Annotated in this window: 106 protein-coding genes, 8 tRNA genes, 1 other RNA gene and 1 pseudogene (1 of these 116 running past the window's edge); 65 read left to right on the plus strand and 51 right to left on the minus strand. The window is 40.6% G+C overall.

Going from position 1 to position 115,343, the window contains the following annotated elements:
• The first annotated feature begins 76 nt into the window (after nt 1-76).
• The 4 genes from FTU22_RS12295 to FTU22_RS12310 all read left to right on the plus strand — a co-directional run bounded on the left by FTU22_RS12295 (nt 77) and on the right by FTU22_RS12310 (nt 1,888).
• Entirely contained in the window at nt 77-709 is a 633-nt protein-coding gene (locus tag FTU22_RS12295) for an AAA family ATPase (protein ID WP_180094692.1), read from the plus strand.
• Between the two features lie 66 nt (nt 710-775).
• Nucleotides 776-1,297: a PadR family transcriptional regulator gene (locus FTU22_RS12300; RefSeq protein ID WP_180094694.1), complete on the plus strand. Its 522-nt coding sequence runs from the start codon at nt 776-778 to the stop codon at nt 1,295-1,297.
• Nucleotides 1,294-1,635, plus strand: a complete 342-nt coding sequence (locus FTU22_RS12305; protein WP_180094696.1) for a DUF3861 domain-containing protein — start codon at nt 1,294-1,296, stop codon at nt 1,633-1,635. The genes FTU22_RS12300 and FTU22_RS12305 overlap by 4 nt, the downstream gene beginning before the upstream one ends.
• Entirely contained in the window at nt 1,628-1,888 is a 261-nt protein-coding gene (locus FTU22_RS12310; protein WP_180094698.1) for a DUF2798 domain-containing protein, read from the plus strand. Before FTU22_RS12305 ends, FTU22_RS12310 begins: the two co-directional genes overlap by 8 nt.
• A 13-nt stretch (nt 1,889-1,901) precedes the next feature.
• Here the strand turns inward: FTU22_RS12310 and FTU22_RS12315 are convergent, their stop codons facing one another.
• A complete protein-coding gene (locus FTU22_RS12315; RefSeq protein WP_180094700.1) occupies nt 1,902-2,252 on the minus strand; it encodes a co-chaperone YbbN in 351 nt (116 codons plus the stop codon).
• A gap of 131 nt (nt 2,253-2,383) precedes the next feature.
• Between FTU22_RS12315 and FTU22_RS12320 the strand changes: the two genes are divergently transcribed.
• Nucleotides 2,384-3,376, plus strand: coding sequence for an NAD(P)H-quinone oxidoreductase (locus FTU22_RS12320; RefSeq protein ID WP_180094702.1), 993 nt, complete (start codon nt 2,384-2,386; stop codon nt 3,374-3,376).
• Between the two features lie 154 nt (nt 3,377-3,530).
• On the opposite strand, the gene FTU22_RS12325 is transcribed toward FTU22_RS12320, so the two are convergent.
• Nucleotides 3,531-3,616: transfer RNA gene (locus FTU22_RS12325), tRNA-Leu, on the minus strand.
• Nucleotides 3,617-3,626: 10 nt separating this feature from the next.
• Nucleotides 3,627-3,700: transfer RNA gene (locus FTU22_RS12330), tRNA-Cys, on the minus strand.
• Between the two features lie 152 nt (nt 3,701-3,852).
• Between FTU22_RS12330 and folD the strand changes: the two genes are divergently transcribed.
• Together folD and FTU22_RS12340 are read left to right on the plus strand one after the other, a co-directional pair.
• Entirely contained in the window at nt 3,853-4,701 is an 849-nt protein-coding gene (gene folD, locus FTU22_RS12335) for a bifunctional methylenetetrahydrofolate dehydrogenase/methenyltetrahydrofolate cyclohydrolase FolD (RefSeq protein WP_078189885.1), read from the plus strand.
• A gap of 269 nt (nt 4,702-4,970) precedes the next feature.
• Nucleotides 4,971-5,639, plus strand: coding sequence for a methyltransferase (locus FTU22_RS12340; RefSeq protein ID WP_180094704.1), 669 nt, complete (start codon nt 4,971-4,973; stop codon nt 5,637-5,639).
• 68 nt (nt 5,640-5,707) lie between these two features.
• Here FTU22_RS12340 and FTU22_RS12345 read toward each other — a convergent pair whose 3' ends face one another.
• The 3 genes from FTU22_RS12345 to FTU22_RS12355 all read right to left on the minus strand — a co-directional run bounded on the left by FTU22_RS12345 (nt 5,708) and on the right by FTU22_RS12355 (nt 9,261).
• Entirely contained in the window at nt 5,708-6,136 is a 429-nt protein-coding gene (locus tag FTU22_RS12345; RefSeq protein WP_078193296.1) for a hypothetical protein, read from the minus strand.
• Nucleotides 6,137-6,334: 198 nt separating this feature from the next.
• On the minus strand, nt 6,335-7,654 hold the full coding sequence (locus FTU22_RS12350; RefSeq protein WP_078190125.1) for an MFS transporter: 1,320 nt from the start codon (nt 7,652-7,654) through the stop codon (nt 6,335-6,337).
• Nucleotides 7,655-7,941: 287 nt separating this feature from the next.
• A complete protein-coding gene (locus tag FTU22_RS12355; RefSeq protein ID WP_180094706.1) occupies nt 7,942-9,261 on the minus strand; it encodes an MFS transporter in 1,320 nt (439 codons plus the stop codon).
• 343 nt (nt 9,262-9,604) lie between these two features.
• On the opposite strand from FTU22_RS12355, the gene glpD reads away from it, so the two are divergent.
• A complete protein-coding gene (glpD, locus tag FTU22_RS12360) occupies nt 9,605-11,122 on the plus strand; it encodes a glycerol-3-phosphate dehydrogenase (RefSeq protein ID WP_180094708.1) in 1,518 nt (505 codons plus the stop codon).
• Nucleotides 11,123-11,202: 80 nt separating this feature from the next.
• Here the strand turns inward: glpD and FTU22_RS12365 are convergent, their stop codons facing one another.
• Nucleotides 11,203-13,035: a phosphoenolpyruvate carboxykinase (GTP) gene (locus FTU22_RS12365; protein ID WP_180094711.1), complete on the minus strand. Its 1,833-nt coding sequence runs from the start codon at nt 13,033-13,035 to the stop codon at nt 11,203-11,205.
• A gap of 413 nt (nt 13,036-13,448) precedes the next feature.
• On the opposite strand from FTU22_RS12365, the gene FTU22_RS12370 reads away from it, so the two are divergent.
• The 4 genes from FTU22_RS12370 (at nt 13,449) to groL (ending at nt 17,335) form a co-directional block, all read left to right on the plus strand.
• Nucleotides 13,449-14,387, plus strand: a complete 939-nt coding sequence (locus FTU22_RS12370) for a diacylglycerol kinase family protein (RefSeq protein ID WP_078192968.1) — start codon at nt 13,449-13,451, stop codon at nt 14,385-14,387.
• Entirely contained in the window at nt 14,368-15,153 is a 786-nt protein-coding gene (locus tag FTU22_RS12375; protein ID WP_180094713.1) for a metallophosphoesterase, read from the plus strand. Before FTU22_RS12370 ends, FTU22_RS12375 begins: the two co-directional genes overlap by 20 nt.
• A 183-nt stretch (nt 15,154-15,336) precedes the next feature.
• Nucleotides 15,337-15,627: a co-chaperone GroES gene (groES, locus tag FTU22_RS12380; protein WP_078192966.1), complete on the plus strand. Its 291-nt coding sequence runs from the start codon at nt 15,337-15,339 to the stop codon at nt 15,625-15,627.
• A 73-nt stretch (nt 15,628-15,700) separates the two neighbouring features.
• On the plus strand, nt 15,701-17,335 hold the full coding sequence (gene groL / locus FTU22_RS12385; protein WP_078192965.1) for a chaperonin GroEL: 1,635 nt from the start codon (nt 15,701-15,703) through the stop codon (nt 17,333-17,335).
• 79 nt (nt 17,336-17,414) lie between these two features.
• Here the strand turns inward: groL and FTU22_RS12390 are convergent, their stop codons facing one another.
• The gene (locus FTU22_RS12390; RefSeq protein WP_078192964.1) at nt 17,415-17,897 is read right to left on the minus strand and encodes a copper resistance protein NlpE; all 483 of its coding nucleotides are present in this window, start codon (nt 17,895-17,897) and stop codon (nt 17,415-17,417) included.
• A gap of 280 nt (nt 17,898-18,177) precedes the next feature.
• On the opposite strand from FTU22_RS12390, the gene FTU22_RS12395 reads away from it, so the two are divergent.
• The gene (locus tag FTU22_RS12395; RefSeq protein ID WP_171263760.1) at nt 18,178-18,756 is read left to right on the plus strand and encodes a 1-acyl-sn-glycerol-3-phosphate acyltransferase; all 579 of its coding nucleotides are present in this window, start codon (nt 18,178-18,180) and stop codon (nt 18,754-18,756) included.
• 79 nt (nt 18,757-18,835) lie between these two features.
• Here FTU22_RS12395 and FTU22_RS12400 read toward each other — a convergent pair whose 3' ends face one another.
• Both FTU22_RS12400 and FTU22_RS12405 read right to left on the minus strand, forming a co-directional pair.
• Nucleotides 18,836-19,165, minus strand: a complete 330-nt coding sequence (locus tag FTU22_RS12400) for a hypothetical protein (protein ID WP_078192963.1) — start codon at nt 19,163-19,165, stop codon at nt 18,836-18,838.
• 190 nt (nt 19,166-19,355) lie between these two features.
• A complete protein-coding gene (locus FTU22_RS12405) occupies nt 19,356-20,093 on the minus strand; it encodes a sulfite exporter TauE/SafE family protein (RefSeq protein ID WP_180094715.1) in 738 nt (245 codons plus the stop codon).
• A gap of 199 nt (nt 20,094-20,292) precedes the next feature.
• On the opposite strand from FTU22_RS12405, the gene FTU22_RS12410 reads away from it, so the two are divergent.
• Nucleotides 20,293-20,775, plus strand: a complete 483-nt coding sequence (locus tag FTU22_RS12410) for a hypothetical protein (protein WP_180094717.1) — start codon at nt 20,293-20,295, stop codon at nt 20,773-20,775.
• A 56-nt stretch (nt 20,776-20,831) separates the two neighbouring features.
• Here FTU22_RS12410 and rsmD read toward each other — a convergent pair whose 3' ends face one another.
• Together rsmD and mrdA are read right to left on the minus strand one after the other, a co-directional pair.
• The gene (gene rsmD / locus FTU22_RS12415; RefSeq protein ID WP_168378319.1) at nt 20,832-21,383 is read right to left on the minus strand and encodes a 16S rRNA (guanine(966)-N(2))-methyltransferase RsmD; all 552 of its coding nucleotides are present in this window, start codon (nt 21,381-21,383) and stop codon (nt 20,832-20,834) included.
• Between the two features lie 3 nt (nt 21,384-21,386).
• Nucleotides 21,387-23,429 carry a penicillin-binding protein 2 gene (gene mrdA, locus FTU22_RS12420; RefSeq protein ID WP_180094719.1) on the minus strand — a complete coding sequence of 681 codons (2,043 nt, stop codon included), beginning with the start codon at nt 23,427-23,429 and terminating at the stop codon, nt 21,387-21,389.
• A gap of 234 nt (nt 23,430-23,663) precedes the next feature.
• Between mrdA and FTU22_RS12425 the strand changes: the two genes are divergently transcribed.
• From FTU22_RS12425 to FTU22_RS12440, 4 genes are all read left to right on the plus strand, one after another.
• Complete coding sequence (locus tag FTU22_RS12425) at nt 23,664-24,182, plus strand: hypothetical protein (RefSeq protein WP_078192958.1); 519 nt, start codon at nt 23,664-23,666, stop codon at nt 24,180-24,182.
• 64 nt (nt 24,183-24,246) lie between these two features.
• Entirely contained in the window at nt 24,247-25,563 is a 1,317-nt protein-coding gene (locus FTU22_RS12430) for a hypothetical protein (RefSeq protein WP_218948322.1), read from the plus strand.
• Nucleotides 25,564-25,647: 84 nt separating this feature from the next.
• The gene (gene adk, locus FTU22_RS12435) at nt 25,648-26,307 is read left to right on the plus strand and encodes an adenylate kinase (protein WP_078189866.1); all 660 of its coding nucleotides are present in this window, start codon (nt 25,648-25,650) and stop codon (nt 26,305-26,307) included.
• Between the two features lie 87 nt (nt 26,308-26,394).
• Nucleotides 26,395-26,589: a hypothetical protein gene (locus FTU22_RS12440; protein ID WP_180085106.1), complete on the plus strand. Its 195-nt coding sequence runs from the start codon at nt 26,395-26,397 to the stop codon at nt 26,587-26,589.
• A 56-nt stretch (nt 26,590-26,645) separates the two neighbouring features.
• Here FTU22_RS12440 and nth read toward each other — a convergent pair whose 3' ends face one another.
• Nucleotides 26,646-27,335 (minus strand): endonuclease III, encoded by a 690-nt coding sequence (gene nth / locus FTU22_RS12445; RefSeq protein WP_180094721.1) that lies wholly within the window; start codon nt 27,333-27,335, stop codon nt 26,646-26,648.
• Between the two features lie 2 nt (nt 27,336-27,337).
• Complete coding sequence (locus FTU22_RS12450) at nt 27,338-28,132, minus strand: RnfABCDGE type electron transport complex subunit B (protein ID WP_180094723.1); 795 nt, start codon at nt 28,130-28,132, stop codon at nt 27,338-27,340.
• 330 nt (nt 28,133-28,462) lie between these two features.
• On the opposite strand from FTU22_RS12450, the gene gdhA reads away from it, so the two are divergent.
• Nucleotides 28,463-29,809: an NADP-specific glutamate dehydrogenase gene (gene gdhA / locus FTU22_RS12455; protein WP_227591817.1), complete on the plus strand. Its 1,347-nt coding sequence runs from the start codon at nt 28,463-28,465 to the stop codon at nt 29,807-29,809.
• A gap of 46 nt (nt 29,810-29,855) precedes the next feature.
• On the opposite strand, the gene FTU22_RS12460 is transcribed toward gdhA, so the two are convergent.
• The 4 genes from FTU22_RS12460 to rlmH form a co-directional block, all read right to left on the minus strand.
• Nucleotides 29,856-30,662 carry an META domain-containing protein gene (locus tag FTU22_RS12460; protein ID WP_180094725.1) on the minus strand — a complete coding sequence of 269 codons (807 nt, stop codon included), beginning with the start codon at nt 30,660-30,662 and terminating at the stop codon, nt 29,856-29,858.
• A gap of 74 nt (nt 30,663-30,736) precedes the next feature.
• Nucleotides 30,737-31,513 (minus strand): META and DUF4377 domain-containing protein, encoded by a 777-nt coding sequence (locus FTU22_RS12465; RefSeq protein WP_180094727.1) that lies wholly within the window; start codon nt 31,511-31,513, stop codon nt 30,737-30,739.
• 168 nt (nt 31,514-31,681) lie between these two features.
• Entirely contained in the window at nt 31,682-32,458 is a 777-nt protein-coding gene (locus tag FTU22_RS12470; protein WP_180094729.1) for a dioxygenase, read from the minus strand.
• A 136-nt stretch (nt 32,459-32,594) separates the two neighbouring features.
• Nucleotides 32,595-33,077 carry a 23S rRNA (pseudouridine(1915)-N(3))-methyltransferase RlmH gene (gene rlmH / locus FTU22_RS12475; protein WP_078189858.1) on the minus strand — a complete coding sequence of 161 codons (483 nt, stop codon included), beginning with the start codon at nt 33,075-33,077 and terminating at the stop codon, nt 32,595-32,597.
• A 203-nt stretch (nt 33,078-33,280) separates the two neighbouring features.
• On the opposite strand from rlmH, the gene FTU22_RS12480 reads away from it, so the two are divergent.
• Nucleotides 33,281-34,192, plus strand: a complete 912-nt coding sequence (locus tag FTU22_RS12480) for a M20/M25/M40 family metallo-hydrolase (RefSeq protein ID WP_257225937.1) — start codon at nt 33,281-33,283, stop codon at nt 34,190-34,192.
• Between the two features lie 417 nt (nt 34,193-34,609).
• Here the strand turns inward: FTU22_RS12480 and lon are convergent, their stop codons facing one another.
• From lon to FTU22_RS16365, 3 genes are all read right to left on the minus strand, one after another.
• The gene (gene lon / locus FTU22_RS12485; RefSeq protein ID WP_180094732.1) at nt 34,610-37,036 is read right to left on the minus strand and encodes an endopeptidase La; all 2,427 of its coding nucleotides are present in this window, start codon (nt 37,034-37,036) and stop codon (nt 34,610-34,612) included.
• A gap of 146 nt (nt 37,037-37,182) precedes the next feature.
• Nucleotides 37,183-37,770 (minus strand): 5-formyltetrahydrofolate cyclo-ligase, encoded by a 588-nt coding sequence (locus tag FTU22_RS12490; protein ID WP_180079045.1) that lies wholly within the window; start codon nt 37,768-37,770, stop codon nt 37,183-37,185.
• 136 nt (nt 37,771-37,906) lie between these two features.
• Nucleotides 37,907-38,791, minus strand: a complete 885-nt coding sequence (locus tag FTU22_RS16365) for an OmpA family protein (protein ID WP_257225935.1) — start codon at nt 38,789-38,791, stop codon at nt 37,907-37,909.
• Between FTU22_RS16365 and FTU22_RS12500 the strand changes: the two genes are divergently transcribed.
• The 6 genes and pseudogenes from FTU22_RS12500 (at nt 38,772) to FTU22_RS12525 (ending at nt 43,485) form a co-directional block, all read left to right on the plus strand.
• Nucleotides 38,772-39,224 carry a hypothetical protein gene (locus FTU22_RS12500; RefSeq protein ID WP_180094734.1) on the plus strand — a complete coding sequence of 151 codons (453 nt, stop codon included), beginning with the start codon at nt 38,772-38,774 and terminating at the stop codon, nt 39,222-39,224. The two genes, FTU22_RS16365 and FTU22_RS12500, sit on opposite strands and share 20 nt — an antisense overlap.
• Entirely contained in the window at nt 39,221-39,571 is a 351-nt protein-coding gene (locus FTU22_RS16490; RefSeq protein WP_180094736.1) for a cadherin-like domain-containing protein, read from the plus strand. Before FTU22_RS12500 ends, FTU22_RS16490 begins: the two co-directional genes overlap by 4 nt.
• A complete protein-coding gene (locus FTU22_RS12510; protein WP_180094737.1) occupies nt 39,568-40,974 on the plus strand; it encodes a hypothetical protein in 1,407 nt (468 codons plus the stop codon). The genes FTU22_RS16490 and FTU22_RS12510 overlap by 4 nt, the downstream gene beginning before the upstream one ends.
• Before the next feature lie 24 nt (nt 40,975-40,998).
• Nucleotides 40,999-41,475 carry a type I secretion C-terminal target domain-containing protein gene (locus FTU22_RS12515; protein ID WP_180094739.1) on the plus strand — a complete coding sequence of 159 codons (477 nt, stop codon included), beginning with the start codon at nt 40,999-41,001 and terminating at the stop codon, nt 41,473-41,475.
• A gap of 259 nt (nt 41,476-41,734) precedes the next feature.
• A pseudogene (locus FTU22_RS12520) lies at nt 41,735-42,935 on the plus strand (YncE family protein).
• Between the two features lie 85 nt (nt 42,936-43,020).
• Nucleotides 43,021-43,485, plus strand: coding sequence for a hypothetical protein (locus FTU22_RS12525; protein ID WP_180094741.1), 465 nt, complete (start codon nt 43,021-43,023; stop codon nt 43,483-43,485).
• 153 nt (nt 43,486-43,638) lie between these two features.
• Here the strand turns inward: FTU22_RS12525 and ssrS are convergent.
• From ssrS to FTU22_RS12540, 3 genes are all read right to left on the minus strand, one after another.
• A non-coding RNA gene (gene ssrS / locus FTU22_RS12530) (6S RNA) lies at nt 43,639-43,821 on the minus strand.
• A 99-nt stretch (nt 43,822-43,920) separates the two neighbouring features.
• Nucleotides 43,921-44,208, minus strand: a complete 288-nt coding sequence (locus FTU22_RS12535) for a cell division protein ZapA (protein WP_168378082.1) — start codon at nt 44,206-44,208, stop codon at nt 43,921-43,923.
• A 2-nt stretch (nt 44,209-44,210) separates the two neighbouring features.
• Nucleotides 44,211-44,762 (minus strand): hypothetical protein, encoded by a 552-nt coding sequence (locus FTU22_RS12540; protein ID WP_078192940.1) that lies wholly within the window; start codon nt 44,760-44,762, stop codon nt 44,211-44,213.
• A 64-nt stretch (nt 44,763-44,826) separates the two neighbouring features.
• On the opposite strand from FTU22_RS12540, the gene FTU22_RS12545 reads away from it, so the two are divergent.
• Nucleotides 44,827-45,444 (plus strand): UPF0149 family protein, encoded by a 618-nt coding sequence (locus FTU22_RS12545; RefSeq protein WP_180094743.1) that lies wholly within the window; start codon nt 44,827-44,829, stop codon nt 45,442-45,444.
• Between the two features lie 131 nt (nt 45,445-45,575).
• Complete coding sequence (gene pepP, locus FTU22_RS12550; protein WP_180094745.1) at nt 45,576-46,898, plus strand: Xaa-Pro aminopeptidase; 1,323 nt, start codon at nt 45,576-45,578, stop codon at nt 46,896-46,898.
• 100 nt (nt 46,899-46,998) lie between these two features.
• Here the strand turns inward: pepP and FTU22_RS12555 are convergent, their stop codons facing one another.
• Both FTU22_RS12555 and FTU22_RS12560 read right to left on the minus strand, forming a co-directional pair.
• Entirely contained in the window at nt 46,999-47,673 is a 675-nt protein-coding gene (locus FTU22_RS12555) for a HEPN domain-containing protein (protein WP_180040710.1), read from the minus strand.
• A gap of 524 nt (nt 47,674-48,197) precedes the next feature.
• Nucleotides 48,198-48,365, minus strand: coding sequence for a hypothetical protein (locus FTU22_RS12560; RefSeq protein WP_180040712.1), 168 nt, complete (start codon nt 48,363-48,365; stop codon nt 48,198-48,200).
• A 188-nt stretch (nt 48,366-48,553) separates the two neighbouring features.
• Between FTU22_RS12560 and ubiH the strand changes: the two genes are divergently transcribed.
• From ubiH to FTU22_RS12575, 3 genes are all read left to right on the plus strand, one after another.
• On the plus strand, nt 48,554-49,762 hold the full coding sequence (gene ubiH / locus FTU22_RS12565; RefSeq protein WP_180094747.1) for a 2-octaprenyl-6-methoxyphenyl hydroxylase: 1,209 nt from the start codon (nt 48,554-48,556) through the stop codon (nt 49,760-49,762).
• A complete protein-coding gene (locus FTU22_RS12570) occupies nt 49,759-51,003 on the plus strand; it encodes an FAD-dependent monooxygenase (protein ID WP_180094748.1) in 1,245 nt (414 codons plus the stop codon). The genes ubiH and FTU22_RS12570 overlap by 4 nt, the downstream gene beginning before the upstream one ends.
• A gap of 175 nt (nt 51,004-51,178) precedes the next feature.
• Nucleotides 51,179-51,427 carry a hypothetical protein gene (locus tag FTU22_RS12575; RefSeq protein WP_078192934.1) on the plus strand — a complete coding sequence of 83 codons (249 nt, stop codon included), beginning with the start codon at nt 51,179-51,181 and terminating at the stop codon, nt 51,425-51,427.
• Between the two features lie 113 nt (nt 51,428-51,540).
• Here the strand turns inward: FTU22_RS12575 and FTU22_RS12580 are convergent, their stop codons facing one another.
• Together FTU22_RS12580 and rsmI are read right to left on the minus strand one after the other, a co-directional pair.
• A complete protein-coding gene (locus tag FTU22_RS12580; protein WP_180094750.1) occupies nt 51,541-51,963 on the minus strand; it encodes a hypothetical protein in 423 nt (140 codons plus the stop codon).
• Between the two features lie 104 nt (nt 51,964-52,067).
• Nucleotides 52,068-52,910: a 16S rRNA (cytidine(1402)-2'-O)-methyltransferase gene (gene rsmI, locus FTU22_RS12585; protein WP_078189168.1), complete on the minus strand. Its 843-nt coding sequence runs from the start codon at nt 52,908-52,910 to the stop codon at nt 52,068-52,070.
• Nucleotides 52,911-52,920: 10 nt separating this feature from the next.
• Here rsmI and FTU22_RS12590 point away from each other — a divergent pair, with 10 nt between their 5' ends.
• Genes FTU22_RS12590 through FTU22_RS12605 form a run of 4 tightly spaced genes read left to right on the plus strand, consistent with a single transcriptional unit; the run spans nt 52,921 to nt 55,976 of the window.
• Complete coding sequence (locus FTU22_RS12590) at nt 52,921-53,865, plus strand: penicillin-binding protein activator (RefSeq protein ID WP_180094752.1); 945 nt, start codon at nt 52,921-52,923, stop codon at nt 53,863-53,865.
• Nucleotides 53,866-53,911: 46 nt separating this feature from the next.
• Nucleotides 53,912-54,319, plus strand: a complete 408-nt coding sequence (locus FTU22_RS12595) for a YraN family protein (RefSeq protein WP_180094821.1) — start codon at nt 53,912-53,914, stop codon at nt 54,317-54,319.
• Nucleotides 54,320-54,379: 60 nt separating this feature from the next.
• Nucleotides 54,380-55,078, plus strand: a complete 699-nt coding sequence (locus tag FTU22_RS12600; RefSeq protein ID WP_180094754.1) for a BON domain-containing protein — start codon at nt 54,380-54,382, stop codon at nt 55,076-55,078.
• A 25-nt stretch (nt 55,079-55,103) separates the two neighbouring features.
• Complete coding sequence (locus FTU22_RS12605) at nt 55,104-55,976, plus strand: alpha/beta hydrolase (RefSeq protein WP_180094757.1); 873 nt, start codon at nt 55,104-55,106, stop codon at nt 55,974-55,976.
• An 85-nt stretch (nt 55,977-56,061) separates the two neighbouring features.
• Here the strand turns inward: FTU22_RS12605 and nudC are convergent, their stop codons facing one another.
• From nudC to dnaQ, 3 genes are all read right to left on the minus strand, one after another.
• Entirely contained in the window at nt 56,062-56,835 is a 774-nt protein-coding gene (gene nudC, locus FTU22_RS12610; RefSeq protein WP_180094759.1) for an NAD(+) diphosphatase, read from the minus strand.
• Nucleotides 56,835-58,481 carry a chemotaxis protein gene (locus FTU22_RS12615; RefSeq protein WP_078192930.1) on the minus strand — a complete coding sequence of 549 codons (1,647 nt, stop codon included), beginning with the start codon at nt 58,479-58,481 and terminating at the stop codon, nt 56,835-56,837. Before FTU22_RS12615 ends, nudC begins: the two co-directional genes overlap by 1 nt.
• Before the next feature lie 128 nt (nt 58,482-58,609).
• Nucleotides 58,610-60,013 carry a DNA polymerase III subunit epsilon gene (gene dnaQ / locus FTU22_RS12620; protein WP_111885856.1) on the minus strand — a complete coding sequence of 468 codons (1,404 nt, stop codon included), beginning with the start codon at nt 60,011-60,013 and terminating at the stop codon, nt 58,610-58,612.
• Nucleotides 60,014-60,219: 206 nt separating this feature from the next.
• Between dnaQ and FTU22_RS12625 the strand changes: the two genes are divergently transcribed.
• The 7 genes from FTU22_RS12625 (at nt 60,220) to FTU22_RS12655 (ending at nt 71,158) form a co-directional block, all read left to right on the plus strand.
• A complete protein-coding gene (locus tag FTU22_RS12625; RefSeq protein WP_180094761.1) occupies nt 60,220-63,558 on the plus strand; it encodes a LysM peptidoglycan-binding domain-containing protein in 3,339 nt (1,112 codons plus the stop codon).
• A gap of 26 nt (nt 63,559-63,584) precedes the next feature.
• On the plus strand, nt 63,585-65,423 hold the full coding sequence (locus FTU22_RS12630) for an extracellular solute-binding protein (protein WP_180094763.1): 1,839 nt from the start codon (nt 63,585-63,587) through the stop codon (nt 65,421-65,423).
• Nucleotides 65,424-65,456: 33 nt separating this feature from the next.
• Entirely contained in the window at nt 65,457-66,524 is a 1,068-nt protein-coding gene (locus FTU22_RS12635) for a microcin C ABC transporter permease YejB (RefSeq protein WP_180094765.1), read from the plus strand.
• Entirely contained in the window at nt 66,524-67,537 is a 1,014-nt protein-coding gene (locus FTU22_RS12640; RefSeq protein WP_180094767.1) for an ABC transporter permease, read from the plus strand. The genes FTU22_RS12635 and FTU22_RS12640 overlap by 1 nt, the downstream gene beginning before the upstream one ends.
• The gene (locus tag FTU22_RS12645; protein ID WP_180094823.1) at nt 67,512-69,113 is read left to right on the plus strand and encodes an ABC transporter ATP-binding protein; all 1,602 of its coding nucleotides are present in this window, start codon (nt 67,512-67,514) and stop codon (nt 69,111-69,113) included. The genes FTU22_RS12640 and FTU22_RS12645 overlap by 26 nt, the downstream gene beginning before the upstream one ends.
• Before the next feature lie 112 nt (nt 69,114-69,225).
• Nucleotides 69,226-70,470, plus strand: coding sequence for an NADH:flavin oxidoreductase/NADH oxidase family protein (locus FTU22_RS12650; protein ID WP_078189156.1), 1,245 nt, complete (start codon nt 69,226-69,228; stop codon nt 70,468-70,470).
• An 88-nt stretch (nt 70,471-70,558) separates the two neighbouring features.
• Complete coding sequence (locus FTU22_RS12655) at nt 70,559-71,158, plus strand: YiiX family permuted papain-like enzyme (protein ID WP_180094769.1); 600 nt, start codon at nt 70,559-70,561, stop codon at nt 71,156-71,158.
• Nucleotides 71,159-71,224: 66 nt separating this feature from the next.
• Here the strand turns inward: FTU22_RS12655 and FTU22_RS12660 are convergent.
• The 6 genes from FTU22_RS12660 to FTU22_RS12685 form a co-directional block, all read right to left on the minus strand.
• Nucleotides 71,225-71,300, minus strand: a tRNA-Glu gene (locus FTU22_RS12660).
• Nucleotides 71,301-71,358: 58 nt separating this feature from the next.
• Nucleotides 71,359-71,434: transfer RNA gene (locus FTU22_RS12665), tRNA-Glu, on the minus strand.
• A gap of 23 nt (nt 71,435-71,457) precedes the next feature.
• A tRNA-Glu gene (locus FTU22_RS12670) sits at nt 71,458-71,533 on the minus strand.
• Nucleotides 71,534-71,665: 132 nt separating this feature from the next.
• The gene (locus FTU22_RS12675) at nt 71,666-72,571 is read right to left on the minus strand and encodes an alpha/beta fold hydrolase (protein ID WP_180094771.1); all 906 of its coding nucleotides are present in this window, start codon (nt 72,569-72,571) and stop codon (nt 71,666-71,668) included.
• Nucleotides 72,572-72,680: 109 nt separating this feature from the next.
• Nucleotides 72,681-74,099, minus strand: a complete 1,419-nt coding sequence (locus tag FTU22_RS12680) for an amino acid permease (RefSeq protein ID WP_180094773.1) — start codon at nt 74,097-74,099, stop codon at nt 72,681-72,683.
• Nucleotides 74,100-74,222: 123 nt separating this feature from the next.
• Nucleotides 74,223-74,298: transfer RNA gene (locus FTU22_RS12685), tRNA-Glu, on the minus strand.
• Nucleotides 74,299-74,404: 106 nt separating this feature from the next.
• Between FTU22_RS12685 and FTU22_RS12690 the strand changes: the two genes are divergently transcribed.
• Nucleotides 74,405-75,097: a hypothetical protein gene (locus FTU22_RS12690; protein WP_111885774.1), complete on the plus strand. Its 693-nt coding sequence runs from the start codon at nt 74,405-74,407 to the stop codon at nt 75,095-75,097.
• Nucleotides 75,098-75,253: 156 nt separating this feature from the next.
• On the opposite strand, the gene FTU22_RS12695 is transcribed toward FTU22_RS12690, so the two are convergent.
• From FTU22_RS12695 to pyrC, 8 genes are all read right to left on the minus strand, one after another.
• Nucleotides 75,254-76,681: an amino acid permease gene (locus tag FTU22_RS12695; RefSeq protein ID WP_078192919.1), complete on the minus strand. Its 1,428-nt coding sequence runs from the start codon at nt 76,679-76,681 to the stop codon at nt 75,254-75,256.
• Between the two features lie 128 nt (nt 76,682-76,809).
• A complete protein-coding gene (locus FTU22_RS12700; RefSeq protein ID WP_180094775.1) occupies nt 76,810-76,962 on the minus strand; it encodes a hypothetical protein in 153 nt (50 codons plus the stop codon).
• 65 nt (nt 76,963-77,027) lie between these two features.
• Nucleotides 77,028-77,795, minus strand: a complete 768-nt coding sequence (locus tag FTU22_RS12705; protein WP_180094777.1) for a hypothetical protein — start codon at nt 77,793-77,795, stop codon at nt 77,028-77,030.
• On the minus strand, nt 77,792-78,628 hold the full coding sequence (locus FTU22_RS12710) for a hypothetical protein (protein WP_180094779.1): 837 nt from the start codon (nt 78,626-78,628) through the stop codon (nt 77,792-77,794). Before FTU22_RS12710 ends, FTU22_RS12705 begins: the two co-directional genes overlap by 4 nt.
• Nucleotides 78,629-78,687: 59 nt before the next feature.
• Nucleotides 78,688-81,225, minus strand: a complete 2,538-nt coding sequence (locus FTU22_RS12715) for a TonB-dependent receptor plug domain-containing protein (RefSeq protein WP_180094781.1) — start codon at nt 81,223-81,225, stop codon at nt 78,688-78,690.
• 206 nt (nt 81,226-81,431) lie between these two features.
• Nucleotides 81,432-81,507, minus strand: a tRNA-Glu gene (locus FTU22_RS12720).
• A 20-nt stretch (nt 81,508-81,527) separates the two neighbouring features.
• Nucleotides 81,528-82,187, minus strand: coding sequence for a ribonuclease T (rnt, locus tag FTU22_RS12725; RefSeq protein ID WP_078189149.1), 660 nt, complete (start codon nt 82,185-82,187; stop codon nt 81,528-81,530).
• Nucleotides 82,172-83,206 carry a dihydroorotase gene (gene pyrC / locus FTU22_RS12730; protein ID WP_180094783.1) on the minus strand — a complete coding sequence of 345 codons (1,035 nt, stop codon included), beginning with the start codon at nt 83,204-83,206 and terminating at the stop codon, nt 82,172-82,174. Before pyrC ends, rnt begins: the two co-directional genes overlap by 16 nt.
• A gap of 151 nt (nt 83,207-83,357) precedes the next feature.
• Here pyrC and FTU22_RS12735 point away from each other — a divergent pair, with 151 nt between their 5' ends.
• The gene (locus tag FTU22_RS12735) at nt 83,358-84,614 is read left to right on the plus strand and encodes a diguanylate cyclase (protein ID WP_180094785.1); all 1,257 of its coding nucleotides are present in this window, start codon (nt 83,358-83,360) and stop codon (nt 84,612-84,614) included.
• An 82-nt stretch (nt 84,615-84,696) separates the two neighbouring features.
• Here FTU22_RS12735 and argG read toward each other — a convergent pair whose 3' ends face one another.
• The gene (gene argG, locus FTU22_RS12740; protein WP_078192912.1) at nt 84,697-86,040 is read right to left on the minus strand and encodes an argininosuccinate synthase; all 1,344 of its coding nucleotides are present in this window, start codon (nt 86,038-86,040) and stop codon (nt 84,697-84,699) included.
• Between the two features lie 618 nt (nt 86,041-86,658).
• Here argG and lldP point away from each other — a divergent pair.
• The 15 genes from lldP to FTU22_RS12815 all read left to right on the plus strand — a co-directional run bounded on the left by lldP (nt 86,659) and on the right by FTU22_RS12815 (nt 105,978).
• A complete protein-coding gene (gene lldP / locus FTU22_RS12745; protein ID WP_180085832.1) occupies nt 86,659-88,326 on the plus strand; it encodes an L-lactate permease in 1,668 nt (555 codons plus the stop codon).
• Nucleotides 88,327-88,358: 32 nt separating this feature from the next.
• Nucleotides 88,359-89,102: a transcriptional regulator LldR gene (lldR, locus tag FTU22_RS12750; RefSeq protein ID WP_078189144.1), complete on the plus strand. Its 744-nt coding sequence runs from the start codon at nt 88,359-88,361 to the stop codon at nt 89,100-89,102.
• Between the two features lie 2 nt (nt 89,103-89,104).
• Entirely contained in the window at nt 89,105-90,259 is a 1,155-nt protein-coding gene (gene lldD / locus FTU22_RS12755; protein WP_078192909.1) for an FMN-dependent L-lactate dehydrogenase LldD, read from the plus strand.
• Nucleotides 90,260-90,578: 319 nt separating this feature from the next.
• On the plus strand, nt 90,579-92,270 hold the full coding sequence (gene dld / locus FTU22_RS12760) for a D-lactate dehydrogenase (RefSeq protein ID WP_180094825.1): 1,692 nt from the start codon (nt 90,579-90,581) through the stop codon (nt 92,268-92,270).
• Nucleotides 92,271-92,452: 182 nt separating this feature from the next.
• Nucleotides 92,453-94,489 carry an NADPH-dependent 2,4-dienoyl-CoA reductase gene (locus FTU22_RS12765; RefSeq protein ID WP_180094787.1) on the plus strand — a complete coding sequence of 679 codons (2,037 nt, stop codon included), beginning with the start codon at nt 92,453-92,455 and terminating at the stop codon, nt 94,487-94,489.
• 87 nt (nt 94,490-94,576) lie between these two features.
• A tRNA-Ser gene (locus FTU22_RS12770) sits at nt 94,577-94,666 on the plus strand.
• A gap of 407 nt (nt 94,667-95,073) precedes the next feature.
• Nucleotides 95,074-95,817 carry a histidine utilization repressor gene (hutC, locus tag FTU22_RS12775; RefSeq protein ID WP_180024178.1) on the plus strand — a complete coding sequence of 248 codons (744 nt, stop codon included), beginning with the start codon at nt 95,074-95,076 and terminating at the stop codon, nt 95,815-95,817.
• On the plus strand, nt 95,814-96,428 hold the full coding sequence (locus FTU22_RS12780; protein ID WP_180094789.1) for a HutD family protein: 615 nt from the start codon (nt 95,814-95,816) through the stop codon (nt 96,426-96,428). Before hutC ends, FTU22_RS12780 begins: the two co-directional genes overlap by 4 nt.
• 212 nt (nt 96,429-96,640) lie before the next feature.
• Nucleotides 96,641-98,314, plus strand: coding sequence for a urocanate hydratase (gene hutU, locus FTU22_RS12785; RefSeq protein WP_180024180.1), 1,674 nt, complete (start codon nt 96,641-96,643; stop codon nt 98,312-98,314).
• Nucleotides 98,315-98,400: 86 nt separating this feature from the next.
• On the plus strand, nt 98,401-99,933 hold the full coding sequence (gene hutH, locus FTU22_RS12790; protein WP_180094791.1) for a histidine ammonia-lyase: 1,533 nt from the start codon (nt 98,401-98,403) through the stop codon (nt 99,931-99,933).
• Nucleotides 99,934-100,007: 74 nt separating this feature from the next.
• Nucleotides 100,008-101,429, plus strand: a complete 1,422-nt coding sequence (locus tag FTU22_RS12795; protein ID WP_180094793.1) for an amino acid permease — start codon at nt 100,008-100,010, stop codon at nt 101,427-101,429.
• Nucleotides 101,430-101,497: 68 nt separating this feature from the next.
• Entirely contained in the window at nt 101,498-102,700 is a 1,203-nt protein-coding gene (hutI, locus tag FTU22_RS12800) for an imidazolonepropionase (protein ID WP_180094795.1), read from the plus strand.
• A gap of 314 nt (nt 102,701-103,014) precedes the next feature.
• On the plus strand, nt 103,015-103,941 hold the full coding sequence (gene hutG / locus FTU22_RS12805; RefSeq protein WP_180094797.1) for a formimidoylglutamase: 927 nt from the start codon (nt 103,015-103,017) through the stop codon (nt 103,939-103,941).
• 21 nt (nt 103,942-103,962) lie between these two features.
• Nucleotides 103,963-105,237: a Glu/Leu/Phe/Val dehydrogenase gene (locus FTU22_RS12810; RefSeq protein WP_180094799.1), complete on the plus strand. Its 1,275-nt coding sequence runs from the start codon at nt 103,963-103,965 to the stop codon at nt 105,235-105,237.
• Between the two features lie 528 nt (nt 105,238-105,765).
• Nucleotides 105,766-105,978 carry a hypothetical protein gene (locus tag FTU22_RS12815; RefSeq protein ID WP_078189132.1) on the plus strand — a complete coding sequence of 71 codons (213 nt, stop codon included), beginning with the start codon at nt 105,766-105,768 and terminating at the stop codon, nt 105,976-105,978.
• A gap of 58 nt (nt 105,979-106,036) precedes the next feature.
• Here FTU22_RS12815 and FTU22_RS12820 read toward each other — a convergent pair whose 3' ends face one another.
• The 4 genes from FTU22_RS12820 to FTU22_RS12835 all read right to left on the minus strand — a co-directional run bounded on the left by FTU22_RS12820 (nt 106,037) and on the right by FTU22_RS12835 (nt 108,604).
• Nucleotides 106,037-106,330: a hypothetical protein gene (locus tag FTU22_RS12820; protein WP_111885765.1), complete on the minus strand. Its 294-nt coding sequence runs from the start codon at nt 106,328-106,330 to the stop codon at nt 106,037-106,039.
• 166 nt (nt 106,331-106,496) lie between these two features.
• Nucleotides 106,497-106,853, minus strand: a complete 357-nt coding sequence (locus tag FTU22_RS12825) for a hypothetical protein (protein ID WP_180094801.1) — start codon at nt 106,851-106,853, stop codon at nt 106,497-106,499.
• 217 nt (nt 106,854-107,070) lie between these two features.
• Nucleotides 107,071-107,817: a hypothetical protein gene (locus FTU22_RS12830; protein WP_180036000.1), complete on the minus strand. Its 747-nt coding sequence runs from the start codon at nt 107,815-107,817 to the stop codon at nt 107,071-107,073.
• 88 nt (nt 107,818-107,905) lie between these two features.
• A complete protein-coding gene (locus FTU22_RS12835) occupies nt 107,906-108,604 on the minus strand; it encodes a 3'-5' exonuclease (protein WP_168379387.1) in 699 nt (232 codons plus the stop codon).
• Between the two features lie 625 nt (nt 108,605-109,229).
• Between FTU22_RS12835 and FTU22_RS12840 the strand changes: the two genes are divergently transcribed.
• The 5 genes from FTU22_RS12840 (at nt 109,230) to FTU22_RS12860 (ending at nt 114,457) form a co-directional block, all read left to right on the plus strand.
• The gene (locus FTU22_RS12840; protein WP_180094803.1) at nt 109,230-110,453 is read left to right on the plus strand and encodes a lipase family protein; all 1,224 of its coding nucleotides are present in this window, start codon (nt 109,230-109,232) and stop codon (nt 110,451-110,453) included.
• Nucleotides 110,454-110,609: 156 nt separating this feature from the next.
• Entirely contained in the window at nt 110,610-111,863 is a 1,254-nt protein-coding gene (gene glyA / locus FTU22_RS12845) for a serine hydroxymethyltransferase (protein WP_111885761.1), read from the plus strand.
• Nucleotides 111,864-112,023: 160 nt separating this feature from the next.
• A complete protein-coding gene (gene rnk, locus FTU22_RS12850; protein ID WP_111885760.1) occupies nt 112,024-112,428 on the plus strand; it encodes a nucleoside diphosphate kinase regulator in 405 nt (134 codons plus the stop codon).
• A gap of 244 nt (nt 112,429-112,672) precedes the next feature.
• The gene (locus tag FTU22_RS12855) at nt 112,673-113,635 is read left to right on the plus strand and encodes a TauD/TfdA family dioxygenase (protein WP_180094805.1); all 963 of its coding nucleotides are present in this window, start codon (nt 112,673-112,675) and stop codon (nt 113,633-113,635) included.
• A 117-nt stretch (nt 113,636-113,752) separates the two neighbouring features.
• Nucleotides 113,753-114,457, plus strand: a complete 705-nt coding sequence (locus FTU22_RS12860; protein WP_180094807.1) for a Crp/Fnr family transcriptional regulator — start codon at nt 113,753-113,755, stop codon at nt 114,455-114,457.
• 60 nt (nt 114,458-114,517) lie between these two features.
• Here the strand turns inward: FTU22_RS12860 and FTU22_RS12865 are convergent, their stop codons facing one another.
• Nucleotides 114,518-115,006 (minus strand): TIGR00645 family protein, encoded by a 489-nt coding sequence (locus tag FTU22_RS12865; RefSeq protein WP_078189122.1) that lies wholly within the window; start codon nt 115,004-115,006, stop codon nt 114,518-114,520.
• Between the two features lie 327 nt (nt 115,007-115,333).
• Here FTU22_RS12865 and FTU22_RS12870 point away from each other — a divergent pair, with 327 nt between their 5' ends.
• Nucleotides 115,334-115,343, plus strand: partial view of a tellurium resistance protein gene (locus tag FTU22_RS12870; RefSeq protein WP_180094809.1) — the beginning only. It continues 782 nt past the right edge of the window; only the first 10 of its 792 coding nucleotides appear in the window; its start codon is at nt 115,334-115,336; its stop codon lies beyond the right edge, outside the window.

The following is a 115,343-nucleotide window of genomic DNA, read 5'->3' on the forward strand; positions in this document are numbered from 1 at the left end:
AGATCCATGCACGTGTAGCAGTCCTTAACAGATTTACGGAATTAGGTCGCCCACTTACCCAAGTTACGCCTTAAATTTGGATCAATTAGGGGCGCTTTGCATTTCAAATCTTTGTGCAACAAAGCCTAGTGAAATTATTTTTATCGTTAGTACGCTGTTAAAAGGGTTGTATAGGGACGTATTAGATGAGTCATCTACTATACGGCAACTATTTATATTAACACATAATATCTATTTTAATTCAGAAGTTACTTCATTTAGAGGTGGAAAAGGGTTCGATAAGAAAAATGTGAGCTATTATTTGGTTAAAAAAATTATAGGAAATAGTAAAATTGATTACTATGAAAAAAATCCTATTATTAATTCTTATGAATACTTGTGGAGTGAGTACAGGAATCTAGAAAATAATAGCGTTATTGGTGTGCAAAATATTATGAGACGAATACTTGAAAATTATTTCAAGTATTGGGGGAATAGCGGTTTAAATCAAATTGTGGATAAATTTGAAGGGCGGGAGAAAGTTTTAGTCAATTCATTGATTGATTGGATGCACTCAGGATCACATAATATTTTTGATGATTATAACTTATCAACGCAATCAACAGATATTGATCAATATAAGTTAGTTTTTCGAAAGGTCTTTGAGCATACTCAACAACTTGGACACTACAATATGATGATGAGGATTGAAGAGGAACAACTAACTTAGAGTATTGTATAAATTTTTCACCACTGATAAGATATATCTTAATAAATCTTAAGGTGTATCTTTGCTATGTCAAATTCAGACCTTCTCGACGGTAGCGATAGTCCAGTTAAAACCCGCAAACGCCTGTTTGAAGCAGGGCACATGAAACTATTAGTGCTGCATCTTATCTCCCAAGCACCAAAGTTCAGCTATGACATCATTAAAGATGTAGGAAATGTCGTTGGCGGCGGTTACAGTCCAAGCACAGGCACCATTTACCCAACGCTGAACTACCTAGAAGAACAGCAGTACATACATGCAGAACTCAATACAGACGACCGTAAGCAATACAGCATTACCCAACTCGGCATGCAGCACCTAGAAGCTGAGCAAGCGACTGTAGAAAAGATTCTGTGCCGTTTTGATACCCGTAAACAAATTCATAACAACGAACAATACGTCGACATTAAACGTGCAATGGAAAATCTAAAAGCATCACTGCGCATTAAAATTCAGCACTGTGAACTTACCCCTGAACAGGTGTATGCCATTGCGGAAAAAATCGATCAGGCGGCGGTCGAAATCAGCCGTATGGAGGTGTCTCAATGAAACAGCATCAATATGAAATTACGCTAAAACACGTGGCGGATGCAAAGGGCAATCCATCGACCTATGCAGAAGCTTTGCAGTTTAATGCCTATAACCATGATGACATGTTTAAGGTGCTGGAGCATTTGACCAAAGCGCAATTGTTAGATGATGAAAAGACCAAAGCCTTTGCCGTGGGTCTGAAACTGTTTGGTGAAACTTTGTTGGAAAATAAAGACAACCCTTTATTTAAGGAGTTTTTACCGCAATTTATTGAATTTATGAAAACCCTAAAACAAACTGTGAAAACTCAAAATGCACAATCAGCAACGATAGAACAAGGTGCAAGCCATGAATAATCTCCCAAAATTTCATCCTAAGCATCTCACGTGGTTAATGCCTTTGATCCTATCTGGCATTATGAGTGGTGCTATTTCTTGCTTTAATATTTTTTTAAAAGTCGGTGCGGTTGAGGGCTTCTTAGGGATTTGGTTACAAGCTTGGAGCCTATCGTGGATGATGGCATTTCCGCTGATTTTAGTGGTTTTGCCTTTGGTGCGTAATACTTTAATGAAGTTTGTGCGCCTACCGAATGAGCCTACATCCAAATAAAAGGAAAATTTTCTTAGTCATCGTCTGAGTGTGACTGCATCGCGCTTAGAATGATGGCTGTTAATTCAGTCAGTGATTTAACTCCTGCAATACGTTGAATGACTTGCCCGCGATAAAATACTAAGGTTGAAGGTAGTCCATAAACGTTATAGCGCAAGGTTAGTATCGGTGAGGAATCAATATTTACCTTGCCAAATTTGAGCTGTGTATGCTGCACGGACATTTGCTTTGCACACTGCTCAAATACAGGGAAGTTCTGCACACAGGGCGCGCACCAGTCTGCATAGAAACGAATCACGGCAAAACCATCGAACCATTCATAGTCGCTGGCGTTATCTTCGTTATATTCAACAACCTGAACCATGTGCTGCCTATTATTAATTTGCTAAATAGTCAGCCAATTATACATAAGTCCATTGTTATTCAATCTGTATGCTTTCTATGTTCAAATAGTGCAGAGATAGATGAATAGTCAATAATTGAAAAGGAAAAACAATGTCACAGCAAAGCATGCAGCAGGTCATTATTACTGAACCGGGCGGTGTTGAAAAACTGGCCTATGAAAGCGTTGCCATCCCAGATGTGAAAGCGGATGAAGTGTTGGTTAAAGTGCATGCCTTTGGTATTAACCGTCCAGACATTTTACAGCGCCAAGGCTTGTACCCAATGCCGAAAGGGGTAACGCCAGTACCGGGTTTGGAAGTGGCAGGTGAAGTGGTTGCTGTCGGTGCAGAGGTCACTTTGTTTCAAGTGGGTGATAAAGTCTGCGGTCTGACCAATGGCGGCGGTTATGCAGAATATTGCGTGGTGCCTGAAAGCCAAACCATTCGTATTCCTGAAGGTGTTAGCTTTACTCAAGCGGCAGCCATTCCTGAAACATTCTTTACAGTTTGGGCCAATGTATTCCAAATGGCGCATGCCAAAGCTGGTGAAACCGTACTGGTGCATGGCGGCGCAAGCGGTATTGGCACCACAGCGCTAATGTTATGTAAATCTTTGGGTCTTAAGTCATTTGCAACCGTGGGTTCAGATGAAAAAGTAGCAGCTATTTCAAATTTAACCACAGCCATTAACTATAAAACTCAAGATTTTGAGCAAGTGATTAATGATGCAACCGAGAACGGCGGTGTAGATGTGGTTTTGGATATGGTCGGTGCGCCGTATTTAGAAAAAAACTTAAATCTGCTGCGCCGTGACGGCCGTTTAGTCTATATCGCTTTCTTGGGTGGTGCAAAAGCCAAAGACGTGAAACTAGGTCAAATCATGATGAAGCGTTTGACCATTACCGGTTCAACCATGCGCGCGCGTAATACTGCAGAAAAAGCAGAGATTGCCAAAGGCATTCAGGAAAATGTTGTTCCGTTATGGTCTAAAGGTGAATGCCTGCCAATGATTTACAAAACATTTAAGTTTGATCAAATTCAAGAAGCACATGCAGCCATGGATACAGGCGACCATGTGGGTAAGATTGTGGTTGAAGTGATCTAAAGGATTATTTTTAAAACGCGATGTATTTGCAGGGTGTTTTAAAATAATAAAAGAGGGCGATGTCCCTCTTTTTTATTGTCTTACTAAACTTTAGGCATAAAAAAACCAGCTTATCGCTGGGTTCTTTATTACACCATCTTCAGTAGTAGAAGAATGGTGCCCGAGGCCAGACTCGAACTGGCACGCTTTGTGGGCGGGGGATTTTAAATCCCCTGTGTCTACCGATTTCACCACTCGGGCTTAACAAGATTGGAGGCGGAGGTCGGAATCGAACCGGCGTACACGGAGTTGCAGTCCGCTGCATGACCACTCTGCCACCCCGCCATGTCTTGTTGATGCGTATATTAGCAAGCTCTGAAAAAAAAACAATAGCAGATTCATCTGTATGAGCATAAAAGCAGCATACAAGGTAAAAAATTTAAAATAATCATGTATTATGTGCAAAATTGATTCATATCATCACTTGGAGAAGTGCCGTGGCATTAGTTTTAGATGGTCGTGCATTGGCGAAGAAAATTGAAGCTGACTTGTTGACTCGCGTAGAAGCGCTAAAAGAGAAAACTGGTCGTACCCCAATTCTTGCGACTATTTTGGTAGGTGACGATGGTGCATCTGCAACTTATGTGCGTATGAAAGGGAATGCTTGCCGCCGTGTTGGTATGGATTCATTAAAAGTTGAGCTTCCTAAAGAAACCACAACTGAGCAATTGCTTGCTGAAATTGAAAAATTGAATGCAAACCCAGATGTTCACGGTATTTTGTTACAACACCCAGTACCTGCTCAAATTGATGAGCGTGCATGTTTCGATGCGATCTCTCTTGAAAAAGACGTGGATGGCGTGACCTGCTTAGGTTTCGGCCGTATGGCGATGGGTGAAGCTGCATATGGTTCAGCGACTCCTGCAGGTATCATGACCATTCTAAAAGAAAACAATATTGAAATCGCAGGTAAACACGCGGTTGTTGTGGGTCGTTCTGCAATTTTGGGTAAACCAATGTCTGCGATGCTACTTGAAGCGAATGCAACAGTGACCACTTGCCATTCACGTACTCAAAACTTGGCTGACTTTGTTAAACAAGCTGACATTATTGTAGGTGCGGTTGGTAAAGCAGAATTGATTCAAAAAGATTGGATCAAACCGGGTGCTGTAGTGGTTGATGCTGGCTTTCATCCACGTGATGGCGGCGGTGTAGGTGATATCCAATTGGTGGGTATCGAAGAAATTGCTTCTGCTTATACACCAGTACCGGGTGGCGTAGGTCCAATGACAATCACAACATTGATTCGTCAAACTGTTGAAGCTGCTGAAAAAGCGTTAGGTTAATCTTTAGACCTCTCTCTTGCGAAGCAGTGCTTCTCATCTCCTAAAAGTATAGGGAACTGATCGTCTCAAATTGATTCTATGTTGCTCCCTCTCCCTGTGGGAGAGGGTTGGGGTGAGGGTGCTTTTTTATAAATAATCCTCTCCTTAACCCTCTCTTGCGCTTCAATTTAAAAGCAGTGCTTTAAATTTTGCTCAGGAGAGGGAACTTCCGATCTTAATTTAGGCTTTTATGACACTAAAACTCTGCATATTCGAAAAATAAAATTCCAATGAGCTGTACTTTCCAATTCCCTCAAGCCCCTGAGCACCTCCTTAAAGCACTGCATGAAGTCATTCCGCATTGTGAATTACATGCACAACAGTTGCCTGAAACACCTATTTCTCTATGGTTGATTCCACCCGTATTTCCAACGGATAAAATGGATGACGAAGTCATTCGAAGGATTTGGAACGACACGCCGTATTGGATCTTTTGTTGGGCTTCAGGACTTGCTATGGCGCAGTGGTTATTGGCTGAGCCGCATCATGTCAAAGATAAAGTGGTGTTGGACTTTGGTGCAGGTTCAGGCGTGGTGGCGATTGCCGCGAAAATGGCAGGGGCGAAACGCGTGATCTGCTGTGATATCGATCAAGTAAGCCTAGATGCTTGCTGTGCGAATGCTGAGCTGAATAATGTTGAACTCGAATATTTAGACGATCTGTATAAAGCCGAACAAGTCGATATTTTATTGGCTGCCGATGTGCTATATGACCAATGCAACCGTTTCTTTTTGGATGAGTTTTTAAAGTTTGCTCCAGAAGTGTGGGTGGCAGATAGTCGGGTGAAAAACTTTAGTCATCCTAAATATGAAAAACTCGATGAACGAAGCGCGACGACATGGCCTGATTTGGATGAATCACCTGAGTTTCGTAATGTGAGTTTTTATAAAACCCTATAAATATTGAACCCATAAAAAATAAGACGCTTAAAGCGTCTTATTTTTTATATTTTGAACAGCAAATTTGATTAAGAACAGGTATAGCGAACCACACGTAAGGTGGCAGGGCGAGCATCGAGTGCATCACGCGCGCCTAAGTTTTCAGAGTTACGTAGATCAGGAGTATTTGATAGACCGAAGTTCGCACGTGTATTACCAATTTGACGGCCGTACTGGGTATTTTCCAAAGCAGGATTTGCAATTTCGTTCACGCTTAAGATTTGTAATTTATAGGTCTTTTGCGTATTTAATACTTTTTGGCAAGCACGCTGTAATTTATTGGCATCCAGTTGTTGGTTTTGGCGACCCGCTAAAGTATATGCAAGTGTTGCGCTATCTGCAGATTTGGACTCTATTTGAAAGCCCGTTTGACCATTAAAAGCACGTGGAGTGCTTTGGCAAGCAGCCATCGACATTGCAACAATACCCAAACTTAAAACTTTGTAAATATTTTTCATCATTCATTCGCCGTGTGTATTTGTATGTTCAGTATGCCATAGTCCGTCTGTCGACTCGATGGCGAAAACCAAGAAAGCCAAAGAAGTTTGATTAAATCTTTGATGCAGCCGAAACGATGAGTAGATGGAAATGGAGATAAAAAAAGCTCATCAAAATAGGCTTTGATGAGCTTAAGTGGAATAGCAGGGCTGAGCGAATTAATCGTCAGTGATCATGCTATGTTTTTTAGTATCTTTCATGAAGACATAGGTAATTAAAGATAAACCAATCATGAATGTAATGTAGTAGAAGAAGTAGTTTTCATGGCCTGCATTTTTGAAGCTCAAAGCTACAAGTTCTGCTGTACCACCAAAGAGTGTATTTGCAATGGCATAAGGCAATGCAACACCTAAGGCACGGATGTGTGCAGGGAACAACTCTGCTTTCACTACGGCATTAATCGCAGTATAACCAGTGACAATCACCATACCGCTCATGCAAAGCATAAATGCTGTGGTTGGGCTGGTAGTTGAACCGATACCATTGAAAATAGGAATGGTAAACAGTACACCAAGCACACCAAAGGCGATCATGATTGGCTTACGACCAATTTTGTCTGAAAGCGCACCTACAGCAGGTTGTAAAAGCATAAAGATGAAAATCGCAGCAGTGGTAATTTCGGTAGCTGTGGTTTTCTCAAAGCCAGACGTGTTGACCAAATATTTTTGCAAATAAGTTGTAAAGGTGTTGAACGCTAAAGTACCACCGGCAGTTAACATGATCACAGTGAAGGCTTGTTTAGGGTATTTGGTAAATAACGCTAAAGCCCCTGATTTTGGACCACCATTTTTAGCTTGTTCTTGAGCTTCTTTAGAGGATTGAGTTTCAACTAAACCGCGACGAATCCAGAACACCACAATTGCGAGCAAAGCACCGATAAAGAAGGGAACACGCCAGCCCCATTCAGTTAAAGCTTGTTCTGAGAAATTACGCTGTAAAATAATTAAAACGCAAAGTGCCAGTAGCTGACCTGAAATCAGTGTGACATATTGGAAACTTGAGAAGAAACCACGATGGTTTTTACCTGCCATTTCAGTCAAATAGGTCGCACTAGAGCCATATTCACCGCCGACACTTAAGCCTTGGAGTAAACGCGCTAAAAGTAGAATAGCGGGTGCGAGCATCCCTACAGAATCGTAGGTTGGTGCACATGCGATCATCAGTGAGCCGACACACATCAACGATACAGACAGCGTTAAACCTGCTTTACGACCTTTACGGTCAGCATAAATACCCATGACCCATGCGCCGATTGGACGCATTAAGAAACCGAGTGCAAAGACTGCAGCTGCTTGTAAGAGTTTTACAGTATTGTCACCGTCAGGGAAAAATTGCGGTGCAAAGTAAAGGGTAAAGGCAGCGTAGACATACCAGTCGTACCATTCAACGAGGTTGCCGGCAGATCCGCCGAGGATAGATTTGACACGAGTTTTTCTATCCAATTGTTCAGGAACAACTGGCTCAGATGAGTTTGACACATCATTCTCCAAGGAATGAATGCAAAACATATCCATTTAAACTCTTTGGGAAAAGTTTAAATCAATATATTTTGTCGAAATGGGAGATAGAACTATATTTATTTAATTTATACTCCTGTTGTTGCAGAAAATCATGCGACTTTAGTCTATAAAATGCGATTTTTTTGATCAGATACATTTTTTACGACTAAATGAAAACAACAAAGCCTCATAAGTTGAGGCTTAGATTGAAAAAACATGCTGTTTTTGATCAGCTTGATCGATAAGTCATCATCAAATGAACCTGATCAATGCTCCTGAATTTTGGAATGGTGTTTGGTGTCTTTCATAAAGACGTAGACCAATAACGAAATAAAAATCATGATGGTTACATAGATGAAAAACCATGACTCGTGACCAGCTTCTTTAAAACTTAGCGCAAAGAATTCTGCTGTACCACCAAAGATGGTATTTGCAAGTGCATAAGGCAGCGCAACACCCAATGCGCGAATATGTGCAGGGAACATTTCTGCTTTTACAACCGCATTGATCGAGGTGTATCCCGTGACAATCACTAGACCTGCGAGACAGAGCCAAAATGCGGTCCAATAATCTTGAGTTTGTCCTAAGGCACTAAATAGAACATAGGTGAACAGCACCCCTAAGATCCCGAAGGCAATCATTAGAGGCTTACGACCAATTTTATCGGATAGACCGCCTGCAAGTGGCTGTAAGCACATAAAAATAAACAGTGCTAAAGTGGTGATTTGCGTGGCCTCAGGTTTACTAAAGCCAGAGGTATTGACCAGATATTTTTGCAAATAGGTGGTGTAGGTATAAAAAGCCAATGTACCCCCAGCTGTTAAAAATAACACCGTGAATGCTTCTTTCGGATAATGCTTAAATAGAGAAAATAAGCCTGATTCAGGCTGGTCCTTTTGCTCTTGTGCATTTTTAAAGGATTGAGTTTCTAGTAGGCCACGTCGAATACGGAAAACCACTACCGCTAAACACGCACCGATAAAGAATGGAATACGCCAGCCCCAATCATTCAATTGTTCTTCGGTCAGCAACCATTGCAAAATAAGTAGTACGCACAGTGCAGTCAACTGACCTGCAATCAGTGTCACATACTGAAAGCTTGAAAAAAAACCACGACGGTCGCGGTCAGCCATTTCACTAAGGTAGGTCGCACTGGCGCCATATTCTCCTCCGACACTTAAACCTTGAATTAGTCGTGCAACCACAAGAATAATCGGCGCCAAAATACCAATTTGGTCATGCGTTGGAGAAATAGCAATCATCAATGAGCCGATACACATGAGTGTGACGGAGAGGGTTAAACCTGACTTTCGACCTTTTTTGTCTGAATAGATCCCCATAATCCATGCACCAATGGGTCGCATGAGGAAGCCGACTGCAAAGATGGCCGCAGCTTGGAGAAGCTGTGCAGTCTGGCTACCTTGAGGGAAAAAAGCATGGGCGAAATAGAGGGTGAATGCTGCATAGACATACCAATCGTACCATTCAACAAGATTACCGGCTGAACCACCGAGAATGGATTTCACTCGGGTCTTTGTATCTAAATTTGATTGAGTAACAATTTCTTCCGTCATTTTAAAATCCATCTTTTTTTATTGTGTGAAAATATCTTATGCGTATCGAAAAGCATGAAATGTAAACTAAAAAAGAGGTTTTGTTTAAAAAGTGTACAAATCAACAACTTGTCATGAATTTTGCTTTGAATAATGGCTTGGGCCTTAAAATGATTGATTTCATACTTGAGCCAGCAGGCTTTTAAACGTACATTTAAAATATAACTTCTCATTTAATGAGGAATACAAAAACTCAGCGTAAGGATATCGTGACCAAAATAGGTATCTGGATCAAAAAATCATGATCAATGAGAAAAAATAAAAAAGCAAAGAAAACGAAGCATTGTTGAATAAAAAGATAGAGTGGGAGGGAGCGATGAATACACAACAACAATTAGTATATGACATGGTGGTCATTGGTGGTGGAATAAATGGTGTTGGTATTGCTTGTGATGCAGCGGGGCGGGGGTTAAGTGTTTTGCTCTGCGAAAAAGACGATCTCGCGAGCCATACTTCATCTGCAAGTAGCAAGTTAATTCATGGTGGTCTTCGCTATTTAGAGCATAAAGAATTTCGTTTAGTACGTGAAGCGCTTGCAGAACGCGAAGTTCTGCTTAAAAAAGCCCCTCATATTATTCGGCCTATGCGTTTTATCATGCCACATGAACCGCACTTACGTCCGGCTTGGCTAATTCGGACTGGATTATTCTTTTATGATTATTTGGGTAAGCGAGAACAGCTTGCTGGCTCCAATGGAATTGAATTTGATGTGAAAGTTAGTCCTTTAGCACCCAGATTTACTCGAGGGTTTGAATATTCCGACTGCGTTGTGGATGATGCACGCTTGGTTGTACTCAATGCAATACAAGCACGAGAACATGGTGCACAGATTCTGACTCGAACAGAATGTTTAAATGCATATAGTAAAGGTGGCATTTGGCAGGTGTGTTTGAAAAATGCCAAGGGTTTGCAAAATGTGCAGGCTAAAGTATTGGTGAATGCGGCAGGTCCTTGGGTTGCTGACTTTATAAAACAGGGGTTAAAGCAAGAGTCACCTTATAGTATACGGCTGATACAGGGTAGCCATATCATTGTTCCAAAGCTCTTTGACGGTGATAAAGCTTTTATTATGCAAAATGATGATCATCGCATTGTTTTTGCGATCCCATATTTAGAACAATATACCCTGATCGGCACGACAGATCGTGAATATCATGCAGACCCAAATCGAGTAAAGATAAGCCAAGAAGAAATCGATTACTTGCTTGATGTGTCAAATGATCACTTTAAAACTCAATTGACGCAAACGGACATAATTTCAACCTATTCAGGTGTGCGTCCGCTGTGTGATGATGAATCAGATAATCCAGCAGCAGTCACGCGAGATTATACTTTGGCACTGACCGATGTAGAAGGTGCAGCATTGCTATCAATTTTTGGTGGCAAGCTCACCACCTATCGAAAACTCGCAGAAGCGGCGCTAGATCAACTTAAAACTGTTTTTCATCATCGATCCAAGCCTTGGACTGCTGATACAGCATTACCTGGTGCGGAAAATTTAGAATCAATCGAGCAGTTGATAGCTGAAATCCAACAAAATGTTAAAGGTGTTTCAAACAGTCTAGCAAGTCGTTGGGCGCATGCTTATGGAACACGTGTCTGGATTTTGCTGAATCATTTAACTTCGATTGATGAGCTTGGGCAAAACTTCGGGCATGGCTTGTATGCTCAAGAAGTAGATTATTTGGTTGAGCATGAGTGGGCGAGAAGCTCTGAAGATATTTTGCAAAGACGCACAAACTTATATTTGCAATTCAGTGCATCTGAAGTTGATGTTTTGGACGAGTACTTAATGGCAATACGTATAAAGCAAAAAGCTCAAGATGTGGCTTAGTTGATATAAAAAAGACCGCGCAAGGCGGTCTTTTAAATCTTTCTTAATCCCTCTTTTAAAGGAGGGAAATTAAAGGCCGATTAAGCAGATTTTTTTACAGCTTCTAAAAGTTCGTCTTGACGTACTTTAAGTGCTTTTGGTAAGCGATCACCAAGTTTGTTGAACAATTCAGTGTGGCTTTCAAGTTCTTTGATCCATTGATCTTTGTCTTGAGAAGTTACCAGGTCAAATTGTTCTTTAGTGAAATCAGAACCAGTCCAGTTTAGCTGTTCGTAAGTAGGTACACGGCCGATTGGAGTTTCAACAGCATCAGCACGACCTTCACAACGATCGATGATCCACTCAAGAACACGCATGTTTTGACCGAAACCAGGCCATACGAAGTTACCTTCAGCATCACGACGGAACCAGTTCACGTTGTAGATACCAGGAAGCTTGTTACCAGCAGCAGCAGCTTTCTCGCCAACTTTCTCACCCATTTCTAACCAGTGAGTGAAGTAGTCAGCCATGTTGTAGCCAGCAAATGGAAGCATCGCAAATGGGTCGCGACGAACGATACCTTGTTGACCAACAGCAGCAGCAGTTGTTTCAGAGCCCATAGTTGCAGCTTTGTAAACACCGTCAACCCAGTCAAATGCTTCTGAAATTAGAGGCACTGTGTCTGCACGACGACCACCGAAGATGAACGCAGAAATTGGAACACCTGCTGGATTTTCCCAGTCAGCATCAATAGAAGGACATTGACCAGCTGAAACAGTGAAACGAGCATTTGGATGAGCTGCTTTTTCTTCGCCGGTGTGTGGTTGACCTTTCCAGTTAGTCAAGTTAGCAGGCGCTTCTTTAGTCAGACCTTCCCACCATACTTCACCTTCGTCAGTTACAGCAACGTTGGTATAGATTACGTCTTTATGAAGAGTCGCCATACAGTTCGGGTTAGTCTTGGTATTTGTACCAGGTGCTACACCGAAGAAACCAGCTTCAGGGTTGATTGCATATAAACGACCATCTTCACCTGGTTTGATCCAAGCAATATCGTCACCTACAGTTTCAATTTTCCAACCTTCGTAACCCGCTGGTGGAATCAACATCGCGAAGTTTGTTTTACCACAAGCAGAAGGGAATGCAGCTGCGATGTAGTGTTTTTCGCCTTGTGGGTTAGTCACACCAAGGATTAGCATGTGTTCAGCTAACCAACCTTGTTGACGACCCATAGAAGATGCAATACGTAAAGCTAGGCATTTTTTACCCAACAATGCGTTACCGCCGTAACCAGAACCGTAAGACCAGATTTCACGAGTTTCTGGATAATGAACGATGTATTTTTCAGGGTTGCAAGGCCAAGCAACGTCTTTTTGACCTTCTTCAAGCGGAGCACCAACAGTGTGTACGCAAGGAATGAAGTCACCGTCAGTACCAAGTACGTCATAAACAGCTTTACCCATACGAGCCATTTTAGACATGCTTACAGCAACGTAAGGAGAATCAGTAAGTTCGATACCGATGTGAGCAATATGAGAACCTAAAGGACCCATAGAGAAAGGAACTACGTACAAAGTACGGCCTTTCATTGAACCGTCAAATAAACCATTCAGACGAGCACGCATTTCAGCTGGAGCTTCCCAGTTGTTTGTTGCGCCTGCATCTTCTTGTTTTTCAGAACAGATGTAAGTACGACCTTCAACACGAGCAACGTCAGAAGGATCAGAATTAGCAAGGTAAGAACCAGGATGTTTTTCTTGGTTAAGTTCTTGCATAGTGCCGTTAGCGATCATCAAGTCGATATAACGTTGATATTCTTCTGCGCTACCGTCACACCATTCGATTTTTGCTGGTTTGGTTAATTTGGCAATTTCTTCCACCCAAGCAATGAGCTTAGGGTGACGAACGAATTCTGGTGCGTTCACTTGGGTCATGGTGAGGCCTATCTCAAAAATGTACTAACCGTACAAAGTATAATCTGCATCATGGGATACATCATGCAGATAAAAGATGAAAAAAAAGTGGCTGTATTAAAGCATAAAATCATAAAAAAAATAAGACTAAAGAAGTGGTAGATTTTTTTTGGTAGTTAATGCTATTTATATTAAATATAGATAAAATACAATAACTTAACATATTGTGTGGTGAATTTTCACTTTATTTATTAACGTGATGGACAATATTTTATATAGTTATTTTTAATAAAAACAAAAAGTTGCATGTAATTGATATTTGAGAATTATTATTGATTAAATAAATGGTGGTAATTCGATTTTTACATAAAGGCGCTATTATTTGCTGTTAAATTCGACAAAATACAATACTAAGCGGCCAAGATGTATAAAAAGTGATTAAACAAGCCAAGCCTTTATCTATTATCTATAATAAAAAATCAGGATTTCATGCTGCAAACAAAGATGAAGTCTACGAGGAACTTGTGCGGATTTTATCCGATCATAATTTCGAAATACAGTCATTTGAGCTTGGGCAGGAAGCGAGTTTTGATACTTTAATGAGCAAGGTATTTGCACGCCATAAAGACCCAGATAATTTGGGTGTTGTGGTTGCTGCAGGTGGTGATGGAACCTTAAATGCTGTTGCTCATCAGTTAATGCATACCGATATTCCTATGGGGGTCTTACCTTTGGGCACATTTAATTATGTGGCGCGGGTACTCAATATTCCTCTCGATTTAATTCAAGCGGCACAGGTGATTGCGACAGGCAATAATCGACAGGTGCACGTGGCGCAAATCAATGAACATATCTATTTAAACAATGCCAGTTTGGGCTTGTATCCTTTATTTATACAAAAAAGAGAATTTTATAATCAAAAGTTTGGGCGTTTCCCATTGCATGCTTATACCTCAGGTTTGGATGTGCTCATTCGAGATCGTAAAGAGCTGAAATTGGAAATCGAAGTGGATCATCATATTTATCCAGTCAAAACGCCCTTGATCTTTTTTGGCAATAATCAATTGCAATTGGCCGATTTAAACTTGCAAATCGCTAAAGATGCAGAGGCAGGTAAAGTTGCAGGTGTGGTTGTCGCAAAAAGTGATAAGAAAACGTTATTTAAAATTTTATGGCAATTGATCCGTGGCAATATCGACAATGCACCAGATGTGTATAGTTTTGCCGCTGATGAAGTCACCATACATACCCAACGAAAAAAAATGACCGTTGCTGTGGATGGTGAGATTGTAGAAATGAAACCGCCGCTTAAAATTCGAGTGCAAAAACAAGCCTTAAAGATACGGGTGCCACATGATACTGCATCTGTCTGATCTGCATTTCGGCACTGAAAAGCCAGAGTGTATGCGCGCTATTCAGCAATTTTGTCGTGAACAGCGTATCGAGGCCGTGGTTGCCAGTGGAGACTTGACCCAACGTGCGCGTTATCGTCAGTTTTATGCATGTAAGCAATTTTTAGAAAGCTTAAAGCTGCCTTATATCGTTGTGCCGGGGAATCATGATATTCCGTTATATCATTTATGGAACCGTGTTTTTAGCCCTTTTGCACGTTATCAACTTTTTTTTGGTGCCATGGAAAATGTACTGGAAACCGAGCATTTTTATTTAATTGGGATCAATAGTATTCGCCGTCGTTACCATACGCGAGGGCATGTATCGCTCGAGCAAATACATCATGTCGAGAAATTACTTAAACATGCGCCGCCCAATAAAGTAAAATTAATCATAGCGCATCAACCTTTTTATACGCCGCCCAATGACCCGCATGGTGTGAAAGATTGTCCTGTTCAAGGGCGTTTGGCACTCGAACAGTGGAGTCAACACGGTTTAAATGGTTTATTGCATGGGCATTTACATGTTCCAGCCAGCTATGACCTCAATCAGATTTATGCTTTAGGTGCTGCGCATCCAGTTTGGGATATTCATGCTGGAACTGCAACGTCATATCGCCTACACGATAACCTTGCCAACAGTTTTAATGTCATTGATGAGCAGATGAATGTGCAGCATTATTTTTATAATTCAAAGTTAAAAATATTCGAAGAAAATCTTAGTACTCATATTTTGGATGAGCTTTAATCCTTTAAATTTAAATTTTGAAGAAAAAAAATACAAAAAAATGAAAAAAATTAAATTTTGCCCTTGAAGGGTTTTTTTCCATCCCCACAAAAGTGTCATCTAAATTATTTTTTGTCGATGGCTTACGGAAATCAAAATGTCATCGTCTTTTATCTAGTAAATAGACTTAGTCTGGAGTTAACTATGAGCAATATTCGTCCTTTGCATGACAACGTTGTGATTCGCCGTGTTGAAAAGGAAACTAAAACTGCTGGTGGTCTTATTTTAAGTACTTCAGCAGCTGAACAACCTGCTCAAGGCGAAGTAATCGCTGTAGGTAATGGCAAAGTAACTGACAATGGCGTACGTGCATTAGACGTTAAAGTTGGTGACAACGTATTGTTTGGCACTTATGCCGGTACAAAAGTAAAAGTAGCAGGCGAAGAGCTTCTTATTATGAAAGAGTCTGACATCTTAGCGGTACTTGAAGCTTAAGTTTCGTACACGCATTTAGACCCTTTTATTCATCATAAATTGTTAAAAATTTTAAAAAGATTCGGAGTTAGACATGTCAGCTAAAGACGTAAAATTTGGTGATTCAGCGCGTTCAAAAATGATCGCGGGTGTAAATGTACTTGCAGATGCTGTAAAAGTGACTTTAGGTCCTAAAGGCCGTAACGTTGTCATCGACCGTTCTTTCGGTGCACCGCACATCACTAAAGATGGTGTTTCTGTTGCTAAAGAAATCACGTTAAAAGACAAGTTTGAAAACATGGGCGCTCAGTTAGTTCGTGAAGTGTCTTCAAAAACCAACGACATCGCGGGTGACGGTACAACAACTGCAACTGTTCTTGCACAAGCAATCCTTAATGAAGGGATTAAATCAGTAACTGCGGGTATGAACCCAATGGATCTTAAACGCGGTATCGACATCGCGGTTAAAGCTGTAGTGGCTGAAATTAAAGCGACTGCAAAACCTGCATCTGACTCTAAAGCGATTGAACAAGTAGGTTCTATTTCTGCGAACTCTGACACCACTGTTGGTAAACTTATTGCTCAAGCAATGGAAAAAGTTGGTAAAGAGGGTGTAATTACAGTTGAAGAGGGTTCAGGCTTTGAAGATTCTCTAGATGTTGTAGAGGGTATGCAGTTTGACCGTGGTTACATCAGCCCGTACTTTGCAAACAAGCAAGATACACTAACAGCTGAACTTGAAAACCCATACATTCTTCTTGTTGATAAAAAAATCAGCAACATCCGCGAATTAATTGCTGTACTTGAAGCTGTTGCTAAAACAGGTAAACCGCTTCTTATCATTGCTGAAGATGTTGAAGGTGAAGCACTTGCAACTCTTGTTGTAAACAACATGCGTGGCATTATCAAAGTTTGTGCTGTTAAAGCACCTGGTTTTGGTGATCGTCGTAAAGCGATGCTTCAAGACATCGCGATTTTAACTGGCGCGACTGTAGTTTCTGAAGAGGTTGGTATGTCTTTAGACCAAACTACACTTGAGCACTTAGGTACAGCGCATAAAGTTACTGTTTCTAAAGAAAATACAGTAATTGTTGATGGTGCAGGTGTTGCAGAGCAAATTGCTGAACGTGTAACTCAAATTCGTGCTCAAATTGAAGAATCAACTTCAGAATACGACAAAGAAAAACTTCAAGAACGCGTTGCTAAATTGGCAGGCGGTGTTGCTGTAATCAAAATCGGCGCTGCAACTGAAGTTGAAATGAAAGAGAAGAAAGATCGCGTTGACGATGCACTTCATGCAACTCGTGCTGCAGTTGAAGAAGGTGTTGTAGCAGGTGGTGGTGTTGCACTTGTACGTGCTGCAAAAGCACTTGAAGGTGTGTCTGGTGCTAACGATGACCAAAATGTTGGTATCAACATTTTACGTCGTGCAATTGAAGCACCGCTTCGTCAAATCGTTGCAAACTCTGGTGATGAGCCATCAGTTGTAATCAATGCTGTGAAAAACGGTGAAGGTAACTTCGGTTATAACGCTGCGACTTCAGAGTATGGCGATATGTTAGAAATGGGTATTCTTGACCCAGCTAAAGTAACACGTTCTGCGCTTGAGCATGCTGCATCTGTTGCGGGCTTAATGCTTACAACTGAATGTATGATTACTGAAATCCCAGAAGACAAACCTGCTATGCCTGATATGGGCGGTATGGGTGGCATGGGCGGTATGATGTAATTCATACTGATCATCCGATCTAAAAAATCCCCGCTACTTGCGGGGATTTTTTTATAACAATCCTAGTTAAAATAAAACACTAATCAAGCTTTTTGGTGAGTTTAAGATTTACTTCAGGCATTTCTAGTTTTTCACCTTTATCACCACGAAGCTCAATAAAGTTTTCACCTACAAAGTAAATTCGATTGTCGCCCTCGGCATCAAGTTGAATCATTCCAGGTTGATCTGGCAAGAACTTAAAACTGCCTTTCACTTTATTTTCAGTGTTCGCAGGTTTACCTAAAAACTCTTGGCTGAGTTCATAGCTCTTATCAAGTTTGAGTTCAAGTTCAGTTTCAATCCCTTTGCAATCATGGCAAGGTAGAATCCCTTTATACTCACCTGCCCAATCAAGTGCATTTTCGGTGTTATCACCTGTGGCAATCGGACTTTCTGAGGCTGCGTCTGTATTGGCAATGACATTATTATCTGGTGGTGTAGCGGTTTCAGATTCATTGCTGGTCTTTGAACATGCCGTTAGGGTTGCACTGACCATACAGAGAGCGAGGATTAGTTTTTTCATGAGATTTATACACCGTACGTACCCAATATAATGCTAAGCGTGGCTTTTATTGTTCAAGAAAAATAGCCTATTCTTGTTAACAATTGTGTGTTTGGTTAATACATCAAAACAGACATTTGATTTTTAAAATTCGTAAATAGTGAAATATTGGTGATTTACCTAAAAGTGAACGCTAAAGGACATTTATATATTAATTGGTGAATAACTAAACAATATAGGCTTTTATAATTATTTTGCGTTGTTAAACTCTGCGGCATAGAAAAAACTGTCGGTGCAAATTGTGTTTGAAAAAACAGCGGAAAAAAGTCTGAACTTAATGGGGTGGCAAATTGATAACCATTGGGATTTAAATATCGACCAATGTGTCATGATTGCAGCGCCACATACCAGTAATTGGGATGCACTTTATGCACGCCTTGCCCTGAAAGCTTTAGGGGTAAATGTTCGTATCACGATTAAAGACAGTTATATGAAATTCCCGTTTGGGCCTTTTGTACGTGCTATGGGCGGAATTGGTATTAATCGTCGTCCAAAACAAGATGGTGAAGCACGTCAAAGTATGGTTGAGCTCATGGCTGACTTATTTAAGCATCATCCGAAATTAGTCATGTTGGTAACGCCTGAAGGGACACGCGCCAAACAAGAGAAGTGGAAAACCGGTTTTTATCATGTTGCCATGCAAGCAGGTGTACCGATTGCTTTAGCCTATATGGACTATGCGCAGAAAAAAACGGGTGTGGGTAAAATCGTTTATCCTACAGGCGATTATGAAAAAGATATGGCTGAAATCATGGATTTTTACGCGCAAATTCATGCCAAATTTCCTGAAAAATTCAGTGTCGATACACGCTATTACTAATCTAACCATCCAATAAAAAGGACAGCATCGGCTGTCCTTTTTACGTTTAGATGATTTTGTTTAGACTTTTATATTGAATTTAATCATGAAAATCGGGATGGATACCGCCCAGATTTTGACATGCCGCCTTATAAATAATGTATTGCTGGTCAACCACATCGATGAGCGGAATACGAAATAACTTTTCGCCTTGCTTATAGCTATCGATATAAGACACGACTTTTTGTTTGCTTGATGCTAGTTTTTCTTCATGGAAAGTTGTAATCGAGCTATGAGTCATATGTGAACTTTCAATATTATTGCATTGAAAATGGGAGAGTAGTTTTTCAGCTTTTTTAATTTCGCTGGACGTGCCAAACATACAGCCGCTAAGCAGAGTCACACCTGCAAGCAGGATGAACTTTTTCATGGTTTTATTTTAAGCAAAATTATGAGGTGCAATATTCTATTAATTTTCGACAAAAAAATTAATCACTTTTTTACCATTTGGCTAATTTTTATTTAAATGTGAACTGTGTCATTGTTACAAGATGTGAATGTCTAACTGAAAAGGCTTTTTGTTAGAACAATTTGGACAAATATCTTTAGGTTTGGAGTCATCAGGTTAAGATACTCATCGTCACCAAGAAGCAGCCTGAAGAGAATAGAAGACCTAATACAATATGTTTAAATTGGCGTTCTGAAATGCGATAAAAAAGTTTGGCACCAAAAATCACTGGAAAAGCCATAATCACCAAAAGCACGACTAAATAGGGCAGATGTTCACGATGGATGATCCCTTGTAGCAGATAGCTAATGAGTGTGACGAGCTGAATGGCTAAATTGAAATGTCGCAAAATATAGCGTTGTTCTGCTTTGGGTGTATTTTTCAGCATGAGCCATGCAGAGGGTAATGCACCACAAAAGCCTCCAAGACCACCCAAGATTCCAGCAATATATCCGATACTAGAATCCGCCCATTTCCCTGTCTTTTGGATGAATGAAAATTTTGGATTAAAAAATAAAATTGGGCACCAAAACATTAAAAAAGCGCCCAAAACCAATTTAAATGTATCTGGATTAATGCTGTCTAATAAATAGGTACCTAGCGGCACACCTAAAATTCCTGCAATTAAATAGGGATAAATGATTTTTTTATTGATCGGAATGCTTTTGCGTTCTGATGATAATGAAATGAAGTGGCTATAAATTGAAGCGCAGACGACCAAGGGTGCTGCTATTTGCGGGGGAAGTATCCAAACCCAAAATGACATTGCAATAAGGGCGAATGCAAACCCTGTTAATCCTTGTACGAATCCCGCAAAGATGGCACCAAGAATAAAAATCAGCCAAGTCATTAAATTACAGCTTTGAAATACGTGGCGCTATTGTAGTGAATTTTTCTATATAAATGTGGCTGACTGAGTAAATGTAGCAAAATTGGACATCAAATCATGAATAGAACATGAATATTTAAATACAGCAGATGTACACAGACTTCCAATTAAATTCATTTCGATAAGTGAAAATGCTCTTCATCAAAGAGGAGTGCTACACATGCTTAAACAAGTTGCTTTGCTATCTGTGGTTGCAATTACATTTACAGGGTGTGTCGTGGCGCCATTTGATGATGGCCGATACCAATCGAATCGATATGGTTATGCAAATCAATATGGTTATTCAGGTCAATATGGTGGTTCATACGGACAGCGCTATGACTCAAGTCAGCGTTATGACCGCTCATATGGTCGAGTGAATAGCCCGCAACATCGACCAAACTCACCACGACCGAATTCGAATAACCGTCCAGACAATATACATAAACCAAATGCGCATAACCCGAATGTACAGAATCCTTCATCTCAGCATCCGTCAAATGTGCATCGTCCAAGCTCAAAGCCTCAGACGCCAGCTAAACCCAATACAAGCAAGCCCCAGCAGCAAAAAACACAGCAACAACGTCCAAAAGTGACGCCCGTGGATAAAGCTAAAACTCCGGGTGGATTTAACAGCCAGCGTCCACTTCGACCACAGGTTTAATGATTTTCAAGTAATAAAAAAGGACGCATTGACGTCCTTTTTTGTGTGCATTTACATTAAGCCTTTTTATATAAGCCTGCACGCACCGTCCCAGCTTTGGTTTGTTTGATTTGCTGCCAACTGCTCGGGAGTTTTAACTGAGCAAGATCACGATCAGCTTCGATATAAATTAAACCATTGTCTGCAATGCACGGATCGACCAATTCAGCAAGTTCCTGCCATAAATCAAGACTATAAGGGGGATCTAAGAAAATCAGATCAAATTGGTCTTTCAAGTTAGGAATGGCTTGTTGTGCCGTCATGTTTTTGAGTTGCACACGTTGTTTGCTCACTCTTAAAAGTTCTAAATTGTCCATGAGAAATTTCGCTTGGGTGCGATCAGGTTCAATTAAAACAGCTTCTGCTGCACCACGTGAGAGTGCTTCAAATGACAAAGCACCTGAACCTGTACAAAGGTCGAGAACTTTGGCATTTTGAACATCCCACATGAGCCAGTTAAATAATGTCTCGCGCACACGGTCAGGTGTAGGGCGTAAACCATCAATACTGGCAAAAGGCAGTTGACGGCGTTTCCATTCACCCCCAATGATTCTTAATTGATTTTTCATGAATTATTCCTCATCGGTTGCATGGGCTGCACTGGCAGCACGAGGTGGGGTATTTGCAGTATTCGATTGTTGAGTTGCACTGTTGTTCTGCTGAGCTGTTGGGCTCGCATTTGGATCGGCTGATAAAATATTAGAGCCGCTTGGTAACTCACTCGGTTTTAGACCCGCAGTCATGAGACCACCGCTAATTTGATGGCTTGCAGGACGAATTGGATTCTTTTTACGTGTTAATAACCAGTAGTCAAACATCGGTTTCGCAATTTGAGCAGCTGAACCACCGTGACGACCATTTTCCCAAACGACGGCAATCGCAATTTCAGGTTTTTCCGCAGGGGCAAAACCAACAAATAAACCATGGTCAAGTTGACGCTCTGTCAATAAGGACTCGTTATAGCGTTTACCTTGGGCAATACTTTTAACCTGTGCAGTCCCTGTTTTACCTGCTATTTGATACATTGGGGTACGAATACCACGCCCGGTCCCTGTTTGAACCACATCAATCATGGCATCACGCATTTTAATCCAATCATCTGGCTTACCATTAAATTGAATGCGACCATTCGGGGCGTTATGGACTTTATGAACCTTTGCGCCTTTACTTTCACGCAAAACGTGAGGTGTAACATGAGAGCCTTGATTGGCGGTAATAGCAGTCGCCATCGCCAGTTGTAATGGTGTTGCTGTAAATGCACCTTGACCAATACTGACAGAAATGGTTTCACCTTTAAGCCAGTTGGACTTCCGTGTGCGGAGCTTCCATTCAGGATTTGGATATAGCCCCGTACTTTCACTTGGTAAATCTACACCGGTTTTTTCACCGAAACCAAACTGACGCATCCAAGTATTCATTTTTTCAATGCCCATGCGATAGGACAAGACATAGAAGTAGGTATCGCAGGAAATGACTTGAGCTTTGTGTAAATTAACTGAGCCATGACCAGTTTTTTTGTGGTCACGGAAACGATGGCTGTCACCCGGAAGCGTGAAATAGCCCGGATCTGAAATGGCAGTACTCCAATCCACTAGACCATAATGAATACCACCTAGACCAAACATTGGCTTAATCGTTGAACCCGGTGGATAAGCCCCTTGCACGGCACGGTTATATAATGGCTGATCGAGGCTATCACGCAGTTCAGAATAATCTTTGCTGCTAATCCCGGTAACAAATAAGTTAGGATTAAAACTTGGACTAGAAACGAGAGCAAGAATTTCTCCAGTACGTGGGTCAATCGCAACAATTGCACCACGTCGACCTGCAAGCTGCTCTGACGCGACCATTTGCAGTCCATAATCTAGGGATAAATATAAGTCATTACCACGAATCGGATCTTTACGACCTAAATGTCGTAACACATTACCAAAGGCATCGGCTTCAACCGACTCATTTCCCGGCATACCATGTAAAAGTTGTTCGTATGATTTTTCAACGCCAATTTTACCGATCAGGTTTGAGCCAGCGTATAAATCTTTATCAATCGTTTTTAGTTCTTTGTCATTAATACGACCTACGTAGCCAATCACATGGGCAAACAGTTCGCCATGTGGATAGTAGCGAGTCATTTGGGTCTCTATATTGACACCCGGGAATTGATATTTCACCTCACTAAAACGGGCGATATCATTTTCATTTAAATTCAGTTTAATCGAAACGCGTTCAGTCTTTTTAGAGGTTTTAATCCGACTTTTGAAACGTTCGATGTCTTCATCAGTCAGTTCTAACAGTGGCGTTAGGCGCTCTACCGTATCATCAATGTCTTCAACATCCGCACGACTCATGGTTGCTGAGAAAACCGGATAATTATCGGCTAATAACACGCCATTACGGTCATAGATATAACCACGTGAGGGTGCAAGCGGTTGCAGTCGAATTCGGTTTTGATCGGCAGCAGTCGAAAAGGTCTCATAACTCTTGATTTGCAAATATGCATAACGTGCCACAAGCAACAGCATAAAGAAGGAGACAATCCCTATCGAAATCACTACGCGATTACGATAAATCCGCTTTTCTTGCTGGACATTTTTTAAAGGATAATGCTGCTTCATACGCGATCGACTTAAAGACTGAGAGCTAAAATAACGGAAGAGGCATATTCTAGCGCAACTGACATTTTTTTGATAAATAAAAACGACTCTGCTGTGATTGCAGTCTATATTTTGACTTTGCAGACATGAAAAATATGGGGCTTTGTGTATAACAGTTCATATTATTCTGCTAAAGTCGAAACGTATAAAAAAGGAATATTCCAAAAAATAATACTAAGGAAGTTTGTGAAAACAATGAATAAATTATATCCATTGCTTGCATTTATGATGCTCGGAAGCATCGCACATGCCAATGACAATTCATTTTTACCTGAGGCAAAGTTAACAGGTAAGGGTTATCAACCATGGAATGTTGGAGCAGGTTTTACTCAAAAAATTATTCACGTGAATGGTGAGTGGGTAAACCCATATGGCATTGCCTATGCAAAAGCTGGTGTTTTCTTGAACGATGATAAAACACCTGGTGGGCAAGTCGGCTTTCGTTACCCCGTTCATTTCACTGGCAAAGATAAAAATGGTTATTATATCGGAGCTTATGCGGGCCACATCGACTCCAAGAAAGTAGATGGTGAAGATGAAGCGCGTTTAGGTGGTGGTATCGATCTTGCTTATGTGATGTTGAGTGCCGAGCGTATTAGTACGTTTAGTGTAGGCTTGGGTGCGGGTGAAAAATTAGAAGACAAATCAGGTAATGTGATTGTGGAAACCGAACCGAGACTACAAATCTCATATACTTTAAGTTTTGGTTTGTAGTGAAAATAATCAACTTTATTTTATAACCGCACTCACTGAATAAAATTAAATATGGAAGTTATGCATGCTTGAGTACGTTAACGAATTGTGGCAAACCTTTTTGCAACGTCCCGATTTTTGGGCTGTGCTGAGTATTATCCCCGTTACCGCATTCGTTACCTGGGCACACGTTTGGATGGCACTTAAAATGGTATTTTACCCAATTAATTTCTGGGGATTCCATTTAGGTCCATTACCCGTGGGATGGCAGGGGATTGTGCCAAGAAAAGCTGGACGTATTTCTGGCATTATTACGGATAATACATTGTCTAAATTGGGTTCCTTGCGCGAGTTTTTGGATGCAATGGATCCTGAGGACATGGCGCGCATCATTGGTGAACAAGTTGGCTTTGAGCTTGAACATTTAATTGATGAAGTCATGCTAGACCGAAATGCGGTGCTTTGGGAAAACCTACCGTATTCGATTAAACGTCGTATTTATGCCCAAGCACACAAACAGCTGCCAAATACCTTAAAAGAACTCGTGACCGAACTGACCATGAACGTAGAGTCACTTGTTGATATGCGTGAAATGGTGGTGAGCCAAATGGAAGCGGATCGTCTCTTGATGGTGCGTATGTTCCTTAAAGTTGGCCAAAAAGAAATCAACTTTATTTGGCATATCAGTGCCTTGATTGGGATGTTCTTTGGTATCTTCCAGATGATCGTTTGGTTTGTGGTGCCTTGGCATTGGACGGTTCCATTTTGGGCAGCAATCTGGGGATTTTTGACCAACTGGATTGCTATCTGGATGGTATTTAATCCCATTGAGCCGCACCCCGTTAAGTATTTACAATTATTTGAATTAACTAAAGATCGTAAATTCCCTTGGATTAAACCTGTGATTCCACGTATTGGAACGTACAACGTTCAAGGGGCGTTTATGAAACGGCAAGAAGAAGTTTCGGATGTATTCGCAAGTGTAGTCACAGAAGACCTAATTACGTTAAAATCCATCATGACCGAAATGATGTATGGCGGGAAGAAAGATAAGACCCGTCGCATTGTGAAACGTCATATTAATGAAATTATGGAATCTCCACTGGTTCGTACCTCATTACAGTTGTCTTTAGGTCCAAAAGAGTACGCAAAACTCAAGACAGACTTGATCGATCGCTCAATTGAAATTACGATGGTGCCTGTATGCGACCCTGCGTTTAATGCGAGCCGTGCACAGAAAATCTTTCAAATGTTTAGAGACCGTATTCGTGAGCTAACACCGAAAGAATTTCAAAATCTATTACGTCCTGCATTTCAGGAAGACGAATGGATTTTAATTGTCTTGGGTGGTGTAACCGGTTTTATCGCGGGTACAATACATTTGTTTGTGGCTTTCTTATAATTAGATGCTGGAAGATGATCTGAATCTTCGGTTCAGATCACTACATAGCGTCATATACAATGTTTAAAATGAGGATGTTTTTTTATGCGCATTATATTACTCGGACCACCTGGAGCAGGTAAAGGGACACAAGCTCAGTTGATCTGTAAGCGCTACGATATCCCACAAATTTCAACCGGTGATATGCTCCGTGCTGCGATTCGTGAAGGTACTGAATTAGGTCTACAAGCTAAAAGCGTCATGGATAATGGCGGCCTTGTATCTGATGAGCTTATTATTGGTCTTGTAAAAGAACGCATTGCTCAACCTGACTGTGTCAACGGCTGCATTTTCGACGGTTTCCCGCGTACGATTCCACAAGCTGAAGCGCTTGAAAACGAAGGTATCAGCATCGATCACGTAATTGAAATCGATGTACCTGACGAAGAAATCGTTCAACGTTTATCTGGTCGTCGTCAACACCCAGCATCTGGTCGTGTATATCACACCGTTTACAACCCACCAAAAGTGGAAGGTAAAGATGACGAAACTGGTGAAGACCTTGTTCAACGTCCGGATGACCAAGAAGCAACAATTCGTAAGCGTTTAGGTTCTTACCACGCTGAAACTGAGCAATTGGTTGGTTTCTACCAAGGTCGTGCAGCTTCTGGCGAAAACGCACCGACTTATGACAAATTAAATGGTCTTCGTCCAATCGATCAAGTTCAAACTGATTTGTTCGCGATTTTAGATCAGTCTAAATAATTCAGCTTTTTTGAATTTTTGACAATCAAAGAGTCCTACTGCATAGTGGGACTCTTTTTTTTATGTAGCTTTTAGGGCGAATCTGTTATGAAATTTGCTTTGGTTATAATGGTCATCATCGCTGTAGCGGTGTTATTGGGCTTATTATTTGTCAGCTTTAAAATGTTGCGTAAAGTGCAAGTGGAAGAAGCAGAGCAAGCTAAACTGAGCCCGAAGCAATATCGCTTACATCCAAAGCTGCAGCAAGAGCTTGATAAAAAAAAAGAACAAGATAAAAATTAAGCATCAACTCGATCAATTGATTCTTACAAATTCCATCTACCCCGAAATTGAAGAGATTAATCTTCAATTTGGGTGGTTTTAATCGGTCTTAATGCGCCAAAGTCAAAACGGTCAGGCCAGTTACACACGTCAGAAACGATACATTCATTACATTTGGGTTTGCGGGCAATACAGGTATAACGCCCATGCAGAATCAACCAATGATGTGAATCAACAATAAACTCTTTGGGGATGACTTTGACGAGTCGGTGTTCGATTTCCAGAACATTTTTGCCGACAGCCAATCCTGTTCGATTCCCTAAACGAAAAATATGCGTATCGACTGCCATGGTCGGTTGTCCAAAAGCAGTATTCAGCACCACATTTGCAGTTTTACGACCGACACCGGGTAAGGCTTCCAAATCTGCACGATTATTCGGAACGATGCTGTTGTGCTTCTCAATGAGCATCTTGCAGGCTTTAATGACATTTTCCGCTTTTGAGTTATACAGGCCAATAGTCTTGATATATTCCTTCAGTCCGTCAACACCTAACGCATAAATAGCTTCAGGAGTATTTGCTACTGGAAAAAGTTTATCTGTGGCTTTGTTGACACTGACATCTGTGGCCTGAGCAGATAGGGTAACAGCCACTAAAAGTTCAAATGGACTACTATAATTGAGTTCAGTTTTCGGGTTGGGGCGTTGCTCACGTAAGCGTTCAAAAAAAGTTTGAATTTGCTTCTTAGTCATGTTTTTAACAGCCATGATTAACCCCCTTGCAGTTGTGTTAGTTGTAGCGTGAGCATATGGAGTAATTCACGTTTTTTTGCATCTTCTCGAACACTCAGTTGTTTTTCTAATTTCTTAATTTGTGTACGAATTTTTGCCAGTTCAATCGTAGTTTTTGCATCGAGTTGAATGACTGGCGTAGCAGGTTTTTCCACGACTTCAATGACCGGTACCGAGTCTGTTTGGGTCGAAAATTGGGCAAAAAGTTCCGTATCAATTTCTGCGCGTACAATAGGGCCTTTACGATGAATTCGGCGCTTTTCCTCACGTTGAATATGTGCATAGTAGCGGCGACGTAAATCATTCTGTTCTGCGATTCGAACGGCTTCAGATGGCACTTGATCAAGCTCTTCAACAAGGTCGATACAATCCACTGGACAAGGTGGAATGCAGAGTTCGCAGCCCGTACATAAATCCGTCAAGACCGTATGCATCAATTTGCCTGAGCCAATAATGGCATCGACAGGGCAGGCACTGATACATTTGGTACAACCAATACATTCATCCTCACGAATCACAGCTTTAACCCGTTGCGGGCGCCCATCACTTTGGATTGGCCAAACGCTGGCTTCTGCTGTTAAGTGTGGACGATTTAATAACGCTGCTAGTGAATCTGCTACAGGTTGACCACCGGGTATACATTTATTGGCTTCTTCTCCTTCACTGATGGCTTTGGCATAGGGTAAGCAGCCGTCTCGGTGTCCACAAAGTCCACATTGAGTTTGTGGCAATAGGGCATCAATTTGTTGGATGAGGGAAATTTCAGAAGTCATGGGTAGTCGCGAGTACAAATGAAGGCAGAGAAAAATCAAAGAGGACGTTGAATTCTAGCATGTTTCAGTATGAATTGCTGTGCGCAAAAATGGGTCTATAGATGCATCATAAATGAGCAAAATAATTCATTAAAATATTCCTAAAAGTAATAATATTTATAACTAAAATATTTGAGTAATCAATTTAAATCGCTGTTCTTTAAAGAATTTAAAGATTTTTCAAAAAAACTATTGCTGATTAGTTACAAAAGATATTTAATATTTTGCGCCAAAATATATCTTTGATCAAAATTGTGATCAATTTTGATCCATACATCTGCTGAGGATTAAGTGTTGAAATATAACAGCCTTAACGACTTCCTAGACTACGTTAAAACACGTGATGAACATCAACCTGAATTTCTTCAAGCTGTTGAAGAAGTGATGACGAGCCTTTGGCCATTCATCGAAAAGAACCCACAATATGCTGACTACGGTTTGCTAGAACGTCTTGTTGAGCCTGAGCGTGCAATTCAGTTCCGTGTTTCATGGGTAGATGACAAAGGTCAAACTCAAGTTAACCGTGCTTTCCGTGTTCAATACAACTCAGCAATTGGTCCATTCAAAGGTGGTATGCGTTTCCACCCATCAGTGAACCTTTCAATTCTTAAATTCTTAGGTTTTGAACAAACTTTCAAAAATGCTTTAACTACACTTCCTATGGGTGGTGGTAAAGGTGGTTCAGATTTTGACCCTAAAGGTAAATCTGAAGGCGAAATCATGCGTTTCTGCCAAGCATTAATGATCGAATTATACCGTCATCTTGGTTCTAACACTGACATCCCTGCGGGTGATATCGGTGTAGGTGGCCGTGAAGTGGGCTACATGGCTGGTATGATGAAAAAATTAAGCAATGACACAGCATGTGTGTTTACTGGTAAAGGTTTAACTTTCGGTGGTTCACTTGCGCGTCCTGAAGCAACTGGTTACGGTACTGTGTATTTCGCTGAGGAAATGCTAAAAACTCGTGGCGATAGCTTTAAAGATAAAGTTGTAACGATTTCGGGTTCTGGTAACGTTGCACAATACGCTGCTGAAAAAGCAATGTACTTAGGTGCGAAAGTGGTTTCACTTTCTGACTCAGCTGGTACTGTATACGTGAAAGACGGTTTCACAACTGAACTTCTTGCTGAAGTAATGGAATTGAAAAACGTTAAGCGTGGCCGTATTTCTGAATTTGCATCTAAGCACGGTTTTGAATATTTAGAAGGTCAACGCCCTTGGTCAATCAAATGTGATATCGCACTGCCATGTGCAACTCAAAATGAATTAGATGAAGCTGATGCTGAAGCTCTTCTTGCTAATGGCGTAATCTGTGTTGCTGAAGGCGCAAACATGCCATCTACTTTGGCTGCAGTTGAGAAATTCGTTGAAGCGAAAATTCTTTATGCACCAGGTAAAGCTTCAAATGCAGGTGGTGTTGCAACTTCTGGTCTTGAAATGTCTCAAAACGCAATTCGTTTGGGTTGGACTTTCGAAGAAGTTGACGAGCGTCTACACGCGATCATGAAAGAAATTCACCGCAACTGCGTGAAATACGGTACTGAAGAAGATGGTACTGTGAACTACGTAAACGGTGCGAACATTGCAGGCTTCGTAAAAGTTGCTGACGCAATGCTTGCTCAAGGCGTTTACTAAGTTCTCCGTAAGTTGAACTGAAAACCGAGGCTTCTGCCTCGGTTTTTTATGGCTGAATGGCTTGAAAAATATAGGATTGTTGCTCAGTGCTTATGAGGGTAAGTTGGATCTTGCTATCCATAACGTTGAAGTGAAAATTTAAGGGTTGGCTGAGCAAACGTTTAATATGAAGCTCTTGCTGATGTAACTGAGGGCATAACTTCACAGTACTCCCTACATATCCTGTAAAATGCAAAGTATGCTTTTCAACATCATAATTGCGGCCAATGCGATTACAACCACTAAAAAATGTCATACGGCCATTGTTGAATGTAAGAGTTATTTGGACAGGTAGAGCCTTATTCTCTACGAGAATCCACGTCTTTTGAGTTAATTGTTCTGCTTCAAAATCACGTAAATTAGCAATTCGCTGTATGCCTTTAAAAATATAGGTTTGTTGATTATTATTCATCACGATTAATTCAGGCAGGGCATTTTGCTTTTGAAGTAGCTTTAGATTTACATCGCGAAAGAGTTGATTGAACAGCACATCGTTATTTGATTGCTTTGAACAGCCGATCAGTGTTTGCAGCTGTGAAGATTCAGTCTTCAAATGCTGTTGATTTAAATGATAATGTTTAGAGATTAAATTGCATCCCGCATAAAGGTGTAGCTGTTGTGCGGAAAAGTTAATGAGAAAGGGTTGTCGGCTGTCAGTTGGATTATGTTGCCATGTATAGTGCTGTAAAACTTGATGAAATTGATCTGAAGCTGGGCTGATAAAAGTCTCGTGTTGAAGTTTGGGTTGCCATACGCTATTACTCTGACAGCCAAACAATCCGAATAAAATACTAAAATACAATAAATTTTTCATCGGTAGTCTAGATCCTAAAGCGTACAGCCGATAAAAAACCGAGGCGATGACCTCGGTTTTTTATCGGCTGTAACTTACAACGTACCTTTTACGGCTTCACGTTCGACTGACATATCAAAAATATAGGCATATTTTGATTGGTCAGCAGTAGGGTTTTTACGTTCAAAACGTTTTACGCGAATAATTTGGCGTTCTGCAGGAGTATGCTTAAAGCCTTCAATTTGATCGTAAAATAAGGTCCAGTCTTTATCAACTTGTGTTTTTAGGCCTTTTTCATCGTACTTCACTTCACGCACTTGCAAACAAGTTTGTGGAGCAACGCCTGTACATTGTTTAGTTTCAGGACTGACTTCTAGGAAAATCGTTTCGCCTTGTGAGTTATATTGGGTTTCAGGTGTTAATTTTCCAGTGAACACCAGTTTCTCACCTGTTGCAGAGGTAATGGTTAACGTTGGATTTTGTGGATCTGTAGTATTTAAAACAAAAGGTGCTTTACGGTCACTAAAGAGTGAAGATGCAAGTCCTTCTTGTTTCATCGCATTATCAGGACACGCCATCATGGTAGATGCAATGTTGCCTGTTACAAGTGTATTGTGTTCCACTTTCCATTGGGTTGACATGCTGTTACAGCTGGTTGAAATACCCAAAGTGCCATTTTCTAGAAAATTTAAAACCAAAGGTTTTGGCGCATTTTCAGTGGTGGTGCTCCATTGATATGAAGCTAAAGTTTTATCAGCATTTTGTTGTTGTAATACGCTCACGGCTAAATCTCCAGCTTTTTGGATATCGCTTGATTGACATGCTGCAAGGGCTAAAGGGAAGAGGGCGATCGCTAAATATTTTAATTTCATTACGCTAACTGTTCTAAGTGAATTTCAGCCTGTAGCATAACCCATTCATTTTAAAAAAATATGAATACATTCAGCTCAAATAAGTAGCAAAATGTATCCATAAATAATAATTTGTTAACTTATTAATATAAATTATGAATAAGTCAAGCTATCTCGTTTTATTCACGTTTAATCAAAACGATAAATATCCATACCCAGCGAACCCATACTAAAGCTACTGTGAACAATAGAGAAGCGGGGGCCTGCACCCATCGAAAAGAAGATGGGTGCAAAATGTTCAATGGTCGGATGGTTGCGTTGTACAAACGGGATATTTTGCCAATCGAGAACTGCATCAAAATCTTGATGAGTGAGCTTATTGACCACAAAATTACGGAATGTAGACGCCCATTCAGGCACGGCTGCGGCACGACCATCCCAAGCCAATTCACGTAAGTTATGAGTAATACTGCCCGATCCAATCAACAGGATTTGCTTGTCACGTAAAGGTGCAAGCGTTTGTCCAATTTTATAGATCTCTTGCGCAGACATGGTCATCGGCAGTGATATTTCAATTACAGGAATGTCGGCATCAGGATACATATGCAATAACGGCATCCAAACGCCATGATCACGTGGACGGGTGCTGTTGGCGTGTGCCGATAACCCTGCCTTGGCAAGCAAATGAAGGATTTCTTCAGCAAGCTCTGGGTTACCTGGTGCTGGATAACGAATATCATAAAGTTCCGCAGGGAAACCACGGAAGTCATGCCAAGTTTCAGGACGGGTACTGGTACTTACTTCTAGTGCGTTACTTTCCCAATGTGCTGACATGATAACAATCGCTTCAGGTTTTGGAAGATTCAGGCTTAAACGTTCCAACGCAGGACCAACTTGCTCAGGATTGATGGCAAGCATAGGTGAGCCATGGGAAATAAATAAACCTGGAAGTGTTTGTAAATTCATCGCGGTCGCCGTTGGTTGTTTAAAGGAATATGATGATCATGCACTAAATTATTCAGCGTAACAATTCGGATAATTTCAACGGTTTGTTTCATTGTTGCAACGCTGTACTTGCTGTAGATACTGGAGTCAGTTCGGATTAACCCGCACGATGGTAAGGGTGATTATGGTTAATACTCATTGCACGGTATAGCTGTTCGATGAGCATGACACGAACCATAGGATGCGGCAAAGTCAGTTTAGACAAAGACCAATGCCATGCTGCTGCTTTACGTACTGCTTCAGAATGTCCATCTGGCCCACCAATGGCTAAAACCACATCATTGCCTTCAAGCATCCAGCCTTTCATGGTTTCAGCTAGTTTTTCGGTACTAAACTCACGACCACCGACTTCTAAGGCGATCAGCACTTCATTCGATTTCATGGCATTTAAAATGCTGTCACCTTCAATTTGACGGTATTTTAAAATGTCGGCTTCTGAGTCGTTCTTGCCACGTTTAGCCATAGGCAGTTCAATAATTTGCGTTTGAACAAATGGCTGAATACGTTTGAAATAATCTTCAAAACCCGTCAGAACCCATGCTGGCATTTTTTGACCGATTGTCAGAATACGAATTTTCATACAGCGCCCGAAAGTATACAAAAGAGCATTATAACGGTTCGCTTGCGCTTTGTATGTTCAGACACAATTTGCAATTGAAATCGTGTTCTGCTTGCTGTTTAAATACGCAGCATAAACAGATTAGATCAAAGATGAAAATTGGAATAATAACAATGAAAAAAACATGGCAGGACGGTAAATTATTTTTGCTCAAGCAAGCAGCAATGCTTTTAATTTTTGGATGGTATTCATTTGCGGCGTATGCCAACAATATTAGAACCGCTGAACCGGATAATTTAAAAGTCTATTTAGAGCAAATTATTGGTAATGAAGCTGAATATCGTAACTATAAGAACATTCAAGAGTTAAATCGGGTGTCTACTTGGATTCGTGAGCAGATGCGTTTATTTGGTGTGAATTGCCGTTTTCAAACCTATACCGTAAACAGCCAACCATACCGTAATGTGGTCTGTCCTTTAAATGCAGGGCATAGCAACCGAGTGATCATTGGCGCGCACTACGATGTATTTGAGGAGCAGCATGGCGCTGATGATAATGCTTCTGGCGTTGCAGGTGTACTCGAAGCTGCTCGGATTCTTTCGGCTGAAAAAGTGCGTTTAAAACAAAATATTGAATTTGTATTTTATACCCTCGAAGAACCGCCGTATTTTAGAACAGAGTCGATGGGCAGTTTTATCCATGCAAAATCGGTAGCAAAGGAAAAGGATAAAATTTCAGGTGTGTATATTCTGGAAATGATTGGTTATTTTGATCCGAAAGTTACCCAAGAATATCCTGTTGGGCTGAAATGGATTTATCCATCGCATACGAATTTTATTGCATCGGTGGGGAATATTCAGTCTCGTGACTTAACCTCATCGTATTGTGCTGCGATGGAGTCATTGAAGCAGTTGCAATGTGAACGCTTGATTTCACCCTCATTTATTCAGGGTGTGGATTTTTCAGATCATATGAATTATTGGCAATTTGATATGCCGGCGATGATGATCACCGATACTGCATTTTATCGTAATAAGCACTATCACACCGAGCAAGATACCCTGGATAAATTAAACTTAGACAAGATGGCTCAAGTGATCGATGGTTTAGTGAAAACCATTTTAAATTTGAAATAGCATGTCTTTAAAAACATGACATAAAAAACGCAGCCCCGAAAGCCTGTGGACTGCGATAAAAGGTCATCTACCTGGAGATGTAGATGACCATCTTGTTCCAATGATCATCACGCTTTTACACGTGATTGGAACCAATAAAGAAACATACAGCGCGTATATTTCTCTACTATATATGTGGGATAGAGGGCGATATTTCAAGTAATAGCATTCAAATTTTGTAAGACTTTCTTATTGGCTATTATTGATCTTGATGTCGAATTTGAAATAGTAATCCAATCAAAAGTTGTAGCTGTTGTCTTGAGTCTTGTCATAGCGAAGGATTTGAATGAAATTTTTCGAATATTTAGTTGAAAGCATGAATGAAAAAAAGCCCTGTCGAAACAGGGCTTTTTTTCATTTATTGCGAGTTGCTAGCGCTTAGTGACGAGCAGCTTTGCCACCTTCAGTTGCTTTGACAATCGGTGTCTTTGCAAGAGGTTTAGGCATATCAACCAAGGCTAGAGGTAAAATCTCATCAATCGATTTCACTGGTTTAATTTCTAGACCTTCTTTGACATTGTCTGGAATCTCAGTCAAGTCACGAACGTTATCTTGTGGGATAAAGACAAGCTTGATGCCACCACGGTGAGCAGCGAGAAGTTTCTCTTTTAAACCACCAATGCGCATTGCGCGGCCACCAAGACTGGTTTCACCGGTCATCGCAATATCTGGACGAATCGCAATGCCTGTAAACGCTGAAACAAGTGCGGTAGTTAGGGCCAAACCAGCAGATGGGCCATCTTTCGGTGTTGCACCTTCTGGTAAATGCACGTGTACATCAGTTTCTTCAAAGCGAATCGCTTCAATACCTAGTTCATCTGCACGGGTACGTACAACAGTCATCGCTGCTGTGATCGATTCTTTCATAACATCGCCAAGAGAACCAGTGGTAATGAACTTGCCTTTACCTTTCACTGCTGCAACTTCAATCGTCAGTAGTTCACCACCAACAGATGTCCAAGCCAAGCCGTTTACACGACCCACTTCAGCTTCTTCTTCGGCCATACCGAAGTCGAATTTGTGTGGACCTAAGTAGTCAGGAAGATTTTTCGAATTCACTTCAATTTGAAGATTTTTCGCTTTCTTGCTCACCGCTTCTTTTACCACTTTACGCGCAATTTTCGACACTTCACGCTCTAAGCTACGCACACCGGCTTCACGTGTATAACGTTGTACGATATCGCGAATGGCTTCTTCGTGAACGGTTAATTCTTTTGCGCGTAGACCATTATTCTTGATGGCTTTTGGAACAAGGTAACGTTCAGCAATATTCACTTTTTCATCTTCGGTGTAACCCGGTAGACGAATCACTTCCATACGGTCAAGCAAAGCTTCTGGAATATTCATGCTGTTTGCAGTACAGATGAACATCACTTCAGAAAGGTCTAGATCAAGATCTAAGTAGTGATCATTGAACTTGCTGTTTTGTGATGGATCTAGGACTTCAAGCAATGCTGAAGCAGGGTCGCCACGATAGTCTTGCGCCATTTTGTCAATTTCATCGAGTAAGAACAGTGGGTTCTTTACTCCAACTTTAGTCAAAGACTGCACAATTTTACCCGGCATCGCACCGATATATGTACGACGGTGACCACGGATTTCAGCTTCGTCGCGCACGCCGCCAAGCGCCATACGGACAAATTCACGACCAGTTGCTTTGGCAACAGATTCACCGAGTGAAGTTTTACCTACACCAGGGGGACCAACTAAGCAAAGAATTGGACCGCGAAGTTTTTTCACACGTGATTGAACAGCAAGGTATTCCACAATGCGGTCTTTCACGTCGTCTAAACCATAGTGATCGGCATCAAGAATGTCTTGAGCTTTCGCAAGGTTAATGCTGACTTTGCTGGCTTTGTTCCAAGGCGTATCTAAAATAACTTCTAGATAGTTACGCACGACAGCAGCTTCGCTCGAAGCAGGTTGCATAGCTTTTAGCTTACGGAACTCATTTTCAGCTTTCTTGCGTACATGTTCAGGTAAATCGGCTTCAGCTAGACGTTTTTCAATTTCTGCAACGTCATCCTCACCACCGCCATTCATGTCAGAAAGTTCGCGTTGAATGACCTTCATTTTTTCATTTAAGAAGTATTCACGCTGATTCTTTTCCATTTGGCGTTTTACAGAATCATGTAAGGTTTGCTCAATTTGCTGTTCTTCTGACTGTTGTAATAAATACGTCATCAGCTCAGCTAAATGTGCTTCAAATTCATCATGCTCTAAGAACTTTTGTTTTACATCAATATTCAAAGGCACGCGTGTTGCTACAAAGAATAATAATTGTAGCAAATCATCAATTTTATTGGCTGCTGCAATCAATTCACGTGCGTTACGCAATTTTGCTTCTGCATATTGAGCAAATAAGGTGCGTAATTCTTCCACACGGTTATTCTGAGTTTCTGAGTCTACAGAAACCGTCATTGGGCTTAATGAATGCTCGGCAGTCAGGTAATTATCGGCATCGATAATTTTTTCTAACTTGGCACGATATAAGCCTTCAATCAGTACTTTTATACAGTTTTCATCATTCTCATGATTCACAACTTGCACAATCTTCGCGACAGTACCGTATTGATATAAATTGTCGTGATCAATTTCTTCTGTTAGCGAATCTTTTTGTGCAACTACGAATACAAGATTGTCACTGTCACGTGCGACATTGACTGCATTGATCGACTTTTCACGACCCACAAACAGTGCAATTTGCATGTGAGGATATACAACCACATCTCGTAGCGCTAAGAGCGGTAATACGCTCGGAATTGTAGTTTCCAAGCTTTCTTCATTCATAATAATCTCAGACATGGGCACTCCTAATGAGTGACAACGGTGTTGCCATGTTTTTTATAGTGATGTGTATTTTTTAAATTACAAGGGTCATGCCAATTAAAATGTGTAAAAAATGACTAAATATGTGATTTTTAAGTGTAACTCAGTGTCAAAATATCAAATTAACGTTTGAAACTTAAAGTTTGAGATGGGCTAATAAAACCATCTAGCGGTTGATCCCATGCTTCTCGGACCAAGGGATCTTGAATGAGTTGAAAATCATGGCCAAGTCCTAAACGGTATGGGGTAGAGTGGGCAGTCGCTAATGTTTTATCGTAGAAGCCACCCCCCATACCAATACGTGTGCCGTACTTATCGCAAGCCAGTAAGGGCATTATTAAAAGGTCAAGGTGAGAAACATGCTTCCCGCGGCTTGCCATCGGTTCTTTCATACCGAGCGGGTGATGAGAAAAACGTTTACTAATATATTGATGACGTGAGATTTCAACCCAAACCAGTTGCTGATTCATGTTGCAAATCATGGGTAAATACACGTGTTTTTGATGTGCAAAACAGTAGTGGATGATCTTTTGAGTGTGAATTTCACCGAATGCATGTAAATACACGCCTATATGCTGACTGCTCTGAAAATGACTGAGTCTGACTAAACGCTGTAGGACTTGTTGTTCAGCTTGTCGTTGGGTCCATAGGTTTAGGCTACGACGCTGCTTGCGGAGTTGTTTACGAAGGCTGGTGGTGCTGAAAGTCATGATTCATTTCAAAGTAGCACAAAATTCTCAAAGGCATTTTAACGCGTTCAAGCTTAAAAGTCCGAAAAAATAGGTTTTATCTTTTTTATATAAAGCGTTCCTTAAACACTAGTTAGCTTAAGGAACGCATACTTATTTAAGGTTTTTTTATACCAAGAATTTGCACATCAACACGGCGGTCTGCTTGTAAGCAAGCTTTTAAGGCATTTCGATCTTGCACATCAAAACAACCATTGGTTACAGGCTGAGTTTCACCTGCTGAAGCGAAACTTAATTTATCAGCAACAATCCCTTGGTTCATTAAGTAATTTTTGACAGTCTGTGCACGTTGCAATGCAAGTTGCTGATTATATTGTTCACTGCCTAAACGGTCGGTATGGCCGGTAAGCTTAATCATATCAATACGTGCATATTGATTATTAAGTTTAGTTGCTAGTTCATTCAAGCTTGATTTACCTGCAGGAAGTAAATCGGTTAATTTACCACCATTAAATTTAAATAAAGAATCGGCAGCTAAGTTTATATTATCTAAACTCGGTTCAATTGGTTTTATTACATTATTTAGAGCATTTTCTCTAATCGGGCAATTATTAATTGTAGTGCCATCATTATTTAATATAATAGGTTTGCCGTTATTATCAACTGTAAGTAATAAGTTATTCAAAAGTGACTTTTCGTTTACACAATAGATAACTGAATAATTTTTACAATGATTTGTACAATTTTTCACCTTAAATTGGTATTTACCTTCTTTTAAATAAAAATCAGCAGAATTATTAATATAAAAATCACCGGCTTTAAAGTCATCTATATAGAGCTTAGTTGCACATTTTTGGTTCTTAGCTTGATCATCTGCGCATAATTTTTCATCACGTTGAACATGTATTTTGTATGCATCAATAGTATTGTTTTGAAACAACAAATTATCTGGTTTTGCATATTTATTTACGCCAGGAAAAGTTGAACATGCGACAACTGAGCGTCCACAAGTTGAAGTGACTGTGACACCGAATGGTGACATCGTACAGACTTACCCTGATGACACCGATCCATCCACAATTACGCCTGACCAAATTACGGTTAAAGATCCAAATGGCAAAGACATCGTGGTTGAGTTTGGTACACCTGAGACTCAACCAGACGGTTCAATTACGGTAACGGGTAAAGTGCCAGAGGACGTTGAAGGCAAAGTTACGGTTAATGTACCAGAAGGTTCATATGAAGACACCTCGGGTAACCTGGGTCTACCAGGTACAGGCAACGAAAACATCAATATGGTTCCGCTTGTAGCAGAAGTGACGATTACACCAGATGGTAAGATCACTGTGACTTATCCTGATGATGTTGATCCATCGACAATTACAGAAGATAAAATCATTGTTGAAGGTCCAAATGGTCCAATCGAAGTACCATTTACGCCGCCAGTGGAACAACCAGATGGCTCATATGTGTGACTGGTGAAGTACCTCCGGGTGTTGATGGTGACATTACAGTAACTGTCCCAACAGAAAGCTATGAAGATAAATCAGGTAATCCGGGTGAGGAAGTAGATAAAACTGTCCCAGTGGACAATATCGCTTCTGAAGTTGAAACAACCCAAGTGGTTACGACAGAAGATCAAAGTGTGACATTAACATGGGCGCATTTTGGTATTTCAGATGCAAATACAGCAAATGATCAGCTTGTTATTACGGTAACAAATCTGCCAAAAGACGGTGTATTGACAATCGTAGATGCTGCTGGGAATAAAACACCAATCATCGCGGGTCAAACACTATCTTATGCTGATATTAAGGTATGAAAATTTATGCTATTACAGAGAACGGAACTCGAGTATTGCTTGGAACTGCGGATACAAATGGCAATTTAAGTTTTGTCGCTGATGGCATGAGTATCGAAGGTTCAAGCTTAGTGGCGATTGCACCACCAAGTTTGGTTGTTACAGGTAATTCTTTGAAGTTGAATGTGAAGCTTGAATCTATTGCAACTGAAAAATCGAATGGTTCAACTGCAAGTTCAGAACTAGAGTTCGGTGTAATTTTGTATCCTGCTTCTGTAACAAACGCTGCACCTGAAATTGAACCAGAAGTAGTCACTGTTGGTGTAGCTGTTGCCGGTCAAAAAATTGCTGCTTATGCTGCATCGGATGCAGATAATGATAGTCTGACTGTGACATTTGCTAATGGCTCGACAGTTAGTGCCGACGGTTTCTATCAATTATCAGTGGCTGATCAATCTGTAACTTTAACTCAGAAAGGTGCGGATCAGCTAAATTCAGGTGCTGTATTGCCTTCGATAAGTCTTCAAGTTACTGATGGTAAAGTTACAACTCCTGTAACTGGCAATGCTGAACTCATTGAGTTAAAAGCAACATTAACAAGTGAAATTTCGGTATCAGGGTCAACATCAGGTGGAACTGGTGGTGGTGCGTCAAGTTCAGTGATTAACGTTCCAAACCTAGGTACGATTTATAAAGATGCACAAGGTAATTATGTTTCTGATGATCTTGTTGCGGGTGCGAAAATTGTAGATATTGCTGCACAGATGCAAGCTATTATCAATGATCCACAGTATGGTAATGATTTCAATAAAATTAACAATGCGCTAAGAATCTTTACTAATTTGAAAAGTGAAATTAACGTTTCTGAAATTATTATTATCAATTGGGAGAAAATTAACAAAGTTCTGACTCAGAATGAGCTTGGGCTTAATTTCTCAAATAGTTTCCCTAAAGACTTTGGAGGTCAAAAAGGTACTCCGAGTGATTGGATTGTATTTGATGAAGCGTATTCAGGTGAAAAATATCCTGTCAATTCAATGATTTTAAACAACTCTGATACAACCAACTATATTGATGGTTTTAACTTAAGTATTACGGGTGTCCAAAATGTAAGTGGTTTCCAAATTAATATGTTGGAAGGTGTACTATTTACGGATGGAACTCAAATTGCTAAGACAGGTGAGAAAAATCAAAATGGACAGGATCAACTTGGTGTAGTAGCTCCGGAAGCAGACGCTCCAGAGAAAGTTTTACAATTTACTTTACATGCAGAAGTTCTAAATGATGCAGAGGAAAATGTGAATGTAAATGGTGTGAAATTTAAATCTGCTGCTCTTGATGCTTTAGTTGATGCCAAAGTTTCGGTAAATGGTATATCAGTAAGCAAAGATTCAGATGGGTATTATACTTATCAAGGCACTTAAAGTAGTCAAGTTGAAGATTTTGTAGTGAAAGTTACAGTCCCTGAAACCTCAATTCAAGATGTAAATGTACTTACAACCCAGCTCGAAACAGAGTTAGGAAACAGTAACAATGTGCTTCCTATTCAGGATACAGTGACTGCGACAGCATCGTTTGCGATGTTCTCATTAGAAAGTGAAAGTTTACTGATTGGTGATATTGTTTTCGACCTTCTCGCAAACGACAATTTGGGCGGTAATACATTAACAACAGTAAATGATTTTTCTATTGCTGACCAAATCGATATATCTTCATTACTTTCTGACGATGCAACTGAAGCGAATCTCGCAGAGTTTGTAACAGTAGAATATGACGAAGAAACTGATTCAGCTGTGATTTCAATTGACCGTGATGGCACATCAGGTACGGAATATGAATCACAAGATCTTGTAGTCTTGCTCAATCAAACGCGCAAAGTCGAACTAGATGACCTAATCAACAATAATCAAATTATTAGTAAATAATTTGATGAACTAAAAAAGCACCTTCGGGTGCTTTTTTTTGCTTCCCAAAAAGTGAATGCAGATTGAAGACTTGGTTTTTAATTAACAACTCATCGGAATTAAAACAAATACGCTATATCTACACTTGTATATTGAATAAGCTTTCTTTGCGCTTAAAAAGCGACACTTATCTGATGACGTAGCTCAAAAGGTATGCATAAAAACAAATTAATGGACAATAAAAATGAAAAAGAATTTCTGGATCAGGACACTTCTTTGTATGACGGTTGCGGTGTCGCCACTTACTTTCGCAGCGACAACCACTGCACCCGTTCCACCCAATAGCCAGCAAGTCTTTTTTGTCGGCAATAACTGGGATGGTACGGTTACAGTCATCAATCCTGCAAAAAACTATCAGAAAGTTGGTGTCATCAATATGGTGCCCGACAAAAAAGAACGGCTCACTGAAATTTACCTTAACCCAGTAAAATTGATCGCCTATAGCTATATTCGTAATACAGCAGGAGAGGGAAATGATCAATTGGTCGATGACATGTATTCCACACCAGATGGCAAATCGGTAGTTGCATCACGCCCAAGTTTTGCAGATGTAGTCTCGATTAACATAGCAACAGGAAAAATCAATTGGCGCACACCCGTTGAAGGATTTCGCGCAGACCATATGGCGGTTTCACCCGATGGGCAACAAGTTGCTGTTTCAGCATCTTCAGGGAATGTCGTACATATACTCGATATCAACACAGGCAAGGAACTCGGGCGCTTTGCCACAGGAGATAAGCCACATGAAAATATCTATTTTGCCAACGGTACTAAAATCTTAAATTCAGCCATTGGTAATGTCGAAACAGCCATGGATGCATCTTGGCAAGACTTTACCAAAGGCAAACGCTACATCACGATCGCAGATGCTCAAAGCTATAAAGTCCTCAAAAAAAATCGATTTTAGACCTGCTTTAGATGCCGTAGGACGTAAAGACCTGTCTAACTCAGTTCGACCGATTGTATTTAGTAAAGACGAATCCAAAATCTATGCACAAGTCTCATTTTTTAATGGCTTGGTCGAATATGATCTCAATCAAGACAAAGTCACACGCATTGCACAGCTTCCGGGAAGTACAACTATTCCCTCTGATCGCACCAAATGGGTGAATGACTCCCGTCATCATGGGCTTTCGATCAGTGGAGATGGTGAAAAACTATGTGTTGCAGGAACGATGGATGATTATGCCACCATCGTCGATCGTAAAACTTTGACCGCGGCGAAATTGATTGCTGCAGGCAAACCGTATTGGGCAACGCAAAGTCCAGATGGTAAGCGTTGTGTCATTTCTGAAAGTGCCACAGATGCAGTAACCGTGATTGATTTTGCAACAGGTGAAAAAGTCATCACAGTTCCAGTTGGCAATCACCCACAGCGTGTTCGTTTAGGTTATGCACCAGCAGGATGGGGCAGTCAGTAAAACAGTTTAAATCAAAAGAAAATGGAAAAATCAGAGTCAAATCGGCTCTGAATTTTTTAATTGAAGAACATTTAGAGATTGAATCATGTATAAGAAATGGATTGTTATCGGGTTAGTGGTTGGCTTGATTTTATTGTTGATGATTCAGTTATTAAAACCAAAGCAGCAGGAGGTTCATGAACAGCTACCGTTAGATCAACAAAAAGTGTCTGAAATACGTTCAGAGCGAACTATAGAAAATGTATTGCAGCATTCAAGTTTTAATTCCAAACAATCAATACTCGACAGTGAAACGCACTCTGAGCTATTACAGCAACGTGAACAGGTATATCAACAATTGCAGCAAATAAACACGCTGATGAGTCAGGGACAGCAGCCGAATCAAAATCAAGTACTCGCTCTACTCGAGCAACAATATAACTTGGTTAAAAAAGGCGTCGTGAAATTGGATGAAGCCATTTCATCAATTCAATATTTACGACAAATACTTCCTGAAATGGACAGAGCTTTGGATAGACAGTTAGCTAAACTGGAACAACTCAAAAAATGAATTAACTTGAATAAATAAACTTTTAAACTAACCAAACTTAAATGAAATAATTAAGGTGAAGAACAAAAGTAGAGTGGCACGGAAATAGAATAGTAAATTAAAAAATGTTTTTTAAATCAAATGCTTGTAATTTAAATAAGGATTTTGAAAATAAACACTCCGAAGATGCCGCTGCAAATGTCGTGACCCTGAACCCGATGAGTTCAAGGTGGACGCGACGTACACTCGCTGGGTTTCCCACTCGAGGAGGGCATACGCTCAGAATATACAGAACACATCCATAAGTTTAAGTATCGGCAGGGGATTAGACCTAGCTGGCGAACACCTCAGAGATGTGCTCAGTATAACGAATTCAGCGTTATTGGCAAATCACCAAACACTGACAATGTGTTTAAAATGAAGCAATCGGGCAAAGTATAATCACTAAACCACCGATTAATCAGTCAATTCTTCAACTTGTTCCAAAATATTTTGCAACAAAAGTTCGCAGTTTGCATATTCTTGCAAACTCTTATTCATTGACAGGACTTCTTGCATTAATTCAAGTGCGACCATAATGATCAGCTTACTCGGTTCCATACGTGGTGCTTTACGACGAAATTCATCGTATTTGTCATTCAGTAATTGTGCTGCGCGTTCTAAATCGGCTTGTTGGTCAGAAGTCGTTGCTAAACGGAAACTATGACCTAGAACTTTTAAATCAACTGCAATTTGTTCACTCATGATCAAACTTCCTCATTACTTTCAGTCGGATGTGCCAATTGTTGAATTTCTTGCGCATGTTGATCTTGAGCTGTACCTAAAATAGCTAAACGTTGAATAATCGCTTCAACTTTTGCTTTGGCATGTTCATTTTTTTGTAATAAACGTTCACGTTCTTGCTGCAAACCTTGAATTTCTTGTTGAGCATGACGCTGTTCATTTTGCATCTTTTCTTTAACGATACGTAGCTCATTACGTTCTGCCAAAATTTCTTGAAAACGATTTTTTAGATCAGTACAGCTTTTTTCAAGACGGCTATATCGGTCAGCCAAAGCAGTTGCATCAGTATTCAGCTGTTGAAGTTGAGCACGTGAATCAGTTAATTGCTCATTCAGCGTATCAATTTCTTCTTGTTTGGAGGTGATAATACCGTTCTTATGTACAATTTGAGCATGATGGTGCTCATCAGACGAGTTTTTCTCATCTTGTAGGGCATTATTTTCGCTTTCAAATTGCGCCAGTCGCTTTTTTAAAACGCTAATATGCGCTTGGAGACGCTGTAATTCTTCTAACATAACGTAGTCGCACAGTCTTGCAAACAAAGGTAATATATACGAAGTATAGAGATTGGATAAGCGAATGCAAGACGATATTTCAGGTTGGTCAGATTGGTCCCAGAATTTTTCTAAAATTGAAGAACTTTCAAGCCCAAGTGAGTTACACGGTCTACTCACTGGTATAGTTTGTGTGTCACAACCCCCAAGTCGTGAAGAGTGGCAACAAATTTTAGCAACGCTTGATGTAGCTGAATTAGACGAAGATGCGGTGGCATTGTTGACTGAAGAAGCAGAAGATGTAGCTCATTCACTTTCAGATGATGAACTCGACTATCTTCCTTTATTACCAGATGATGATCACTTGCTAGGTGAGCGTGTGCAAGCCTTGGCAGATTGGTGTGCAGGTGTTGTTCTTGGTTTTGGTTTAGCGGCAGGTCATCTGCGCACCAATGAACAAGAATTGATTGAGCATTTACAGGATGTCGCTTCAGTAGAATTTGAAGATTCAGATGATGATGAAGAAGGTGAAGAAAGCTATCAGGAATTATACGAATTTGTTCGTTTAATCCCAGTGAGCCTGTCTATGGGACGTACCAAAGTTGATGTTTCAGAAACACCGTTGCTACAACTGAGCGCTAAAAATTCATCGGCTCAAGTGGGCAATGTGGTTGAAATGTTCACCCCACATCGTCCAAGCTAAGGCATTAATTTTGCTTATATCTATGTGAGGTATTACGTGTTTTTATACATGCCTCACATAGATTGAGAGATTCATATTCAATTGAATCAAAATTTAAACAATATCAGCCAGCAGGTATAAGAAGTATTTAAATGAAGAAATTAACTCAAGCAGATTTTCAGGAACGTCGTGACATCCTTGCAGGTGAAATGGGCTTACGCAGCATCGCAATTATTGCAACGAGCAAAGAAGCCATGCGTAATCGCGACGCAGATTATAAATTTCGAGCTGATAGTAGTTTCTTTTATTTAACAGGTTTTGCTGAACCTGAAGCGGTTGCAGTGATTGAAACCTTTGATAGCGAAGAAGAAGGTTATAGCTACAGTTTATTCTGCCGTGAACGTGACCGTGAAATGGAAATTTGGAATGGCTACCGTGCGGGTGTAGATGGGGCTATAGAAGATTATGAAGCCGATGAAGCTTATGCCATTGATTTGCTTGATGAAGAAATTTTAGAAAAATTACAAAATAAAGATAAATTATTCTACCGTATTGGGCAGCAACCAGATTTTGATGCTCGTGTGGCGCAGTGGATTTCGGCAGCAAGTGGTGAATCACGTAAGGGTGCAAGTGCGCCTGCTCAAGTCATTCAACTAGATCGTATTATTGATGAAATGCGTTTGCATAAGTCTGATGATGAACTTGAATTGATGCAGATTGCTTCGGATATTTCAGCAGAAGCGCATACTCGTGCCATGCAAACGGTTAAACCGGGCATGATGGAATATGCACTAGAAGCAGAACTGAATTATGTCTTTGGTAAAAATGGCTGTGTGCCTTCCTATAACAGCATTGTCGGCGGCGGTGAAAATGGCTGTATTTTGCACTATGTGGAAAATGACAAAGAACTCAAAGATGGTGATTTGGTACTGATTGATGCAGCATGTGAATATGAGCTGTATGCCTCAGACATTACCCGTACTTTCCCAGTCAACGGTAAATTCAGCCCTGAACAAAAAGCACTTTATAATATCGTACTCGATGCACAAATTGCGGCGATTGATGCTGTGCGTATCGGCAACTCTTATAAAGAACCACATAATGTTGCTGTACGTATTTTAGTTCAAGGTTTATTGGATCTTGGCATTATGCAAGGAGATATTGACGAAATCATCGCAAAAGAAAGTTACCGCCAATTCTATATGCATGGTACGGGTCATTGGCTTGGTATGGATGTGCATGACGTCGGTTCATACAAGCAAGACGGTGAATGGCGTGCCTATGAGGAAGGTATGGTTGTAACGGTTGAACCGGGGCTCTATATTGCGCCTGATGATGAAAGCGTTGATGCGAAATGGCGTGGTATCGGTATTCGTATTGAAGATGATGTGGCTGTAACTAAAGCAGGTCCACGTGTTTTAACAGCTGCAGTGGTCAAGTCGGTGGAAGACATTGAAGCCTTGATGGCGCAGTAACTTGCAATGAATAAAAAAAAGCCGGTCAGTTGATCGGCTTTTTTTGCGTACAAGAGTTTTTTTATGTTAATTAATTTTTTTCTATGTAAATCTGATAGTTTTATGAAGAGTAAGCTAGTAAAAACCTCTCGATATCCTCAATCATTCTGTGAACATTTTCCTCTGTAAACTGATCATAGTTACCATGGGCTGCATTATTTCGAATATCAGCCATAGCTGTGATGAGTTTTTGTTGGAGAGGGTTATAAACTCCTGCTTTTGCTAAGTCTTCATTTAATCGTGTTAATTTTTTCTTCTCTAATTCTATTTCATTATTTAAACATAGTTCTTTAATTGCGGTTTCTAGAACTACACCAGCAATCACAGCAGCTGAATTTTTATAACCACTATTTAAGAGCGACCGTGCTTGCTCTAATTCACTATCAAAAACTTCAGCTTGAACGATTTGTTTGAAAGAAGTTAAAAAACCATTTTTAAAATCATCATATGCTGCTTTCAAAATTGGAATTAATCTACTGATTATTCTAGTGTTAGTATCAAAGCTTTGAGTTTCTTCAGCATCTAAAAAATCACGGTAATGAATAGATTTTTCACCACATGATAGCAATAATAGATTTTTAACTTTAACTTTCCATTCAAGGTAAAGAGCATCACCCTCATCACCCAACGTATCATAGCTTCCACTATATTCTGAATAAGCTTTTTTTGCCATAGCTTTGATAGAAGCAGAATCGTTTAGTAGTTGTTCATAGCGTTGTAATATTTTTTGACTCATATTGATCCAAATATTTTGACTGAATTATTTAAATATTATTGCTATACAATAACATATATAATCATTGAGAAAATAATAAGGTCTGAATTCTTGAATGTCTCATAGTCTTTGGGTCTATTTGCGAACTATGATAAAAGTCAAAGACAAATCAATATTGGGAGAGCACAGCCTCCGACATAAAAACCAACAATTGTACAAACCAAAATGTTTTTTTCTTTATTGAGATCTATATGTTTATTTATATCCTCAATTCAATGGCTTATTAAATTTCATGGATAGGTAAAGTAAGTAGATAATATGTCTGATTGAATAGCCATCATAATAAAGAAGAGAATAAGATGACAAACTTCAGCTCAAGTTATACACGCACAGAAAAAATTAAACAGATAATTTTTCTTAGCCTAACTATGCTCATTATTTGCATATTGCATTTCATGGTTTTTCCATGGTTGAAGAGCACAAATTGGTTTCTCTGTCATCCCCATGAATTTGATGTGCTATATGGCTTCTTTACTATTTTTACTTTATTTTATTTGTAATGCTGCATTTTCTATTTTATTGACCTCGAAATATACGTACTGTGCGACTAAAGCAATATCCATTGCCTGTGCAAAAAACATAGTGACCGCAGCCATATCAATATGGCATAAAAGCCACATGGCGTGCGTATCTTTCAATTCTAATGATTCCATTCTGGATTGTGATGAGCGTATGGGGTTACTCAATCACACAGGATTTAAAAGCATCGCTCAATCCTCACAAACTACAACAAGAGCGTGTATTACAATGTCAAAAAACTGAGTCATGATGTAAGATAAATCCAATATATAAATGACGTATTTCGACACTCGAATCGAATACAACAGATAAGGAAACACGCATGCAGCAAGAAGTCATCATTGTGGGTGGTGGAATGGTCGGACTGAGTCTGGCTCTGATGTTGGCAAAAGCAAAGATTGGCGTAAAGCTACTCGAAGCAATCAAATACCCCAATTATGATGATGCAAACCTTGCTCCATATCACTCGAGTTTTGATGCACGAAATAGCGCCTTGTCACGCCGTACGGTGCAAATTTATCAAGAACTAGGCCTCTGGGATGCTTTGCAGGAACACGCCACACCTATTTTAGAGGTGAATATTACAGAGCAAGGCAGTTTTGGTAAGGCAAGACTCAAAGCAGAACAAGAAAAAGTCGAAAGCTTTGGACAAGTTATTGAAAATGCATGGTTAGGCCGTGTGCTGCTCACAGAAGTCAAAAAACAACAATTCATTGAATTAATTGACGGCGTACAAGTGACTTCGCTGACGCAGGATGCAGACCATGCCTATATTGAAGCAAAGCGTGCTGAAGAACAGCTCAAACTACAATCTAAAATTGTGATTGCCGCCGATGGCCGTGATTCATTCTGCCGTAAAGCCTTAGGTATTGGCGCATCGGTGCATGATTATGACCAAGTGGCGATTGTCACTACAGTACAAACCTCTAAACCGCATGGTCATGTCGGTTTCGAGCGTTTTAGTCCGCTTGGTCCGCTAGCGCTGCTGCCACTTCCAGGTGAATACCGTCGCTCAGTGGTTTGGCCTGTTCCCAAAGGAACTGAAGGCGAGTGGATGGGTGATGAAAATGATCAACACTTCTTAGATGCTTTACAAGAAACCTATGGTGACCGTGCCGGTAAATTCCAAAAAACTGGTAAACGTTTCAGCTTCCCGTTGTCGCAAGTACTTGCAGAGAAACAAGCAGTTGGACGTGTAGTGCTCATGGGAAATGCTGCCCATACCATTCACCCAGTTGCTGGTCAGGGCTTTAACTTATGTATGCGCGATGCCTATGTACTGCGCCGTTATTTAACAGAGCAAGTTGAAAAAAATGCAGATCTGGGTGATGCAGCTATGTTGCTTGATTATGAAAAATCGCGCCTGACCGATCAGCAGCGGGTGATTAAATTCTGTGATTCAGTTGTTCGTGGTTTTAGTAACCAGAATCCATTTTTAAAATTGATTCGCAATACTGGATTAGTTGCCTTTGACACCATTCCGGGGATCAAGCCTTTGGTCGCGAATTATGCAATGGGGCTAAAAGCATGAGTTTAAATCATACAGATGTACTGGATGCCGTGATTGTCGGAGGTGGCTTGGTCGGTGGCTTAACGGCATTGCTGTTGGCGCAAGGCGGTGTGCAGGCTACGGTATTGGATGCGGCACCTATTTTGGATGTAGAAAAAACCAAAAATGTTGCGAATCCTCGGGTTTTGGCGCTCAGTCAAGCCACCATTCATTTACTCAAGACTGTGGGCGTTTGGGAAAAACTTGCCCGTCAACAGCCTTATACAGGCATGCAGGTGTGGAATAAAAATGGCTATGGAGAAATCAATTTTGGTCATGTTGCAGAGCAAACACCATCAGTTGAGCAAGCTTTAGGTTCAATGGTTGAACCAAGCGTATTGAATTTAGCCATTCAAGAAAAAATGCTAGAACAACTCGAAGACTACCGAACCCAGGTTAAGGTCAGTCGAGTTGAGCGCGGCGTTGGTGTGTGGATCATTCACCTCGCAGATGGTACCCAGCTCAAAACAAAACTGGTGATAGGTGCAGATGGTGCAAACTCATTTGTTCGTGAGCAAGCTTTCATCGATCTAGATGTGCTGGACTATAAACAAGCCGGTGTGAGCTGTGCAATTAAAACCGTCCAACCGCATCAGCATGTAGCGCGTCAAATTTTCTTAGAAACTGGGCCTTTGGCATTTTTGCCGATGGCGAGTCTGAAAAAAGAGGAAAGCGGTTATTGGCAATCCATTGTGTGGACCTTACCAGATGATTACGCCGATGAATATGTGGCTTTATCCGATATTGAATTTACTGCGTTGCTCACTCGAGAAAGTCATCACATGCTCGGTGAAGTCTTAGAAGCAACACCACGTGCCAAATTTCCATTGAAGGCACGAGCTGCGCAGCTATACGTTCATGATGGTCTGGCGTTGATTGGTGATGCGGCTCATGTGATTCATCCACTTGCAGGACAAGGCGTGAATATTGGCTGTTTAGATGCAGCAGTGCTTTGCGATGTGCTTTTGACCGATAAAAAACGTGGTGTGTGGGCACATGAACAAAGTTTGAAGCGCTATGAACACCGCCGTAAAGGGCAAAACGATGCCATGATGCATAGTATGTCCGCGATTGGTTGGTTAGAAACCACAACTTTTTCTCCTGTGGTGTGGGCGCGAAACTTTGGTTTAAAACAAGTGGAAAATCAGACTGTTCTTAAAGATGCATTTATGGCTCAAGCCAATGGTCTGAGTATTTTAAAAGATACAATCTACGCAGCTTAGGTCAAAGTCAGATATTTTTTTAGACAGTCGTATAAACAAGGTTACGATTTTGATTAAAAAAGATACGATTTTTTGATTGTGGGTACTAGTCGAAATGCTCAGAGATTGCTAAATTTCTGTTAATTTAAAACCAGCCATTCGCTGGCAAACAGAAGTCATTCGCGGGGAGAACACAATGACTGATATGAACGATTATGATGATCCAGAAGATTCAGTAGTTGATGAAGATGAAGCACAAGCAGCTGAAAAAGGTGCAGGTGACGCAGCTGATTCTGCCTCTGATGATGACACCTCTGAAGCTGAAACATTAACAGTGACTGCAAAACTAAAACAACGTCAGGCGCTTGAAGATGAAGTTGCTGCGTTCTTAGCGCGTGGTGGTCGTATTACCGAAGTCCCTCCAGACGAATCGGCAAAAGATTAAAATGAAAAAACACCACGTCATGTGGTGTTTTTTTTGCTTCATTCGCTTGTGCGATGATGCACGTCATTCATTTTTTAACTAAGCATGTTTAGTTATGACGTTGTGAAGTTATTTTAAGCCGTCTTTGGCTTCATATATTTACGACTGATCGCGTAAATAGGATAGAACACAAAATGCAGTAAAAGCAAAAACATACAATTAATAATAAATGCAGCAATATACGGCGGTGCATGCATGGCCGCCACAGCAGCGACAAAAGATTGAAAAAGTAATACCGCACCCAAAACGACATAAGCCCAATAGCGATGCCTATCCCAAAATTGGCTCAGTTTCAGTAAATTACCGACTATAAAATAGAGGGAACAATATCCACAGACCATCGCAATCGTGCTATGATCGGCCGTCATTTGCTCGCCACTAATATAGTGCGGATAGGGTTGAATGCCAGTATAAATAATATGTGCAAGGGCCGTGAGCCAAACCAGATTAAAGAGAATGAACACCAGCGGTTTTTTGACAGACAGATTTATGGACATGTTATAAGCAACTTTTTTCATTCTATTTAAATTATTGTATGGGATAGCTTATGGAACCCGTAGGTCCCATAAGCGGTTCAAATTAAAAATAAAAAAAATTAAGCTTAATCGTTCGCTTGGGTTAGCTCTAAAGCACGTTGATAGGCCACTTTCTTTTTAATCCCAGTTAAATCTGCAGCCAACTGAGAGGCAGCTTTAACGGACAAATCTTGAAGTAAACGCGTCAGCAATTTGTCTAACTTTTCTTGCTCTAGGTCTTTTTCTTCGGTCGCACCACCAATTACCAAAACGATTTCGCCTTTTTGCTGATTGTGATCAGATTCGACAAAATGAACCAACTCACCCAAAGACATTTTTTTAATGGTTTCAAATGTTTTGGTAATTTCACGTGCAAAGCCCACAGGACGATCTGCACCAAAGACATTCGACATATCTTTTAGGCAATCCACAATACGGTGCGGCGCTTCATAAATAATCATGGTTTGAGTTTCGTCTTTCAGTTTTTCGAGTGCTAAAAGACGTTGTGACTGTTTAGAAGGTAAAAAGCCTTCGAAACTAAAACGGTCACTGGGTAGGCCGACAGCACTGAGAGCTGCAATGGCAGCACAGGCACCCGGCACAGGAATGACACGAATATTTTTTTCTTGTGCAGCACGAACCAGTTTAAAGCCAGGGTCACTGATTAATGGCGTGCCTGCATCACTAATCAGCGCCATATTTTCACCCTTTTCGAGGCGTTCAATCAGCTGGTCTATTTTGTTGCTTTCGTTATGGTCGTGGCAGGCGGTTAAAGGCGTATTGATACTAAAATGTTTAAGTAATTGTGCTGAAGTTCGTGTATCCTCGGCGGCAATAATTTTAACCGACTTCAATACCTCAATTGCACGATAACTAATATCATCTAAGTGCCCGATTGGAGTTGCAACAACAAATAACTGAGCACTCATAGGTTTCTCCATGTTGGATAATAAGAACAAAATTTTGGGTCTTTGCCTTTTAAGCAGTCTGTTTACTGCTGCACAGGCAGACGTCTTGGTCATTCTACCTGAATCTGGCCCTATGGCGCGAGCTGCATCCAGTATTAAGCAAGGTTTCAATAGCGCATATCAATCGTCAGACTACAAAGTGCCCATTAAGTTTGTAGATTCAAATCAAAAGCAAATTGCTGCGATATTGAAGCAACAGGTAAATAAAAAAACTCAATTGGTGATTGGCCCTTTAGCACGCCAAGATGTTGAAGCACTTGTAAAAGCAAAGCCTAAAGTCCGCGTGTTGGCTTTAAATGAAACGACGAGCCAAATTCCAAACGTCTGGCAGTACAGTCTATCAAAACGTGATGATGCTTTAGCACTCCAAAAAGTCTTCGAAAAAGACAAATTAGCGCAAGTGTTAGTGTTACGTCAGCCTGCAACTGAGGCAGAACATGAATTATTGCTCATGTCCTTAATCAGCCAAAGTTCAGTGCCGATTCAAGTGGTTGAACAGTTCCCAACGAAGCTGGACAAAAATCAAGGGGTGCTGTTGCTGGGCAATAATGAATGGTTAAACAGTCAAAAAAAACTACCTAAAGCAAAACTATATACCGTTGCCAATGCGATTGAAGCCACAAAGCCCATTCCTGTAGGGCTGAAATTTTGTGATGCACCTGCATTGCATGACGCGCGTTGGCCTGACCTGATCCGAGCTTATGAGGAAAACCCAGTAGATATGCCATATCAACGTCTTTTAGCTTTTGGCGGAGACACATGGCATATCGCAAAACAATATTTGCAAGAACCGAAATTAAAAAGCATTGAATTTCAGGGGCGAACAGGACTAATCAAAATTAGTCAAAACAATATTCAGCGTGTTCCTCACTGCTATGAGCGAAGTAAAAAAGGCATCGTAGCGATCTCACTTTAGGGATGAAACGATGCAGCTAAACTTAGAGCAGATGAATATAGGACAGATGAATCTGGGACAGTGGGCAGAACGGCAAGCGTTGCATTTGGTTGAGCAGCAAGGCTATGTACAGGTGCAACAGAATTATCATAGTCGTTATGGTGAAATTGATTTGATCGTTGCGCGTGGTCAAGAATTGGTGTTTATCGAAGTTAAAGCCCGTTCGAATACCCGTTATGCCCAAGCCATCGAAAGTATCTCAATTCACAAACAACGTAAGATGATGAAGACTGCGTTGCATTTTTTAAATGAACAGTCACATTTTCAAAATTATTATTGTCGCTTTGATGCAATTTGTTTTGATTTTTATCAACACTTTGCAAAAACACTACAGCAAGACTTTTCTAAATACCCGTATCATCAGCAATGGATTGAAAATGCTTTTACTTTTGATCAAGAGTTGATTAATCTTTGATAAAACAAACTGTGTAAATGCATAGAAAAATACGAGTGGAAATTTGAGGAGTCGTGCTGAGTGGTTAAGCGTATTGCAATAATGATGCTTTGTGTCGCAAGTTTATCTGGCTGTGCGAGTTTTATTTCGAATGGAACAGGATCAGCACCTGTAGGAACTGAAAGCGGCGCACGCTCATTGGGACAAGTTTTTATTGACTCTTCCATTGTTCGAACAGCAAAAATTAACTTATATAAATTAGATACTCGTTTTAAACAGTCACGTGTCAATATTGAAAGTTTTCATGGCAATGTCTTATTGACTGGGCAAGTGCCAGATAATCATTTGAAAGAATTGGCAGAAGAAAATGTCCGTTCAATGAGTGATGTCAAAACTGTACATAACTATATTACAGTGGGTAATCAGATCAGCTATAGCACCATCATGCAAGATACTGCGGTCACTGCGAATACCCGTGGTTTGATTATGAAAGCGCCTGTGGTATCTGACAGCAAAGTACACATTCATACTGAAGATGCTGTTCTTTATGTGATGGGCCGTTTAAACAGTGCGGAAATCACAGACTTAAATCAAATCTTGCAACAAGTGGGTAATGTAACGCGAATTGTCACTTTAATCGATAATATTGATCAGAACCCAAATCCACAGGCACGTTCAATTTACTCAAGTTACACCACACCTGCTGTAGGCAATGTGCAACCTGAAGTACAAACGCCTGTAGCGATAGATCCGGATGCTGTCGATCCAAATGCTCAATAAAATGTCGGAAATGATGCTGTAAAATATGAATCAATGGTCTCTGCGGCTTCAGCAAAAAATGGATTTGGCTAAATCTTTATACCGAAATTTTCGGTTATATGATTTTGGCAGTTATGCATTAAATCGACTGACACCCAAACAAGGATATCATGTTCAACACAATATCCCTTATGGTCTAAAAGCGCGCCATCGCCTAGATTTGTATCGCACGTCAGCACCTCGTCAGCAACGTCCACTCATCGTTTTTGTACATGGTGGAGCGTGGATGCATGGTGACAAAAAGGACTATGGATTCATTGGTGAAGCTTTTGCCAAAGAAGGCTTCGATGTTGCTGTCATCAATTACCATCTCGCACCTGAATATATTTTTCCGGCTTCAATTGATGATCTTAGCCTTGCATTAAACTATTTGACGCAGTCTCAGCATAAGTTGCAGATTGAAGTGGAAAATGTGGTGTTAATGGGACATTCGGCAGGGGCATTTAATGTCATGTCTGCACTGTATCATCCGACGCCTTATCAGCTACAAGTGAAAGAGAATATTCGTGCAATTGTGGGATTGGCAGGGCCATATCATTTTGATTATAAAGGTGATCCGATTTGTGCAGATGCCTTTGATCAAAATGTACCGTATCAACAAGTGATGCCGTATTATTTTGTTGAGCACAATCAAGTGAAGCATTATCTATTCACTGCGGATAAAGACAATATCGTTGGCCATAGCAATAGTGAAGATTTTGATCGTCGATTAAAAGCCTCAGGCAACCATAGTCAATTGATTCAAATCCCTCGTGTTGGGCACATCACGATGATTGGTTCAGTTTCGAGTCTATTTAGTCGCTTCTTTAAAACCAAAGCTGAAATCATGCGTGTACTCGATGAAATTAGTCCACCTTAATGTCTTTAGTTAAATGATTGAAAATAAAAAACCGCCAAGTATGGCGGTTTTTTTATTGCATGATTTATTTACTAAAAATAGCTACTTATAACCATGCTTCGGTGTCATCTGCAACAGCAGAACCATGGATGACATGCATAATCATCGAATGGGCGATACTTCCTTTGAACGGAATTTCAGGTAATGCATCAAATTTAAAGAAAGCCGCATCACTTATTTCTTCTTCTTGTAATTGAAGCTCACCTGAAGCATATTCTGCTTTAAAGGCGATCATTAAATTACTTGGGAAGGGCCAAGGTTGGCTTGCCAGATATTGAATATTTTTGACCTTCAGCCCAACTTCTTCTTCAGTTTCACGACGAACTGCTTCTTCTAGAGTTTCACCGACTTCAACAAAACCTGCGATCAGTCCATACATAGCACGGACATTTTTTGCATTTTTTGCCAATAAAATTTCATCTTCACCACGGGTAATGACGGTAATGACACAAGGATTGACACGAGGGTATTGGTGATATCCGCAAGCGGGACAAACCATAGCATATTCTGTGGCGTGGACTTGAGTTGCAGTACCGCAGTGGCTACAAAATTTATGATTACGGCGCCATTCTAAGAGTTGAATAGCACGGCTGGCTTGTTCAAATTGCTGAACATTCCAAAGTTGTAAAAGCTGACGAATAGGGATTAGCTGTAAGCCTTCAGGAATTGGCTCATTTTCAAATAGATCACGGGCAATCACTTGATCACCCGTGCCAATATTTAAATCACTTGCGAGTTGTTCAACTTCGGGAAGTTGAAAGTTTTCATCGACCAGCAATTGCTGTTGTTTGAAGATATACGCAAGTGATAATTTAGACATTAGGCTGCTGCTGATTTCAGTTTTTCGCTACTGTCCAATGCTACCTTAAACATGCCCTGTAAAACAGGTTGTTTGTTCTTTAAATTGTCAATCAACATATCTGCGCTTGCCAATGAATCTAATGCTTGATTCACTTCGTTTGCTTCAATCGCTGTTGAAGATTCAACTCGTTTCAAAATGAATTGAGCTGTTGAGTTCAGTGCATTTTGAGCTGCATCTGCATTGAGGAACAACATTGCACCACCAATTTCACGGAATTGAGTTGCAGTCGCTTCAAGTTGTGTCAAATCTTGGTTTTGTAAATACTGAACCAAAGATTGGCTAGCAGCATCAATTAAAACCTTGGTCTCATTTAACAGAGCAGCGTGTGCTTCATCTAAACGGTCGAGTGAAATATTCATATTATTCACACGAAGTTGTAAGCGGCTAGAAGTGTGATGACGCTCAAGCACACCAATCGAGTTCATGGCAGACAAGATATTGTTCATCAACTGCTGGGCAAAGCTTTCATCTTGTAAAATCTCAGCATTACCTAATGACGCAGCTTGACGCGACAGGTCGTTATACGCTTCATTTAAGTTCAAGACTTTGAAAATATTTGCCAATTCGTTTAATTTCGCTTGAAGTTCTTGGGTTTTTTCAGGCGTCATATTTTGATAGTTAAATTCAATATCATTACGAATTTGCGTCATTTCAGTCGTAACCAATTCACCAATGGTATGCATGGTGTCGAAGTCAGGACCATATAAATGACGACTGAAAACTTGCAATTGGGTGTCGGTAAGAAGGTCTTCACCGATATTTAATTTGCCACGAATATGATGAGAAATGTCATCTTCTTGGCTAATGTTTAGACTTAAGACATTGGCTAAATCAGAAATGGATGCTTTAAAGCGCTCAGTTCCTGCAAAATATTGAGCCATATTGCGCTCAATGCTCACCAAGGTACGTAAGCGAGCATCGGTAATTAAGATTTGATCAATTTGATTAAACGCAACAAAAACCAAGTTCCAATATTGTTTGCTTGGATGTTTGTCTGAAAGACCTGCTAAATACGCACCGACCAATTTAATCGCTTGCAGATCCAGCTCAGTTTCTTCTTGTTTAATCAATTTATTCAACGCCAACTTATACAGACGGTGAACGTATTTTGATTTTTCAAGTGCAGGAGCTTGAGGTAGGTCAAAGTCAGGAGTAATACAATCGAGTAGGGACTCAATGTGTTGGCCTTCCGACGTTAGAGGTTTACCTAAAGATAGTTCTAGACGATTAAGACTGTCCAGCAGGAATTGTGGAATTTTAACTTCACGTAGGCAGATAAATTCGATGTAGCGTTTCAGCATGGTCGTGCCTTCGCTCAGTGCGATGACATCTTGAGTGTTAATTTGCGCAGGATTCCCCATGATCTTGCGCATTAACTCTGCTGAATATTGAGCGATTTTTGCCAAACTTGGCATATCAACTAAAGCTAGTACTTGAGCACATTGTTCAAATTGAATCAGTGCATCATCAATCCCGAAAGGTAAAGTTTGATCTTCAACTAAGGTGCTGACTGCTGATTCGACTAACTTGATTGAGTTATCAACCTCATTTTTTATTATCAGCAAAGCCGTTGGATCAAAATGGATAGAGGTTTGGTAAGACATGTATCTGCACCTTTCCTAGATGTTTTATCTTGTTTATTAACCGCCCCTTAAGGCGGCCCATGTTTATGGTTTTACTATAGCGTATGTAAGAATTGTTTATATACAAAAAGTAACACGAAATTTAGATTTTATTTCGCAAAAAGGCAAGGTGTACCATGTTTTTCTTCAAATTGTTTGACCCATGTCTCATGGGCTTCAAGTTCATCTGCTGAAGGTAAAATCACTGGTAAATCTATTTCAACAGCGGCGCGGGTTTGCGAACCATCTTCATTTTGCGAGTGGGTCAGGGCATCGATATCAAAGGATACCTGACCACCCGTCATTGCTAAGTATACGTCAGACAGAATTTCCGCATCGAGTAAGGCACCATGGAAGGTACGGTCACGTTGTGGAATTTCGTAACGACGCACTAATGCATCGAGTGAGTTTTTCTGGCCTGGATGCTTGGCTTTGGCCATAGCCAAGGTATCGGTGACTTCGCAAACTTCAGATAAGGCCACAAAACCGGCACGTTTGAACTCCATATCAAGGAAGTTCATATCGAAGGTTGCGTTATGCGCAATGATTTCTGCGCCTTTTAGATAGTCAAATAAGACATCAGCAATTTCAGCATACAGTGGTTTGTCTTTTAGAAAGTCATCACTGATTCCGTGAATATTTTCAGATTCACCGACAGGTTTTTGCGGGTTGATATAAATATGAATTGAGCTACCGGTCAGTTTGCGGTTAATCATTTCCACTGCACCGACTTCAATAATACGGTCGCCATCTTGGAAATAGAAACCTGTGGTTTCCGTATCCAAAATTAATTGTCGTGGGCCAGATACATCGACAGTTGCTGGTGTAATGACAATCATTGGATGGATTTCAGCAGCTTGCTTAGACTGTATAGGGGCAGCTTCATTCAACGCTGAAGCAGTGTCTGTTGCTTGTTGTTCTATCGTAATGTCATCAATCTGCTCTGCGTCAATAGCTGACTCGGCTGAGATTTCTTCTGCTTCATCCTCGCTATCAGCAAATTCAAGTCCAAATGGATCATTTAATAGCCAGTCAGGTTCAGCTTTTTTTTTAGGTGCTTCAGCTGTAGATGATGCCGCTTGTTTGATGTGTTCGAGGGTTTTTTCTGCGCCTAGATTGGCCAATTGATCGGCCATTTCATTTCCCGGATGGCCTGCATGCCCTTTAATCCAGTTCCATTCAATTTCCCGACCCTGACAAGTTGCATCCAGTAATTTCCACAGATCTGGATTTTTAACATCTTTCCAGTTTTTCTTTTTCCAACCATGAATCCACTCGGTAATGCCTTGTTTGACATAGTTAGAGTCTGTCCAAATAATCAGTTTTGCATCGGACGGACAGTGTTGAATGCCTTCAATTGCAGCAGTCAATTCCATACGGTTATTGGTGGTTTCAGCTTCGCCGCCGCAGAGTTTTTCTTCTCCAGTTTCACGGATGATATAGGCCCCCCAACCCCCTAAGCCAGGGTTGCCTTTACATGCACCATCAACATAAAGCGTGATTGTTTGAGACATAAATCAAATCCGGAGAAAAACGAGCATTCAGAACCGTATATTGTATAACGCAAATGACGGGGAGAAATCCATTTCTAGCGATTTTTTTAATTTCTTGTAACATTTATACTGAAATAGCGTTAAATTAACGCCTTGTGTCTGTATTCTGCTTCACTACAATGGCATATCTAAAAAATAAATTTTATATGAGTTGTCTGGATTTTTTTATGTATAAATCAACTGCGACTGTCTGGCAGCCTACGTTACCACAAATTTTTAAATTTACAGTCTTGGGTTCTGCGCTCGCAGCTCTTGGTCTGACGGGCTGTTCTTCATCGCAAACGACTAAGCAGAACTCAGCAAGTAAACAAGTTGGCTCAAACTTTCTCGATGCCAATAGTTTAGATTCACTCGAAGATTTACTTTCTGCAACAGACATGCGTGCCGTAGAAGGCGATCGCCTTTTAGTGCTGAAGCATGGTGATGTCTGGAAGCGTATGACTGTGGGTTTCAAAATGGATTTGAACCACTGGGATACGCGAATTGAAGCGCAGCGTGGTTGGTTTATCTCACGTCAACCATATATTGATCGTTTAAGTGCGCGTGCGTCCCGTTATTTATATCACACGGTTAAAGAAGCAGAACGTCGTGGTTTGCCGACTGAGTTGGCGTTATTACCAGTGATTGAAAGTTCTTATGACCCAGCAGCAACCTCAAGTGCAGCCGCAGCAGGCTTATGGCAATTTATTCCAAGTACTGGACGTATTTACGGCTTAAAACAAACCTCAATGTATGATGGTCGTCGTGACGTAGTGGAATCAACGCGTGCAGCGTATGAGTTTTTAGGTGCGCTACATAACCAGTTCGGTTCGTGGGAATTGGCTTTGGCTGCATATAATGCAGGGCCGGGCCGCATTCAACAGGCGATTAACCGTAACCGTGCGGCAGGTTTGCCAACGGATTATTGGTCACTAAAACTGCCCCAAGAAACCATGAACTATGTCCCACGTTTCTTGGCTGTTGCTCAAATTATTAAAAATCCAAGTGCCTATGGCGTAAGTTTACCGCCAATTGCCAACCGTCCACACTTTCGTGAAGTGGCTGTAGGGCCTGCAAATTTAAATGAAATTGCATCTATTACCGGTTTAAGCCGTGCAGAACTCTATGCACTAAATCCCGGGCATCGTGGCGATGTGATTGACAGCAGTAGCCCAATGCGGATTTTAATTCCTGCGGATGTGAGTCCATCAGTCGATGCACGTTTGAAGAAATTACAATCAGGTGGTTCATCAGGTTATTGGGCAAGTAATTCAACTTATAACTTACCAAAAAATAATGTTGAAATAACACCGTCACGTGTTACTCCACCGGAATTAAATAGTAAAACTATTCAGCCCGCTAAAGTGACGCCACCTATGCTTAAAACACAGCCGACAGTGACAGCTTCTGCCAAACCACCTGTAGTCGCTGCAACGGTAACGCCGAGTGTTCCATCAGGAACGAAAGGCAAAACGCCAATAGGATCATCTGCTTTGGCTGCTTTTGCATCGAATAGTGATATTCCAAGTGCGCCGCGTATACCAGTCGCTGTAACACCTTCGACTCCTGTGAAAGCCGTGTCTGTCGAGCCACCACTCAGCGCAAATGAGCGTGAGCAAATCATGGCGGCTATTAAAGCTGAAGGTGAGACCAAAACAATAGATGAGGTATTAAAACCAGTAGCGACTAAAGCAGAACAAGAAGAAGTCGTTCAGGAAATTAAAGCTATTGCGCCGAAAGGCACTGAAATTGTCGATCCTTATGATGGCAAGATTAAGTTGACTGCGATTCAGACCAGTCAGTCAATTGCAGACCAACAAGGTAAAGAACTGACGAAAGGGTTCTCTTACCCGAAAAGCGTGGCTGAAAATACAGGTGCAGATTCCGAAGAAGCCAAACGCAACCAAGGTAAAAATGTCATTCGTACAGATTCTGAAATTGTAGTTGTACCACCTAAAGGTAAACGCAGTACTTATACAGTTTTGGCGGGCGACACATTAGCGTTGATCGCGATGAAAAATGGCGTGAATTGGCGTGATATTGCAGCTTGGAACCAAATTTCGCCAGATTCGACCTTGTATGTCGGTACAACCATCTATTTATATGATGCGAAACCGATTGTGCAAAATAATGAAGAATCGAAAGCCAAGCCTATTGCAGATAGCTATGTGGTGAAAGCAAATGACAGTCTTACAGCTGTTGCGAGTCAATTTGGTTTAAGTACGAAGCAACTCGCAGACTACAATGGTTTAACCACCACGAGTGGTTTATATGTTGGGCAGAAATTATCCTTAAAAGAAACGCCTGCATCTAAAGCAAAATTGGAAGCTGACAAGAAAGCAGCTCAAGTTGTCGAAAAACCTGCAAAAGTTCAAACCAAATCCTACACGGTAAAACGTGGTGAATATCTAAAACTCATTGCAGATCGTTATGCGCTGTCAAATCAGGAGTTGGCAGATTTAACAACTGGTTTAACGGCTGGCAGTAGTTTGATGGTTGGGCAAAAAATTAATGTGCCATTACAATCTATAGCAGATGCAGAGAGCAAAGTTGAGAAGCTCGAAAGCAAAGTCGTGAATCGCATTGAAAATGTCAAAGTTGATCCTGCGTATAAAGTTGAAAGCTATAAAGTGCAGCGTGGTGATACGCTTTACAGCATTGCGACGCAGTCAAAAATCAGTTTGTCAGAATTGGCGAGTCTAAATGATATGTCGGTAAATAGTGGGCTGATGGCTGGGCAAAGCATTAAAGTTCCTGCAAGTTCAACTGTTCCGGATACATATGTGGTGCAGTCTGGCGATACACTGACAGGCATTGCTAGTCGCTATGATTTAGGCATGGACTATGTCGCAAATTTAAATGGTATAGAGCGTAGTTCTGGTCTACGCGTTGGGCAGAAATTAAAATTAACAGGTGATGTCGCACCGGTTAAAGTAGAAACCAAAGCTGAGGCGACCAAAATTGAAAGCAAAACCAATACACGAACGAATTCCGTTGATGCGACCGATATTCATGTGGTGAAATCAGGTGAAACATTGGGTGTGATTGCGAAGAAATATCATCTTCAATTACGTTATTTAGCTGAATTAAATGGCCTAAATACCAATAGTGCGATTCGTGTAGGGCAGCGTTTAAAAGTAGATGGTGAACTACCTGCTGATGTAGCTAGTAAAGCAACTGAAACCAAAAAAACGGAAGCTAAATCCTCTACGAGCAATGTGAGACCAGCAAATACTGAAAGCTATACTGTGAAATCAGGCGAGTCTTTAAATTCGATTGCTAGTCGGACAGGTTTAACTGTGGCAGCATTGGCTGAATTAAATAACTTGAACCCCCGTGCAGGACTGCGTGTCGGTCAAAATTTACAAGTCCCTAAAACTATCAGTGAATACCGTATTAAACGGGGCGATACATTGATTGGTTTAGCAAGCCGTTATGGACTTGATACATCAAAACTTGCTGAAATGAATGATATACAACCGTCTGCTCAGTTACGTATTGGTGAAGTCATTAAAGTACCAAACTGAGTCCAAACATTAAGGAGTTAAGTTGAATGTATTCTGCTTCAACTTCGCGTTACGTGTTTGGTGTGACTTTGAGCATACTTTCAACAGGGGCGTGGGCTGCGTTGCAGACCACGCCTTTTCTTGCCATACATAGTAGCCCTCAATATCATCAATTACAGGCAATGCCCTATGCCAATCCTCTTGCCAATAAAGGGGGATTTATCACGACCTCGAGTATTGGGAGTTTTGATAATTTAAACAGCATGAATGGAAAAGGGCGTTCTGTTGAAGGTATCAATTATCTTTTTGATAGCTTGATGAGTTCATCTTTAGATGAACCGGGTGTGATGTATCCATTGCTTGCCGAAAAGGTGACATTTGACCCGAAAAAAACTAATTTTGTTATTTTTCATTTAAACCCAAAAGCACGGTTTAGTGATGGTTCTGAACTCACTGCTGAAGACGTTAAATTTAGTTTTGATACCTTTCAAACTAAATCAAATCCCGGTCTACAAATGTACTTAGCGGATTTGGACAAAACAGATGTTTTATCTAAATATCAGGTGAGGATGAGTTTTAAATCTGGTCATAATACTGATTTGCCCATGATTTTGGCGCAAATGCCGATTTATTCCAAAAAAGATTGGGCAAAAAAAGATTTTACTCAAATTACATTGCAGCCCATATTAGGCTCAGGCCCTTACACGATTGAGACGATCGATGCAGGTAGGAGTATTCGCTACAAGCGAAATCCTGACTATTGGGGGCAGAACTTAGCCGTCAATCGTGGTCGCTATAATTTTAACCATCTGAAATATGTATATTATCGCAGCCCAGACATAGCCTTTGAAGGCTTTAAAGCAGGTCAATTTACGTTATATGAGGAAAAGACTGCACGTAATTGGGTGGGAGCGTACAATTTTCCTGCTTTTAAAGACGGTAAAATTGTCAAATATCGCTTTAAACATGAACGACCGATTCCCACAAAAAGTCTCGTATTTAATACTCGTCGTGCGCCATTTAGTGATATTCGCTTTCGACAAGCTTTAACCTATGCTTATGATTTTGAATGGCAAAATAAAGCATTATTTTATGGGCAGTATCAGCGTTTGCAGAGTTATTTTAGTAATAGTGTGCTAGAAGCGAAGGGGAAACCCTCTATCCAAGAGTTGGATATTTTAAAACCGATGTTATCGCAACTTGATCCTATTCAAAGACAGGGGGTCTTATCCAATTGGCAATATCCCGTTTCTGATGGCAGTGGATTTAATCGAAAAAATCTGCTGCATGCACGCCAACTGTTATTGAATGCGGGTTATCTTTATCAAGACGGCCGATTGGTGGATGCAAAATCTCGGCCTGTGAAATTCGAAATCTTGATTCAGCAACAAGATTTGCAGCGAACCTTAATGCCATTTATACGAAATTTGAAACGTTTAGGTATTCAGGTGCTATTGCGACAAGTAGATGGACCGCAATACACCGAGCGGATGCGAAATATTGACTTTGATATGATCGTGGATGAAATGCCTCAATCGCTCACTCCAGCGGGTGAGCAAGCTCAACTTTGGGGCAGTCAAGCAGCTGACCAAGTGGGTAATTATAATTACGCAGGGATTAAAAATCCTGTAATAGATCAGCTCATTCAACAGGTGATCAATGCTCCAAATCGGGAAGAATTGATTATTCGTACGCGTGTTTTAGACCGCCTGCTCAGAGCGGGTTATTATCAAATCCCAATGTTTGGGCAAAGTGAAAACTGGTTTGCCTATTGGCATATGTATAAGCAGCCTTATGTCAAACCTAAACTTTCTGTTGGGATTGACTATTGGTGGAGTAATGAAGCGCAATCGAAAAAAGTTGCAAACTATTTGCGCCAACAATAAATACTAATGAATGACAGGGAATATTAAAGCAACATGGGCACATATATTTTAAAAAGATTGCTCCTGATTATTCCAACATTGTTTTTCATTTTACTGATTAACTTTGTCGTGATTCAGATTGCACCGGGAGGACCTGTTGAACAAGCCATACAGCAAGCTGAGTCCTTTCAAGGTATGGGAAACACAGGTGGTGGAGAAACTGCGACGACAGGCAGTAAATACCAAGGTGCTAAAGGCCTCAGTGAAGAAATGGTGGCAAAAATCGAAGCGCAATATGGTTTCGATAAACCATTATTCGAACGTTTTTGGCTCATGTTAAAGGGCTATGTAACGCTAGATTTTGGTACCAGTTTTTTTAAAGATAAGCCTGTGACCCAGCTACTTTGGGAAAAGCTGCCTGTATCCTTATCCCTTGGCTTGTGGAGTACCTTGCTGATCTATATGGTGTCTATTCCTTTAGGCATTAAAAAAGCCCGTCAACATGGTCTGCTATTTGATAAAAGCACGTCTATTTTATTGGCTATCGGCTACGCCATTCCTGCTTTTGCCTTTGCTATTTTACTCATTGTATTTTTTGCAGGTGGTTCATATTTTCAGTGGTTTCCTCTACAAGGTTTAGTTTCAGAGAATTTTGCTGAGTTAAGTGTATTTGGCAAAATTGCAGATTATTTTTGGCATATGGTGTTGCCTTTGTTTGCTATGGTAATTGGTGGTTTCGCTGGCTTAACTTATCTGACCAAATACTCTTTTATGGAAGAACTAAATAAGCAATATGTTCTTGCTGCTCGTTCTAAAGGTTTGACCGAATCACGTGTGCTGTATGGGCATGTATTTCGTAATGCAATGCTCATTGTCATTGCTGGTCTACCAGAAGCCTTGATTGGCATCTTCTTTGTGGGAAATCTATTTATTGAAATTATTTTCAATCTAGATGGGCTGGGGTTATTAGGATTTGAAGCCATTGTACAGCGTGATTATCCAGTCATTTTCGGTACCTTGTTTATTTTTACCTTGATGGGGCTGATCTTAAGATTAATCAGCGATGTCATGTATCAAATGATTGATCCACGAATTAATTTTGATTCGCAGGGGGCAAAATAATGTCTCCGATCATGCAAGCGCGTTTTCAACGTTTTAAAGAAAATAAATTAGGCTTTACATGCTTTATCAGCTTTGCCTTGATTTTTATGTTGTCATTAGCTGTCGAGTTTATTGCCAATGATAAACCGCTCTTGGTTAAATACGATGATTCTTTATACGTTCCCGTATTAAAAAGTTATCCAGAAACTGCTTTCGGTGGCGTTTTTGAAACTGAGGCAGATTATAAAGATCCTGTGGTACAGCAACTGATTGAAGATAAAGGCTGGGCTGTATGGCCACTGATTAAATTTTCCTATCAAACACCGAATTTAGAGTTGGCTGTGCCTGTGCCATCTGCACCGACTGCACAAAATTGGCTCGGTACCGATGACCAAGGACGTGATGTGCTCGCACGTATTTTATATGGATTACGTGTGTCGCTCCTGTTTGGCTTTGCATTAACCTTCGCTTCAGCCATATTGGGCATCATCGTTGGGGCTATACAGGGCTATTATGGTGGCTGGCTGGACCTCATTGGTCAACGAATTTTGGAAGTCTGGGGTGGACTACCGATGCTATTCATGGTGATGATTTTGGTCAGCATGTTTACGCCGAGTGTGTATTGGCTCTTTGTCATTATGCTGTTGTTTGGTTGGCCCACTTTAGTTGGCTTGGTTCGTGCAGAGTTTTTACGGGCGCGTAATTTTGACTATGTACGTGCAGCACGGAGTCTTGGTGTTACAGATAGTACGATTATGTTTCGGCATATCTTACCAAATGCGATGAGTTCTAGTTTGTCACAGCTACCTTTCATGCTTACGGCAAATATTACGGCACTCACAGCCTTAGATTTCTTAGGTTATGGCTTACCGCCTGATGCAGCGTCATTAGGTGAGTTATTGCTTCAAGGGAAAAACAATCTGAATGCACCTTGGCTTGCCTTATCGGGGTTTTTTACCTTAGCGATCGTGCTGTCTTTATTGATTTACATTGGGGAGGCGACACGTGATGCATTCGATCCTAGACGTCAATAATCATCAAGTTAATGTACCTCCCATCGTATTAGCGGTTGAACATTTACATATTTCACATGCAGCACAGGTCTTGGTTGAAGACCTGAATTTTAAATTGCATGCAGGTGAAACGTTAGCCATTGTTGGAGAAAGCGGTTCAGGTAAATCGATTAGCAGCCTAGCTATACTCGGTTTGTTGCCAAGTGATCTGCAGGTCACAGGCAGCGTCAGCCTGAATGGACAAAATATTCTTGGACTGAGTCCTGAGCAGCACCGAAACATTCGTGGACAGAAAATTGCCATGATTTTTCAAGAGCCGATGACGGCCTTAAATCCCTTACATCGTGTGGAAAAGATTGTTGGTGAGTCACTGTTGTTACAGGGTTGGTCGAAGGCAAAAACACGACAGAGGGTTATAGAATTATTAAATGATGTGGGTATTCCGGATGCTGAAGATAAATTAAGACGCTATCCACATGAGTTATCAGGCGGGCAGCGTCAACGTGTCATGATTGCCATGGCATTGGCCTTAGATCCTGATATTTTAATCGCTGATGAGCCAACCACGGCTTTAGATGTTACTTTGCAAGCGCAAATCTTAAATTTATTAAAGTCGCTACAACAGCAGCGTAATATGGCGATGATATTAATTAGCCATGACCTGAATTTGGTCAAGCGCTATGCCGAACATGTGATTGTGATGAATCGTGGGCAAGTGGTGGAGCAAGGTGGTGTTCAGGAAATTTTTGAGCAACCGAAGCAGGCGTATACCAAAAATCTGTTAGACCATGATTTTGGAGTAGCGATACAAGTTTCGCAAACTCAAAAACTTTTAGAATTACGCCAGTTAGGAGTGAAATTCCCAGTCAAACAAGGCTTATTGAACCGCATCAAAGATTATGTCATTGCGGTAGAAGCTTTGGATTTAACTGTGGCTGAAGGTGAGTCGATCGGTATTGTTGGAGAGAGTGGTTCAGGGAAAAGCTCTTTAGCACTGGCTATTGCTCGGCTCATAGAAAGTGATGGCGAAATTATGTTAAATCAACACGCCATCAATCAACTTTCAGAAAAACAGCTCAGACCTTTACGTCGTAAATTTCAAATCGTCTTTCAAGATCCATTCAGTAGTTTAAATCCACGGCTCAATGTAGAGCAAACCATTGGCGAAGGTCTGGCCTTACAGCATTTATCTGCAAATGAAATTGTACAGCGTATAGATGAAGCTTTGCAGAAAGTCGAATTAGCAAGCTCATTCAAGCAGCGTTATCCACATGAGTTATCCGGTGGGCAACGGCAGCGAGTTGCCTTGGCACGTGCGTTGGTTTTGCGTCCTAAATTGCTGATTCTCGATGAACCCACATCGGCGCTTGATCGGACGACACAAAAAGCCATCGTGAAGCTACTACGGCGCTTGCAGCAAGAATTTAATATGAGTTATTTATTTATCAGTCACGATTTACACGTGGTCAAAGCCTTGTGTCAAAAAGTGTTGGTACTGCGTCATGCCAAAGTCATGGAATTTCAAGACACCGCAGATCTATTTGCGCGACCACAAACGGACTATACCCGTAAATTAATTGAAGCCAGCCAATACTAAAATCAAACTTATGGATATTTTGACAAGTGTCATTGTCAAAATATCCTTGACCTTTAGAAAATAATAATTAGAGTAAATACTCAGGACTTGTTATTTCATTTTGGACATTGCCATGAGCCATTTAGCTGAAAGCTTTAAAATTCGTAATACCACATTTAAAAATCGCATCATTAAAGGTGCAATGAGTGAAGCATTGGCCAATACCGCAGGCCAACCCAATCACTTACATTTTGGATTATATGAAGCTTGGGCGAAGGGTGGTTTAGGCTGTGCCATTACCGGTAATGTCATGGTGGATTTTCGTGCTAAAAATGAGCCGGGGGTTGTTGTCGCTGAAACAGAGCGAGATTTAGCGCAATTAACACAGTGGGCTGAGCTAGGGAAAAAGCACGGCATGGTGCAATTGGTTCAACTTTCACATCCGGGCCGTCAATGTCCTAAAGGGTTAAATAAGGAAACGGTTGCGCCGTCCGCTGTACCATTTAGTCCGATGCTAGCCACAACGTTTGGAACACCGCGCGAACTTCGTGAAGATGAAATTTTGGATATCATTCAGCGTTTTGCACGTGCCGCACACATTTGTGAAAAGGCAGGCTTTGAAGGCGTGCAATTGCATGGTGCGCATGGTTATTTAATTAGTCAGTTTTTGTCGCCATTGACCAATAAACGTCAAGATCAGTGGGGCGGCTCAAATGAAAATCGCATGCGCTTTTTGCTTGAAATCTACAAGGCAGTTCGTGCAGCGACGACAGATGATTTTATAATTTCGGTCAAACTCAACTCTGCTGATTTCCAACGGGGCGGAATTAGCGAAACAGATGTGATTGAGGTCTTTAAGGCAATCGATGCCGCAGGGATTGATATGATTGAAATCTCGGGCGGTTCCTATGAAGCGCCAGCGATGGCGGGTGCTAAAGAAGAAAAACGTAAAGCCAGTACCATTGCTCGTGAAGCGTATTTCCTCGATTTTGCGGACAATATCCGTAAAGAAGTGAAATGCGCGTTAATGGTTACCGGTGGGTTTAGAACCGTGCAAGGCATGAATGCTGCACTAGACAGTGGAGCTTGTGATTTTATTGGTATTGCACGTCCATTTGCTGTTGAAGTCGATTTGGCTGATCGTTTATTGGCGGGTCAGGATGTTCGTTACGGTGTGGACAAAATTAAAACTGGCATACCGATGATTGATAAAATGGCGATTATGGAAATTATTTGGTACGCCGCTCAGTTTAAATCGATTGGTGAAGGCAAACAGCCAAATCCTAAACTTTCACCCTTAAAAGTGTTTTTTAAATATCTTAAAGGAAATTTAACAGCGGTCATTAAAGGGCAAGTCAATTCACGTAAGTCGGCTTAATCAATCATTGAATTTTTAGAATCAGGGCAACCGACATATATTCATGTTATGGTTGCCTTCATTCATATCAATATTGCTTACAATAAAAATGTCTAAAATTTTAATATTAACGGCCATTCTTTCGGGGCTCAGTTCTGCTCTCTATGCCCAGTCTACATTTCAGACGGGAGATATTATTTTTCATATCTCAAAGTCACAACAAAGTTTAAGCATTCAAAAGGCCACACATTCGCCCTATAGTCACATGGGCATGATCGTAAATAAAAATAACCAAACGTGGGTGCTTGAAGCCATTCAACCTGTGCAATATACCGCTTTAAATCAATGGATCGCGCGTGGGGAAAATGCTCATTATGTGGTGAAAAGGCTCAAACAACCCTTAAATGTGCAGCAGAAAACGAAGCTGGTACAAAATGCAGAAAAGTACTTGGGCAAACCCTATGATATTTATTTTGAATGGGATGATCGTGCAATTTACTGTTCTGAAATTGTTTGGAAAGCTTATCAGCATGCTTTAGGAATCGAACTTTCTCCATTACAACAACTGAAACAATTTGATTTAAAACAAAATGAAGTGCAGCGTCTAATGCGGCAGCGCTATGGTCAAAATATTCCGCTAAACGAGCAGGTGATTGCCCCTAAGGCCATTTATGATTCAAAACTTTTAAAAGAAATATTTAGAAATTAAGGCAATAAAAAAGCCCAAGTCGCAATGTTTGAGCTTTTTAATGAGTGATTAAAACCAACTCGAATATGGCGTCCCTACGGGGATTCGAACCCCGGTTACCGCCGTGAAAGGGCGATGTCCTAGGCCTCTAGACGATAGGGACAGTACAGAAAGCAAATTTTAAAACCGTTCATTTCAGTCTAAGTTTTTAGACTAAATAATGGCGTCCCTACGGGGATTCGAACCCCGGTTACCGCCGTGAAAGGGCGATGTCCTAGGCCTCTAGACGATAGGGACTTAATAAAATGTACTTCTGAAATTGGCGTCCCTACGGGGATTCGAACCCCGGTTACCGCCGTGAAAGGGCGATGTCCTAGGCCTCTAGACGATAGGGACGTTTCAGAGGTGGGCGTATATTAGGGTGAAAATCGGGGGGTGTCAAACGCTTTTCTATAAATAAATTCAGTTTTTGTTGTTGAGTGCATAAAATTAAAACAATTTGCTAAAAATGTTTGAAAAATACATTATTTATGTCGGTTTTTTCAACACTTGTAAGATTGTAGCAATAACTTCTGGATGCGTTAAATATCCAGCAATATCGTGTGGGTGTTCAATCGATGTCTGAATTTGCTGGTTGATAATGGCGGGTTGAAAATCAAATGGTGCCTGACTCAGTGGAAAAGCACTGAGAAAATCATCATGTGAATAAAAGTTTAACCAATCGCCTGAAATTGCATCAGGCCGCTGTAAAGGCTGAGGTAAGTGGGCTTGGATGACACGAAAAGCCAAAGGTGAGCCCAAGGTGATAAAGCGCTGTATATTGAGTTCAGGATGTAACAGTAAAAAATGATACGCAATAACGCTACCTAATGAATGTGCAATCAAAAGGGTGGGTTTCGTTTGATGTAATTGCTCATGCAGACGAGTGTGAACTGCCTGAATAAAGTGTGGATTGGATAAATAGAGATAAGTTTCGACCAAAAATTTATGCAAAAGTGTGGCATGTAATTTTGGGAAATAATTCATTAAAACTGCAAAATCGCGTAGGGCAAGATCTTTGCCGAGTGCGGTGATCGATTTGAATGACTGGCTCAATCCAATAGCATCATTGAGGGTGATGTCAGATAGATTATTTTGTACAGCGTGATGCTCAAGTACTTTTGGTGATTTTTCTGGGAGTTCAGTACGATGGATAAACGGAAAATGTGGCCACGTTTGAGGCGTCAAGGTGCTGGCTTGAAGCATATTCTGCAAATGATAACGCGTGAGTAAGTCCCCATAAAAAGGCATGCGCATATGGTGCTGTATATACGATAAAAAAGTCTCTTGATGGCTTTGCTTTAAGCCTTGAGACAACAGTGCAAGCCAATGCTGTTCGAGCGAACGTGCAGTTTGTTGCTGTTGATTCATGCCATGGATAAAGATGATCTGCATATTGCACCTCATCGACGGACCAGTTTTTATTCTACTTTTATTAAAATATAGCCATAAAAAAAGAGCAACCGAAGTTACTCTTTTATGGTGTTTGGTATGACAACGCAGATCAATCTTTGTTGTGATACAAGGTGTAGTAGCTGATATAACACGCCACAATGAAGATCATACAGCAGATAAAGCCAGTTAACATTTCTGGGTCAAATACCATACTAATACAGGTAATCAGACAGAATACAAAACCGAGTATCGGCACGATTGGAAAGAATGGTGCAGCAAAAGCTAAATCTTTTGCAGTTTTGCCTTCTTTATACCACTGACGACGGAAGTTGAATTGGCTTAAACAAATACTCATCCACACTACCACCATGGTAAATGCAGCAACACCTAACAAGTTTTTGAAGATGGTTTCTGGTGCAAATTGCTCAGAAAGTAAGCCTGGCATACCACCGATCATGGTCACAATTACTGCAACATAAGGAATACCGCGCGAGTTCACTTTAGAGAACACCGCAGGTAATTGCTTACTATAGGATAATGACCACATCATTCGAGATGCAGCAAATAAACCTGAGTTTGCAGCAGAAAGTAGGGCTGTGATAATCACAAAGCGGATAATGTCTTCTGCATAAGGAATACCAATGTGCTGGAATACCGTTACGAAAGGTGAACTACTTACACCTTCGGCAGATAAGCCGGCTTCTTGGTGTGGTAATAATGCAGTAATAACAACAATGGTACCTACAAAGAAAATCAATAAGCGGAAAATCGCCGTGTTAATGGCTTTAGGTACATTTTTCGCTGGATCTTTGGTTTCACCCGCAGCAACACCAATCAGCTCAGTACCAGAGAATGCAAAGTTCACAATCAACATTGTAGCGAAGATTGGGAACAAGCCTTCAGGGAACCAGCCTTGTGCAGTGAGGTTGCTAAACAGCGGTGCAGCTTCATAGCCTCGATAGCCTAAAATACCAAAAATGGCCAATAGACCTAAAATAATAAAGGCTACAACGGTAATCACCTTGACTAAGGCTAGCCAAAATTCAGATTCAGCAAACCATTTAGTTGAAATCATATTCAAGCAGAATACAAAAGCACCAAAGATTAAGGTCCACATCCACATAGAACTGTCTGGGAACCATTCCTGCATTAAAAGTGCAGCAGCAGTAAATTCAGTTCCTAGCGTTACGGACCAAGTCAGCCAATACAGCCAAGTGATGGTATAACCCGTACCCGGTCCGATATAGCGTTTAGCATAAGCGCCAAATGAACCAGATTCAGGCATATGTACAGCAAGCTCGCCTAAGCAAAGCATCACCATATAGGCGATAATACCGCCTAAAAAATACGAAATAATGGCACCTACAGGCCCCGTTTGTGCAATGACTTCACCCGAACCAAGAAATAAACCAGTACCGATTGCGCCGCCAAGCGAAATCATCACCAGATGTCGAGTACTCATAGCGCGTTTTAACGGCGCAGAATTGCCCTGATGCGAAGCATCATTCGGAGAATGTGATGACTGCATAGAGAAAAAGGAGAATCAAATAATGAAGCGAGTAATTGTAGAGAAGAATGCAATGATGATGCAATCAATTAATATAAATTATAGATAAATAAACTTTAAGTTTGTCAGAGCTGACAGAAAAATTGGCGTCCCTACGGGGATTCGAACCCCGGTTACCGCCGTGAAAGGGCGATGTCCTAGGCCTCTAGACGATAGGGACGTTTTGAGGTGGGTGTATAGTACATAGCCCATCTATATTTGTCAAAATAGAGTTTCATTGTTATATTCTAAATGTATATAAATGAAACAAAAACAGAATTTTTTTAATGAAAAATAATTTTAATGAGTTTATTTCTGGAATTTTATTTGAAATCAATCAATTTAATGTGGGCAAAGTCCATCAAAGATTCTATATAGTTTTATTGAATTATTTGCATTGGTTTGACGTTTATCCAAATAATTTTTCTTCGTATATCAGTAAATCAGAGTTTGAAAGAATTATTGATGAACTTTTATTTAGGGATTTAGATGGGGAAAGTAGAATTACGTATAATCACCTCAAATCTTTAGATGATTCTCATTATTTTTTAGATATCCAGAGCTTTTTTAAATTATATTTAATCTTAAAGGTTCGAAGATATCAGTTGTCTAGTGATGATGTAGAACTTGAAAGATTAGAAAAAAAATTGGATGTATGTTTTGAGCCAATGTTGTGGAGTAAAGACAAACAAGATTTATTGGTTATTAATCGTGATTTTCCTGAATTTAAAAAACAGATGAATTCAAGTCGGGTGCTTTTGCCACTTTCATTAATAGTTTTTAACTTTACTTTTGTTGAATTAATATCTAATACAAGTTTGAGAGTATCTATCCAAATATTTCTAGCAATAGTAGCTGCGTGTCTTTTAGCTAATGTTTCTAAGGGGGCAAAATCCGAAAAGGACGCATTGGAGTTGAAAGTATGGGATTATATCTTGGTGTTGAGCGAGGATAAAAACTCATTGACGAAAAGCAGTTGAACGATTTCCTTAAATTATAATTTGTACAGTGGTTTTTGTGGATTAAACTGCTCCCACAAATCATTTTTGAATTTATATGGAAACCCTAATTTTTCTCTCATAGGGAAGAGAAATAGTTTCATAAAAAAAGGTGGCTAATGAGCCACCTTAACTATTTTATTTATCGTGATATAACCAATAATAACCTGCATAACACGCCGCCATAAAGATCAGACAGCCAATAAAGCCTGAAAGCATTTCAGGATCTGCAGCCATACTTAAACCTGTTGCGGTACAGCAGACAAAGCCAAGAATTGGAACCAGCGGGAACCATGGTGTACGGAATTTAAGCTCTGACACGCTATGACCTTGTTTCAGCCATTGGCGACGGAAGTTAAATTGACTCCAACAAATACTCATCCACACGATCACCATGGTGAAAGCGGCAACCCCCATCAAGTTCTTGAAGATCACATCTGCGCCAAATTGTTCTGATAATAGACCCGGTAAACCACCGATCATAGTGACCAATACAGCAATATAAGGCACACCAGTTTTGCTTAATTTGCCGAAAGCTCGCGGTAATTGTTTTTGTGCGGACAGCGCCCACATCATACGTGATGCAGCATATAAACCAGAGTTAGCTGTAGACAGTAAAGCCGTAATAATGACGAAACGAATTAAGTCTTCTGCATAGGGAATGCCCATCAGGTTAAATACGGAAACGAATGGGCTACTACTTAAGCCGCCATGTCCGCCGACATTTAAACCTGCATCGGTATAGGTCAACAGTGAACTGATGACGATAATAGTGCCGACAAAGAAAATGATTAAGCGCCATACCGCAGCATGAATGGCTTTAGGCACATTCTTTTCAGGGTTTTCAGTTTCACCTGCAGCGATACCAATCATCTCCGTACCATTAAAGGCAAAGTTCACGATCAATAGCGTGGCAAACAGAGGGAACAAACCATTTGGCAGCCAACCATGTTCTGTCAAATTGTGGAACATTGGAGCTGATTCATAGCCTTGGAAAGGTACGAAACCAAAGATGCAGGCAAAACCAAGGATGATGAAAATCAACACTGTTGCAACTTTCACCATTGATAACCAAAATTCTGACTCTGCAAACGCACGTGTAGAACTTAGATTAGAGATCAGTACGCCAGCTGCAAAGATCAGTGTCCATAACCAAATAGAGGTTTGTGGAAACCATTCCTGCATCAAAATAGCCGCCGCAGTAAATTCTGTACCTAAGGTGGCAGACCAGCCCAACCAGTACATCCAAGACACCATATAACCGGTACCCGGGCCAATATAATTTGTCGCAAAAGCACCAAAAGAGCCAGAAACAGGTAAATGTACGGCAAGCTCACCCAAACAGAGCATAACCATGTAGGCGATTAGACCGCCAATAATGTAGGCAAGTACAGCGCCCAAAGGCCCAGCTTGTGAAATAACTTCACCTGAACCCATAAACAAACCAGTACCAATTGCACCACCAAGTGAGAGCATCACAAGGTGTCGAGTCGTCATCGCACGTTTAAGCGATGGACTTTTACCTTCAGCAGACGAGTGTTGCGAAGGTTCAGAGGGAGATTGCATAGTGAAAAGAAAATTGAATGAAAGGTATATTTTATGATTGAATGCAGTGAAATGATTGATAAATCGAATTTTTCTTATAATGTGATAATACTGATCTAAAATTTAAATCTTTAGCACTGACCATTGGATTAATGGTCAGGAGTTTGATACTCAGCTTCAGAAGTTGCAGGTACTTGAGTTTGTTCAGCTACAGGGGCTTCGTTGTCATCGCGGCTCACAATATACAGATAGAGTGCAGATGGAAATAAGATGGCTAAAACCAAGAGCAACTTTTTAAACATAGGGTATTCTTACATCAAAATAGATCAAGCTGAAGTATAAACAAAACCAGTCAGGCTGTAATTAATTAAAGTTTGTGGTTTTTCTGTTCTAGATTGGACAGTATGATTTGGTAAATGTCGGGGTAGTGTTGTTTAAAGTTCCGTTGTTGCATGATTGTGATGGTTGAAGCATTTGGCTCGACACCCAGTTTTAAAATTTTTTGGGTTAAAGCGAGTTGAGGGGAGCGACCATCAAAATGTGTATTTAGTAAGTTACCATCGGTATATTTTACTGTGAGTCCGATATTCAGGAGATAATCAAAAACATCAGGCAAACCAAAACCGGCAGCTTTGTAGAGTAAATTATATGTTTCTGCACGATAGCCACGGCCGTATGTTTGATGTGTTTTTAATAATCCTAATGCATTATAAAATTCTAATTTAGCAATAATTTCTTGTTCATTAATAGAACCATCGCCATTTTTTAAAATCCTATTGATGGTGTTAAAAGTCACATCGTTTGAGCTGGGTTTGCAATCAGCAGCAATCAGTCGCTTGATATCTTGAAGTGGAAGTACAAGATGCGCTGTGTCACACATTTTTTTAACTTCTTTATTTTTCATTTTACTGTTTTGAATATTTTTATTTTCAAATTCCTGCACTATGGCTGACCAACCATATATGTTTATAAATTTATAATAACGAGATGCATCATTTGTCATCCCTTTGATCTTTTTAAAGTCGTGAATGTTTTTCACTGATGGTGCATTGGTAGCGTGATTTTGTGGCACTGGAGCATTTGCAAAGCAATGCATACTCATTAGCAGGCAGCTGGTAATAACGATGTTTTTCATGGTTTATGTGTTTTTAATAAATTGTAAACGTCAGGATGTTTGGTGGAAAAGTCATTCTGTTCTATTTGTTTATAGACGCTACTATTGGGCTCGATTCCTGCATTCAGTAGTTTTTGAACCAAACTCACATAAGGGTTACGGCCTTTGATATTGTCTAAAATTAAATTACCATCCACGCCCGTGTAATCGACACCGATACTCAGCAAATAATCAGAAACGTCTTCTAGTCCCCAACCAATTGCTTTGGATTGTAAAGAGCTTTTTTCTTCATACGGGCCAAATTTATACGTAACGTGTGTTTGTAAAACATTTTCCGACTTGTAGAGTTTTAATTTTTCAATGATTTCATTTTGATCTATTTTGTCTTCTGCATTGGTTAATGCGCCATTAATAATCATAGAGGATGAACGGCCATTGACTGGTTTGCAATTTGCTTTAAATAAGCGTTTGGTTTGATCGGCAGTACTTAGACTCAGTGCAATTTCGCAAAGTTTTTCTTTTTCCCCTTTAGGCATTTTACTTTTTAGAATGGTTCCATTTTCAAAATCACGAACGATTGACTCCCAACCGTATTTGGTTGCTGTTCGATAATACTGTATTGCTTCTTCACTCAATTTTTTTGTTTTTTTCGCTTGTATTTGAGTGTCACGATCGTTGGTTTTGGGAATAGAAGATTCTTGGTCATCATTCAATTCTGTTTGATTTGTCTGATTGGCATCATGCTCAACAGTATTTGAAGGATTTGTCGGTAGGCTGGCTTCGGGTCTAAAAATGTAGATGAAGATACCGAGACATACTATGCACAGGCCAAAGAGTAAGATTATTTTTTTCATGTTTTATTCTATTTGAAAATGAATCAAGAGCGTTTTTAGGCGCTCTTGATAGGGGAAGTTTAAAATTTAAATGTGACATCAGCAATGAACTGTCGCCCAATTTCAGATCTAAGTCTGTTGGTCGACTCACTAATACCTGGGGTGGTATAGATATTATGTCGATTGGTAATATTGTTAATGGTTAAACCGAATATTGCTTTGTAATCTTTAGCGAAATTGAAATCATAAGTGGTACGCATATCCCAACTAAATCGAGGTCTAATCGTATCTGTAGCATAGGCTTCCAACAGGACACCATCATGTTCAACTTTGTTTTTTAGTTTATACGTATCTTTATATTCAGATTTGTAGCTTAAGAAGTTATTAATCTTTAATGGTAAATTTGAAAACTCAATGTCCCAACCAAAACGAGCAGTCCAAGGCTGATTGAAATTTTCAACAGGACGTTCATTAAATTGGATGAGGCTGCCGTTAAAGATAATATCGCGATCTTCAGCAGCCGTATTACTGTTAACGTTATATGACTCAGAATAGTCTAAATAATTTTTTTCTGATTCAGTGTAATCAAAGCCAAAGTTAAACCCGTGCAGAGAGTTTTTATATACGACTGGCAGCGTATTTCTGAGTGTGAGTGTGTAAATGTCAGCTTTTGCTTTACCACTATTACTATATTCAAAATGATCGATGGTATTGCTGGTTGTTGGATCAATAAAACGATTTTTTGTGATTTCATCTTTGTTATCGCGATTCACCCATTTCAGACCAAGGTTCCAGTTTTTAACTTGGCTATTAATGGCAAACACAATTTCGTCAGCATAAGGGGTCTTTAAATTGGCACGTTGAACATTGGAATTAGCTAATATTAAATCTGATAACCCAGTTTGAGTCCAATAATCTTCAGTTTGATTTTTTGTGCGTTTTAAATTGTATTCCAAAAATGCAAGTTGATCTTGCAGTTCAGTGGCTAAGGTATAGTTTGCATAATATCGATTCCATCCCGTAGTGAAGGACAGAAGATCATTTTTTAGCGGTTTATAGTTAAAGGCAGTACGAGGTGCAATATTTAAATTTTTCGATAAGCTATCATAATCTGCACGTAAACCTAAACGCGCTGAAAAATTATCCCAAGTCGATGTGTTTTCAATGAAGGTATGCACACGTTGTTGGTCAATATTAACTTTACCTTTTTGATAATACTTGCCATTTGTTTGATATTGGCCTTGATAGTTATTTTCATCCGTTGCTTCATCACAAAGAATATCACCTGCCGTACAGCTAATGCCTGAACTAGATGTAAAAGTCTTAGGCTGATTATACATATAGGCATCGTTAGGCCGTTCCCATGCAACTTTAGAATAGTCATAGCCCATACCAAAGCTTAATTGTTGCATGCTGTTGCCAATCTGAATGGTATCAAACGCATTTTTTAGACTATACGAAAATGTATCTTGGTGTAATTCAATATCACTACTTGTGGCACCTTCACCAGGATTGGAACTCCAGTTTTTAGTTGGTGTTTGCTTCCAAAGAATGCCGGTAGTTGAATCATTTTCACGTGCTTGGCTTAGCGTTTGATAGCTAATATTTTGTTTTAATGTTGAATTATTGAGTTTACTTTCTAATTCACCAAAAAATGTCAGCGTTTCTGTATTGCTAATACTTTTTGAATTTATTCGCTTATCAACGAAATTTAGACTGTCCAAATCCCCTAAATCAAAGCCAAACTTCGCTTTGATTGTGTCCGAAGGTGTGTAAAAAAGGGTAGTCCCTAAGTTGATATTATTACGCTCGCTTTTGACTTTACTGCGATCTTCTAAACCACTCATTACTGGAACGATGGATTCACGTTTAGAGGCATAACTATTGATGCCCCATTGTTCAGAGAGTTTGCTGTATAGATTCAGGCTTAGGCCGTGTTTTTTATATTCTTTATTATTTGATGAGGTTGGATCTTCAAACTCTGCAGCTTCTTCTTCATCGGTAAAATGATAACGTGACCAATCACTTTCCGTGTAGTCGTAAGTAAGGGAGCCGTGGATTTTGCCAATTTCAGTATTTGGGGCACAAGTTTCAGCATTAACTACACCACCTGTAAATTCGCCGTATGCTGCAGAAACATTACTATCGATCAATTCTAATTTACAAATTAAATCGGTATTTAGGGCCATCCCTTGTGAGCCACCATCTAGTTTACCTGAATAGGAGTCGCCACTTGCCAGAGGGTCAAGGTTATTGGTGGTATTGACGCCGTTAATTACAAATTTATTTCGGTAAGTTTGCGCGCCATTAATAGAAATCTCGGATGGTCGTAGCTCAGCCTGTGAATCTGCAGAACGTTGTTCACGGCTAAACTGCACATTTGGATTAACTTTTAAAAAGTCTGTGATATTTTTTGAGATATTCGGCGTTTTTTCTAAATCTTCTTTGGTGTAGACGGTTTTACCTACTTCTTGCTTGGCTTTGACTTCAACCTCAATAGGTGTCATCGACACCGTATTGGTTTTGATTTCTTCGGAGATCTGGCTTTCATTTGCATACGTTTGAGATGCTAAAGCAGTCAAAATTGCGATATTAAGGGGAGAATAGGCAAAGCGCATGGCTGTCAACAATTATGCAGATAAAAACGATAGCGATTATCATTAACTTTACAAGGATAATCAATAGAAATGAGAATTATTTGCAATAAATGTTTTTTTAATACACAGAAATTCAGTCAATGAGAATTAAGATAGAAATAGTGATGATTTAAGAATATTCATTCGTTATGAATATTAGAAAAAAGAAAAAGCTTGATAAGAAGAATTGGCGTCCCTACGGGGATTCGAACCCCGGTTACCGCCGTGAAAGGGCGATGTCCTAGGCCTCTAGACGATAGGGACGTTTAGAAGATGGCGGTATCTTATTGATCCGCCATCATAGTGTCAAGTAGGTGAGGACCGAGTTTGTTCAAAATATAACAGAACAGTTCAGCGGTCTTCTGAGTATCGTAAAGTGCAGAGTGTGCTTCTTTGCCATCAAACTCAATACCAGCTTGAATACATGATTTTGCCAGCACAGTTTGTCCAAACATTACAGCGCTTAAAGTCACTGTATCGAATACGGAAAAACTATGGAAAGGATTTTGATTTTTTGTTCCTGTACGTGCAATCGCTGCCTGTACAAAACCTAAGTCAAAATGGGCATTATGACCAACTAAAACCGCGTGAGTGCAGTTCTGTTGGCGACGTACTTCATTTACAGCTTTGAAAATACGTTTTAATGCTGATTTTTCATCTTCAGCCATGGCCATACGCATCGGATTAAATGGATCTACACCAATAAAATCCAGTGAACGACGGTCAAGGTTGGCACCTTCAAACGGATTGATATGTGCATGGTGGGCTTCACCCGGTACAAAATTACCTTCTGCATCATACACAATAGGAATAGCTGCTATTTCCAGTAAGGCATCGGTCTGTGAATTAAAACCTGCTGTTTCGACATCGACTACAACAGGTAAGAATCCACGGAAACGTTGACCAATGACTGGTCGAGTTTCATCTGTCACACTTTTCTCCATTGGATGGTCTTACCCGCATACAACGGAATAATTTTTTCGCCATCCAAGTAGTCTAAACTTTCAGGGATCACTTGATCTTCTTTTACCAAAATAATGGTATTGGTATTTCGAGGGAGTCCGTAGAAGTCTGCACCAAAGTGGCTTGCAAAACCTTCTAAACGGTCGATTTTACCGACTTGATCAAATGCTTGAGCGTATAGCTCAATTGCTGTTGGTGCACTATAACATCCTGCACAGCCACATGCATTTTCTTTAGCATTTTTTGAGTGCGGCGCACTGTCTGTACCTAAGAAAAATTTAGGGTTCGCACTGGTCGCGACTTCGAGCAAAGTTTGCTGATGGGTTTGACGTTTTAAAATCGGTAAGCAATAGAAATGCGGTTTAATACCACCCACCAACATATCATTACGGTTAAACAATAAATGTTGCGGTGTGATTGTCGCAGCGACATTACGGTCTTGTTCTAATACAAAATGCGCAGCTTCACTAGTAGTGATGTGTTCTAGCACCAATTTTAATTTAGGGAACTGTTTTAACAGTGGAGATAGCACTTCATCTAGGAAACGTTTTTCACGGTCAAAAATATCGACATGGTTATGCGTCACTTCACCATGTAAGAGTAATGGCACTTGGTGTTCTTCGAGTTGCTCAATCACACCATATACTTTACTAATGTCACTGACACCACTGTCCGAGTTCGTGGTTGCACCTGCTGGATAGAGCTTAATGGCATTAACATGCTCAGATTCTTTAATTTTTTTAACTTCACTTGCAGGTGTGTTGTCTGTGAAATAGAGCACCATGCGCGGGTCAAAATGAACGCCTTCAGGAACATGTGCCATGATACGTTCACGGTATGCATTTGCTTCTTCAACGGTTTTTACCGGTGGTACGGTGTTTGGCATACAAATCGCGCGAGAGAATTGTTGTGCTAAATCAGGAACTGTACGCTTTAGGGCTAGACCGTCACGTAAATGTGCATGCCAATCATCTGGCTGAAGAAGAGTAATCGTATTCACAGCGATTCCAAGCTTGGAAATAAAACAAATGATAATGCAAATAATGTGAAAATGGTAACGAGATTTCTGTACAAATGACTGAACAGATATAAATAAAGAATAAAACTGTGGTATTTTTAAATGACTAAAAGAATTAGATAAATGCTTGGAAATGGAATACAAGTATAACCTTGCAAAGTTGCAATACGATAAAGAAAAAATAGAGGAACTGATTACACGGCAAACTCGTCGTGTAGGGGAAATGTTTCCTAAAAAACTGGAAACTCAATTTTGGACTTTAAGCCTCGATCGTGCGCAAACCAACATACGTCATTTTTTTTGGATGGGAGTGTTGATCTACTTTGTGCTCACGATGCTGATCATTCCCGGAGATTACTGGATTATTGATCAACAGCATTTTGTGCATGATTTTATTCGTTGTTTAGTCGGTCAGCTCAATGGTGCGCTGTGTCTTTTGGCTTTATATACCTTTGCCCGTTATGACCGTCTGAAGCCTTATTTTTCACATGCCAGTATGTTTGTAGTGTTTTGGGCTGTTATTTCAATGTCTTGGCTCACCATGACCGTGTATACCGAAGCACTTAAACATCAGGCCATGATGATCCTTTGTATGATTTACATCTTGAGCTATATTTTGACGGGGGTTAAACCAGTCCAAATGTTGATGTCTGGATTGTTGGCTGCTGTGGTCACCATGTTGATGCTTTTTTCATTAGAAGTGAAATTTGATGTGATGGTGTTGGGGCGTGTACTGATTGGAAGCTGTGTATTGGGTTTTGCAATCAGTAAGATGCTCTGTGCGCGTGAACGGATGATATTTTTGAGTATGCTGCGCGCGGATATTAGTGAAAAAATCCATCGTATTCATACCACAGAGCTTTTACATTTAAGTCAGCATGATGAATTAACCAAGATTTCAAACCGACGTACTTTTGATGAAATGCTTGATACCTTTTATGAGCAATCTCGACGTAATAACACCTCGCTTGCTGTGCTGTTTATCGATGTCGACCATTTTAAAAACTATAACGATTTCTACGGTCATCAAAAAGGCGATGATGTAATTTCAACCATTGCCAAAACCATTAAAAATGCCATTCGACATATGGATTTTGTAGCGCGATATGGTGGTGAAGAATTTGTGGTTTTATTGCCTGAAACCGATGCGCATGGTGCTTATGCGGTAGCGTCAAATATTTATAAAGCAATCGATCGTTTAGAGATTCCACACGCAAAATCTTTGGTATCCAACCATGTCACTATTAGTTTGGGTATTACGGTATATCGTGCTGAAAATATGACGAAGGATGAACTGTTAAATATTGCCGATCAGGCGTTGTATCGTGCTAAACAATTAGGCCGGAATCAAATTTACTATCAGTCGATTCGTTCAGCACATGTGGCTTAATGTTTAATAAAATTGAGAACTTCTCTGAAATCGGCAATAAAAAACCGCGCAAAATGCGCGGTTTTTTATGACTCAACAAATCTTATTTGTTTTTGTCTTTTAATTGAGGCACTGCAGAACCTGTACCTACTGCAAGTAAGCCAGAGTTTGTGTAGATGCCTAATTTAGCGCGAGTATCTGTGATATCCAGGTTACGCATAGTCAATTGACCGATACGGTCAGCAGGACTAAACATAGAGTCACCTTTCTCCATAGTTAAACGCTCAGCTTCATAAGTGAGGTTAGGAGATTCAGTGTTTAGAATAGTGTAGTCATTACCACGACGAAGTTCTAAAGTCACAGTACCAGTGATTGCTTTAGCAACCCAACGCTGCGCAGTTTCACGAAGCATTAATGATTGAGAATCGAACCAACGACCTTGGTAAAGAAGACGACCTAAACGAAGACCGTTAATGCGGTATTGTTCGATGGTGTCTTCGTTATGAATACCAGTCACAAGACGCTCATAAGCGATGTGAAGTAGCGCCATACCCGGAGCTTCGTAAATACCACGAGATTTTGCTTCGATAATACGGTTTTCGATTTGGTCTGACATACCTAGACCGTGACGACCACCGATACGGTTGGCTTCAAGAATGAATTCAACAGGGTTTTCGATACGTTTGCCATTTAATGCAACAGGGAAGCCTTCTTCGAAAGTTACAGAAACTTCTTCAGCTTTAACTTCTACGTCATCTTTCCAGAAAGCAACGCCCATGATTGGGTCTACGATTTTGATACCCGCATTAAGGTATTCAAGATCTTTTGCTTCGTGAGTCGCACCTAACATGTTTGAGTCAGTTGAGTACGCTTTCTCTTTTGACATTTTGTAGTCAAAACCATTGTCGATTAGGAACTGTGACATTTCTGCACGGCCACCTAATTCGTCAATAAAGGTTTGGTCTAACCACGGTTTGTAAATTTTAAGTGCTGGGTTAGTCAATAGACCATAACGGTAGAAACGTTCAATGTCGTTACCTTTATAAGTCGAACCGTCACCCCAGATGTTTACGTCATCTTCTTTCATTGCGGTTACAAGCATCGTACCTGTAACTGCACGACCAAGAGGAGTCGTGTTGAAATAAGGCATACCACCAGTTGAAATGTGGAAAGCGCCACATTGAATAGCCGCAATACCTTCTAATGCAAGTTGTAAACGACAATCAACTAAGCGAGCTTTAACTGCGCCATACGCTTCCGCTTTTTTTGGAATCGCATCGTAGTCGTCTTCATCAGGTTGACCTAAGTTTGCTGTGTAAGCATAAGGTTCTGCACCTTTTTGTTTCATCCACAAAAGCGCAGCTGAAGTATCTAGACCACCAGAGAAGGCAATACCAACTTTTTTGCCAACTGGGACATTCTGCAAGATAGTTGCATTATCAGTCATTGTTAATCCTAACGATATAAATATAGGCACCGAGAATGGGTGGCCTGAAAGAATACATATATGTGCGCGATTGTAGCACTTTTCTGCACGGTTTTTCTAAAAAATCATGAGATACAAGCGATGAGTTGGAAAAAAATGATCGTTGAAATCTATTGGTGAATACTTCATCCAGTTTTTGCGGGCGAAAAATGCATTTTCTGAAAGAAATAGGTTGCAAATATAAAGAAATCTATTTGATTTTAATAAATGGTCATACCAATATGGTGTTGATTTGGTTTTTATACTTCCCATTGAAATGAGACTGAGGTCAAACAAAGCTTGGTTATTAGACTAAAGTATATTTTATAAAATCTATTCATAAATAATAACTACAAAACAATTATTTAAAAGTTTATATGGATGTTTTTAAACGGACAAATAATGTTTTTGTATTTTATATTGGTCATACCAAAAACAAGAAAAGCTTGAATGATTGAGTTGAAATAATTAAAAATTGCGGAGTATTTCAGCAATTGTATGAGTTTTTATGTCTTTGATTCTTGTGTTGGTCATACCAATGAGAAAAGACCACATGCTGATATTGCTCAATAATTAAATCTTAGTAAGCATTTCAAGGAGATGACAATGCTTCAATGGCAGCAAATATATGACCCAATGGGGAATATATGGATATCAAGTTTAATTGCGCTCATTCCGATTATCTTTTTTTTCTTGGCGCTTGCTGTATTTCGTTTAAAAGGCAGTGTGGCAGGTACGATTACCGTTGTACTGGCACTTTTGGTGTCTTTATTTGCCTATGACATGCCTGCGCTTATGGCATTGGCTTCGATGGTCTATGGTTTCTTCTATGGTTTATGGCCAATTGCATGGATCATTATTGGTGCGGTGTTCCTGTATAAAATTTCAGTCAAAACAGGGCAGTTTGACATCATCCGTTCTTCGATTCTTTCCATTACTGAAGATCAACGATTACAGATGCTGTTAGTTGGCTTTGCTTTCGGTACTTTCCTCGAAGGTGCGGCGGGCTTTGGTGCCCCTGTGGCGATTACTGCAGCACTATTGGTAGGTTTAGGCTTTAAGCCTTTATATGCGGCAGGTCTTTGTCTGATCGTCAATACTGCGCCAGTGGCTTTTGGTGCGATGGGTATTCCAATTATCGTTGCTGGGCAAGTGTCTGGTGTTGATACGATGGAAATCAGTCAGATGGTTGGTCGACAGCTGCCATTTATGGTGCCGATTGTACTGTTTTGGATTATGGCGATTATGGATGGCTGGCGCGGTGTGAAGGAAACTTGGCCTGCAGTTGTGGTTGGCGCGAGTAGCTTTGCGATTGCACAGTACCTAACCTCGAACTTTGTCGGTCCTGAATTACCAGATATTACCGCGGCGATTGCCTCTTTAGTGTCATTAACGATTTTATTTAAATATTGGCAGCCTAAACATATTTTCCGCTTTGCAGATCAAGATGCGACGATGAGTGAAGATGTTGCTGCGCAAAAACAGCAAAAATATAGCTTAGGTCAAATTGCAAAAGCGTGGTCGCCATTTGCGATCTTAACGGTGATGGTTACGATCTGGAGTATTAAACCGTTTAAGGATTTATTTACCAAAGATGGCGCACTGCATGACATGGTTATTTCGATCAAAGTGCCATTTTTACATCAATTGGTTCAAAAGATGCCACCTGTCGTACCTGAAATGAAGGACTACGATGCCATCTATAAATTTGATTGGTTTTCGGCAACAGGTACGGCAATTGTCATTGCTGCGATCATTACCATTATTTTCTTAAAAATGAAGCCGAAAGACGCGATAGTGACCTTTGGTGAAACCATTAATGAATTAAAAATTCCAATTTATTCGATTGGGATGGTCTTGGCTTTTGCATTTATCGCCAACTATTCAGGGATGTCAGCAACATTGGCATTAGCACTTGCGCATACAGGTCAAGCCTTTACTTTCTTCTCGCCATTTTTAGGATGGCTTGGTGTATTTCTAACGGGTTCAGATACGTCAGCCAATGCACTATTTGCTGCATTACAGGCAACTACTGCACAGCAAATTGGTGTGCCAGAAGTATTACTCGTTGCTGCCAATACCAGTGGTGGTGTGACTGGAAAAATGATTTCTCCGCAGTCAATTGCAATTGCATGCGCGGCAGTTGGCTTGGTGGGTAAAGAGTCGGATTTATTCCGTTTTACCGTAAAACACAGTATAACGTTCACAATCATGATGGGGATTTTAATCACCCTACAAGCTTATGTGTTCCCTTGGATGATTCCATAACACGCATTATGTAACAACGTTAAGGAAAGCAGATGAAAGTCTCTGATAAAACTGTTCAAAGTCTTCGTGTATTGATTGAAGAAAGCAATATGCAAGTTGGAGATCGTCTGCCTGCTGAACGGAAACTGTGTGAACAACTAGGCGTCTCACGCACCTCTTTACGCGAAGCGATTTCTCAATTGACCAGCATGGGCGTGTTGGTCAGTAAAGTCGGTGCGGGGACTTTTTTAAAGCAATTACCAGCGACATGGTCGAGTTATCAAATTGTGCAGCCCATTAGCAGTTTGATTAGTGAAGACCCTGCCTACCGTTTTGATGTGCAAGAGGCGCGCATTATTTTGGAAGGTGGTACTGCATGGTATGCGGCACAACGTGCTACAGCAGAGGACTTGGCACATATCCGACATTATTATGATCAGATCAATCATTTTCAGGCTTTAGGCAATGACGATGAAGCAGCGCGTGCAGATGCCAAATTTCATTTAGCAATTGCTGAAGCTTCACACAATTTAGTGTTGATTCAGATGATGCGTGGTCTATTTGATCTGTTGCAATTTAATGTCGTTTTAGGTCGTCGAAAAGTTTATAGCGAAGCACACCGATTTGATCAATTGCATGATCAGCACTTTCAAGTCATGAATGCAATTGAACGTCGTGATCCTGAAGCTGCACGTAAAGCAGTCTGTGGACACATTGAGTTTGTAGTACAACAGGTGCGTATGATTGATGAAGAAGAAGCTCGACGTCAGCGTGCCAGTCGATTAAACAGGATATAAGCATGATTATTTCTTCTGCCAATGACTACCGTGAAGCGGCACGTCGTCGTTTACCGCCATTTTTATTTCATTACATCGATGGCGGGGCGTATGCCGAATATACCTTAAAGCGTAATGTAGAAGATTTATCAAAAATAGCGTTGCGTCAACGTGTGCTGAATGACATGTCACAGCTGAGTCTAGAAACCCAACTGTTTAATGAAACCTTATCGATGCCTGTGGCTTTATCACCTGTGGGTTTAACAGGGATGTATGCACGTCGCGGCGAAGTTCAAGCAGCCGTTGCTGCAGATAAAAAGGGCATTCCGTTTACGCTGTCTACAGTTTCTGTATGTCCAATTGAGGAAGTGGCGCCAGCGATTCAGCGTCCCATGTGGTTTCAGTTATATGTGCTACGTGACCGTGGCTTTATGAAAAATGCTTTAGAACGTGCCAAAGCAGCTGGCTGTTCAACTCTGGTGTTTACCGTGGATATGCCTGTTCCGGGCGCGCGTTACCGTGATGCGCACTCGGGGATGAGTGGTCCAAATGCAGCCATGCGTCGTTATATGCAGTCGTGTTTCCACCCACACTGGGCGTGGAATGTGGGGTTGTTAGGTCGTCCACATGACTTAGGGAATATTTCAAAATACTTGGGCAAACCAACAGGTTTAGAAGATTATATCGGCTGGTTGGGCAATAACTTTGACCCATCAATTTCATGGAAAGACCTTGAGTGGATTCGTGAATTTTGGGATGGACCGATGGTCATTAAAGGCATACTTGACCCTGAAGATGCCAAAGATGCAGTGCGTTTTGGTGCAGATGGCATTGTGGTGTCAAACCATGGTGGCCGTCAGCTCGATGGGGTTTTATCATCAGCGCGTGCATTGCCACCAATTGCCGATGCCGTAAAAGGCGATATTAAAATTCTTGCGGACTCTGGTATTCGAAATGGTTTAGATGTGGTGCGTATGCTGGCTTTGGGTGCGGATACCTGTATGCTCGGTCGTGCCTTTGTTTATGCGCTCGGTGCAGCAGGTGGTGAAGGTGTTTCCAATCTTTTAGAACTGATTGATAAAGAAATGCGTGTTGCGATGACCTTAACAGGTGCAAAAACCATTGCGGATATTACATCTGATTGTTTGGTGAAGTTAGAGAAAGAGTTGGCTGGGTGATTTTTTGAATAGATCTCTTGGGAAAGTTATTCGTTATCAAAAAAAATTAAAAAATGAAAGTTCCCTCTCCTTGTAGGAGAGGGTTAGGGAGAGGTATTTATTGATTAATTCTCCTAACCCTCTTGTGTAGCATTGCTACTCATCCCAAAGGGAGAAGGGATATTCATTATAGATTTTAATAACAATGACTAAAAACTTTTGATATGTGCAAATAAACCTACGTTGTTTAAATTATTTAAATCAATATTTTTTATTGCATAACAATGCAATTCCTCTTTAGCGAGGAGAGAAAATAATGAAAATGGAAAATTCTACGAGCATGCAAACTCAATCATTACAAACCATTCAAAACCTTATCAACATCGTCGGTAAGCAACACGTTTTAACTGAAGATAAAGACACACGTTTATACCGCCAAGGTCGCCGTTACGGTGCAGGAAAAGTATTGGCTGTGGTTACACCGGGCTCTTTGCTTGAGCAATGGCAAGTGCTGCAAGCGGCTGTGGATGCAAATTGTATTGTGATTATGCAAGCCGCCAATACAGGTCTGACAGGTGGTTCAACGCCGTTTGGTGATGACTATGACCGTCCTGTGGTGCTGATAAGTACACGTCGTTTGGTTGGCATCCAAGTGATTAATGAAGGCAAGCAAGTCATTTGCCTACCGGGGGCGACATTAGACAAACTTGAAAAAGATTTGCTGCCATTTAATCGTGAACCTCATTCGGTGATTGGTTCTTCTTGTATTGGGGCATCGGTTTTGGGCGGCGTATGCAATAACTCAGGGGGTGCTTTGGTACGCCGCGGTCCTGCCTATACAGAGCTTGCACTGTATGCACAAGTGAATGAGTCAGGTGAGTTAGAGTTGGTCAATCATCTAGGTGTCAATCTTGGCAATACGCCTGAAGAAATCCTCACAGCGCTGGAAAATAAAAATTATCAAATCAATGATATTGTGAATAATTCAAGTTGCTGTGCATCAGATAAACGCTACTCACATGATGTTAAACAAGTCGATGAAAATACACCTGCACGTTTTAATGCAGATCCGAGTCGACTATTTGAAGCATCAGGTTCAGCGGGTAAGGTCTGCGTCTTTGCAGTACGTTTAGATACCTTTGAAAAAATTCCTAGTCAGGTGTTTTATGTGGGAACCAATTCGCAAGATGATTTAACAGAAATTCGTCGTTTTCTATTAAAAGATCTTGCACGCCTCCCGATTGCGGGTGAGTACATTCATCGCAAGGCATACGATATTGGGGCTGAATATGGCAAAGATTCTTTTGTATTTATTGAAAAATTCGGCACCGCAAAAGTTCCTGCTGCTTTTGCCATGAAAGATAAAGTCGATGGCTATTTAGAAAAACTGGGCTTTCGAGGTTTGTCAGATAAAATTTTACAACTCGTTACTAAATTTATGCCGAATCATCTGCCAAAACGGATGAATGAATTCCGTGATTTATATGAACATCATTTGATGATTCGTATTGAAAATCAGGATGTTGATCAAGTTGATGCGTATTTGAAAACGTATTTTTTAGACAAAACCTCAGGCAATTATTTTAAATGTACGGATGAAGAAGGACGTAAGGCTTTTTTACATCGCTTTGCGGTGGCAGGTGCTGCCATTCGATATCGTGACACGCATCGTTCAGAAGTGGAAGACATTGTTGCACTGGATATTGCATTACGTCGCAATGATCGAGAATGGGTGGAAACTTTACCGAAAGCCATGGATGAGCAAATTATCCATAAACTCTATTATGGTCATTTCCTCTGCCATGTGTTTCATCAAGATTATATTGTGAAAAAAGGTGTAGATCCTTTGGCAATGGAACATGCAATGTGGCATTTACTCGATGATCGTGGCGCTGAATATCCTGCGGAACACAATGTTGGGCATTTGTATGTGGCGAAGCCTGCATTAAAAAATCATTATCAAAAACTGGATCCGACTAATAGTTTTAATGTCGGAATTGGACAAACCAGCAAGCTGAAACATTGGAAATAATGCTTTTAAAAACAACATGCCGTGATGTGAAACTTCACGGCTTTTTTTATGGTTCAAGAATTTATATATCAGGAGGTATTGACCATAAAGGCGAAGAATATTTTCTAAATTGTCATCCCAAAATATAAAAAAACCGCTAAAGTGTTATGCAACAAGTTGCAAAGCCAAAATAAGGATTCAGCATGACAACGACTAGCTATGCAAATATTTTAAAGCCTTTACATTTGGGTTTTACCACGATTAAAAACCGTGTCGTGATGGGGTCCATGCATAGTGGGCTGGAAGATCGTTTTTATAATTATCCTAAGCTTGCGGCTTATTTTGGTGAGCGTGCGAAAGGTGGTGTCGGCCTGATTATTACAGGCGGTATTTCGCCAAACCGTCAAGGTTGGCTGTTACCTGCTGGCGGTACCATGAATACTTTAGGTGATATTGCTCCGCATCGCTTGGTGACCCATGCAGTACATAAACATGGTGCCAAAATTTTAATGCAAATCTTGCATGCTGGGCGTTATGGCTATCAGCCTTTTGCAGTGTCAGCAAGTCCGATTAAATCTCCGATTTCACCTTTTAAACCACGTCAATTAACGGACAAACAAATTCTTTCAACCATTGATGATTATGTCAAAACGGCAAGCCTTGCACATAAGGCAGGCTATGATGGTGTTGAAATTATGGGTTCAGAAGGCTACTTGTTGAATCAGTTTTTAAGCCGTCATGTCAACCAACGGACAGACCGTTGGGGCGGTGAAATTGAAAATCGTATGCGCCTTGCGGTTGATATTGTGAAATCAATACGTGCTGAAGTGGGTGAGAAATTTATTATCTGCTTCCGTTTGTCATTGCTTGATTTGGTTCATGATGGGAACACCATGGCAGAAGTCATTACTGTTGCTAAAGCATTGGAAGCAGCTGGTGTGACGTTATTGAACACGGGTATTGGTTGGCATGAAGCACGTATTCCGACAATTGTGACCTCAGTGCCTCGCGCAGCGTTTGTGGACTATACCGCTGAAGTCAAAAAACATGTTGCAATCCCTGTCATTGCGTCCAACCGTATCAATATGCCAGATACAGCTGAAGAAATTTTAGCTTCAGGCAAGGCAGATATGGTGCAAATGGCGCGTCCATTCTTGGCAGATCCATTTTGGGTAAATAAAACGGCGACCAATCGTGTCGATGAAATTAATACCTGTATTGCCTGTAACCAAGCCTGTTTAGATCATACTTTTAAAAATCAGCGTGCGACGTGTTTGGTCAACCCACGAGCGGCATATGAAACTGAATTGGTTTATTTAAAGACCAAAAAACCGAAGCGCATTGCAGTCGTCGGTGGTGGCGTGGCAGGGATGTCTGCTGCAACGGTTGCAGCAAACCGAGGCCATGAGGTAACTTTATTTGAAGCTGGTGCAGAGGTAGGTGGTCAATTTAATTTGGCAAAAGTCATTCCCGGCAAAGAAGAATTTCATGAAACGATTCGCTACTTTAAAGTTCAAATCGAAAAAACGGGTGTGGATTTGCGTTTAAATACGCGTGTAAACCGTGAACAGCTTGAACGTGAAGGATTTGAGGAAGTTGTTATTGCAACAGGTGTGGTTCCTCGTAGCTTAAAAATTGAAGGTAGTGATGCACCGAATGTCTTGTCTTATGCAGAAGTGCTGAAAGGCGCAGCTGTGGGCAATAAAGTTGCTGTGATTGGTGCAGGCGGCATTGGTTTTGATGTATCTGAATTTTTACTCAAACCACTACATCAGCCACAACCAATGCCTTTAGCGGATTGGCAGCGGGAGTGGGGTGTTGATCCAAATCCAAACTACATAACAGAAGGTGGTATGCAGGCTGCTGAGCTCGAACCTCCTGTTCGTGAAATCTACTTATTACAACGTAAAACAACTGCAATTGGTGCTGGGTTAGGTAAAACATCAGGCTGGGTACATCGTGCACAATTAAAGAAAAATGCGGTTCGTATGCTGCGTGGTGTTCAATACAAATCCATTACTGATGAAGGTCTTTGGGTTGAATATGAAGGGCATGATCAATTATTACGTGTAGATACGATTGTCGTTTGTGCAGGTCAGGAATCGGTAAAGCATTTGATGCCAGAACAGGGTGAGAAAACCCTTGCCAATTACCATATTATTGGTGGTGCAAAACTAGCAGCAGAGTTAGATGCGAAACGCGCAATACGTGAAGGTGCGGAGCTTGCGGCTAAACTTTAAGGATTTGGCGAAACAATATTCATTTGAATGGTTTAGTTGTAATTTTTACTTGTCAGATGAATAAAACCTCCGTATTATGGCGCACATGGAAGCGTGGCAGAGCGGTTTAATGCACCGGTCTTGAAAACCGACGAGGGTGTGAGTCCTCCGTGAGTTCGAATCTCACCGCTTCCGCCAAATTCAAAAAAGCCCCTGTAGTGATACAGGGGCTTTTTTTTTGCAAATTTTTTGAATGAAAGTTATTTATATATAAAAGTTGTCAAAGAATAAAAAGTAAACTTCAAAAAACTGGATATAGAATTAGTTGGGGTAAAACCGAGCAGGCGATAAAAAATTATTAAAACGAAATGACTTTAGTTAAGTTTATAAAAGATGAGTTAGATTCAAGGTCGATTTCTTTATTTTAAAGATGAATTAAAACACTTGTATATACAAGTTGGTTTTGGCTTATACTGTTTATTATTCTAATGATTAAGTATCGTTATCTTAGAAACTAAATTAGGTCTACATTTGCTAGATTGTTGATCTATATAAATGAATAAACAAACAATGAATAGTTAAACATTGTGATCGAAGAGAAGCAGATGTTATCAAACTCAGTTTTAGACGCAACAAAAGGGATAGAAGCACCATCACCGCTTTATGCACAGGTGAAGCAGTACATTCAAAGCAAAATTTACAGCGGCGAATGGAAAGTCAATGACAAAATTCCCTCTGAAAGCGAATTGGTTAAATTGCTCAATTGCAGTCGTATGACGGTCAATCGTGCCTTGCGTGAGTTGACTACTGATAAAGTTTTGGTACGCGTACAAGGTGTCGGCTCATTTGTTGCAGAAGGCCAAGGTCATTCGGCCTTATTTCAAATTCATAATATTGCAGATGAAATTGTGGCGCGTAACCATATTCATCGCGCTGAAGTTCTAAAACTAGAAAAAGTACAGGCGGATGTCCAGCAAGCCTTGTTTATGCAAACCAAAGAAGGCGAGACACTTTTTCATTCCATCATTATTCATTATGAAAATGAAGTACCTGTACAAATTGAAGATCGTTTGGTCAATGCTGCACTGATCCCTGACTATTTACAGCAGGACTTTAGCAAACTTACCCCTAATGCCTATTTAATGGCGCAGGCACCGGTCAGCGAAGGTGAGCACATAGTAGAAGCCGTTTTAGCCAATGCGCAAGAATGCAAATGGCTGAAAATTACCAAACAAGAGCCGTGTCTGCTTATTCGTCGCCGTACGTGGTCAAATAAACAATTAATTTCTAGTGCGCGCTTAACGTATCCGGGCAGCCGTTATTATTTGGAAGGAAAATTCGTGCAATGATTCAAGTATTGAAGCTGCATGATTATCAAAAAATGCCATGGAAGAATGGCTTAGGTTTTACCTTTGAAATTGCACGTCAATCTAGCTTAGCTAAAGATGATTTTGATTGGCGTGTGTCTATGGCGGATGTGGAAAATGATGGTGATTTTTCTTATTTTGAAGGGAAAAAGCGCATTATTTCTACGCTATCTGGTGCTGGAATGCGGCTGCAAATTGCCAAGCAATCACATGTCGATGTTTGCGCACGTGACTTATTTTCCTTTGATGGCGAGTTAGCAGTATTTTGCCAATTAATCGATGGGCCCATTCGTGACTTGAACCTGATTTACAATACGGAAAAAGTACGGCCACGGATGCAGTGGACGGCAGGGTGTGAAAATCAGACGGTTTTATCTGCAGCACAAGACATCCTGATCTTTAATATGGCAGATCAGTTACAGATTTCCATTCATGAAAAAATGTATCATTTGGCAGCATTTGAATGTCTAAAAATTGCCAATCAAGATGAAACATTAAAGATCGAATTACCACAAGATACAGCGAAGGATTGCTGTTTCATTGAGCTATTTTATTCAGTTGACGTCTTTAAAAATGCCAAATATATCGCATAAATTTTCATACTACAACTAAAGTCATCAAACTTTAAAATCAATTAAAACATTCGTTTATATATTAATTTCACTTTTTTCAATAGTGAGGTCTTTTCAAAGATCGATAGACATGCATATTATATGTACATGTATATACAAGTAAGCACATGTTTGTATTAGTGCTGAAGGGATGTCATTAGAAAAACAGATTGTTGAATGGAAGGAGTCCAACGGTGACAACAACTACAAAATTTCGTGATGTAGAAATTCGCGCCCCTCGCGGTACAACGTTAAATGCAAAAAGCTGGTTAACAGAAGCGCCGCTACGCATGTTGATGAATAATTTGGATCCAGATGTCGCAGAGAACCCAAAAGAATTGGTGGTGTATGGCGGGATTGGCCGTGCAGCGCGTAACTGGGAATGCTATGACAAAATTGTTGAAACTTTAAAAGATTTAGAAGACCACGAAACTTTGCTAGTTCAGTCTGGCAAGCCAGTAGGGGTGTTCAAAACCCATAAAAATGCACCGCGTGTATTAATTGCAAACTCAAACCTTGTACCACATTGGGCAAACTGGAAGCATTTTAATGAAATGGATGCCAAAGGTTTGGCGATGTACGGTCAAATGACAGCAGGCTCATGGATTTATATTGGCAGCCAAGGCATTGTACAAGGTACTTATGAAACTTTTGTAGAAGCAGGCCGTCAGCATTACAACGGTGACTTAACAGGACGTTGGGTATTAACCGCAGGTTTAGGCGGTATGGGCGGTGCACAGCCATTGGCTGCAACTTTGGCAGGCGCGTGTTCTTTAAACATTGAATGCCAGCAAGCCAGCATCGATTTCCGTTTACGTACCCGTTATGTAGATGAGCAAGCAACCGATTTAGACGACGCTTTAGCACGTATTGAGCGCTATACCAAAGAAGGGAAAGCCATTTCAATTGCGTTGCATGGAAATGCTGCAGAAATTTTACCTGAGCTGGTACGCCGCGGTGTACATCCAGACATGGTGACGGATCAAACCAGTGCGCATGACCCATTAAATGGTTACCTGCCAATTGGCTGGACATGGGAAGAATACCGTGAACGCGCGCAAACTGAACCAGATGCAGTGGTAAAAGCCGCGAAGCAATCTATGGCTGTTCATGTTCAAGCGATGCTGGACTTCCAAAAAATGGGCGTTCCAACCTTTGACTATGGCAACAATATCCGTCAAATGGCGCAAGAAGAAGGCGTAGAAAACGCATTCGATTTCCCTGGTTTTGTACCTGCTTATATTCGTCCATTATTCTGCCGCGGTATTGGTCCTTTCCGTTGGGCTGCGCTTTCTGGTGACCCAGAAGACATCTACAAAACTGATGCAAAAGTGAAAGAGCTGATTCCAGATGATGAGCATTTGCATCATTGGTTAGATATGGCGCGTGAACGAATTGCATTCCAAGGTTTGCCAGCGCGTATTTGCTGGGTAGGTCTAGGCCTGCGTGCAAAACTGGGCTTGGCATTTAATGAAATGGTACGTACAGGCGAACTATCTGCACCCGTGGTGATTGGCCGTGACCACTTAGACTCAGGTTCTGTGTCTAGTCCAAACCGTGAAACTGAATCGATGCAAGATGGATCAGATGCAGTATCAGATTGGCCATTACTGAATGCTTTGCTCAATACAGCCGGCGGTGCAACTTGGGTATCATTGCATCATGGCGGCGGCGTAGGCATGGGCTTTTCACAGCATTCAGGTGTGGTGATTGTATGTGACGGTACTGATGAAGCAGCTGAACGTATTGCACGTGTATTAACCAATGACCCTGCGACAGGTGTAATGCGCCATGCAGACGCAGGTTATGATATTGCAATTGACTGTGCAAAAGAACAGGGCTTAAATCTGCCGATGATTACTGGCTAAGCCGTAAAAAGGACTACTGCTGACGCATCACAACTCTCTCCTGATGAGTCTGCAGCGCATAAAAAATAGGAAACAGGGCTGTACACATGGAACTTTTAATTCAACCAGGCAAACTTAATTTAGCAGAATTACGTGAAGCATTTTTAAAGCCGATCAAAGTTAAGCTAGATCAGCAGGCCATTCCAGCTATTCAAGCCAGTGTCGATTGTGTTGAGCAAATTATTCGTGAAGGCCGCACGGCTTACGGCATTAATACAGGTTTTGGTTTATTGGCCTCAACTAAAATTGCTCAAGAAGATTTAGAACAGCTTCAACGTTCATTGGTATTGTCACATGCCGCAGGTGTAGGCGAAGCGCTCGATGATTCAATGGTGCGTTTGATTATGCTGCTCAAAGCCAACAGTTTGGCGCGCGGTTTTTCAGGTATTCGTTTAAAAGTCATTGAAGCGCTTTTGGCACTTATTAATGCTGAAGTTTATCCGCATATTCCTTTAAAAGGTTCTGTAGGAGCTTCAGGTGATTTAGCACCGCTTGCGCACATGTCATTGGTGCTGCTGGGTGAAAGCAAAGCGCGTTATAAAGGCGAGTGGATTTCAGCTGTTGAAGCTTTGAAAATCGCAGGTCTAGAGCCGATTGCATTGGCAGCAAAAGAAGGCTTGGCACTGCTCAATGGTACACAAGTGTCTACAGCCTATGCGCTGCGCGGTTTATTTGAAGCAGAAGATTTATTTGCAGCTGCAACTGTATGCGGCGGTTTAAGTGTAGAAGCAATGCTTGGTTCACGTTCACCATTTGATGCACGTGTACATGAAGTACGAGGGCAGCGCGGTCAAATTGATGTAGCTGCTGCATATCGTGATCTATTGACTGACGAAAGTGAAATTGGTCATTCGCATGAAGATTGTGAAAAGGTACAAGATCCGTATTCGCTGCGCTGTCAGCCACAGGTGATGGGTGCATGCTTAACTCAAATCCGCCAAGCGGCAGAGGTGCTTGAAATAGAAGCCAATGCGGTATCTGACAATCCACTCGTTTTTGCCAAAGAAGGCGATGTGATTTCTGGCGGTAACTTCCATGCTGAACCTGTAGCAATGGCAGCAGACAATTTAGCCTTGGCTATTGCAGAAGTAGGTTCACTGTCTGAGCGCCGTATTTCGATGATGATGGACCGGCACATGTCACAGCTTCCACCGTTTTTGGTTGAAAATGGCGGCGTGAACTCAGGCTTTATGATCGCGCAAGTGACTGCAGCTGCCTTAGCAAGTGACAACAAAGCATTAGCACATCCTGCGAGTGTGGACAGTCTGCCAACTTCTGCCAATCAGGAAGATCATGTATCGATGGCGCCGAATGCGGGCAAACGTTTATGGTCTATGGCAGATAATGTACGCGGTATTTTAGCTATTGAATGGTTAGGTGCATGTCAAGGTCTTGATTTCCGTAAAGGCTTAAAAAGTTCTGTAAAATTAGAACAAGCGCGCAAAGTGCTGCGTGATCAAGTGCCTTACTACAGCGAAGACCGTTTCTTTGCGCCAGATATTGAACAAGCGAGTGAATTGCTTGCAAGTGGATGCTTAAACGCATTGATCCTAGAAGGTTTATTGCCAAGTCTAAAATAAGTTTGTGATTGATAAATAGGGTCACATGAAGTGGCCCGATCAAATAAAAATTTCCTCATGGATTGGAGATCAAAATGTCACAAGAAGCATCACAGGGTTCTACCTTACAGCGGGGACTCAATACCCGCCATATCCGATTTTTAGCTTTGGGTTCCGCGATTGGCACAGGCCTATTTTACGGTTCGGCAAGTGCCATACAAATGGCAGGGCCATCAGTACTGATTGCTTATATTGTTGCGGGTATCGCAATTTATATCGTGATGCGCGCTTTAGGTGAAATGTCTGTACACAATCCTGTTTCAGGATCATTTAGCCATTATGCAAGTAAATACATCAGTCCGTTTGCAGGTTTTACCACGGGTTGGACCTACGTTTTTGAAATGATTATCGTGGCCTTGGCTGATGTCACGGCGTTCGGTATCTACATGGGCTTCTGGTATCCCGATGTACCGAGATGGATCTGGATTCTCTCGCTGATTATGTTCTTAGGTGCAATTAACTTAATTCATGTCAAAGTCTTTGGTGAGTTAGAGTTTTGGTTATCGATTATCAAGGTCACCGCCATTATTGCCATGATTATTGGAGGTTTCGGTCTGATGCTTTATGGCTTCCATTCAGATCATAGTGCAGCAGTTTCGGGCTTACAAAACCTATGGATTCATGACGGATTTATGCCAAATGGCATTGGCGGCTTGATTGCCTGCTTATCTGTAGTGGTGTTTGCATTTGGCGGTATTGAAATTATTGGTATTACTGCTGGCGAAACAGCAGAACCGAAAAAATCTATTCCAAAAGCGATTAATGCTGTTCCTGTTCGAATTCTATTATTCTATGTACTGACTATTTTTGTGCTCATGGCGATTTTCCCTTGGAACCAAATTGGTACGCAGGGCAGCCCATTTGTACAAATCTTTGAAAATCTAGGGATTGGGTCTGCTGCTACGATTTTAAATATCGTGGTGATTTCAGCAGCAGTGTCGGCCATTAACAGTGATGTATTTGGTGCGGGACGTATGCTGTACGGCATGGCGCAAGACGGACAAGCACCGAAAGTATTTACCAAGCTGTCTAAAAATGGTGTGCCGTGGATGACAGTTGTGGTGATGGCCGGCGTACTTCTGGTCGGTGTCGTATTGAACTACCTGATTCCTAAAAATGTATTCATGATTATTGCTTCAATTGCGACTTTTGCGACGGTATGGGTGTGGCTAATGATTCTGCTGTCACAAATGGGTATGCGCCGCAAATTATCTACAGCAGAAATTAAAGCTTTAGATTTCCCTATTGTGGGCTGGCCATATGCGCCTGCATTTGCAGTGGTCTTCATGTTATTTGTATTAGGCATCATTGCGTATTTCCCAGACTCTCGACCTGCAATCTATGTAGGTGCAGCTTGGCTAGTGATTCTATGGATTGCCTACATTGTCAAAGTACGTCCAAAAATGAACTTGAATCAGGCGAATTCTACTGCACAGCAATTTGAATCCAACTCTTAATATAACACTTCTTAATTTATACATGTTTCCGTCAAGGCAAATGCTGCGGCGGAACAGGAAATACAACAATGAAGCTTTGGTTGAATTGTCATATTGCGACAATGCAGAATGGTCAATACAGCAGTATTGAAGATGCAGCAATCGTTACAGAAGGTGAACTGATCCACTGGATTGGCAAGCACAGTGAAATTCCAAATGAAGAATTTGTAGAACGCATTGATCTGAAAGGTGCTTGGGTGACTCCCGGACTCATCGATTGTCATACCCATAGCGTATTTGGTGGCAACCGCAGTGTTGAATTTGAGCAGCGTTTGCAAGGTGTGAGCTATGCTGAAATTGCGAAAAATGGCGGCGGCATTGCCAGTACGGTGCGCGCAACACGCGAGGCGACAGAAGCTGAGCTGTTTCGATCTGCTTATAAGCGGATTCAATACTTGCAGCGTGAAGGCGTCACGGCGATTGAAATTAAATCGGGCTATGGGCTGGATTTAGCCAATGAGCGCAAAATGCTGAAAGTGATTCGTCAGTTAGGTGAAGCTTTACCAATGACGGTACGAAGCACCTGTTTGGCTGCACATGCTTTACCGCCAGAATTTAAAAATGCCAGCGATGACTATATTGATTACATCTGCAGTGAAATGTTGCCGCAGCTGCATGCTGAAAACTTAGTTGATGCGGTGGATGCTTTTTGTGAACATTTGGCTTTTAGCCCCCAACAAGTCGAACGTGTTTTTCAAACCGCACAAGCATTGAATCTCCCCGTTAAATTGCATGCTGAACAGTTGTCTGCCTTAGGCGGCTCGAGTTTAGCGGCTACGTATCACGCGTTATCTGCAGATCATTTGGAATATATGACTGAAGATGATGTGAAAGCTATGGCGGCCTCAGACACTGTTGCCGTGCTGTTACCGGGCGCATTTTATTTGCTTAGAGAAACACAATTTCCGCCCATAGAAAGCTTAATCGCACATGGGGTGAAAATTGCGATTTCGACAGATCTGAATCCAGGAACTTCTCCTGTTTTGTCACTACGTTTAATGATGAATATGGGCAGTACCTTGTTCCGTTTGACGCCAGAACAAACTTTGGCGGCAGTCACGATTCATGCTGCGCAAGCGCTTGGTTTACACAAGATGCATGGCAGTTTAGAGGCTGGAAAATTCGCCAATTTTGTAGCGTGGGATATTCAGCATCCTTCTGAAATTAACTATTGGCTAGGCGGCGATCTAAATCAAAAAGTGATCTATAAAGGCCAGAAGGTACAGATCTAGGTTTGAATGGAATAGGAGACTTCTTTCATAAATGATTTTTAGAACTTTTAAAAATAATGATGTTAGTTCCTTCACCTTTCAGGAGAGGGTTAGGGAGAGGTTGTTTTATGCTTAAAGTCCCTCATCCTCTTGCGGAGCATACTCCTCATCCCTAAGGGAGAAGGGATTTTCATTGATAATTTAAATACTGATTAATGATCATTTTTTTTCAAAAAACTCTAGTGTCATTCAATTTTTAAACCCAAGGCTTGAGCTTCGCTTTAATCCTGAGTTTTTTATTTTAAAGCGTTGAAGATTTAAAGACGGTATTCATTATGGATCATTCTTTTCAATGGCAAGGGCGGCAGGATGGAGAAGGCGCAGAACATCGGCGTATTTTCCACACCGTTAATCAATCCGATTCAGCCGAATTTGCGATTTTAGGCTTCAGTTCAGATGAAGGCGTGCGCCGCAATCGTGGACGTATCGGCGCAGCAGAAGCACCAGATTTAATCCGTAAACAATTGGCAAATTTGCCTGTGCACTCACAAGTTTCAATTCGTGACTTGGGTACAGTGGTGTGTGCCAATGGTGACTTGGAAAATGCCCAAGCTGCTTTGGCCGAACAAGTCGAAATGTCTTTACAGCAAGGCTTAAAACCAATCGTGTTTGGCGGTGGACATGAGATCGCATTTGGCAGTTTTAGCGGCATTTTCCAATATGCACAAAATACGCATCCAGAAAAAAACATCGGCATTATCAATTTTGATGCGCATCTAGATTTACGTGAAGACGTGCATGCAACTTCTGGCACACCGTTTTTACAATCGGCTCAGCTCAGCGAACAGCACGCTAAATCTTTTCACTATCTTTGCATTGGCGCTGCACAGCATTCCAATACCAAAAAGTTGTTTGATACAGCGGCGCGTTTAGGCAGTCAGTGTATTTTTGATCATGAGCTTGAAGCAGCTCAGCTGGGACATGTTTTATCTAAAATTGATCAATTTATACAAGAGGTCGATTGGCTATATGTCACGGTCGATCTCGATGTTTTTGCAGCATCAATTGCGCCCGGTGTCAGTGCGCCTGCAGTCAGAGGCATTGATTTAAAAATATTTGAACAGCTTATGCGGCATATTCAGGGCAGTGGAAAAATCAAGCTGTTGGACATTGCAGAATGCAATCCAAAATACGATCAGGATGCAATGACTGCAAGACTTGCAGCGTTCATTGCCTACAGTTATATATTTAACCCACAATAATTTAAAAATACAGGAACAATAATGTCTAATCTCTCTTACGCTAATGGCGGCAATGGTGCATGGCAAACTTTTTTGGCACAGGTAGACCGCGTGGCGCCTTATTTAAGTGAAGATCTGGCCGATTATGTAGATACTTTAAAACGTCCAAAACGTGCCTTAATTGTCGATGTGCCGATTATTATGGATGATGGATCTATTCAGCACTTTGAAGGCTATCGTGTACAGCATAACCTTTCACGTGGACCGGGCAAGGGCGGTATCCGTTTTCATCCAGAAGTTGAATTAAACGAAGTGATGGCGCTCTCAGCGTGGATGACCATTAAAACCGCGGTGTTAAATTTACCTTTTGGTGGTGCAAAGGGGGGGGTGCGCGTCGATCCGCGTAAACTTTCAGCACGTGAGCTAGAGCGTTTAACTCGTCGTTATACCAGTGAAATTGCACATATTATTGGGCCGCAAAAGGATATTCCTGCACCAGATGTAGGTACAAATCCAAATGTTATGGGCTGGATGATGGATACCTATTCATCGGGTCAAGGTTATACAGTTACTGGCGTGGTTACAGGTAAGCCTGTACATTTAGGTGGATCTTTAGGCCGTGTAAAGGCTACAGGTCGCGGTGTGTATATTACAGGCTGTCAGGCAGCAGAAAAAATCGGTTTGAATATCGAAAATGCCAAAGTGAGCATTCAAGGTTTTGGTAATGTCGGTAGTGAAGCAGCCAATTTATTTTATTTATCGAATGCGAAAATTGTCTGTATTCAAGATCATACCGGAACGATTTATAACGCAAGTGGAGTAGATTTAAATGCTCTACACACTTATGTGCAGGAAACCCAAGGCGTTGCAGGCTTTAGCGGTGCAGACAAAATTGACAATGAAGCATTTTGGGATGTTGAGACGGACATTATCATTCCTGCAGCGTTAGAAGGTCAGATTACAGTAGAACGCGCACAGCGTTTAAAAGCCAAAATGATTTTGGAAGGAGCAAACGGACCGACCTATCCTGAAGCGGATGATATCTTAACTGAACGTCAAATTACGATTGTGCCAGATGTAATTTGTAATGCAGGCGGTGTGACAGTCAGTTACTTCGAATGGGTACAAGATATGGCGAGCTATTTCTGGAGTGAAGCCGAAATTAATGACCGTTTAGATAAATTGATGATTCAAGCGGTGGAAGATGTATGGTCATGTGCTATAGAGAATAGCTGTACCTTACGTACAGCAGCTTATATTTTGGCATGTGAACGTATCTTGAAAGCGCGTAAAGAGCGAGGAATATTCCCAGGCTAAACATTTAGCATTTTTAAAAATGATTGATATTTTAAAAAACAAATAGTTGCATAAATATCAGTTAAGGCGTCCAATTGAGAACATATTATTTTCTTATAAGATGAGATATTCAATTGTATTTTATTTGATCAATTGTTTTGAAGTGTTAGCAAGGCTTGGCAAGAGAATTGAAAGTGCTATATTTAAATCACGGTAGGTCATAAAACGACGCTACCAATAAGTTGGACGGATCAATGACAGCTCGTTGAGTTTCGTAATATTTTAGTCTTAAGATATTGCAGACAATAAATCAGCACTAGCCTTCCAACATAGAGCCCGCAGCGATGCGGGCTTTTTAATGCCATTTTAGATTTGAGAATATAGTGCTTTTGTCAAACAATAATTAAATAGTCAACCTATGTTGTTGATATATAATTACTAAAGTAAAATAAGTTTACATTGCCATGAAATCTAACATTTACAAAGTAAGTTAATGTGTAAAGGTGTGATATAAAAAATGCAATTATTAAAACAAGTAGAGACGTTACCATGACACAGATGATTGACATAAAGGTAAAGGACCAATTTAGTCAGGTTTATGAAGCACAAGCTTTGGTGCGTAATCCTTCAGAAGAAGATTCAAGAGCGCTGTTTCATCGCATTGAACATATCATTATTGCAGGTGAAATCATCCTACCCAGTATCGAACTACTTTTTGAAAGTCAAAAATCGGACAGTATTTACAAGCTTTTAGAAGCTTAAATTGAATGAACAAAAAAACTCACCTTATGGTGAGTTTTTTATTTTTAGAAATAGAACTTTAAGCTGTTTGATCTGCTTTAAATTGATTCAAAATATAAGACAGTAACTGATAGCGTGTCATCGGGTTGCTAGAAGACAGTTCAACGTCTTGTTTACGCACTTGAATTTCTTGAGTTAAAACTCCAGCTTGAAAACGTTGCACGATCATATGATCTTTTGATACATCATGGTCGGTCAGCACCAGTTTTGGTCCAAGGTGCAAATGTCCAATCGCATCTAGACATTGTTCAAGGCTGCTATATAGGTTGAAAAGGATGAGTGCCTGATCATTAGAATAATTGGCTAAATTCATTTTTATTATCCATGGTCAAAAATTATTGAGCAGGAATAGTGTATATGAATTGAGCAACAATAATCTGTATGGATTATTTTTCATTTAATGTCTATCTAGCTAACTTTGGTTAAATCATTGAGACAGCTTAAATCTTTATGAAAAATAAGTTGGAATTCGCTTTAAATTAAAGCGGCTTGAATAGCAATGGGACATCATAACGGGCAAATTCTTCAATGATACTGTTTAAAATCAATTGAGCTTGAGGTTCCGCTGCTGTAAAGGTGAGTTCTTGGTTCGTTTGGCTGTTAAAGCATTCGACTTGTTCTATACGCCAAATTGTTTCAATGGCTGTATTTTGAATGACCACACGTCGAGGTTGTAATTCATCACTAATTTTTCGTGGCAAGACATAGGTAATGGCCAATTGAACATTAGGCAATTCGTCTTGTGAGGTTAAGAAGGTAAATACCCAATTGCCAATTTTGCTGAGTTGCATAGGATTATCGAAAGAATCAAATTCTAAACAAAACTGTTGTGACATTGACATGCTCAAACGCTAGGAGATCGGTTTTATTCTTGCGATTTTTTACTGTTGATTGACATTAGGGGAAGGTCGTATAAAACAGCAGTTAAAACCATAAATGAAATAAGTGAATCGATAAAGTTAATAAAATTCAATTCTTTATATTGATATGTGTGAAGAATAACTCACCTCATTAAGTTGTTTTTTGAATGAGAAGTGAGGAAAAGTCTCTAAGTTAAATCAGTTGTTGCAGATTTTTTAGACTGTAATTAATTTGCTGTAATGCATGTTGTAAGAGTTTAGGTTGAATATTGGATTCATTTAGACAGGTGATCCATTGCATCTGACAGGCTTTTAATTCTGCAATGTCCGTGGCCTGTTGAATATTAAGCATTAATTTTTTTGCCATCAGTCCACAATAACGCTGTAAGTAACTGCACATAAAATTCTGTAACTCATCAAAATCGTGCTCGATGAAATCAATGATTTGTTCTGCTAAAACAGGGTTGTTTGATGTTGTGTTTTCAGGTGTGGCTTGATTAAATTGATGGGATATAAAGCCCATTGCATCCATAGGTAGGGAGGTCGTCAGTGCGTACTGTGAATGAATCTGAGGAACTTCCATCGTAGGAATTGAAAGTTCATTAAAAGTCACATGTTCTTGCGCTGTGAGATCAGATGCAGGGCTAAGGTTATTGAGATCGGACGTATTGCTAGGCGCTTTTTTAGGAGTATTAAAACCAGAAAAATCTGAGCTTTGAAGGCGTAGATGATCATGTGCTGTAATTGGCTGAATCAGCCCAAGTTCCATTAGTTGCTCGAGCAATGTCTCTTCAGCAATCCGCTGCTGATAATGCACTGGCATTTGGTTAAAGTCATCACTACCAATTAAGAGTAGCAGACGACGTTGTCTTGCATTTAATGCGAGCTGTCGGTCTTTTAAAGTTTGAAAACCCAGCTCAGTTTTTTGATAGTTGAACATGCCTTAATTCCATAGCTCAAAAGAATTAAGGCAATCCTATGCAGTGATAATGACAGTAATATTAAGAAAATATTAAACAATCAATGATTTATAGAGTAATGACAGCAGAGTTTTCTAAAGCTTTACGCAAATAAGGGTCTAAGTCATCTTGACGTAATAGCCATTGCACATAGTCCGCAGGTAATTCTGCAATTGCGGTACCACGGTGTTTACCAAAATTAATACTGCGTGGAATGCGAGCATCTTCCGAAGCTTCGTATAATTCTTCGATGCTGTTGATTTTTAAGTGATGGACAATATGCATCAAAATATTGGCAGTTAAAATGATATCCATATCTGCGCGGTGAGCTTTACGGATCATTTCACGGGCTTTTTCACTGCCTTTGGTGATCATATATATCAAGGCAGAAATATTATGCGCTTCTGCATCAGGCCAAACACGACGAGCTAGCGCAAGGGTACAAATGGCTTTAATTTTTGAACCATCTACACCGCATTTTTCGAGCGCTCGAATATCGTAGTCGATATTATGCCCAATGATATATGTCGTCTCTGATGGGAGTTCAAAACTGCTGTAGTGGGGCTGACCTTCAAGATCTGATTCTAAAATATGATGAACAGCCATCGCTGCAAAAGAAATAGCTTCATCACAACGATATAGTTGATCAAAAATTTTAGATTTATCTAAAGTGATTTTGGCATCTGCCACCTGAATTGGAGCATAGGCAATCTCGATGGGTTGTCCATTTAGTGTATGGGTTTCTGTGTCGAGAATGATGGCTTGCATGTCCAGTTCCAGCATGTTGAATAATGTTTATGAATGTACATGATCACATCCACACTGACAAACCCATGCTGTGATTATTTGTAGGAATATTATGAAGATGGCTGCGCAGTGTTTAAATAATCTGCTTTTATCGCATCTGCTGAAATAAAACCTTTACAGCGGGATAAAGCTAAACCATCTTCTAAATCGACTTATTTTAAAGGCTTTTGTCCATCGTGATATCCAAAAATGTCGCTAAGTGGATTAAGCACTAGAGTATGTTCACGATCAATAGCATGGTGGTTTTTCGGCTTTACTTTTGTGCATATGTTTGTGTAGTTGGCAGGGGGTACAGCATTTTTGTTGATTTTACATTTTGCTTTAACCTCCGAAAAATAGCCCAATCTGTATCCAATGATCAGAAATATAAGTTCAGCCATTTTTCTGAGATCGGGGTGGCTGATTTATTTGAATGCTGTTAATCCATATCGAGCTAAAACAAAGTTTTAGTTCTATATTAATTTGATAAATTAAAATAAGAGTAGTTGCTTAAAAATTAGGCTTGAACAAAAGTTTGTTCCATGTATTTAATGATTCATATTCAATGAAAAATTGACTTTAAAACAACAAACAAAAGGATCATGGAATGAAAATGCTGCGTTTAACGGTTTTAGTCAGCAGTATGCTATTTTTAGCAGCCTGCGGTAATGATAGTAATGACCAACAATTTAGTAATCCTGAAACAAATGCTGATCTCAATCAGATCAAAAATCCGGTGGTAACTACAACAGCCTATAGTCAAGACAATATGCCTGCTGTGAGTGCAGACAGCCGATTGATGACCTATAAAATGCTAGGAGTAGATGGCAAAGTTGTTCAAGCCACAGCCTTAGTCTTTACCCCAAAAACAGTTGCTCCGGCAGGTGGTTGGAAAATTGTGGCTTGGGCACATGGAACGACCGGTGTGGCTGATAAATGCGCTCCGAGCCGACAAGGTTTGCAAGGCACTGAATATTTATTGCAAATGTTATTGGCAAAGGGTTATGTCGTTGTGGCACCCGATTATGAAGGATTAGGGGAACCTAGTGGACGTGAAAACCATCCTTATCTGAATCTAAAAAGTGAAGCCTTTTCGATTACCGATGCCGTTGTTGCAGCTCGAAGTTACTTAACCAGTCAAGGTAAAATGGTGTCGAAGGATTGGCTTTCGATCGGACATTCTCAAGGTGGTCAGGCCGTGTTAGGTGCGGCTGAATATGCATCACGTGCTGACTTAAATTATAAGGGAACGATTGCCATAGCACCTGCAAATAATCTTGCGCTCATTCTTGACGCAGGCGAGAAGTTAGCTGTAGGTAAACCTGCAACCGTGCAAAGTATGATTTATGCACCTTTAGACAGTTTTACTGCGCAGATCATTGCGGGTATGCAAGGGCATAAAAACAGTGTGGATTATTCAAAAGTATTTAGTGGACATCTGGCTGCGATTGCACCTCAGGCTGAAACAGTGTGTTCAGGCGAGTTAACCAAGTTAATTCAAGATGACATGCTCAGTTATGCGAGTCAGAACACGACTTTGGATAACTATGGCCGCACGCAGTCTGATTTCTTAACTTTAAAGCCAATCCAAAACTTTATGAGTGAAGGTTTACAGCCTTTAACGACAGCGGTGAAAACGCCGATCATCATTTATCAAGGTAAAGCCGATCAAACCATTCCAGCAGATGCGACTAAATTTATGATTAGCCTTGCTAAGCCGGGAACATCGATTGACTATCGTGAGCAAGCGACAGCAGATCATATTAGTATTTATACCGATAATCTGGCAAATTTTGTGCAAGATGTAGAGACTCTCATGCCAAATCAATAAGTTGATTTGACTTAAATAGTGCTCGTGCAGATTCAACACGGGCATTATTTATTTAAAAACAGCACAAACTTCCCTCTCTCATTTCTAAAACTTCATGCTACAATACGCGCCAATCTTAGCACGGCTTAAAAGCCCTAATTTAATAGGACCTCGCTAATGTTTGCCAACACCTCTATTGCTCAATTTGACCCTGAATTAGCTCAAGCGATCTCGAATGAAGATGCTCGCCAAGAAGCGCACATTGAGTTAATCGCTTCAGAAAACTACTGTTCACCTGCAGTAATGGAAGCTCAAGGTTCAAAACTTACTAACAAATATGCAGAAGGCTACCCTGGTAAACGCTACTACGGCGGTTGCGAGTATGTAGACGTGATCGAACAATTGGCCATTGACCGTGCTAAAGAATTGTTTGGTGCTGATTATGCAAACGTTCAACCACACGCTGGTTCACAAGCAAACTCTGCAGTTTACCTTGCGCTACTTAACCCAGGCGATACAGTTTTAGGTATGAGCCTGGCTCACGGTGGTCACTTGACTCACGGTGCTAAAGTTAGTTTCTCTGGTAAAACTTACAACGCAATTCAATACGGTTTGAACCCAGAAACTGGCGAAATCGACTATGAAGAAGTTGAACGTTTAGCTGAAGAACACAAGCCAAAAATGATCGTGGCTGGTTTCTCTGCGTATAGCCAAGTTGTTGATTGGCAGCGTTTCCGTGATATCGCGGACAAAGTTGGCGCTTACTTATTCGTAGATATGGCTCACGTAGCTGGTCTTGTTGCTGCTGGTGTTTACCCAAGCCCAGTACAAATTGCTGACGTAACTACAACGACTACACATAAAACACTTCGTGGTCCACGTTCTGGTTTAATCCTTGCGAAAGCAAACGAAGAAATCGAGAAAAAATTACAATCAGCTGTATTCCCAGGTAACCAAGGTGGTCCTTTAGTTCACGCTGTAGCGGCTAAAGCGATCTGCTTCAAAGAAGCAATGGCGCCTGAATATAAAGCTTACCAACAACAAGTTGTTAAGAATGCGCAAGCAATGGCTGAAGTTTTAATCGAACGTGGTTATGATGTTGTTTCTGGCGGTACTAAGAACCATTTGTTCTTATTATCTTTAATTAAACAAGACATTACTGGTAAAGATGCCGATGCTTGGTTAGGTGCTGCTCACATTACTGTGAACAAAAACTCAGTACCAAACGACCCACGTTCTCCATTCGTGACTTCGGGTATCCGTATCGGTACTCCTGCTGTAACAACACGTGGTTTTGGCGAAGCTGAAGTACGTGACCTTGCAGGCTGGATCGCTGACGTTCTAGACAGCAAAGGTGACGAAGCTGTGATTGCTGCAGTGAAAGAAAAAGTTGCTGCTGTTTGCGCTAAATTCCCAGTTTACGCAAAATAAGTCTGACTTGAGAAAGCCCCCTCAAGGGGGCTTTTTTTATGTCATCAGAAAAATTCAAAAGTTATCTAAACATTTATATTTCTGTTATAACGGAATAAGAGATAACAAAAAATTTGCCCATCGCTATAGATCTGTTGGCAAGGTCGCAAAGGAACTTTATATGAAAAAACCCAATATTATTCTTTCAGAACAAGATTTACATCGTTTAGAAACCATGTTGGAGCATCAGTCTAAGCTGACGCCGACGATGGAGCATTTGGAAGATGAGATGGCGCGCGCTGAAGTGGTTGCTCCACAAGATGTCCCTGCCAATGTGGTGAGTATGAATGCCAAAGTTCTCATTAACATTGCACCTGCGACAGAAGCAACCGAAATTACACTGGTCTATCCACATGATTTTCGTGGCGATAAAGGTCAAGTCAATGTTTTGGCTCCAGTGGGTGCTGCCATATTAGGTTTGGCTGAAGGGCAGGAAATAGAATGGCCGCAGCCTGATGGTCACACTATGAAAGTCAAAATCATTAAAGTGCTCTATCAACCTGAGCGTGAAGGGGACTATTTATAATTCCACTGCTATACAGATAAATTCTGCACACAAAGCCATCGATACTGATGGCTTTTTTATTTTTCGATATCGCATTTTTAGATATGAAATCGGCAAAAGTTGTTAAGCAGATTTTATTACAACCATAGCAGTTTAACTTGGGAAAACTGTCAAAGAATTGACAGAGTCATGGGCACGAAGTCGGCACACTTTATATCAACAACACCATCGTTGCTTAATAATTTGAAGAATAAGGTAGAGCCCTATGACACAATTAGAATCGAATCATTACAATCCAGACTATCAATATCAGCATATTGAAGTAAAACCTGTAACCGGTCGTATTGGTGCGGAAATTTCTGGCATTCAGTTGTCTGGAAATTTAGACAAAAGCGTGGTCGATGAATTTAATCATGCACTATTAAAATATAAAGTTGTATTTGTGCGTGGACAGCAAGATCTCACAGATCTAGAACAAGAAGCCTTTGCACGACTTTTAGGTAATCCGTTGAATCACCCAAGTGTGCCACTCAAAGATGGTACAGCACATACTTTGTCAATTGACTCACGTGGTGGGCGTGCAGACTCGTGGCATACCGATATTACGTTTTTGCCCAATTATCCTAAAGCCACAATTTTAAGAAATGTAGTTGCACCTGAACATGGTGGCGATACGGTTTGGGCCAATACCGTGACCGCTTATGAAGATTTAAGTCCTGAGCTGCAAAAGTTGGCGGAACAATTACGCGCGGTGCATAGTAATAGTTATGACTATGCGGCGCCGAAAGGTCAGTACAATGAAGAAGGTCGCCATTTATTCCGTACTGCAGTAGAAGTGGAAACTGAGCATCCTTTGGTGCGTGTACATCCTGAAACAGGTGAAAAAAGTTTGGTGTTGGGTCACTTCTTTAAACGCTTCAGTGGATACAGTCCGGCACAGTCACGACGATTATTTGAACTCTTTCAAGAGCAAATCGTGCAATGGGAAAATATTGTGCGTTGGCGCTGGGCGGTTGGTGATGTTGCAATTTGGGATAATCGTGCGACGCAGCACCGTGCCATCAATGACTATGGTGATGAGCTACGTATCGCCTCACGTGTCACTATCGAGGGCGATGTGCCTGTCGATGTAAATGGTCAGCCGAGTACTGTACTGAAAAATATTCAAAACACCGACATTTCAAACTTCCGTTCTGAAGCAGGCCGTATTTATGAGAAAGCATCTTAAGTATTAGAGCGTCATTTAAAACAGCATAAAAACAGATAAATAATGCGAAAAACAATGGTTTTACATTTTTCAGCACTTGCCTAAGATCAATGAGATCTTAGGCATTTTTTTATAGACGTGAGCGATCAAAAGAACACAGCCCAACAGCATTTGTTGCAAATTTTGCGTAATGAAGACATCTTTCAGGGCTTTAGCGATCAGACTTTAGAACAGCTTGTGCAACAGGTGAAATATTCACGGTTTCATTCGCAGCAGCACATCTTAAAACAACAACAAATCGTGCAAGATATTTATATTTTGCTTTCAGGTACGCTACAAATTGGTTGGTTGCAAAATAATGGTGAATTGATTGTAAATGACTATATCCGTCGCCAGTCGGTATTTAATTTTGTCGCACTCTTACAACAAAAGCCTTTGAATTATGATTATTTTGCTGCGACACACGTCGAGGTGGCAATCATTTCTGGAACAAGGTTTTTAGCAGTTTTACAGCGTGATCCGAAGGCGCTTTGGAATGTCGTGCAATCTCTCAGTCGACGCATGTATTTGATGTTTGAGCATAATCGTTATTTGCGAACGGCAACGCTAGAGCAGCGTATTGCTAGACATTTGATTCGACTCTATGAGCAATATGGATGTCGGCAGGAAATTCCCCTGAAACTCAGTCAGCAGGAATTTGCAGAGTCTTTTAATATTTCACGCCAAACGTTGAATAAACATCTGCAGCAATTTGTCCAAACACAAGTGATCGCGTGGAATTATGGACAAATCGTGATCTTGGATCTTGATCGTTTAAGGCGAATGAGTGAACTTGATGAATAACTGGATTTAAAATTTGACGAGAAGCCATAATCGCAAATGGCTTCATTGATCTTACATAGATTAGTGCTTACTGATTTTATCCAAGTAACCCATCATAAAAGCAGAAAAAACAAAGGTTAAATGCATGATGATGTACCACATGATTTTGTCATTGGGGATGTTTTTCGCATCCATAAAAATGCGTAATAAATGAATCGAAGAAATTGCCACGATTGATGCTGCAACTTTGAGTTTTAATGAATTGGCATCCATGGTGCCGAGCCAATTCAAGCGATTGGTCGATTCATTAATTTTTAATTGCGAAACAAAGTTTTCATAGCCTGAAAACATCACCATCACAATCAGTCCGCCCACCATAGTCATATCGACCAAAGAGAGGATGACTAAAATCAGGTCAGCTTCTGAATATTCTAAAATATGCGGAAGGACATGAATGACTTCTTGGAAAAATTTAATCGCGAGCAGTAGCAGTGCAAAGGATAAACCAAAGTACACGGGAGCTAGAATCCAACGTGCAGCATACATTGTATTATGGAAAAAACGTTCCATTTAAGCCTCTAAAATTATTGATCTAATATTTGGTTCTAAAGTGTATGAGTTAAATTTTACGATAATTTTGATAATAATTCATGTAGAGTCAGTTGTTTAATTTAAATCTAGATTGAATCTTTGGGTATCTTAAGCTTGAATTCATCTGTGTAGGTCATCATATCCATTGAAATGATGCCGTATGGCTGCTTAGGCGGTTCTATATGCAACGGTTGAATTTAATAACGAAATTTGACCGATGAAATAGATGTATTTTTTGCAAAATACTACAAGACTTTTATGGCAGAACTTGTAGTATAAAAATGATTTTATTGAGTTTAATTGGCTATGTCACAAA

The sequence above is a fragment of the Acinetobacter sp. YH12076 genome, from assembly GCF_013419525.1.
GTDB classification, from domain to species: domain Bacteria; phylum Pseudomonadota; class Gammaproteobacteria; order Pseudomonadales; family Moraxellaceae; genus Acinetobacter; species Acinetobacter amyesii.

Excerpts from the sequence above, each read along its gene's own strand:
- FTU22_RS12300 (WP_180094694.1), top strand. The coding sequence starts at position 776 with ATGTCAAATTCAGACCTTCTCGACGGTAGCGATAGTCCAGTTAAAACC.
- FTU22_RS12305 (WP_180094696.1), top strand. The coding sequence starts at position 1,294 with ATGAAACAGCATCAATATGAAATTACGCTAAAACACGTGGCGGATGCA.
- FTU22_RS12310 (WP_180094698.1), top strand. The coding sequence starts at position 1,628 with ATGAATAATCTCCCAAAATTTCATCCTAAGCATCTCACGTGGTTAATG.
- FTU22_RS12315 (WP_180094700.1), bottom strand. The coding sequence starts at position 2,252 with ATGGTTCAGGTTGTTGAATATAACGAAGATAACGCCAGCGACTATGAA.
- FTU22_RS12320 (WP_180094702.1), top strand. The coding sequence starts at position 2,384 with ATGTCACAGCAAAGCATGCAGCAGGTCATTATTACTGAACCGGGCGGT.
- FTU22_RS12340 (WP_180094704.1), top strand. The coding sequence starts at position 4,971 with ATGAGCTGTACTTTCCAATTCCCTCAAGCCCCTGAGCACCTCCTTAAA.
- FTU22_RS12345 (WP_078193296.1), bottom strand. The coding sequence starts at position 6,136 with ATGAAAAATATTTACAAAGTTTTAAGTTTGGGTATTGTTGCAATGTCG.
- FTU22_RS12355 (WP_180094706.1), bottom strand. The coding sequence starts at position 9,261 with ATGGATTTTAAAATGACGGAAGAAATTGTTACTCAATCAAATTTAGAT.
- glpD (WP_180094708.1), top strand. The coding sequence starts at position 9,605 with ATGAATACACAACAACAATTAGTATATGACATGGTGGTCATTGGTGGT.
- FTU22_RS12365 (WP_180094711.1), bottom strand. The coding sequence starts at position 13,035 with ATGACCCAAGTGAACGCACCAGAATTCGTTCGTCACCCTAAGCTCATT.
- FTU22_RS12375 (WP_180094713.1), top strand. The coding sequence starts at position 14,368 with ATGATACTGCATCTGTCTGATCTGCATTTCGGCACTGAAAAGCCAGAG.
- groES (WP_078192966.1), top strand. The coding sequence starts at position 15,337 with ATGAGCAATATTCGTCCTTTGCATGACAACGTTGTGATTCGCCGTGTT.
- groL (WP_078192965.1), top strand. The coding sequence starts at position 15,701 with ATGTCAGCTAAAGACGTAAAATTTGGTGATTCAGCGCGTTCAAAAATG.
- FTU22_RS12390 (WP_078192964.1), bottom strand. The coding sequence starts at position 17,897 with ATGAAAAAACTAATCCTCGCTCTCTGTATGGTCAGTGCAACCCTAACG.
- FTU22_RS12400 (WP_078192963.1), bottom strand. The coding sequence starts at position 19,165 with ATGAAAAAGTTCATCCTGCTTGCAGGTGTGACTCTGCTTAGCGGCTGT.
- FTU22_RS12405 (WP_180094715.1), bottom strand. The coding sequence starts at position 20,093 with ATGACTTGGCTGATTTTTATTCTTGGTGCCATCTTTGCGGGATTCGTA.
- FTU22_RS12410 (WP_180094717.1), top strand. The coding sequence starts at position 20,293 with ATGCTTAAACAAGTTGCTTTGCTATCTGTGGTTGCAATTACATTTACA.
- rsmD (WP_168378319.1), bottom strand. The coding sequence starts at position 21,383 with ATGAAAAATCAATTAAGAATCATTGGGGGTGAATGGAAACGCCGTCAA.
- mrdA (WP_180094719.1), bottom strand. The coding sequence starts at position 23,429 with ATGAAGCAGCATTATCCTTTAAAAAATGTCCAGCAAGAAAAGCGGATT.
- FTU22_RS12425 (WP_078192958.1), top strand. The coding sequence starts at position 23,664 with ATGAATAAATTATATCCATTGCTTGCATTTATGATGCTCGGAAGCATC.
- FTU22_RS12430 (WP_218948322.1), top strand. The coding sequence starts at position 24,247 with ATGCTTGAGTACGTTAACGAATTGTGGCAAACCTTTTTGCAACGTCCC.
- adk (WP_078189866.1), top strand. The coding sequence starts at position 25,648 with ATGCGCATTATATTACTCGGACCACCTGGAGCAGGTAAAGGGACACAA.
- FTU22_RS12440 (WP_180085106.1), top strand. The coding sequence starts at position 26,395 with ATGAAATTTGCTTTGGTTATAATGGTCATCATCGCTGTAGCGGTGTTA.
- nth (WP_180094721.1), bottom strand. The coding sequence starts at position 27,335 with ATGGCTGTTAAAAACATGACTAAGAAGCAAATTCAAACTTTTTTTGAA.
- FTU22_RS12450 (WP_180094723.1), bottom strand. The coding sequence starts at position 28,132 with ATGACTTCTGAAATTTCCCTCATCCAACAAATTGATGCCCTATTGCCA.
- FTU22_RS12460 (WP_180094725.1), bottom strand. The coding sequence starts at position 30,662 with ATGAAAAATTTATTGTATTTTAGTATTTTATTCGGATTGTTTGGCTGT.
- FTU22_RS12465 (WP_180094727.1), bottom strand. The coding sequence starts at position 31,513 with ATGAAATTAAAATATTTAGCGATCGCCCTCTTCCCTTTAGCCCTTGCA.
- FTU22_RS12470 (WP_180094729.1), bottom strand. The coding sequence starts at position 32,458 with ATGAATTTACAAACACTTCCAGGTTTATTTATTTCCCATGGCTCACCT.
- rlmH (WP_078189858.1), bottom strand. The coding sequence starts at position 33,077 with ATGAAAATTCGTATTCTGACAATCGGTCAAAAAATGCCAGCATGGGTT.
- FTU22_RS12480 (WP_257225937.1), top strand. The coding sequence starts at position 33,281 with ATGCTTTTAATTTTTGGATGGTATTCATTTGCGGCGTATGCCAACAAT.
- lon (WP_180094732.1), bottom strand. The coding sequence starts at position 37,036 with ATGTCTGAGATTATTATGAATGAAGAAAGCTTGGAAACTACAATTCCG.
- FTU22_RS12490 (WP_180079045.1), bottom strand. The coding sequence starts at position 37,770 with ATGACTTTCAGCACCACCAGCCTTCGTAAACAACTCCGCAAGCAGCGT.
- FTU22_RS16365 (WP_257225935.1), bottom strand. The coding sequence starts at position 38,791 with ATGTCACCATTCGGTGTCACAGTCACTTCAACTTGTGGACGCTCAGTT.
- FTU22_RS12510 (WP_180094737.1), top strand. The coding sequence starts at position 39,568 with ATGAAAATTTATGCTATTACAGAGAACGGAACTCGAGTATTGCTTGGA.
- FTU22_RS12525 (WP_180094741.1), top strand. The coding sequence starts at position 43,021 with ATGTATAAGAAATGGATTGTTATCGGGTTAGTGGTTGGCTTGATTTTA.
- FTU22_RS12535 (WP_168378082.1), bottom strand. The coding sequence starts at position 44,208 with ATGAGTGAACAAATTGCAGTTGATTTAAAAGTTCTAGGTCATAGTTTC.
- FTU22_RS12540 (WP_078192940.1), bottom strand. The coding sequence starts at position 44,762 with ATGTTAGAAGAATTACAGCGTCTCCAAGCGCATATTAGCGTTTTAAAA.
- FTU22_RS12545 (WP_180094743.1), top strand. The coding sequence starts at position 44,827 with ATGCAAGACGATATTTCAGGTTGGTCAGATTGGTCCCAGAATTTTTCT.
- pepP (WP_180094745.1), top strand. The coding sequence starts at position 45,576 with ATGAAGAAATTAACTCAAGCAGATTTTCAGGAACGTCGTGACATCCTT.
- FTU22_RS12555 (WP_180040710.1), bottom strand. The coding sequence starts at position 47,673 with ATGAGTCAAAAAATATTACAACGCTATGAACAACTACTAAACGATTCT.
- FTU22_RS12560 (WP_180040712.1), bottom strand. The coding sequence starts at position 48,365 with ATGGAATCATTAGAATTGAAAGATACGCACGCCATGTGGCTTTTATGC.
- ubiH (WP_180094747.1), top strand. The coding sequence starts at position 48,554 with ATGCAGCAAGAAGTCATCATTGTGGGTGGTGGAATGGTCGGACTGAGT.
- FTU22_RS12570 (WP_180094748.1), top strand. The coding sequence starts at position 49,759 with ATGAGTTTAAATCATACAGATGTACTGGATGCCGTGATTGTCGGAGGT.
- FTU22_RS12575 (WP_078192934.1), top strand. The coding sequence starts at position 51,179 with ATGACTGATATGAACGATTATGATGATCCAGAAGATTCAGTAGTTGAT.
- FTU22_RS12580 (WP_180094750.1), bottom strand. The coding sequence starts at position 51,963 with ATGTCCATAAATCTGTCTGTCAAAAAACCGCTGGTGTTCATTCTCTTT.
- rsmI (WP_078189168.1), bottom strand. The coding sequence starts at position 52,910 with ATGAGTGCTCAGTTATTTGTTGTTGCAACTCCAATCGGGCACTTAGAT.
- FTU22_RS12590 (WP_180094752.1), top strand. The coding sequence starts at position 52,921 with ATGTTGGATAATAAGAACAAAATTTTGGGTCTTTGCCTTTTAAGCAGT.
- FTU22_RS12595 (WP_180094821.1), top strand. The coding sequence starts at position 53,912 with ATGAATCTGGGACAGTGGGCAGAACGGCAAGCGTTGCATTTGGTTGAG.
- FTU22_RS12605 (WP_180094757.1), top strand. The coding sequence starts at position 55,104 with ATGAATCAATGGTCTCTGCGGCTTCAGCAAAAAATGGATTTGGCTAAA.
- nudC (WP_180094759.1), bottom strand. The coding sequence starts at position 56,835 with ATGTCTAAATTATCACTTGCGTATATCTTCAAACAACAGCAATTGCTG.
- FTU22_RS12615 (WP_078192930.1), bottom strand. The coding sequence starts at position 58,481 with ATGTCTTACCAAACCTCTATCCATTTTGATCCAACGGCTTTGCTGATA.
- dnaQ (WP_111885856.1), bottom strand. The coding sequence starts at position 60,013 with ATGTCTCAAACAATCACGCTTTATGTTGATGGTGCATGTAAAGGCAAC.
- FTU22_RS12625 (WP_180094761.1), top strand. The coding sequence starts at position 60,220 with ATGTATAAATCAACTGCGACTGTCTGGCAGCCTACGTTACCACAAATT.
- FTU22_RS12630 (WP_180094763.1), top strand. The coding sequence starts at position 63,585 with ATGTATTCTGCTTCAACTTCGCGTTACGTGTTTGGTGTGACTTTGAGC.
- FTU22_RS12635 (WP_180094765.1), top strand. The coding sequence starts at position 65,457 with ATGGGCACATATATTTTAAAAAGATTGCTCCTGATTATTCCAACATTG.
- FTU22_RS12640 (WP_180094767.1), top strand. The coding sequence starts at position 66,524 with ATGTCTCCGATCATGCAAGCGCGTTTTCAACGTTTTAAAGAAAATAAA.
- FTU22_RS12645 (WP_180094823.1), top strand. The coding sequence starts at position 67,512 with ATGCATTCGATCCTAGACGTCAATAATCATCAAGTTAATGTACCTCCC.
- FTU22_RS12650 (WP_078189156.1), top strand. The coding sequence starts at position 69,226 with ATGAGCCATTTAGCTGAAAGCTTTAAAATTCGTAATACCACATTTAAA.
- FTU22_RS12655 (WP_180094769.1), top strand. The coding sequence starts at position 70,559 with ATGTCTAAAATTTTAATATTAACGGCCATTCTTTCGGGGCTCAGTTCT.
- FTU22_RS12675 (WP_180094771.1), bottom strand. The coding sequence starts at position 72,571 with ATGCAGATCATCTTTATCCATGGCATGAATCAACAGCAACAAACTGCA.
- FTU22_RS12680 (WP_180094773.1), bottom strand. The coding sequence starts at position 74,099 with ATGCAGTCATCACATTCTCCGAATGATGCTTCGCATCAGGGCAATTCT.
- FTU22_RS12690 (WP_111885774.1), top strand. The coding sequence starts at position 74,405 with ATGAAAAATAATTTTAATGAGTTTATTTCTGGAATTTTATTTGAAATC.
- FTU22_RS12695 (WP_078192919.1), bottom strand. The coding sequence starts at position 76,681 with ATGCAATCTCCCTCTGAACCTTCGCAACACTCGTCTGCTGAAGGTAAA.
- FTU22_RS12700 (WP_180094775.1), bottom strand. The coding sequence starts at position 76,962 with ATGTTTAAAAAGTTGCTCTTGGTTTTAGCCATCTTATTTCCATCTGCA.
- FTU22_RS12705 (WP_180094777.1), bottom strand. The coding sequence starts at position 77,795 with ATGAAAAACATCGTTATTACCAGCTGCCTGCTAATGAGTATGCATTGC.
- FTU22_RS12710 (WP_180094779.1), bottom strand. The coding sequence starts at position 78,628 with ATGAAAAAAATAATCTTACTCTTTGGCCTGTGCATAGTATGTCTCGGT.
- FTU22_RS12715 (WP_180094781.1), bottom strand. The coding sequence starts at position 81,225 with ATGCGCTTTGCCTATTCTCCCCTTAATATCGCAATTTTGACTGCTTTA.
- rnt (WP_078189149.1), bottom strand. The coding sequence starts at position 82,187 with ATGGAGAAAAGTGTGACAGATGAAACTCGACCAGTCATTGGTCAACGT.
- FTU22_RS12735 (WP_180094785.1), top strand. The coding sequence starts at position 83,358 with ATGGAATACAAGTATAACCTTGCAAAGTTGCAATACGATAAAGAAAAA.
- argG (WP_078192912.1), bottom strand. The coding sequence starts at position 86,040 with ATGACTGATAATGCAACTATCTTGCAGAATGTCCCAGTTGGCAAAAAA.
- lldP (WP_180085832.1), top strand. The coding sequence starts at position 86,659 with ATGACAATGCTTCAATGGCAGCAAATATATGACCCAATGGGGAATATA.
- lldR (WP_078189144.1), top strand. The coding sequence starts at position 88,359 with ATGAAAGTCTCTGATAAAACTGTTCAAAGTCTTCGTGTATTGATTGAA.
- lldD (WP_078192909.1), top strand. The coding sequence starts at position 89,105 with ATGATTATTTCTTCTGCCAATGACTACCGTGAAGCGGCACGTCGTCGT.
- dld (WP_180094825.1), top strand. The coding sequence starts at position 90,579 with ATGCAAACTCAATCATTACAAACCATTCAAAACCTTATCAACATCGTC.
- FTU22_RS12765 (WP_180094787.1), top strand. The coding sequence starts at position 92,453 with ATGACAACGACTAGCTATGCAAATATTTTAAAGCCTTTACATTTGGGT.
- hutC (WP_180024178.1), top strand. The coding sequence starts at position 95,074 with ATGTTATCAAACTCAGTTTTAGACGCAACAAAAGGGATAGAAGCACCA.
- FTU22_RS12780 (WP_180094789.1), top strand. The coding sequence starts at position 95,814 with ATGATTCAAGTATTGAAGCTGCATGATTATCAAAAAATGCCATGGAAG.
- hutH (WP_180094791.1), top strand. The coding sequence starts at position 98,401 with ATGGAACTTTTAATTCAACCAGGCAAACTTAATTTAGCAGAATTACGT.
- FTU22_RS12795 (WP_180094793.1), top strand. The coding sequence starts at position 100,008 with ATGTCACAAGAAGCATCACAGGGTTCTACCTTACAGCGGGGACTCAAT.
- hutI (WP_180094795.1), top strand. The coding sequence starts at position 101,498 with ATGAAGCTTTGGTTGAATTGTCATATTGCGACAATGCAGAATGGTCAA.
- hutG (WP_180094797.1), top strand. The coding sequence starts at position 103,015 with ATGGATCATTCTTTTCAATGGCAAGGGCGGCAGGATGGAGAAGGCGCA.
- FTU22_RS12810 (WP_180094799.1), top strand. The coding sequence starts at position 103,963 with ATGTCTAATCTCTCTTACGCTAATGGCGGCAATGGTGCATGGCAAACT.
- FTU22_RS12815 (WP_078189132.1), top strand. The coding sequence starts at position 105,766 with ATGACACAGATGATTGACATAAAGGTAAAGGACCAATTTAGTCAGGTT.
- FTU22_RS12820 (WP_111885765.1), bottom strand. The coding sequence starts at position 106,330 with ATGAATTTAGCCAATTATTCTAATGATCAGGCACTCATCCTTTTCAAC.
- FTU22_RS12825 (WP_180094801.1), bottom strand. The coding sequence starts at position 106,853 with ATGTCACAACAGTTTTGTTTAGAATTTGATTCTTTCGATAATCCTATG.
- FTU22_RS12830 (WP_180036000.1), bottom strand. The coding sequence starts at position 107,817 with ATGTTCAACTATCAAAAAACTGAGCTGGGTTTTCAAACTTTAAAAGAC.
- FTU22_RS12835 (WP_168379387.1), bottom strand. The coding sequence starts at position 108,604 with ATGCAAGCCATCATTCTCGACACAGAAACCCATACACTAAATGGACAA.
- FTU22_RS12840 (WP_180094803.1), top strand. The coding sequence starts at position 109,230 with ATGAAAATGCTGCGTTTAACGGTTTTAGTCAGCAGTATGCTATTTTTA.
- glyA (WP_111885761.1), top strand. The coding sequence starts at position 110,610 with ATGTTTGCCAACACCTCTATTGCTCAATTTGACCCTGAATTAGCTCAA.
- rnk (WP_111885760.1), top strand. The coding sequence starts at position 112,024 with ATGAAAAAACCCAATATTATTCTTTCAGAACAAGATTTACATCGTTTA.
- FTU22_RS12855 (WP_180094805.1), top strand. The coding sequence starts at position 112,673 with ATGACACAATTAGAATCGAATCATTACAATCCAGACTATCAATATCAG.
- FTU22_RS12865 (WP_078189122.1), bottom strand. The coding sequence starts at position 115,006 with ATGGAACGTTTTTTCCATAATACAATGTATGCTGCACGTTGGATTCTA.